This window comes from Devosia sp. P1_H9, assembly GCF_056405135.1.
This window is the reverse complement of record NZ_JBFUCQ010000006.1, coordinates 166,767-277,799: the sequence shown is the minus strand read 5'-3', so window position 1 is coordinate 277,799 and position 111,033 is coordinate 166,767. Positions and strand designations below refer to the sequence as shown.

Here is a 111,033-nt window from a genome sequence, read left to right as displayed (position 1 = left end):
CGCCCGGTGGCGGGTTCGTCGACCGTGCTGGCGATGATGATGATGCACGAGTTGCTGGCCGAGAGCGCGCAGAAGCTGGCGGATCGCGGCATCGAGCTGCCGGTGTTCGCATCGCCGACCATCCCTGGCGTGACGCTGCACGACACCGACATCATCTACGGCGTTTACCGCGAGCGGATGCTGGAAGCGCAGCAAAAGCACCTGCCGCAGTTCAAGAAGTCCATGGCCCAGGAAGGCTGATTGGACGTCCCGGGCGGTGGCTGACCCTGACGCCCGGGATACCTATTCGTGTGGAGGGGCCGCAACACCGGCGCCTCCCGCCGCCCCCTCCCCCGCCTTCGGCGGTCCCCCTCCCCCGTTCCACGGGGGAGGATCGCCTCGACATCTGGTCCCCATGACCCAAAAACTCACCGCCTATACCGGCGCCCGCATCTTCGATGGCGAGGCATGGCACGATGATGCTGCGCTCGTAGTCGAGGGCGGCGCAGTTCACTCCGTTGGACCTGCACCTGCTGGCGCCACGACGGTGCGGCTCGGTGGGGGTATCCTCACGCCGGGCCTGATCGACCTGCAGGTCAATGGCGGTGGTGGGCATCTGGTCGGGCCGGGGACGACCGCCGGTGATCTGGCGATGGTTTGCGCTACGCATACGGCGTTCGGCGTGACCGGGCTGCTGCCGACGCTGATCACCGATATGGCAGAGGTGACCGACGCGGTGCTGGCGGCGGGGACGGAGGCGGCGCGGCGGAAGGTGCCGGGGTTTCTCGGGCTGCATCTCGAGGGGCCGCATCTCTCGCTGGCGCGTAAGGGTGCGCATGATCCGGCGCTCATCCGGCCGATGGATGAGGCGGACCTGGTGCGGCTGGAACGGGCACGGGCCGCCCTGCCCCATCTGCTGGTGACGGTGGCGGCGGAGACGGTGACGCCGGAGCAGATTGCGCGGCTGGCGCGGGCCGGCATCGTGGTCAGCATTGGACATTCGGATGCGTCGTTCGACGTGGCCTCGGCGGCGATCAAGGCTGGCGCAAGCATGGCGACCCACTTGTTCAATGCGATGAGCCAGATCGGCAACCGCGACCCCGGCGTGGTCGGGGCGGCGCTGCATCACGGCAGCGTGTGGGCTGGGCTGATTGCCGACGGCATCCACGTGAACCCGGCGACGCTGGGGCTGGCGCTGCGGGCGAAGACCGGGCCCGGGCGGATTTTTCTCGTGTCGGATTCCATGTCGCAGGCGGGTACGGACATGGCGAGCTTCGAGCTCAATGGGCGGACGATCTATCGCAAGGACGGCGCGCTGCGGCTTGGCGACGGAACGCTTGCAGGGGCCGACCTGACGCTCGATGCGGCGGTGCGATACGCGCATTTCGAGCTGGGGCTGGAGCTGGGTGAGTGTCTGCGGATGGCGTCGCTGTACCCAGCGCAGGCGATTGGTGCGGAGGGGCTCGGGCGGTTGGTGCCGGGCGCGCCGTTTGTCTGGTTCGGTGACGACCTGAGGGTGCGGACGCTGCCCGCCTAGTCGCGAAAACTGTAGCGCGGGGCGTTTTCGGGCTGGAGCAGGATGGCGCGCAACTCGGTGTCTCCGGCTGTGTAGTCGACCTTGACGGGTGGCGGGCCGGAGAACGCCTGGATGCCGATCCAGCCTGCGACCAGCGCTCCGGCGAGGATGCCAGCGCCGGTGAAGCGGTACTTGCGGGCGCGTTTGGCGATCCGTCCCGGCAGCAGTAGCAGCCAGAGGATGGGGACCAGGAGGAGCAGAAGGAGCAGTTCCATCGGGGGAACCTCGCACTCATTCCCGCGCAAGGTACCGGATCGTGGTTAAGGATTGGTGTGGAGCACGCTTACCGCCCGTCGCGGGCCGTAGACGCCGGGCTTGGCCGCTGCTACGCATAGGCGTCTAGTAAAGCGGTTTACAAGAAGCAATGACAAGCAAATTCAAGACGGTGTTCGGCGACAAGAAGCCGGTGATCGCGATGGTGCACCTTGGCGCCCTGCCCGGCGCTCCGCTGCACGACTACGAGGGGGGCGTGGAGGCCATCGTCGAAGGAGCGCGCAAGGATTTGCGTGCGCTACAGGCGGCGGGCTTCGATGCGGTGATGTTCGGCAACGAGAACGACCGGCCGTATGAGTTCAAGGTCGATACCGCGTCGACGGCGACGATGGGCTACGTGATCGGGCGGCTGCGCTCCGAGATCACGGTGCCGTTCGGGGTGAACGTGCTGTGGGACCCGGAAAGCTCCATCGCGCTGGCGGCGGCGACCGGGGCTCGGTTCGTGCGCGAGATCTTCACGGGCACCTATGCCTCGGATATGGGGCCGTGGACGCCGGATGCCGGCAAGGCGGTGCGCTATCGCGACCGGTTGGGCCGACAGGACCTGGCGCTGCTGTACAATGTGTCGGCCGAGTTCGCCTATTCGCTGGACCAGCGGCCGCTGAGCGACAGGGCGCGGAGCGCCGTGTTTTCGTCGATCCCCGATGCGATCCTTGTTTCGGGTGCGATCACCGGCGAGGCGGCGAAGATGGTCGACCTCGAGGCGGTGAAGCGGGTGCTGCCGACGACGCCGGTGCTGGCGAACACGGGCGTGAAGCATGCGACGGTGGCCGATGTGCTGGCGGTTGCGGATGGCTGCATCGTCGGCTCGTCGCTGAAGGTCGATGGCGACACCTGGAAGGCCGTGGACGCCGACCGGGCGGCCGAGTTCATGCGGCTGGTCCGCGAGGCGCGGGGGTACTGATGAGCTTGAAGCAATGGGTGATCGACCTGATGCTCATTCCCGGGCTCTCCGGGTACGAGGGCCGGGTCCGCAAGTACCTGAAGGCGGCGATGGCCGGGTTGGGGATCACCTCGACGACCGACCGGATGGGCAACCTGATCGCGACGCTGGAGGGCGACAAGGGCGCGCCGAGCGTGATGCTGTTCGCGCATATGGACCAGCTCGGGCTGATCGTGCGGAAGATCGAAGCCAACGGCATGGTTCGGGTGGAGCGGCTGGGCGGCGTGCCGGAGCGGGCGCTGCCTTCGACGGAGGTGCTGTTCTGCGTCGGCGAGGGCAAGGATGTGCCCGGGCTGATCGCACACAAGAGCCACCACGCGACGTCGCAGGACGAGAAGTACAAGGTACTGCCCTACCCCGAGCTCTATATCGACGCCGGGTTCAAATCGGCGGCCGAGGTGCTGGCGGCAGGGATCGATGTGGGGACGCCCATCGTCTATGCGCCGAAGGTGACCGAGCTCGCCAATGGGCGGATTGCCGGGACTGCGGTCGATGACCGGGCGGCCTGTGCGGTGATGATCGAGGTGGCCAAGGCACTGGCTGATGTGAAGAAGCGGCCGACGGTGCACTTCGTGTTCTCGGTGCAGGAGGAGTTCAACCTGCGCGGGGCGGTGACGGCGGCGCAGGTGCTGATGCCCGATGTGGCGATCCAGCTCGACCTGATCCTCGCGACTGATACGCCCGACATGGCGGCACGCGGCGACGTAAAGCTCGGCGGCGGGCCGGCGATCTCGCTCTACTCGTTCCATGGGCGGGGGACGCTGAACGGCACGCTGCCGCATCCGGCGATGGTGAAGCTGTTCGAGGATAGCGCTGAAGCGAAGAAGCTGCCGCTGCAGCGGAGCGCGCATATCGGGGCGCTGACCGACCTCAGCTATGTGCAACTGGTGGGCCAGGGCGTGGCCTCGATCGAAGTGGGGTTCCCGATGCGCTATTCGCACTCGTCGCTGGAGGTTTGCGACATCTCTGACCTCGAGCAGCTGACGACGCTGCTGGTGGAGGCGCTGCCGCGGATCGACAGCAAGTTCAGCTTGGACCGGGATGACTACATCGGATGAGGCATTATCTCGGCATCGATATCGGGACGTTTGAATCGAAGGGCGTGCTGGTGGATGCGGAGGGGCGAATCGTCGCCAGCGCCGCCCGGCCGCACAAGATGCTGGTGCCGCAGCCCGGCTGGGCCGAGCACCGGCCGCGCGAGGACTGGTGGGGCGACTTCTGCTTTCTGAGCCAGGCGCTGATCGCCGATAGCGGCGTCGACCCCAAGGACATCGTGGCGGTGGCGGCAAGCGCCATCGGTCCGTGCATGCTGCCGGTGGATGCCGACGGCGAGCCGCTGATGAACGGCGTGCTCTATGGCGTCGATACGCGGGCGGCCAAGGAGATCGAGGAGCTGACGGCGCGGATCGGCGAGGATGTTCTGCTCAGCCGCTGCGGCAATGCGCTGACCAGCCAGTCGATCGGGCCGAAGATCCTGTGGCTGAAGCGGAACCGGCCGGAGATCTATGCCAAGACCGCGAAGATCCTGACCTCGACCACCTACATTGTGCAGAAGCTGACCGGGCGATACGTGATCGACCACTATTCGGCGGCGAATTTCTCGCCGCTGTATGATGTCGAGAAGCTGGCATGGACCGATGAGCTGGCGGACGACATCATCGGGTTGGACAAGCTGCCCGAGGCGATCTGGACCACCGATATTGCCGGGACAGTGACGGCGGAGGCTTCGGCGGCGACCGGGCTGGCGGTGGGGACGCCGGTGACCACCGGGACCATCGATGCGGGTGCCGAGGCGCTGAGCGTCGGGGTGCTCGATAGCGGCGACATGCTGCTGATGTATGGCTCGACCATCTTCATCATCGAGATCACGCCGGTGCGGGTGCCGGATGCGCGGCTGTGGTATGCGCCGTGGTTCTTCCCTGGCAAGCACGCGGCGATGTCGGGGCTCGCGACCTCAGGGACGCTGAGCCACTGGTTCCGCGAGCAGTTCGCCAAGGAGCTCGATCCGGCGACGGCGGTGATGGCGCTGGCGCTGGAAGCCGAGGGCTCGCCGCCGGGGGCGAACGGGCTGGTAATGCTGCCGTATTTCTCGGGAGAGCGGACGCCGATCCATGACACCGAGGCCAAGGGTGTGCTGTTCGGGATGGACCTGACGCATACGCGCGGGGACATCTACCGGGCGATCTTCGAGGGCATCGCCTTCGGCACGAACCACGTGTTCGAGACCTATGCCGATGTGGGGCAGCCGCCCAAGGCGATCCTCGCGGCGGGCGGCGGCACGAAGAACCGGGTGTGGGCGCAGGCGACATCGGACGTTTCGGGGCGAACGCAGATCGTGCGGCAGAAGACGGTGGGGGCATCGTATGGCGATGCGTTCATCGCGGCGCTGGCGATCGGGGATGTGCAGCCGGATGATATCCGGACGTGGAACCCGGTGGATCACGAGATCACGCCGGATGCGGGGTTAGCGGAGCTGTATCGGCGGCGGTATCGGGTGTTCCGGGAGCTGTACGAGCGGAACAAGGATTTGATGCGGGAGCTCTAACCCCGGCATCGAGTGCCTGGCGCACCCCCTCCGAGCTTCGCTAGGTCGCTTTGCTCCCAAGCTTCGCTTGCCTCCCCCGTCAAGGGGGAGGTTGGGTCTGGTGGTTGTGGCCGGATCGCGCCTAGCCCTTGATGCTGCCGGCCGTCAGGCCCTTGATGATGTAGCGTTCGAGCAGGATGCCGACGACGACCAGCGGGGCAATTGCCGCGGTGGAGAGGGCGGCCATGCTCCACCAGTTGATGCCTTGCGAGCCGGTTTGGCTGGCGACCATGACGGGGAGCGTCTTGGCGTTGGAGCCGGTGAGCAGCGCGGCGAAGAAGTACTCGTTCCAGCACAGGATCAGGCTGAGGATGAAGGCGGCGACCATGCCGGGGAGCGCCATCGGCAGGATGATGCGGAGGAAGGTGCCCCAGGGGCCGAGGCCATCCACTTGCGCAGCTTCGTCGAGCTCGATCGGGATGGTGTCGAACTGGTCCTTCATGATCCAGATGACGATGGGCAGCACGGTGAGCGTGTAGAGGAGGATCAGGCCGGTGAGGCTGTCGAGCAGCGCCAACTCGCGGTAGAGGACGAGGAATGGCAGCGCGAGAACGACCGGCGGCAGGATGAGCTGGCTGAGGAAGAAGAAGCTCAGGTCTTCGTTCTTCATCCAGAGGAATTTGTACTGGAAGCGGCTGAGGCCATAGGCAGCGAGCGCGCCGATCATCACGGCGAGCGTCGAGGCGCCGAAGGCGGTGTAGACCGAGTTGAGGAAGCGCCCGAGGAACTCGTCGCGAACGGTCGAGATCTGGCCGATGGTGTCGGGGGAGAGGCCCAGCGAGCGCCAGCCCAGCCAGTTGGGCTGGTAATCGACCCACGGGATGAGGTGGCCGAGTTGCACATCCTTGGCCACCTTCATCGAGGTGGTGATGGTCCAGTAGACCGGGAACAGCGAGACGAAGGCCCAGACGATCAGTGCCGCGTAGATGCCGATGCGGCCGAGCAGCCACTTGGTTCGGCGGACCGCAATACCGGTATCTGGGTGGGCCGCGGCGGAGATTGTTGCTTCGGCGGCCATCAGGTCATTCTCCGCATGCGCTTGCTCAGTACCCTCAGCAGTATGGTGATGAAGACCACGATCACCACCAGGTAGAACATCGCCAGCATGGTGCCGTAGCCGACGTTCGAGCGGTCGCGGTACTCGCGATAGATGAAGCTCGAGACGCTGTCGGTAGCGCCGCCGGGGCCGCCGGAGGTGACGGTGATGATGATGTCGGCGAGCTTCAATTTGAAGATGATGCGGAGGACGATCGCGGTGATCGAGACCGGCAGCATCAGCGGGAAGGTGATCTGCCAGAAGCGCTGCCAGGGCGAGGCGCCATCGACTCTCGCGGCCTCCATGACTTCCTTGGGCATGGCCTGGAGGCCGGCCAGCAGCAGGATCATCACGAAGGGGATCGACACCCAGGCATCCATCGCCTCGATCCAGAGCCGGGCGACCCAGGGGTCGGTGAAGAAGCTCGGGTTGTTGAAGCCCAGCCAGCGGGCGAAGCGCGCCACCGGGCCGAAGCGGTATTCGAGCATCGACTTGCCGACCATCCAGCTCACGGCGACCGGCGACAGCATCAGCGGAATGAGGAAGACGACGCGCCAGAATTTCCGCGCGCGAATCTCGGCGTTGAGGAGGAGCGCGAGGCCGAAGGCGATGGCGTACTCGACGAGAACGAAGAGCACATAGATCACCATGTTGCGCAGGGCGTTCCAGTAGAACGGGTCGCGGACCAGCTGCACCAGGTTGTCGAAGCCGTTGAACTTCTGGCCGGTCAGGGAGGCGAGGTTCCAGTCGGTGAAGGCGATCGACAAGCCGAACAGGGTCGGGAAGATCGCCATGGCGACGGTGAAGAGCGCGGCCGGGAGGATGAACAGGGCTTTGAGGCCCGCCTCGCCGCGCATCATTACCATGCCTGTGCCGAGGGCCGCGGCCCAGAGCACGTAGGCGTAAAGCGTCGGACGCCAATCCCTGAGGCCGAGCGGCAGGATGCCCGCCGAGTTGAGCGCCTGCAAGAGGCCGACGGCCAGGAACAGGACGGTGGCGGCGGCGATGAGCGCCCTGCCCCCTTCCTTGCGGCGGGGCGTAACGACGCCGTAGCTCGGTGATTCAGTCAACGCCATCCACGCCTCATCGAACAGTTCGGGCTCAGAACGAAATCGGCTGGTGACGGTCCGCCACCAGCCGTGGATTGTCAATCAGCGCAGGGCGTCAGAGCCCAAGCGAGGCCTTATAGAGCTTGATCTGATTGTCGCGACCGATCTGGTCGGTGATCTTCTCCCAGGCCGCGGCGATGGCGTCGGCGGTTTCCTGAGCGCCGGCGTACTGGCCGTTGATGCCCTTCACCAACTCGTCCTCGGCGATGGAATAGTACTGGAAGATGCCGGGGATACGCGGCTCGATCGCCGCGTTCGGGTGATTGTAGCTGTCGAGGTTGGAACCGAGATAATCCTCGACGAAGGCGCGATCGTAACCGGCCGCTTCCCACTCCTCGTACTGGAAGTGCGAGTTGCGGTAGGGCTGGAAGCCGGACGGATAGGCGGCGGTCCACAGCGACAGATCTTTGCCGCCCAGATGGGCAGCGGCGGACCAGGCGGCCTTGCGCTTCTTCTCGTCGGCGGAGACGCGGCTGGTGACGTAAACGCCCCAGCCGATATAGGCCATGTTGGGAGCGAAGTTCTCCTTCTCTTCCCAGGCGCTGGTCTTCGAATTGTAGACCTTCTTGGCACCAGGGTTGATCGAGAAGCCAACGACATCGCCGACGACGGAGGTGTCCGAAGTGCGGGCGTTGGAGCCGACGTCGCCCCACCAGGTGAGGGCCGCACCGGTGCCGCCGAGGAACTGCGAGAAGGCAGTGGCGTTCGGATCGGCGTTGAGCTGATCAGGCGGATAGGCGTTGGCCTTGACCAGATCGAGCACGTCCTGGATGCCCTGCACCCAGGCCGGGTTGTTGACGCGCGGCTTCATGGTGTCGGGGTCGAACAGCCAGGCCGGATCGTCCGGATGCTTGGCGTAAGCGGCAGCGCGGTCTTCAAGGAAGTAGAAGCCGAAGCCGCCCCACTGGTACTTCAGCGGGTCGATGAAGCCGTAGGCCGGGGTGCCGGTGATCGGATCGTTCTTGCCGGCAAGGGCAGTGGCGAGCGCCGGGAAATCTTCCCAGTGCGTCGGAACGTCGGCCATGCCGCTGATCGAGCCGTCGCCGAAATAGTCCTTGCGGTAGGCGAAGGTGTGGCAATCGCCGTCTATGTTGATGCGGTACGTCTTGCCATCCCAGGTGCCGACCGGCGCCTTCAGATAGTCCACGAGGTCGTCGGCCTCGATCTGGGTCTTCACCCAGTCGGGCATCTCGTCGAGCAGGCCCTTGCTGGCGGTATCGCCCTCGAAGGGTGCACCCATCTCGACGATGTCGAAATCGACGGTGCCGGTGGCGATCGACTGCTGCAGGCGCGGGTTGTAGTCGGCCTGGGCGAGGTCGATCCAGTTGATCTTGGCGCCGGTATAGGCTTCCCACGGCTTCAGGAAGCCGCGGAACAGGAAGTTGTGCAGGTTCTGGTTGTTGAGGCCCATGAAGGTGAGCTCAACGCCGGCAAATTCACCCTCGGCGACGTTTGCCTTGGTGGCGGCGAGGCAGAGTTCGCCGACCTTCTGCCAGTCGGCGTCGGTGGGCGAGCCCTTGCCGACGCCGGGGATCTGCAGGATCTGGGCGCGAACGCTGTCCTGGGCGAGGGCGCGGCCGGCGAAAGAGCTGCTCAGGGCAGTGCCGGCGGCAAGAGCGGCAGCGCCCTTCAGGAAGTTGCGGCGGTTTGCCTGCATGGCAGCAACCGCGTTGTAGAGTTCGAGTTTCACGTCAGTTCTCCCTCAAATCGCCGCTCGAGCGGCGTTGTCGCCTCCGCGCCGGCGCTCGATGGGAAACTGAACGGCAGGTCGGGCGGCGCCGAAGCGCAACCCAGTCCCTCAACCCCTGCCTAAGTCCCTCCCCAGGGAGCGCATCCTTATGTGCGGGATGCTGATGAATGGTACGGAGCTAACATGTTAGAAGTCAACAGGTTGGCGGCGCGAGCCGGCGCATCGGACTGCACAAAGAGCACTTGCATTCATGGGTGAGCGGCAGTTGCTTTCACTAATGAATGTGCACTTCCGCCTATGCTTCGGGCGGCAGGACGCCCTTCTTGAAGACAAAGCAGCCATAGAACCGGCGCTCGCCAGTCTGGATGACGACGTAGGATTGCTTGGCGGCCTCATAGAAGGCGAAGCGCTCGATCGAGCCCATGGGAGACGGCTTACCCTCGGCCTTGTCGATGGCGGCCTGGACCTCCTGCTGCACCGCGGGCACCTCGTCGGGCTTGCCGACGATTTCCATGCGCAACGCCGGGTGCGGCACGAAGCTGTCCAGCGGCATCAGCGACAGGATCGCCTCGGCGGCGCGGCCGGCGGTGACATTCTCCAGCTTCAGGAGCTTTCCGTAGACGGTCTGGCGCGCGATCGAATCCGAGGGAAAGTTCATGTCGGCGATGATCAGGTCGTCGCCGTGCCCCATGGATTTGAGCGCATGCAGCACGTCGGCATTCAGAATTGGGTCGATCCCCTTGAGCATGATTTTCTCCCCTGCCCTTGCCGGCTAATGTCCATGGAAAGCCGGAGACACGCAAGCGAGGGGAGACGATGCGTTACGAGATGATGCTGCCGCTGCAGATTCGGCGGGCGATCGAGGAGAACTGGCCGGTGGTGCTGCCGTTGGGGGTGCTCGAATACCATGGCGAGCACATGGCAGTGGGCATGGATACGCTGGTGGTGATCAAGGTGCTGGAGCGGCTGGAGGCCGAGATGAACCTGGTGATCCTGCCGCCGTTCTACTACGGCGCCGCCAGCTACGCCGTGGAGCCGCCGGAGGGGAACGGCTCGATCCAGGTTGGCCAGCAGGCGCTGGCGCCGTTTGCGGGCGACCTGTTCCGCAGCCTGTTGCGGGTGGGATTTCGCAACATCCACTTCTTCATCCACCACCAGAGCGAGAACTTCGCGGCCGGAATGCCGACCGACCTCAGCTTCAAGTTCGCGGCGCGGCAGGCGATCTTCGCCTGGCTGGAGGAGCATCGGGGCGAAGGCTGGTGGGGCCAGGCCGGGATGGACGACTACTACCAGCAGCACGCGACAGGCGACGACCCGTTCAACTGGATCAAAGGCCACCCGCTGATGACGGCGGAGATCATCAGCAAGTACCCGTTCGATCACGCGGGGATCGGCGAGACCTCGCTGATGCTGGCGCTCTGTCCGGAGGCGGTGGAGATGGCCCGGATCGACGACGCGAAGTGGTACACGCGCAGCGCCCGCGAAGGGACGGCGGAACTGGGGTGGAAGGGCGTCACGATGATCGAGGAACATCTGAGGGAGGTGCTGTCAGCACAGTAGCGCCCGGTTGGTCGATCGCTGAACGCTCGTAGGCATTGGTGGATCGATTAATGCGTCTATCGGCAAACGGCGCTGAGACAAATGTGCTCCATGCCACAGGCCTCCTCGGAAGGCTCTGACGCGATGGCAGGTATTGCGGCTAAGGTTCGCGCGCAGAGAAATGGGCGGGGGCGCCGCGAACCGGCAACAGTTCTGGATTCCTGGGGCGCAGTGGTTGGAGGCGAAGGACGCGGAGGCGGGAGGCTTGAGGGCGGCCCGGACGACGGACTACCGGAGACGCTGGGCGATCAGTGGTCCAAGGGAAATCCTCAGCCAAACGCCTTCACCTTGCCCTTTTCCATTTCGAGCCGCTTGTTACAGGTCTTCGCGAGCAGCTCTTCACTGTGGCTGGCGAGCACGATGATGCCCGCCTTCTCGGCCAGCAGGTTCATCCGGTCCGTCGCCTTCTTCTGGAAGCTCGCGTCCCCTGCGCCGATCCATTCGTCCATCAACAGAATCTCCGGCTCCATCGTTGTGGCGATGGCGAAGGCGAGGCGGGCGCCCATGCCTTGGCTGTAGCTCTTGAAGGGCAGGTCGATGAATTCGCCGAGTTCGGAGAACTCGATGATCTCGTCGGTGCGCTCGGCGATTTCGGCTTCGGTCCAGCCGTTGATCAGGCCGCGCAGCAGGATGTTGCGGCGGCCGGTGGCTTCGGGGCGGAACCCGAGGTTGATGTTGAACAGGGCATCGACCTTGCCGCGGATTTCGAGCGTGCCGGCGGTGGGCTCGTAGATGCCGTAGAGCACCTTGAGCAGCGTGGTCTTGCCGGCGCCGTTGGCGCCGACGAGGCCGAGGCGATCGCCGGCCTTGAGTTCGAAGCTGACGCCATCGAGGGCGGTGACGAAACGATGCGAGCCACTGCCCGAGATGGTGCCGCCGGTTTGCGGCAAGCGCTTGTCGCGGGGGCGGAGGGTCAGCTTTTCCCGCACCTGGTAGTTGAGATGCAGATCGTGGGCGCGAATGGAAACCATTAGACGATCAAAGCCACCTGGCGACGGAAGGTGCCGAGCAGCAGGACGGCGATGGCCCACATTGCCAGCGTAATGACGATGCAGACGCCGAAGGAGTTGAGCGGCGCGGTGCCGTCGACGATCGGCTCGCGGACGATGTCGAGGAAGTAGGTGAAGGGGTTCCAGTAGTAGAGCGCGGTGCGCAGCGGATCGCCGCCGGCGTTGCCCCAGAATACCGGAGTGGCGAACATGGCAACGCGCATCAGGTTGGCGACGACAAACTGGCTATCGGGGAAGAACACGCCGAGGAAGGCAAAGACCGTCACCACAGCCGGGGAGGCGACGAGGACAAGGGCGATACCCAGCGCCGACCACACCCAGGCACCGGTGATGGTTACCCCGGCAAGGAGCAAGATGATGACGCAGCCAGCCAGCGCGTAGCCAGACCGGATGAGGTTCTGCAGCGTCAGGCGCATGACGTAGACCGACAGCGGAAGGGTCGTGCCCTTGATGAACCCCTCTTCGCGTTCGAACAGCGATACCGCCTGGGTGATCGTGTCGGTGATGTAGAGCCAAACGAGGAGACCGACGCCGATGTAGATGGCGTGCAGCGGGTCCAATGGCGCCGGGGTGAAAATGAAGATGAAGGTGGCGGCGAAGGCGAAATAGTTGACCAGCAGCCAGAGGGGGCCGAGCGTCGTGCGACGGTGCTGATCGAAGATGTCCTCGGTGGCCAGCGCAATCCAGACGCGCCGCTGCTCGTAGCCGCCGACGATGTCGGTGAGCGCGTTGCTGAGAATCTTGAGCATGGGTGCCCCGGGCGGTTAGTCGCGTGCTCGCGTAGCACAGGGAGACGCCGGGGCCAATTGCAGCGATGCCACGTTGGGCGATTGCCACCGCTAACTGACGATGGCGCGGTCGGCGAGGCGGCGCCAATCGGTGCCGTCGGAGAAGGCGAGCGTGGCGCCGCCGGATTCATCCGCGAAGTAGATAAGTTGGCCAGCGCCGGCGCKGGCGGCGGGAGCGGTGGCGACGGTGTAGGATTTGGGGCGGATCGGGCCATCGACGTCAAGACAGACGGCTGGCACGGCGGTGCCGATGCCGATGTGGCCGGTGGCCGGATCGACCACCAGGGCCTCGTGCCAGGCGGTGCCGTCCGGGCTGGTCTTGAGGTGAAGCTTGTCATCGCCGGTGGTGCCGAGTTCGGCGCGGCCGGAGAAGCCGGTCTGGTAGAGGAGGCTGGCGGACTGCCCGGCACCCGCCTTGTTGAGCTTCAGTTGCACATTGCCGGAGCCGGGGGTGACGTCGTCGTGGCTAAGGAGGATGGCGTCGGATTTGACGGCGAGGCGGTTCGTGCCGTCGGCGGTAGTGTTGAGGCCGAGTTTGGCCGCGGTGGCATCGAGGCCCAGCGTCGGCTGCCAGGCGCTGCCGCTCCAGGCGAGGAGGCCGTTTTCGTCGAGCACGAAGGCGAGCCAGCCCGGTTCGGGGGCGTGGAACAGCCAGATGGCGCCGTCGTGGGTGGCGATCTGGTTGGTCTTGCCGGACCATGGGCCGGTGGGGCTTGGGCCGACGATGTAGCGAGCGCCGGTCGCGGGGCTGGACGGCGGGGTGGAGAGGTCGCGGTCGAGCACGGCGAGTTGCGCCAGGGTGTCGAGGGCGGCGATCGCCTCGTTGTGGGTGATGTGCTTGCCGGCCTGGGCCGGGAGGATGAAGGGGAGCTTCAGGTGGGTGCTGGTGGTCATGGTGTCCTCGGGTTGGTGAGCCGAGGATAGGCGGGCGGTTTCGCGCGGGGATAAGTCAGGCGGGCTGCAGCTCGGGCTTCACCTCTTCGAGCTCGATCAGGGTGCCGTCGAAATCCTTGGGGTGGAGGAAGAGGACCGGGAGGCCGTGGGCGCCGATGCGCGGCTTGCCGTCGCCGAGGACGCGGGCGCCGGCTTCGGTGAGGGTGCGGGCGGCGCTGGCGAGGTCGGGGACTTCGTAGCAGACGTGGTGGATGCCGCCGGAGGGGCTGGTTTCGAGGAACTTGCGGACGGGGGAGTCGGCGCCGAGCGGGGTCATCAGCTCGATCTTGGTGTTTTCGAGGTGGACGAATACCACGGTGACGCCGTGCTCGGGGAGATCGTGCGGGTGGTGCACGTCGGCGCCGAGGAGATCGCGGTATTTCGCGGCGGCCGCGGCGAGATCGGGGACGGCGATGGCGACGTGGTTGAGGCGGCCGATCATCGGTTGGTCAGCTTTCCCTCGATCTGGTTGAGGACGGAGAACGCGGCTTCGAGCACGTTGGTGCCGGGGCCAAAGATTTCGGCTACGCCGGCCTGGCGCAGGAAATCGTAGTCCTGCTCGGGGATGACGCCGCCGACGATGACCGTGACGTCGCCGAGGCCCCTGCCCTGCAACTCACTGATCAGTTCGGGGACGAGGGTCTTGTGGCCGGCGGCGAGGGAGGAGACGCCGACGGCGTCGACCTTCAGTTCCGCGACGTGGGTGGCGACTTCGGGGGCGGTTTCGAACAGGTCACCCATGTGGACGACAAAGCCGAGATCGGCGAAGGCCGTGGCGATGACCTTGGCGCCGCGATCGTGGCCGTCCTGGCCCATCTTGGCGATGAACAGCGCCGGTGCGCGGTTTGCCCTGGCGCTGAAGGTTGCGATCCGGTCGGTGAAGGCGGCGTATTGCGGGTCGGCGGCGTAGCTCTCGGCGTAGACGCCGGAGATGACGCGGGTGATGGCGGAATGGCGGTTGAAGACCTGCTCGAGGGTCGCCGAGATTTCGCCGAGGGTCGCGCGGGCGCGGGCCGCTTCGATGCTGGCGGCGAGGAGATTTCCGTTGGCGCGGGCGGCGGCCTGGAGGGCTGCGAGCGCTGCGGAGACCCGGTCAGGATCGCGAGTGCGGCGGACTTCGGCGAGGCGGGCGACCTGCTCCTCGCGGACCTTGTTGTTATCGATCTCGCGGATCTGGATCGGGTGCTCGTTCTCGAGGCGATAGCGGTTGACGCCGACGATGACGTCTTCGCCGCGGTCGACGCGGGCCTGGCGGAGGGCTGCGGCCTTCTCGATCTCGAGCTTTGGCGTGCCGGCTTGCACGGCGGCGGTCATGCCGCCTTCGGCCTCCACCTCAGCGATCAGGGCTTCGGCGCGGGCGACGAGGTCCGCGGTGAGGCTCTCGATGTAGTAGGAGCCGCCGAGGGGGTCGACGACGTCGGTGACGCGGCTTTCGTGCTGCAGGATCAGCTGGGTGTTGCGGGCGATACGGGCGGAGAATTCCGTCGGCAGTGCAATGGCTTCGTCGAAGGAGTTGGTGTGGAGGCTCTGGGTGCCGCCGAGCACCGCGGCGAGCGCTTCGATGGTGGTGCGGACGATGTTGTTGTGCGGGTCCTGCTCGGTCAAAGACACGCCGGATGTCTGGCAATGGGTGCGCAACATCAGCGATCGGGGGTCTTTGGCACCCAGTTGGACCATGATCTTCTGCCAGAGGGTGCGGGCGGCGCGGAGCTTGGCGACCTCGAGGAAGAAGTTCATGCCGATGCCGAAGAAGAAGCTCAGCCGGCCGGCGAAGGCATCGATATCGAGGCCGCGGGCCTGGGCGGCGCGGACGTACTCGCGGCCATCGGCAAGGGTGTAGGCGAGCTCCTGGACCGCCGTCGCGCCGGCCTCGTGCATGTGGTAGCCGGAGATCGAGATGGAGTTGAACTTCGGCATGTGCTGGGCGGTGTAGGCGATGATGTCGCCGACGATCCGCATGCTCGGCTCGGGCGGATAGATGTAGGTGTTGCGGACCATGAACTCCTTGAGGATGTCGTTCTGGATGGTCCCGTCGAGTTGGGCTGGCTTCACCCCCTGCTCTTCAGCGGCGACGATGAACATGGCGAGCACCGGGAGCACGGCGCCGTTCATGGTCATCGAGACCGACATCTGATCGAGCGGGATGCCGTCGAACAGGATCTTCATGTCCTCGACGCTGTCGATGGCGACGCCAGCCTTGCCGACATCGCCGGTGACGCGTGGGTGGTCGCTGTCATAGCCGCGATGCGTGGCGAGGTCGAAGGCGACGCTCAGGCCCTTTTGGCCGGCGGCGAGGTTCTGGCGGTAGAAGGCGTTGGACTCGCGGGCGGTCGAGAAGCCGGCGTATTGGCGGATGGTCCACGGGCGGTTGGCGTACATGGTGGCGCGAACGCCGCGGGTGTAGGGGGCCGCGCCGGGGAGGCCGGGGTCGGTCGGGGCGTCTTCGGGGAAGTAGGCGGGGCGGATCGGGAGATCGCCGTAGTCGCGGTTGAGCGACTCGACCGGGGTGTCGCGGAGGTCCTTCTGCGCGAGCTTTGCCCAGTCGGCGAAGGTGGGGCCACTCATATCGCCTCGAACTCCAAAATCACTTCGTCCACCGCAAGGACGCTGCCGGCCTGAACGCGGACCTTGCTGATCTTGGCGCGCTTTTCCGCCTTGAGCACGTTTTCCATCTTCATCGCTTCGACGATCGCGAGGGTCTGGCCGTCTTCGACGATATCGCCTTCGGCGACGTCGATGCGGACGATCTGGCCGGGCATCGGACAGAGGAGGAATTTGCTGAGATCGGGCGGCAGCTTGACCGGCATCAGCGGCATCAGGTCGGCGACCTGGGGCAGCAGCACCTTGGCGATGAGGTCGGCACCGCGGTGGCGGAGGCGGAAGCCGCTGGTGAGGCGTTGCACTTTGACGTGCAGCAGGTGGCCGTCGACGCGGCCGATGCAGATGGAGTTGCCGGGCTTCCAGCCGCTTTCGACCAGCAGCTTCTTGCCGTCGGGGGCGGTGAGCCAGTACTCGATGCCGTCGGCGCGGACCGAGAAATCCCAACGCTGGTTGCCGATGATGACGGCTCGGGGTTCCGGGGTGGTCGGGTAGAGTCGCTTGTCGAGGGCGAAAGCGGAGCAGCAGGCGAGCGCGGCGAGATGCGTAAGAGATTCCGCATCCAGCTCTACTCCGCTGAACCCGTTGGGGAATTCTTCGGCGATATAGCCGGTGGTGAGGCGGCCGGAGCGGAAGCGCTCCTGGCCCATGACGGCGGCGAGGAACGGGATGTTGTTGCCGACGCCTTCTAGTTCGAACTCGTCGAGCGCGTCCTCCATGGCGTCGATCGCCTCGATGCGGGTGGGCGCCCAAGTGCAGAGCTTGGCGATCATCGGGTCGTAGAAGGTGGAAATCTCGCCACCGTCGGTCACGCCGGTGTCGTTGCGCACCACGAGGTCGGGCGTCGCTTGCTCGGCGGGCGGGTGGTAGCGGGTGAGCCGGCCGGTGGAGGGCAGGAAGTTGCGGAACGGGTCCTCGGCGTAGATGCGGCTCTCGATGGCCCAGCCGTTGAGCGGGACTTGCTCCTGCGCGAGTGGCAGCTTTTCGCCGGCGGCGGCGAGGAACATCAGTTCGACGAGGTCGAGGCCGGTGATCAGCTCGGTGACCGGGTGCTCGACCTGCAGGCGGGTGTTCATCTCGAGGAAGTAGAAGTTGCGGTCCTTGTCGACGATGAACTCGACGGTGCCGGCCGAGGTGTAGCCGACGGCCTTGGCGAGGGCGACGGACTGCTCGCCCATCGCCTTGCGGGTGGCGGCGTCGAGGAACGGCGACGGCGCCTCCTCGATGACCTTCTGATTGCGGCGCTGGATCGAGCATTCGCGCTCGTTGAGCCAGAGCACGTTGCCATGCTGGTCGCCGATCAGCTGGATTTCGATGTGGCGCGGCTCGGTGACGAACTTTTCGATGAAGATGCGATCATCGCCGAAGCTGGAGGCGGCCTCGGACTTGGAGCGCTCGAAGCCTTCGCGGGCTTCGGCGTCGCTGTGGGCGATCCGCATGCCCTTGCCGCCGCCGCCGGCCGAGGCCTTGATCATCACCGGGTAGCCGATGGAGCGCGAGATGGTGACGGCTTCCTCGGCATCGGCGATGAGGCCCATGTGGCCGGGCACGGTGGAGACGCCAGCCGCGGCGGCGAGCTTCTTCGAAGTGATCTTGTCGCCCATCGCCTCGATGGCCTTGACCGGCGGGCCGACGAAGATGATGCCGGCCGCGTCGAGGGCGGCGGCGAAGCTCGGGTTTTCGCTGAGGAAGCCGTAGCCGGGATGCACGGCTTCGGCGCCGGTGGCGCGACAGGCGGCGACGATCTTTTCGATCGAGAGGTAGCTGTCGCGGGCGGCCGAGCCGCCGATGTGGACGGCCTCGTCGGCGAGCCTGACGTGGACGGCCTCACGGTCGGCGTCGGAATAGACGGCGATGGTCCGGATGCCGAGGCGCTTGGCGGTGCGGATGACGCGACAGGCGATCTCGCCGCGATTGGCGATGAGGAGTGAGGAGAACATCACTGGAGTTTACGCGATCCTGCTGGCGGGTTGCGCGGCATTATCATCAAATGCTGCGGGACGAAGGCTTACGTTCTTAACGCGCAGATAGGCCTCATCCGCACCCCGGCTGCGCATCGTCCCGGGGAGGAGGAAGCCCAAATGTCTCACCCAATCCGCAATATGATCGTGCTCTCTGCAACGGCGCTGGCGTTGATCGCCGCTCCGGTGCTGATGAACCACACCGCGCTCTCTGACCTGCAGGCGATAGCAAAGGACAAGAGCGATGGTGGCGGGGACGGCAATGGCGGTGGTGGTGGGAACGGTGGGGGTAACGGCAACGGCGGGGGCAACGGCGGCGGCAGCGAGCACAGCAACGCCGGCGGGAACGGCCACGGCGGTGGCGGTGGTGGCGCCGAAGGGCAGTCGCAGGGCAAGGCCAAGAAGGTCGCCGATACCGAGACGGTGACGACGACCACGACCAAGGCGGCCAAGACCAAGAACCTCAACGCCCAGCTGGCCGGGCTCAATTCGCTGAAGCGCAACATCAACGGCCTGATGAACGGCTCGGACAAGCGGATGGAGCAGGTTCGTGAATTTGTCGCGGCCAGCGCGGCGCTGGAAACGGCGACGGCAAACCTCGCTGCCGCCAACGAGACCCTGGCGGGCCTGCAGACCGAGCTGGACGCGATTATCGGTACGTCCGTATCCGGACTGGTCGCCTTCGATGGCTCGACGGTCTACGACACCCCGACGCTCGACGGGCTTAATGCCCGGCTGGGCGAGCTCGAAACGGCGATTGCCACCGACCCGACGAACCAAGCTGCGATCGATGAACAGACTGCGCTTGTCGCGGCGCTGGAAACCATCAATGCCAGCCCCGAACTGGCGGCGGTGAATGACCAGCAGCTGGTGATCGACGGATTGGAAACCGAGATCGCCGAGTTGGAGCCGCTGACCGGCGAAGACGCCCTGAAGGCCGCGCTGCTGGCGGCCGCCAACAAGAACCGCGTCGCCGAAGCGGGTGGCGAGGCTTATCTGACGCCGGAAATCATGGCTTGGGCGACAGCGCGGCTCGACGCACTGACGGATCAGTACCAGGCGCAGCAGTAGGGGTGCATGGGTGGGGGAGCCGGAAGCTCCAGCTTCTCCATTGAAAGTCGAGGGGGTGGTTCTCACTGGAGAACCGCCCCTTTTTCTCGTTTGCGGGCCGCTGAACATCACGGGCTGGTCTCACCAGCGTTCGAGCGTTTGGCGCCCCCCTCCCCAACCCTCCCCGCGAGGGGGAGGGTGCCGCTCCACTCGTGGAAGAGCATCGAGCCAATCACAGCGGGATGTTCCCGTGCTTTTTCAGGGGGATGACCGCTTTCTTGCCCTTCAGCATCTCGAATGCCCGGGCCACACGCCGTCGCGTTTCATTTGGCATGATCACGTCGTCGATGAAGCCGCGCTCGGCTGCGACGAAGGGGTTGGCGAAGCGGGCTTCGTAATCCGCCGTGCGTTTGGCGATCTTGTCTTTGTCGGTCAGTTCGGAGCGGTAGAGGATCTCCGTGGCGCCTTTGGCGCCCATGACGGCGATCTCCGCCGTGGGCCAGGCGTAGTTGACGTCGGCGCGGATGTGCTTGGAGGCCATCACGTCGTAGGCCCCGCCGTAGGCCTTGCGGGTGATCACGGTGACCTTGGGGACGGTGGCTTCGGCGTAGGCAAAGAGGAGCTTGGCGCCGTGCTTGATGATGCCGCCATACTCCTGGGCGACCCCGGGGAGGAAGCCGGGGACGTCGACGAGGGTGAGGACTGGAATTCCGAAGGCGTCGCAGAAGCGGATAAACCGCGCTGCCTTCTTGGATGAGTTGATATCGAGGCAGCCGGCGAGGACCAGGGGCTGGTTGGCGACGACGCCCACCGTCGACCCGTTGAGGCGGATGAAGCCGACGAGGATGTTGCCGGCATGGTCCTTCTGGATCTCGAGGAAATCGCCTTCGTCGGCGATTTTGAGGATCACCTCGCGCATGTCGTAGGGTTTTTGGGCGCTGTCGGGGATCAGGGTGTCGAGGCTCGGTTCGGCGCGGTCGATGCTGTCGTTGACGGCGACGACTGGAGGCTTGTCGGCAGCGCTGAGCGGCAGGAAATCGAACAAGCGGCGGACTTCCAGCAACGTCTCGATGTCGTTGTCGAAGGCGGCGTCGGCGACGGAACTGACCTTGGTGTGGGTCCCTGCCCCGCCGAGCTCTTCGTGGGTGACGATCTCGGAGGTGACGGTTTTCACTACGTCCGGGCCGGTCACGTACATGTAGGACGTGTCCTTCACCATGTAGATGAAGTCGGTCATGGCGGGGGAATAGACCGCGCCGCCGGCGGTGGGGCCCATGACGACCGAGATCTGCGGAATGGCGCCCGAGGCCTGGACGTTGCGCCAGAACACTTCGGCATAGCCGCCGAGCGCCGCGACGCCTTCCTGGATGCGGGCGCCGCCGGAATCGTTGAGCCCGATCACCGGGGCACCGTTCTGCACGGCGAGGTCCATGATCTTGCAGATCTTCTGGGCGTGGGTTTCGCTCAGCGAGCCGCCGAAGACGGTGAAATCCTGGCTGAAGACGTAGGTCAGCCGGCCGTTGATGGTGCCCCAGCCGGTGACGACGCCGTCGCCGGGGATGATGGTCTTTTCCATGCCGAAATCCACCGCGCGGTGGGTGACGAACATGTCGTATTCTTCGAAGCTGCCGGGATCGAGCAGGACATCAAGGCGCTCGCGGGCGGTGAGCTTGCCCTTGGCGTGCTGCGCGTCGATCCGCTTCTGGCCGCCGCCGAGTCGCGCGTCGGTGCGCCGCTGATCGAGCGCGGCGATGATTTTTTGCATGGAGTCCCCTGCCCTTAGTCGCCCGGGTTGACCGGTTAGTCGAAGCGGAGAATGGGACGGAGCGCGGGAAAAGGCAACGTGGACGAAAAGCCCCGGGCGGTGGCCCGGGGCTTCTTTCGTCGGCGGTGAGTGGGAGCTTACTGGTTGCCGACGTAGTCCTTGAGGATCTTTTCGTTCTTGGCCTGCTCGAGCTGGCGGACGACATCGCGGGCGTTGCGGTCGTCGGTGCGATATTTGACGAGGTTCACGAGGCTGCCCATTAGCAGCACGATGCCCATGCCCCAGTAGCCCTTCGTGGAGAGGTCGACCGGCGCGAGCCAGAGCGACAGGGAGAGAAGGAACAGCGCGGCAGCGACGCCGGCGGCGTTGAAGGCGATGTAGATCTGGTTGTTGTCGGAGTTCATTTGTCAGGTTCCCTTTGGGTTTGAAAGCGGTTGAGGTTGAGGCTCTAGAGGTTCGTGGACTTGAGGCGGGCGAGCACGTCGTCGGCGCGGACCTTGGTCTTGTCGCCGAAACCGGCCTCGCCGAGGCGATCGCGGATGCCGGTCTGGCTGAGGCCGGCGTCGATCTCATCAAGCACCTCGCTTTCGGCGAAGGGGTCGGGGCCATTGACGACGCGGGCGATCAGTTCTTCGGCTTCGCGGATCGAGGTGGTGGACCCGATCGAGCGGTTCAGCGACTTCTGCGCCTTGCGTTCGGCATCGGCGGCGCGGGCCGAGATCATCCCCTGCCGCAGGTCGATGATGCGGCGGTTGGCTTTTTCCACCGCGGCCTGGGTGCGGGCGACGCGATCGGCGAGCTGGGCGAGGGTCGACTGGCGCACGGCACGCTCGTTCTCGAGGTTGGCGATGGCATTGGCGGCTTCCGTGGCAAGGTCTTCGCGGCCGGCAGCCAGGGCCTGGCGGGCCCTCGTCTCGAGATCGGCGATCTGCGTCTCGAGGCGGGTGAGGGTCTGCTGCTCGTTGCGCTGGCGGATAATCAGGGCAGCGAGCGTGGTCTTGGCGAGCGACAGAGCCTGCTCGGACTCGCGGATCTTCTGCTCGATCAGGTCGATGGCGAAATGGTCGGTGAGCTGCTCTTCGGCACGGGCCGAGGCACCCAGGAACAAGGTCTTCAGAACGTTCAACATCGTAGTACGTCTCCCTTCGGTTGGTGTCGGCGTTTAATTGAACGCTGTTCACGAGGATCAACATACAGGATTTTAAACGGTGTTCAAGTGGAAATTGAACGGCGTTTAGATTGGAATTGAAGCGAAGTGAAATCAATGGGTTGAGTCGAAATGAGGTGAGGTTGGCTGTGGGGAGCAGATCATTTCCGGCCGCATCCCGGCGAAGGCCGGGACCCAGTGCTCGGAAGATTCGGCGGTAACAGGGGCTATCCGGTCTTTCACGGTGGGTCGGAGACGGCTTTCGTGTGGTGAGTGCCGTGCACTGGGTCCCGGCTTTCGCGCCGGGATGACGGCCGGTGGTGCGGGAGCGCCTGTGCTCAACCCCCGCGTCTACTTCGCCCGGTGCGTGTACGCCAGGATGTGCATGTCGACCAGTTCGTGAACGACCTTGCCGATGTCGCGGTCCATGACGAGGCTGAGGCGACCGGAGCTGTCGAGGGAGACGACGGAGTGGATGGAGGCGAAGACCAGTTGGCCCGACTGGCGGGCGGTCTTGTCGTCGAGATCGGGGCGGATGTCGGTGAAGCACTGGGCGATGATGCGGATCAGCGAGGCGATGGCCTCGATGTACCAGGGGGGTACGGGCTGATCGGCTTTGCGGCGGAACTCGAACAGGGCGTTCCAGAGGTTCCGCTTCAGGGTGATGTAGCCGAGGAAGGCATCGGCGTAGTTGTGGAGCATCTGGCGGGGATCGGACGATGGGGTGGCGTCGGCGAAGGCTTGGGCGAGGCCGACCAAGGTGCGGGTATTCACCTGGGTGACGATGTCGTCGAGGTCCTTGAAGTGGTGGTAGAGGGTGCCGGCGGTGTAGCCGATGGCGCGGCTCAGCGAGCGGGCGGAGAATGCGTCGATCCCCTCCTCCGCGATCAACTCCTCGGCGGTGTTGACGACGAGGCTCGCCAGTTCTTCTTTTGAGTGATCGGCGCGACGGGCCATCGGCAACTCCAACTGAACGTTGTTCAATTAGACTGAGGGATTGTGGCTTGTCTAGGGTGGGCATCGAGGTTGTGGCCGCCCCCTCCACCGGCTTCGCCGGTCCCTCTCCCCCGCCACGCGGGGGAGGATCACGGGGCATCGATGGGGGTGGCTCGCCCCACCCTTGATCCCTCCCCGCGATGGGAGAGGGAGACGACTGGGAGTTTTGGCGCACAAGGAAGAGCCCCGGGCCGTGGCCCGGGGCTCTGTGCTTGATGATCCAGCGATCAGCTCGCCTTAGGCGTCACCAGCGAGGTGATGCGGCGGACGGTGACGCGACGGTTGGCACGCTCTTCGCCGTCGGTCTCGACCTTCAGGTAGCGCTCGCCATAACCCTGCGTGGTAAGGTTCTCCGGCGGGATGTCGTAGAACTCGGTGAGCAGGTTGGCGATTGTCTCGGCACGCTGATCGGAGAGGACGAGGTTGGATTCGTCCGAACCGACGGCATCGGTGTGGCCTTCGATGAGGAAGGTCTCGCCCGGGTTACGGTCGAGGATATTCTGCATCGCGGCGGCGACCTTGCCGAGCGAGCCGACCTGGTCGCGGCCGAGTTCGGCCGAACCGGTTTCGAAGGTCAGATCCCCGATCTCGACGCGGCGGACCGTGTCGCGGATACGGGCAGAGCGCTTGACCTCGTCGACGGTGTAGACGCGGGCGGCCTGTTCCAGCGGCGGCTCGCTGAGGAACAGCTCGATATCGTTCTCATCGGCGCGTTCGCTGTAGAGCACGTATTCGTTGACCGGGATCGGCAGGAAGAAGGGCGGCAGGTCGTCGCCCGGATCGCGCCAATCGTCGTCGCGATCGTCGTCAGCGTAGAAGACGATGATGATGCGCGTGCCGTCCGGCAGCACCTTTACGCGGCGGATGATCTCGCCATCGCGGTTCCACACCGTTATGATGCGGGCGCCGTCAGGACGGATGACGGTCTGGCGGTAGCGGTCGTTGTCCAGCCGCTCGTACGTTACGTCGTTGTCGCGGCCGATACGGTCACGGTCCTTGTAGGGCGTGAAGATATCGAAGTTGATGCCGATCTTGATGATCAGCCGATCGTCGTCGGTCTTCTGAACGACGTCGGCATTCTTCGGCGGTTCGGCGACCGGCAACTGATCGACCTTTTCACCAGGCGTTACCACCGTGGCTTCGACCTGTTCGGCAGGCGGCGGTGCCGTGGCCTGTGCATCTGCATCAGATGCCGGAGCCGCGACGGGCTCGGTGGGCTGTGCGGCGGGCGCAGGCGCCTCGGTGCCGGCACCGGCGGCGTCCTTGGCGCTATCGAGCACCGGAGCGACGGGAGCATCGGGGGTCTGCTGGTCGGTGACCTGCTCGAGCGGCTGGCCGGACTGGTCAGTGGCAGGGGCCACCGGAGCTTCGCCCGGAGCGGCAGGCGTAGCCGGGGCTGCCGGGGCACCACCCATCAGGGCCAGGCACTCGTCGAGCGACTGGATGCCCAAGCGGTTGCACTCGGCGAGGAAGGCGGCTTCGGCCGTCGACTTGGCGCCGGCATCGGTGCCGGAACTGGCCGCGACATAGGCCTCGAAGGCGGCCTTGAGGGCCGGATCGTTGGCAGCAGCGGGCTGCTCGGCAGGCGCTGGCTCAGCCGCGGGCTGATCGGCAGGTGCGGGTTCGGCTGCGGGCTGCTCAGCAGGAGCGGCAGGTGCCTCAGCAGCAGGCGCTGCAGGCTCCTCAGCGGGAGCGGCCGGCTGTTCGGATGCTGGAGCCGGTTCTTCAGCGGCCGGCGGCGCAGGCTCTTCAGCCGGCGGAGCGGGTTCTTCAGCCGGAGCGGCTGGCTCTTCAGCCGGAGCAGCGGGCTGCTCGGCTGCCGCGGCACCGGTGGCGAGTGCGATACACGCCTCGAGTTCGGGCGTGCCGACGCGCTGGCATTCAGCGAGGAAGGCGGCTTCGGCGGCGGCCTTGGCGTCGGCGTCGGTGCCGGAACTGGCTGCGACATAGGCATTGTAGGCGGCGGTGAGACCCGCATCCTGCGCCATGGCCGGAAGCGGCATGAGTGAGAGCAGACATAGGCTCGTGGTGGTCAGCAACAATCGCTTGAGTTGCATGCTTCATTCTCCAGTTTTCTTGTTATGCAACAGCCAACCCGCCCGGAACTGCGCTGGTAGCCAAACGGGTTGCGGGGAATTTCGTTCCGGATGCGCAGCTAAGCGGCGGCTGAGGCGCCTCCGGCGGCATTGCTTGCCAGGGCGTCGTCGCGTAAACCCACCACGCCATCAGAGCCCAGCAAATGCGCGACACTGCCACCATCGCCGCCCCGCCCCCTGCCCTTGTCGAGGACGCAGTCCGACGGGCACTTGCCGAGGATCTCGGACTAGCCGGCGACCTGACCTCGCAGGCGACGATCCCGGCGGGGGCCGTCGCAACGGCGACGCTGTCGGCACGCGAGGCCGGGGTGATCGCCGGACTGCCGCTGGCGGTCGAAGTGTTCCGGCAGGTGGGCGGCGGGGTTTCGTTCGACCCGCAGGTGGCCGACGGCGCCACGGTGGCGAAGGGTGACATCGTCGCGGTGGTGGCCGGCGATGCGCGGCAACTACTGGCCGGGGAGCGGACGGCGCTCAACTTCCTGAATCATCTCAGTGGCATCGCGGCGCATACGCAGAAGTTTGTGCAAGCGGTCGCCGGAACGGGTGCGCGGATCTGCGATACGCGCAAGACCACACCCGGGCTGCGGGCGTTCGAGAAATACGCGGTGCGCTGCGGCGGTGGTTCGAACCACCGCTATGCGCTCAGTGACGCGATCCTGATCAAGGACAACCATGTCGCGGTGGCGGGCGGCGCCGGCAAGGCCTATCGCGCGGCGCGGGCAGCGGCTGGGCATCTGGTGGCGATCGAGATCGAGGTGACGAGCCTCAGCGAGCTCGAGGAGGTTCTGGATGCGGGCGCCATTATCGTAATGCTCGACAATATGGACAACGAACTGCTGAGGGCAGCGGTTCGGCTCAATGATGGGCGGGCGCGGCTCGAAGCTTCTGGCGGGGTGACGCTGGAGCGGGTGCGCGGCATCGCCGAAACCGGCGTCGACTATATCTCATCGAGCCAGATCACCATGGGCGCCAAGCCGCTCGACCTAGGACTGGACGTTGAAGTCCAAAGAGTCTCGGAAATCCAATGAGCAGCGACTTCACCGACCTGATGAACGAGGCTGCGATCGAGGCGGCCGAGGCGATCCGCGAGGTATATCAGCGGGGCGCCGTCGCCATGGAGAAGGCGGACGGCTCGCCGGTAACCGAGGCCGACCAGAAGGCCGAGGCGATCATCCTCGCCGTACTCGAGGCGACCGGCGTGCCGGTGCTGGCCGAGGAGAGCGTGGCGGCTGGGCGTATTCCCGAGCTGGGCGAGCGCTTCTTCGTCGTCGATCCGCTCGATGGCACCAAGGAGTTCCTGAAGCGCAACGGCGAGTTCACCGTCAACATCGCCTATTGCGAGGGCGGCCATCCGGTGAGCGGCGTCGTGCTGGCGCCGGCGACCGACGACATCTATTGGGGCGGGACCGCCGGGGCGTTCGCCGGCAAGGTCGCCGGCAGGCAGATCACCGATATTCGCGCGCTACGAGTGAGCGAAACCGAGCACCCGTTGCGGATCGTCGCCAGCCGGTCGCACGGGCATGCTGCACTGGCCGAGCTTTGCGACACGTTGCAGGTGGCAGAGGACGTGTCGGTGGGCTCGTCGCTGAAGTTCTGCCTTCTGGCCAAAGGCGCAGCGCAGCTTTACCCGCGGTTTACCCCAACTTCGGAATGGGACACCGCCGCGGGCCAGGCAGTGCTGCAGGCGGCGGGCGGTGTGGTACTGGGTCTCGACCGGTTGCCGCTGACCTGCGGACACCGGGACGCCAGCTTCCTCAATGCCTGGTTTGTGGCCGCTGCCAGCCAGGAACTCGCGTTGAAGGCACTGGTCGAAATGGTGCGTCTGGCCGACGCCTGACGGGAAACCGTTAGTATTCAAACGGTTGGCCATGAAGAAAATGCATGGCAGCCCGTACTTCACCCCTTGTTGCGCTTTCTCGCGGCTCCATATATAGGCCCGGCATATGCTGGTCCGTTATATGCCAGCCGGATAGGAAGCCATGAACGTCAGAACCATCTGCCTTGCCATCCTCTATGATGGCGAAGCTACTGGATATGAGATCAGGAAGCTCTCCGTTGAAGGGGAGTATTCGTATTTCATCGACGCCAGCTATGGCTCGATCTATCCGGCTTTGGCCAAGCTGGAACAGGAACAGCTAGTCACTTCGCGTGTCGAGCAACAGGACGGCAAGCCCGCCAAGAAGATCTACTCGATCACAACAGCGGGCCGTTCGGCCTTCATCCAGTCACTATTCGAAAAGCTTGGCGAGGACGAGTTCCGCAGCGAATTTCTGCTGTTCCTGCGCTTCGCCTCCGAGCTTCCCCAATCGCTGGTCGAGCAGCGTCTGAACGAGCGAATCGTCGAGGTCGACGCAACGCTCAAAGACTTCGACCGGCTCAAGCAACAACACAACCACCCCGGTGACGCCTGGGTCATCGATTATGGGCGCACTTGTATGCAAGCGGCCCGTGATTACATCGAGGCACATGGGGCCGAACTGATAGCGCTGGCGCGTCCGGATCGGGACGATGCCGCTGCGGCGGAATAGAGGGACTTTCAGATTATGCGAGCAATCATTTCTTACGGCGTTGCCGGGGCCATCGTCATAGCTGGAGCCCTGTGGCTCGGCAGCGGCGTATTTGTGGCCGGGGGCAACGGCCCGGGCAACGGCGAACGGCCGATCATTCCATTCCTGCACAGCAGCGCTACGGCTGCGGAGCATGAGTCCGAGGCGGGCGGGATCGACCCCCACCTGACCATCGCCGAGCGCGTCGCCGAGAACAATGGCGGCGAGGGCACAGTGCGCTCAGTGCGGACCGAGACCTACAAGGTTCAGCCGATGCCGCTGGACGTGCCGCTGCGCGGCCGGACCAAGGCCAAGTCGACCGCGACGATCACCCCAGAGACCAGCGGCATCGTCACTGCGGTGAACGTGACCAAGGGTCAGCTGGTGAAGCCGGGCGACCTGATGTGCACCCTCGACGAGGGCACCCGCGCCGCCGCCGTGGCGCAGGCCGAGGCCGCGCTGGCCCAGGCACAGAACGCCTTCGACTCGAACAAGGCGCTGCGCGACAAGGGTCTCGCCGCCACCAATACCGGCGTTGCCGCGGAGGCGACGCTGCGCCAGGCGCAGACCGCGTTCGACCAGGCCCGGCTCGAGTTCGACCGCGCCAAGGTGACCACCAAAGTGTCCGGCATCGTGCAGGACCCGATGGCTACCGTGGGCAGCGTGCTGAGCCCCGGCCAGGCATGCGCGACGGTGGTGGAGCTCGATCCGATGCTGTTCATCACCAACGTACCGGAATCGCGGATCGCCCGCGCCGAACTTGGCCTGCCGGCTGCGGTGACGACCGTCACCGGCCAGACGGTCGAGGGCAAGGTGAGCTTCATCGCGTCGCTTGCTGACGAGGCGACCCGGTCGTTCCCGATCGAGATCGAATTGCCGAACAAGGACGGCAAGGTGCTCTCGGGCATCACCGCCACGGCGACGGTCAATCTGGGCACCGTTCCGGCACATCTGCTGCCGCAGTCGGTGCTGACGCTCGATGACGACGGCGCACTTGGGGTGCGGGCCGTCAAGGACGGCGTCGTCGAGTTCTATCCCGTGACGATTATCTCGGACTCCCGCCAGGGCGTCTGGGTGACCGGGCTGCCGCCGACGGTGGACGTCATCACCGTGGGCCAGGAATTCGTCGTGCCGGGCCAAAAGGTCGACGCGACCAACGTTACGGGGACGCCGGCTTCGAGCGAGGCCGAAGCCGCTGCTGAAGGGGTGCAGTCATGATGAATTTCCTCGAACGCGTCCTGCGCATGCCGCGGGTCGTGTTGACGGTGATGGTGCTGTTGCTGTTTGCCGGCTTCAGCGCCTACGTGTCGCTGCCCAAGGAGAGCTTCCCGGCAATCGACATTCCGTATTTCTACGTGTCGACCAGCCAGACCGGCGTGTCGCCGCGCGATGCGGAGCGCCTGCTGGCCAAGCCCATCGAGGATCGCGTCAAGGACATTGACGGGCTCGAGAACTACACCTCGACCTCGACCACCGGCCACGCCTCGGTGTTCCTCGAGTTCAACGTGAATGCCAACAGCGACAAGGCGCTGGCCGACATCCGCGCCAAGCTCGACGGCGTCGCCGGCGACCTGCCGGATGATGCGACAGTGCCGTCGGTGACCGAGATCTCGTTCACCAACCAGCCCTCGATCTCGGTGGCGCTGTATGGCGACGTGCCTGAGCGCACGCTGGTGCAGCGGTCCAAGGACCTCAAGGAAGCGCTCGAAGAAATCCCGACCGTGCAGAGCGTGACCATTTCCGGCTCGCGCGATGAGATGCTGGCCGTGACCATCGACATGAACCGGCTCGAGGCGTTCAACCTCACAGCCGGCCAGTTGCTCGACGCGCTTGCCAAGAACAACATGGTGGTGCCGGGCGGTACGCTCGATACCGGCCGTGGCTCGTTCAACGTCGAGGTGCCGGGCCTCATCACCAACGCGCAGGACGTCTATTCGCTGCCGATCAAGACCGACGGCAATACCGTCGTCACCTTCGGCGACGTTGCGACGATCACCCGCACGTTCCAGGACGCCACGCAGTTCGCCCACGTGAACGGCCAGCCGGCCATCACCCTGGGCGTCATCAAGGAGCTCGGAACGAACGTCATCGACGTTTCCGACCAGGTCCGCAGCGTGACGACCGCGTTCACCAAGGATTGGCCGACCGGCATCCAGCACAGCTTCCTGATCGACCAGGCGGACCAGACCAAGAACCTGTTCCGCTCGCTCGAAGCGGCGGTGCTGACCGCTGTGGCCCTGGTGATGGTGACGTGCGTCGCGACGCTCGGCGTGCGCCCAGCGCTCATGATCGGTACTTCGATCCCGATCTCGTTCATGATCGCGTTTCTGATCGTGCAGATGCTCGGCATGACCATCAACATGATGATCATGTTCGGCCTGGTGCTCGCGGTGGGCGTGCTCGTCGACGATCCAATCGTGGTGGTGGAATACGCAGAACGAAAGCTGCAGGAGGGAGTCTCGAAGAAGGAGGCATTCATCCTCGCGGCGCGCAAGATGTTCGTGCCGGTGGTTTCGGCCACCTTCACGACGCTGGGCGCGTTCGTGCCGCTGCTGTTCTGGCCGGGCATCATCGGCAAGTTCATGAGCTACCTGCCGATCATCGTGATCGTGGTGATGTGCGCCTCGCTGCTTTCGGCGCTGGTGTTCATGCCGGTGATCGGCGCGATCATCGCCTCGACCCATGTGGACGCCAAGGCCAAGGAAGCCGCGGACGTCGTCATGTACCCGGACAAGTTCGACACCAAGAAGGTGAAGGGGCCGACGGGCGTCTATGTGCGCACGCTGCAGCACCTGATCCGGCACCCGATCCTGACGCTGCTCGGCGGCTTCACGATCGTTGGCCTGATGTTCTACACCTACATCGCCAACCCGACCGGCATGGAAGCCTTCCCGGCCTCCGAGGCCGAGTTCGGCACCGTCAACGTGATCGCCCGCGGCAACTACTCGCCCGTCCAGGTCCGCGACCTACTGGCCGAGGTCGAGACGCAGATCCTGCAGGTGCAGGGTGTGCAGGACTCGATCATGACCTTCTCGGGTGGTGGCGGCGACGGCTTCTCGAGCGGCGGTCCTCCGGACACCATCGGGCAGTTCAACCTGCAGCTGCAGCCGTGGAACGAGCGCGTCAAGGCCGAGGAGATCTTCCAGAACATCCGTGAGCGGGTGAAGGGCATCTCGGGCCTCGAAGTGCAGATCGCGGCGCAGGAGAACGGTCCGCCGGCCGGCAAGGCGATCAATCTGACGGTCCAGAGCACCAACTATGCCGACCTGGCACCCGTGGTGACGAAGCTGCGCAACTACGTCGAGAACGATCTCGGCGACACCATCGACGTGGAAGACGGCCGCCCCTCCCCCGGTATCGACTGGGAAGTGACGATCGATCGCGCCGCTGCGGCCAAGTACGGCATCGGCGTGCGTGAACTCAGCCCCTACGTGCAGCTGGTGACGTCGGGCGTGAAGCTCGGCTCGTACCGGCCTGACGATGCGGACGACGAACTCGACATCCGCGTGCGCCTGCCGCTCGACGAGCGCAGCTTCGACAGCCTCGACTCGCTGAGGATCGTGACCGAACAGGGCCTTGTGCCGGTCTCGAACTTCATCAAGCGCGAGGCGGTGCCGAAGGTCGCCAATATCAGCCGTAAGAATGGCCTCTACGTCATGGGCGTGGCTGCCAACCTGAACCCGGGCATCGCGGCGGACGCCAAGATCGCCCAGCTCAAGGAGTGGGTGAAGACGCAGGACATCCCGGCGACGACGACGGTGAAGTTCGGCGGTGCCGACGAGCAGATCGGCGACACCAACGCGTTCATCATGCAGGCCCTCGCCGCGGCGCTGTTCATCATCTTCCTGGTGCTGCTGCTCGAGTACAACAGCTTCTACCAGGTGCTGGTGACGCTCTCGACGGTCGTCATGTCGCTGGCGGGCGTGATGCTGGGTATGGTGGTCACCGGGATGAGCTTCTCGGCGATCATGACCGGCCTCGGTATCGTGGCGCTGGCAGGCATCGTGGTGAAGAACGGTATCGTGCTGATCGACACCTACAACCACTACAACCGTGGTGACGGGGTGGAGCCGACCAAGGCGATGCTGATCACCGCCGCGCAGCGCGTGCGGCCAGTGCTGCTCACCGCAACGGTGACGGCGCTGGGCGTGATCCCGATGGCGGTGAACGTCGAGTTCGACTTCATCCGGCGCGAGATCGTGTCGGGCGGCCTTGCCGGTTCGTGGTTCACGCACCTGTCGGCAGCGCTGGTTTCGGGCCTGTTCGTCTCGACCGCGCTGACGCTGGTGATGGTGCCGGTGATGATCACCGCGCCGAGCGTGATCAGGAACGGTTGGCTCGGCCAGCTGGTCGGCTCGATCTTCGGAGCGATCTGGAACGTCCTCGCGTGGCCGTTCCGGGCAATCTTCGGCGGCCGCAAGCACGTCGCGGTGACACCGGAAGGCGAGACGGTCGAGATCCCGGCCGACATCGACAGCTCGAAGCGCTTCATCAAGACCGAAGGTTCGGGCCTGGTGGAAACCGAGCAGGACGGCGTCACGGTGGTCAGCCGCCAGGCGGCCGAATAGCCGAAAGGCAGATACGAATTGGAAAGGCCCGGAGCGATCCGGGCCTTTCGTTTTTGGGGGTTACGCTCTAGGCCCTTGCCGGGCGGCTCCCGAGGGCCGAGCGGACGGCGCGAAAGGCGACGGTCAGCCCCAGGCTCACCCCGAAGCCCAGCGCGATCATCAGCCATGAATAGCGGCCGAGGCCGAGGTCGGAGGCTAGAACTTTCAGTACCAGCAGGTGGATGAGGTAGGCGCCGAAGGTGGCCTGGCCGAGGGTGGACCAGAGCGGGCTCTTCAGCTCGAGGCGCATGAACAGGATGGCGACGGAGAGGGCGTAGCCGAGGGTGGCGAGGGAGTAGTCGTGGCCCAGCGCGTAGCGGCCGACGATGAAGTAGCCCTCGGCGACATGAAGGGCGGCGAAGGCGAGCGCCGCCAACACGAGGGCGGCGATAGGCAGGCTCTGCAGGTCGTCGCGGCGGCGGAGGACGATGCCGGCGACGAGGAAAACCGGTGCGAAGAACAGGCCGTTGCGATCCATCCAGAACGGGAAGCCGTGGCCGAACAGCGGTTTGGAATAAGCGCCGATGACGGTCCCCGCTGCATAGAGCAGCAGCGTCGCGGCGATGGTCCAGCGCAGGCCGATGAACTTCAGCAGTGTCGCGACGACGGCCGTGCCGAGGACCAGCGCGGGCAGGAACCACAGGTGGAATGCCGGACCGCCGCTCCAGATGAGGAGCGTCACCCCCCATGGCGAGAGCTCGAAGCCGGGCCGGCCGGCATTGTCGAGGAGGCGAAGGGCGACGGTCAAAGCGAGAATCGCCGCAAAGGCCGGGAGGACGCGCCAGGCGACGCGGCCGACGAGCTTGAGAGGGCGCGCGAGGTCGGCGTCTTTCCAGAAATAGGCCGACATCAGGAAGAAGACCGGTACGGCGAAGCGGCTCAGTTCATCGAGCACGAAGCCGAGCGGTTTGTTGTCGGCAAAGCCGCCGCCCGCGACGTGGAGCGTCACGATGCCGAGGAGGCTGAGGACGCGGAGCGCGTCGAGCGAGGCGTTGCGGGATGGTGCTGAGGTCATTGGCCGACGCTGTGATGGTCGGGCGCAACGAATTGGTCAAGGGGTGGGTTGCATGCGGGCTCTGAAGCCGGAGCGACTGGCCATCTCCACCCGGCATGGGGTGGGGATGGCCACAGCCGCAATGCGACGGCCTACTCCGCTGCTGGAAGCCCGCGTTTGACGAAGCCCTCTGGGTCGTTGGCCGCGCGGCGGGCGAGTTCTTCGGCCTCGGAGGCCTCGCGCTGGCGGCTCCACATCTGGGCGTAGAGGCCCTGCCTGGCAAGGAGGCCCGAATGGGTGCCTCGCTCGGCGATCTGGCCGTCGCGGAGGACGATGATCTCGTCGGCATTGACGACGGTGGAGAGCCGGTGGGCAATGACCAGCGTGGTGCGGTTGGCCGAGACCACGTCGAGGGCGGACTTGATGTCTTCCTCGGTCTTCGAATCCAGCGCCGATGTGGCCTCGTCGAGGATGAGGATCGGTGGACCCTTGAGGATGGTGCGGGCGATGGCGACGCGCTGCTTCTCCCCACCGGACAGCTTGAGGCCACGCTCGCCGACCTGGGTCTGGTAACCCTTGGGCAGCGACTCGATGAAATGGCCGATCTGTGCCTGCTCCGCGGCCTTCCTCACCTCGGCATCGGTGGCGTCGGGGCGGCCGTAGCGGATGTTGTATTCGATGCTGTCGTTGAACAGCACGGTATCCTGTGGGACCATGCCGATGGCGGCGCGGAGGCTCTCCTGCGTTACGTCGCGGAGGTCCTGGCCGTCGATGGTGATCTTGCCCTCGATGACATCGTAGAACCGGTAGAGGAGCCGCGAGATGGTCGACTTGCCGGCGCCCGACGGGCCGACAACCGCGATGGTCTTGCCGGCCGGGACCTCGAAGCTGATGCCCTTCAGGATCGGGCGATCAGTGTCGTAGTGGAACTTCACATCGTCGAACTTCACCACCGGGCCGGTGACGGCCAGCGGCTTGGCGCCGGGCTTGTCCTGGATCTCGGGGGCGCGATCGAGCAGCTTGAACATCTCTTCGATGTCGGTGAGGCCCTGGCGGATCTCGCGGTAGACGAAGCCGATGAAGTTGAGCGGCCGGTAGATCTGCATCAGGAAGGTGTTGAGCAGGACGAAATCGCCCAATGTCAGGGTACGGTTCATGACGCCGAGCACTGCCATGACCAGGATGACCACGGTGCCGGCGTAGAAGATCAGCGCCTGGCCGAAGTTCAGGAACCCGAGCGAGGTCCAGATGCGGATGGCGGAGCGCTCGTACTTTTCCATCGAGGCGTCGAAGCGCCGGGCTTCCATCTTCTCGTTGGCGAAGTACTTCACCGTCTCGAAGTTGAGCAGGCTGTCGATGGCCTTGCCGTTGGCATCGGTGTCACTGTCGTTCATGTCGCGACGGATCGAGATGCGCCAGTTCGAGGCCTTGATGGTGAACCACAGGTAGAGCCAGACGGTGACGACAAGCACGCTGAGGTAGCTGACGCCGAACATGACGATGAAGATCACGCCGGTGATGATGAACTCGACCAGCGTGGGGGCGGTGTTGAGCATCGTGAAGCGCACGATGGTCTCGATGCCCTTGGTGCCGCGCTCAATCACCCGGCTCAGGCCGCCGGTGCGGCGGGCGAGGTGGAAGCGCAGCGACAGCTTGTGCAGGTGCTCGAAGGTCTGCAGAGCGAGCTTGCGCACCGCGTGCTGGCCGACCGAGGCGAACAGCACGTCGCGCAGTTGCTGGAAGCCGGCGTCGATGATGTTGCCGACCCCATAGGCGACGACGAGGACGATGGGCACCGCGAGCCCGAGGATCAGCCCGGCATCCGGCGTCGAACCATCGAGGCTGTCGATGATGCCCTTGTAGACAAAGGGGATCAGCGTGGTGGCGACCTTGGACACCAGCAGGGCGCCGATGGCGAGGATGACGCGGAACTTGAGGTCCGGCCGGCCCTCGGGCCACATGTAGCCCCAGAGATTGCGGACGGTGGCGAGCAGGCCGCCCTCCTCCGCGCTAACGGTGGGGCGCTTGGTTGCCTCTTCGGCAGTAGACATCAGGCGAGCTCTTTGACCGGGAGATCGGTGGTGGTGAGGCCCGAGAACAGGCCGTTGCAGGCGATGCCGAACTCGGCGAGGCGATCGGCCCGGAGCGAGTAGCAGTTGCGCGTGCCCTTGGGATGACGCTCGACCAGCCCGGCATCGAGCAGCACCTTGATGTGCTGGCTGACGGTGGACTGCGCCAGCGACAAATTCTGCGTGACATCGGTGCAGCAGCAATCGCCCGCACTCTGGGCGGCGAGGATGCGCAGGATGTTGAGCCGGACGGGGTGTCCGAGCGCCCGCATCACATTGGCGATGTCATCGTCGTGCATGGGGTTCATCGTCATTCAGCGATAAAAGATCGGCCGCGGCAAGGCAAGGCGAAACCACCTGCCCTACTGGGCAGTTGAACGGGATTTGCGGCGGGGCGCTGTCAGGGAATGGGGGTCGGGCGATGGCGTATGCGGCCCCCACTTCGCAGGGGAGGATAACCTCAGTCGTCCGTGACCAAGGGCAGGTCGAAGATCTGGCCGGGGAAGATGCGGGAGGGGCGGCGGATCAGGTCGCGGTTGGCGTGAAAGATCGTGCGGTAGTGGATGCCGTGGCCGTAATAGCGGTGCGCGAGGCTCCACAGCGTGTCACCACGGCGGATGATGGCCTTGCCGACATTGTACCGGCCGCTATCGGGATCACCGAACGGCAGGAGGCGCAGCACGGTGACCGGCTGGCCGGCGGGCTTTGGGGCCGGCACCACCAGGTCCGCAAGCAGCGCGGGGGCATCGGGCGGGTCGAGCGTGATGGTCGCCGGCTCGTGCGTGATGGTGTCGATCGGCGGCAGAGTGGTCGGCTGGAGCTCCGATGGGCGCAGGATGTCGACGGAGGCGGACTCGCGCTGAGGGTTTACAGCGGAGAGTTCGGGCAGCGGCTCGGGCTCTGACGGAGCCGGCAGGACGATGGCTTCCTCGATCGGCGGATCACGGGTGACGGGCGGCGGTTCGGGCTGGGCGGGGGGTGGCTCGGACAGTTGCGCCGGCTCTGGTACGGCAAGGGGTGCGGGCTCGGAGGTTGAGGCAACTTCTTCCGGTGCGACCGTGGTTGACGGAGTGGCCGGCTCGGCCGGAACCGTCGGCGCCGTGGCCACGGCTTCCGCGACCGGATCCGGTCCAGCGGCTGGAGCGACACCACTGCCGAGGTCGGGGGGGTCGGCGGGCTGCTCGTCGGGTGGCGTGCGATCGTGCGGCAACTCGATCTCCACCGTGATAGCCGCGGTGCCGAGCAGCTTGCCGGTCTCGGGTTCGATCGCTTCGATGCGCAGTTCGCGGCGCGGGCTATCGAGCAGGTTGCTGCCCTCGACCAGCCAGCGGCCCTGCTCGACGGGGCTCTCGCCGATCAGCTCGCCATCGGCGTAGAGCCGCATCAATGCGCCGGCGGGACCGGAGCCGGAGACAAAGCTCTGCTCGCCATCGAGTTCGATGGCGTCAATGGTCGGCGCCAGCACCAGCGGCGCGGCGATGACGGGCGTTGCGTCGGACTGGGTCTGGACCGGCGCGGTGTTGGCCAGATCGATGCCCAGTGGCGCGACTGCGAAGGGTGGGATCTGGGTAGGCACAACCGCCGGCGATGCAGGCGCGGGTTCGGGAGCCTCTGGGATCGAGCCCGGCGGTGGGGTGAGGTCGGCCTTCCACATCGGCGGATCGTAGGCAGTAGCGGCTGGCGCGTGGGCAGTTTCCGGGATGGCGGAGGTTTCCGCCGCTACAGCCATTTCAAACGCCGCAGGCTGATTGTCGGGTGGTACGCCACTCGGCGCGGCACTGTCGGCTTCCGCCGCGGCGGTGGTTTCGACGATGCTGGCCTCGCTCGACGCGGTCGGGGGCGGCTCTGAAGCGGCGGGCACCGGTTCGGGTACGGAGGGCCGCGGTTCGGTCGGGATGGCGGGCTGCGGGTCGACAGCGGCCACGGGCGCCGACACTGGGCTGAGCGCAGGTGGTGCCTCCGGAACCTGCTCGGCCGAGGACCCGGGCACCGTGCCCGGGAGATCGAACTTGCGGTCGGCCATGTCGCGCAGGCAGGTGACGACGCCGCGCGGATCGGCGGAACAGGCATCGACGGCGGGGATGCCGATGACGCCGAGCGCGACGGCCAAGGTCACCCCGGCGGCGCCGAGGGCGATGAGCAAGTTGCGGCGGTCGTCGGTCCGGCTCAGCGAGGCCTCCGGGAGTATAGGGGCAACCTGCCCCATACCGTTCCGGCGTCTCAGGCTGCCTCTGACTTCATCAATTTATACGTAATCGACTCGTAAAGCGCCTCAAATGAGGCGTCGATGATGTTGGTGTTGACGCCGATTGTATACCAGCGCTCGCCGGTGCCATCGCGGCTTTCGACCAGCACACGGGTGACCGCGCCCGTGCCGCCGTCGAGGATACGCACCTTGAAATCGACCAGTTCGAGATCGGCGATACGAGCCGAGAACACGCCCAGGTCCTTGCGCATGGCAAGGTCGAGCGCGTTCACCGGGCCGTTGCCTTCAGCCACCGACATCAGCAGTTCGTCGCCGATGCGGATCTTCACTACAGCCTCGGTGACCACGACCTGCTCGCCCCGGGCGTTGTGGCGACGCTCGACGCTGGCGCGGTAGCTCTCGACGTCGAAGAACTCGGGGAGCGTGCCGAGCACGCCGTGGGCGAGGATGAAGAAGGAGGCGTCGGCGCCGTCGTAGGAATAGCCGCGGGCTTCGCGCTCCTTGACGGTGCGGAGCAGCCGCTCGAGGCGCGCGTCGTCCTTGGCGAGCTCGATGCCGTGGCGCTTGAGCGCGGCGAGGAGGTTCGACTTGCCGGCCTGCTGGCTGACCATGATCGAGCGCTCGTTGCCGACGCTCTCGGGGGTCACGTGCTCGTAGCTCGAGACGTCCTTGGCGAGGGCGGAGGCATGGATGCCGGCCTTGGTGGCGAAAGCCGAGGTGCCGACATAGGGCGACTGCCGCGCCGGGGCGCGGTTCAGCAGGTCGTCGAAGGCGCGCGAGATCGAGGTCAGGTCGCTCAACTGCTCGGGCGTGACGCCGGTCTCGAAGCGATCGGCGAAGCCTGGCTTCAGCATCAGCGTAGGGATGAGGGTGACGAGATTGGCGTTGCCGCAGCGCTCGCCGATGCCGTTGAGGGTGCCCTGGATCTGGCGGACGCCGGCAGTGACGGCGGCGAGCGTATTGGCTACGGCCTGGCCGGTATCGTCATGGGCGTGGATGCCCAGGTGATCGCCGGGAGCAACCTTCAGCACTTCGGCTACGATGTCGGCGATCTCGGACGGCATGGTGCCGCCATTGGTGTCGCAGAGCACGATCCAGCGGGCGCCGGCGTCGAGGGCGGTTTTCACGAAGCTCAGCGCGTAGGGGCGGTTGGCCTTGGATCCATCGAAGAAGTGCTCGCAATCGACCAGCACTTCCTTGCCTGCGGCAACGCCGGCCTCGACGGTTTCGCGCAGGTTGCCGAGGTTCTGCTCGGGGGTGATTTCGAGCGCTACCTTCACCTGGTGGTCCCAGGCCTTGCCGACGAAGCAGGCGGCATCGGCGGCGGAATTGAGGATGGCCTGGACGCCCGGATCGTTGCCGACCGAACGGCCGAACCGCTTGGTCATGCCGAAGGCGGTGAAGGTGGCGTCGCGGGTGCGGCTTTCGGCGAAGAACTGATCGTCGACGACGTTGGCGCCCGGGTAGCCGCCCTCGATGTAATCGACGCCGAGGCGCTCGAGCAGCGCGGTGACCGAGATCTTGTCCTCGAGCGAGAACTCGATGCCGGCCGTCTGCGCGCCGTCACGCAGCGTGGTGTCGAAGAGGTAGAGGCGTTCCTTGTGGGCAGTCATCGTGGGGTACTCAGTTACGGGGCGGCCATTCGGCCGTGTCGTGGTCGGGGTGTTGCCGGTTGGAGGCACTAATTCGCCCGAGCCGGCCTTCGGGATCGACCGAATAGGTCGCAGTATCGCCCGGCAGCTCGGCAATGTGGGCGTACCAGCTGACGCGGCTCTCGTTGCCGTATTGCACGACGGGCGGCACGCGGTCGGGCTGGTCGAAGGCGCCGGAGAGGATGCCGATGTCCGGGGCCCAGGGGTAGTCGAAGATCAGCGGCGTGCCGCAGTTCTTGCAGAAGCCGCGGTTGGCGAGCTCGGAGCTCTTGAACCAGCTGATCTCGCCGCGGGTGACGTGGAAGTTCACCTTGTCGACGGGGCAGATGACCGCGAACGGGCCGCCGACGGCCTTCTGGCACATGCGGCAGTGGCAGACATGCACACCCTCAGGCTGCTGATCGACGCGGAAGCGGACCGCACCGCACTGGCAGCCGCCGCTCAAATGAACTTCAGACATGGCACTTTCAGACATGGCTTACTCGCGGGACCCAGTCGGTCGTGTCGTGGTCGGGGTGCTGATGGTTTGACGCGCGGATGACCGCGATGTCGTCGGGCGACTCGGCTTCTTCGGTGGTGCCGACTGCTTCAGCGCCGGGCAGCAGGGGGAAATCCGGATGCCGGCCTTCGAGGCCAAGCTGGTAGCGGATCGGGATCAGATGCGGCTCGTCGAACGAACCGATGGTCATCGACACATGCGGACCGCCGAGGCTGCGGTAGTAGAGCGGCGTACCACAATCCCGGCAGAAGCCGCGGGCCGCAACGTCGGAGCTGTTGAACTCGCTCGGCTTGCCGCGGGTCCAGGTCAGGTGCTCGTGGCGGATGCCAACGAGGTCGGCGAAGAAGTTGCCCGACGCCTTCTGGCACATGCGGCAGTAGCAGACATGCGGGTTGTCGCGCAGTTCGGTGGCGTGCCAGCGCACGGCGCCGCACTGGCAGCCGCCCGAGTACTCGCGGAAACGATAGCTGTCGTTGCTCGTCGTCACTTGGCTCGTCGTCACTTGGCTCACATTCCGCCTCCTGCGAACCGGTCCGTTGCTTCGATGAGGTGATGGAGGATGCCCGGCTGGCCAAGCGCGTGCCCCTGCCCTTCGACCATGATGAACTCCGCCTCCGGCCAGGCCTGGTGTAGCTCCCACGCAGTCTGCGGCGGGCAGCAGACATCGTAGCGGCCCTGGACGATGACGCCCGGGATCTCGCGGACCTTGCCGGCGTCGCGGATCAGCTGGCCCTCGTCCATCCAGCCGGCGTGGACGAAATAGTGGTTCTCGATCCGGGCAAAGGCGAGCGCGTATTCCTCGCCGTAGAAGGCTTCGCTGACCTGCGGATCGGGCAGCAGCGTGATGGTCTCGCCTTCCCAGCGGGCCCATTCGCGCGCCGCGCCGAGCCGGATGTCGCGATCGGGGCTGATGAGCCGGCGGCGATAGGCGGCCATCATGTCGTGCCGCTCCTCGGGCAGGATGGGCGCGACGAAGCGCTCCCACTTGTCCGGGAAGAGCAGTGAGGCGCCGTGCTGGTAGTACCAGAGCAGTTCCCAGCGGCGGAGCGTGAAGATGCCGCGCAGCACCAGCTCGGTGGCGCGCTCGGGGTGCTTTTGGGCGTAGGCCAGCGCCAGCGTCGAGCCCCACGAGCCGCCGAACACCAGCCATTGCTCGACGCCCACCATCTCGCGCAGTCGCTCGATATCGGCAACGAGGTCCCAGGTGGTGTTGTGCTCGAGTTCCGCAAAAGGCGTGGATTTGCCGCAGCCGCGCTGATCGAACAGCAGCACGTCGTAGCGGGATGGGTCGAACACCCGGCGCTGGTTGGGGCTGAGGCCGCCGCCCGGGCCGCCGTGGAGGAACACCGCCGGCTTGGCGCCCGGCGTGCCGACGCGCTCCCAATAGACACGGTGCCCGTTGCCGACGTCGAGGTGGCCGGAGGCATAGGGTTCGATCTCGGGATAGTAGGTACGCAGAGCGCTCACGCGGGGAAACCTTGTCTGGGCGGCCATTCGGCCGTGTCGTGGTCGGGGTGCTGGTGCGAGACGAGACTCGCCATGAACTCGTGCCAGCCGGGTGCATATTCGGTGCGGACCGGCAGCGCGGCCAGGCCGTCGAAGAAGCGCAGCTTGCCCTCGATGTTCACCTGGATCGCGGGGGCGGCGACCGTCGGGTCATCAAACGCGCCGATGGCGATCTCGACCTGCTGATCGGGCGGCCGGCCGATCTCCTCGTAGGTCAGCGGCGTGCCGCACTCGGCGCAGAAGCCGCGCTTGATCTTGTCAGAACTGTCGAAGTATTTCGGCGCGCCGCGGGTCCAGGTGACGTCGAACGAGGTCACCAGTGGACCGAAGAAGCTGCCGAAGGCCTTCTGGCACATGCGGCAATGGCAGATCGAGCCGCGGCCGAGCCGGCCGACGGAAAAGCGCACCGCGCCGCACTGGCAGCCACCGGTGAAGGGCGCACTATTCGGGGGCATGGCAGACCGCTTCGATGTTGTGCCCGTCCGGGTCGTAGACGAAGGCGGCGTAGTAGCTGGCGTGATAGTGCGCACGGATGCCCGGCGGGCCGTTGTCCTTGCCGCCGGCCGCGATGGCCGCGGCGTAGAAGGCATCGACTGCGGCGCGATTGGGGGCGCTGAAGGCCAAGTGCACACGACCGCCGGTCAGCTTGCCGCCATCGCCGATCCATAGGAATGGCTGCTCGGAACCAAGGCCGGCGACGTTGCCGTCGTCGCCCTCGAATTTCATGTGCGTCTTGATGCCGAGCGGCACCAGCGCCTTTTCGTAGAACGCCAGGGAGGTCGGGTAGTCGGCAGTCGAAATGGCTACGTGATCAAGTGCGCTCATTGGCGTCCTCCCTCTGGGCCGACATAGACGGCCTCGACATTGTTCCCATCCGGATCGAGCACGAATGCGGCGTAGTAATCCGGGGCGTAATGCGGGCGAAGCCCCGGCGGGCCGTTATCCCGGCCACCGGCGGCAAGCGCCACGGTGTAGAAGGCCTCGACAGCGGGCCGGCTGGGGGCGACGAAGGCGACATGGGAGTCACCGCTGCGGATCAGCTTGCCGGTGCCGATCCAGAAGGTGGGGCCGGCGTCGTCGCCATAGCCGGCGGACTTCACCCCCTCGTACTCGAACTCGGCGAGCAGCTTGATGCCGAGGGCGCCCAAGGCGGCGGTGTAGAAGTCGCGGGAGCGAGGGAAATCGGCGACCTTTAGGCCGACGTGGTCGATGATGGTCATCGCACTACCTCCCATTTCGTTTGCCGCTGGCCGGCTTCGTCCTTGTAGTCCATCAGTTGGACACCCTGCGTCAGCAATTTCGCACGGATGGTGTCGGCCTTTGCGAAGTCCTTGGCGTTGAGGGCGGCGAGGCGAGCCGCGACCGCGTCTTCGACACCAGCTGGGGCGTCGGCGGCGTCGGACTTGAGCAGGCCGTCGGTGGTGAAGCCGAGGAACTCGAGCGTCGCGGCGAGGCAGTTGGCGGCAGTCTCGGTGCCGCGGTTGGCTTTGCGGGCAACCACGTCGAGCGCCACGGCGGCGCGGTGGAAGTTGAGGTCGTCGGTAAGTTCGGCGACGACCGAGGGCTCGGGCGGGGTGCCGGGCTTGAGCTTGGCGGCGCGTTGCCAGTCGCGGAGCTTCTGTTCGGCTTCCTCGAGGCGCTTCACCGAGAAGTCGATCGGCTCGCGGTAGTGGGTCATCAACATGGCGAGGCGCAGCACTTCGCCGGGCCATTTGCGGCCGCCGAATTTGTCCGTCTCCAGCAGCTCGTGCATGGTGATGAAGTTGCCGAGCGACTTCGACATCTTCTGGCCTTCGACCTGCAGGAAGCCGTTGTGCAGCCAGTAGTTGGCCATGACAGGCGTGCCGTGGGCGCAGCGGGACTGGGCGATTTCGTTCTCGTGGTGCGGGAAGATCAGGTCGAGGCCGCCGGCGTGGATGTCGAAGACTTGGCCGAGATAGCGCTCGCTCATGGCCGAGCACTCGATGTGCCAGCCGGGGCGACCCCGGCCCCACGGGCTGTCCCAGCCGGGCTCCTCGGCGCTGGATTGTTTCCAGAGCACGAAGTCGGCCGGGTTCTTCTTGTGCGCATCGACAGCGATGCGGGCGCCGGCGAGGTTGTCCTCGAGGTTGCGGCCCGAGAGCTTGCCGTAGTCGGGCATCGAGCCGACGTCGAACAGCACTTCGCCGGCCGCCTCGTAGGCGTGATGGCTGCCGATCAGCGTGGTGATGAGCGACTGCATCTCGGGGATGAAGTCGGTGGCGCGCGGCTGGTGGTCGGGCTCGAGCGTGCCAAGCGCCGCGACATCCTTGAAGTACTGCGAGGCGGTCTTTTCGGTGACCTTGCGGATCGCCTCGTTGAGCGGCAGGCCGGGGTAATCGCGGACGGCGCGGGCGTTGATCTTGTCGTCGACGTCGGTGATGTTGCGGGCATAGGTGACATGGTCGGCGCCGTAGATGTGGCGCAGCAGCCGGTACAGCAGATCGAAGACGATCACCGGGCGGGCGTTGCCGATATGGGCATAGTCGTAGACCGTCGGCCCGCAGACATACATGCGGACGTTGTTGGGATCGATGGGGACAAAGTCCTCCTTCGCCCGGGTCAGCGTGTTGTGGAGCTTAAGTGTGGTCTCGCCCAAAGCCAGTGTTCCTCGCGCACGATGAGACGCTCGCGGCCGGATTCTTCGGAACTAGATTCAGGATGAAGAAAACCGAGCCGTAAGCAGATGCCTAGCGGATAATAATGCAGCCGAAAATGCAGTTTGCGGTGCCGGTTTTCATGGGGCGCAATCTGACTGCAGCCCCGGCAAAAAGCAAGGGGCGCCGAAGCGCCCCTGCCGAAGAGGTTTTTGCGAGGTTACTGCGCGGGTGCAGCGGGTGTCGCCGGCGCAGCGGCCGGATCGGCCGGTGCGGGGGCCGGCGGCGTCGCAGCCTGCATGGCGGCGGTGACCTCGGGGCTGGCGAAGCAGGTGGTCAGGCCTTCGCGGGCGGACTCGGAGACCTTCTCGTAGCTGCCATGGGCGGTGTGCGCTTCATCGGTGCCTTCGCCGCGCAGATCGGCGGCGAGGATGTCGACGTCCTTCTGCGGCAGATCCTTGAAGGCGCCGGTCAGGCAGCCACAGAGCGGGGTGAGGATCAGCGAGGAATCGACACCGGCCGGCACTTCGCCGAGCAGGAAGGCCTCGGCGGTGAGGCAGGACTCAGTGAACTTGGCGAAATCGGCCGGGGTCTGGGCGAACGCGGCGGGCGTCGCGGAAATGGTCATCAGGCCGACAAGCGCGGCAAAAACGGTACGAACTTGCACGGGGGTACTCCTACGAGCGCGTGGCGCGCGACGGCGCACCTATCACACAAACCCTGCCGCGACTATCGGGCGGAAATGCAGCGGGCGGCCCGTTGCCGGACCGCCCGCGTGCGTTTGGCGCGTAAAACGTCAGGATTTCTGGCGGAACTGCTGATGGCACTCGCCGCAGAACCCGCCGATGGTCTTGATGGTGGCGGAATAGGTGGCGGTGTCGCCGGCCTCGGCTGCGGATTTCAGCGTCGTCGCCGCAGCGACGGCCTTGGCGAGAATCGCCTGGAACCCGGCATTGTTCTCCCAGATGGCCGGCAGCGCCTCGCTGTCGCCGACCGCGGAGCCCTCAGGGAACAGCACGGTGAGGTTGGAGAAGTTGGTGATCAGGTGGCCAGCAGCGGTGGCGGCTTCGGCGCCGCTCAGTCCGCCGGCAGATTTGAGGATGCCGCCGTCCTCTTTCATGATGGCCTGGCGCTTGGCCACCATCTCCTCGGGGGAGAGCGAGGCAAGCGATGGATCGGCGGTGATGGTCACGTCCTGGGCGAAGGCGAAGGTCGCGGCGGCGGCCACGACAACGGCCAGCGCGAACGCTGCGATTCTATTCGACGGCATTGTGCAACTCCTGAAGGTCCTGGGGGATCGGGCCTGGTGACGCTGGATTTGCCAACGGATACCGCTGCTTGGCAAACATCCGGGCGTGAGCGTAGCCGTGATTTCTGCGGGCGGGCAGCCGGCTCGACCTCACAAACTCGGGGTGCCCAGTCACGGCTGCGTTATCGTCGCGAGCGTCGGTTGCGGGGTTGCTTATCGGGCGTTAATCCGCGCCCGTGCTGTGTTAGAGATGAACGAATCTCACGGCGCTGTCTCGCTTTAGGCGTATTGGCCGACTAACGGAGGGCCACACGATCCGGTTCGAACTGATGACTCGCGCCTGGCCCAGGGCCACCACATTCCTCCTCCGCTTTGCGGTGCTGCTGTTCACCGCCTGGGCGGGGCTGCTGATCGACGTCTCGACGGCCTATGCACAGGCCGACAGCTGCGCACGCTTGCAGTCGACGCTGCGTTCGCTCGACCGGAACTCCGATTTCCAGAACTCGCAGGGTGGCCAGCTGAAGCGGCTGCAGCGCGAGGTGCAGCGCTCCGAGAGCGCCTATGTGCGCCAAGGCTGCAACGACGACGCCAAGGCCGGCCGCAAGCTCAACGGCGAGTGCCGGGCGCTGGCGCGCGAAGTGCTGCGCGGCCGCGAGGACGTGAAGCAGCTGTCGCAGAGCGTCGACACCGGGGAAGCCGTGGCGCAGCAGCGCGAGGCGATCCTGCAGGAAATGGCGCGCTTCGATTGCGACGGCCGCTCGCGCGTCAACGTGCAGCGCGAAGGTCGCGGCAACCTGTTCGAGCAGCTGTTCGGGGGGTTCACCGAGGACTTCGACGGCGAGGGCGGGATCCGCGGTGACGAGTTCGACCCGTATGGCGACTACCACACCGTGCGTACGCTGTGCGTCCGCAAGACCGACGGGTTCTGGTGGCCGATCAGCTATTCGACGCTGGTGGATTATGTCTCCAACGACGCACAGCAATGCCGGGCGCAATGTCCGGGGCTGGATGTTGACCTCTACTACTATGACAACCCGGGGCAGGAACCGGAGCAGATGATCAACGAGTGGGGCGAGCCCTATTCATCACTGCCCAACGCGTTCAAGTTCCGAACCGAGTTCGACACCGCGAGCAAGTGCACCTCGACGCAGGACCAGGGGTCTATCACCCTGGCCGAGCTACCGACCGGTGGCACGCGGGCCATGGTGACGTTCCGCGGCGCGACCTTCCCGCTGCCGCTGCGCGACGGGCGGCGGATCGCGTCGACGGTCATCGACGCACCGGTGACGCAGGTGGCGGAGTTGACCACCTTTGCGGATGTGCCGCTGCCGCGCCGGCGCCCTGCCGCGCCTGGCGAGACGCCGAAGCCGGTGGTGGTGGCCGTGCCGGTGGTGGCCAATCAACCCGAGCGGATCGTGCAGTTCGGCGACAAGCGCGTCAGGGTAGTCGGGCCAAGCACGCCGTACGCCCCACAAGTGGCAGCAGGGACTTAAGCTCGGGCCCCTGCTCCCGCCCGGTGAGGGCGAGACGGAGCGGGTGAAACAGCGCCCTGCCCCTGCGGCCGGTGGCGGCCTTCAGGCTTTCGGTCCATTTCGACCAGGTGGTTTCGTCCCAAGGTTCGGGCGGCAGCAGGTCGCGCGCCTGGGAGATGAACTCGCGGTCTTCGTCGGCGATGACCGGGGTAACGGGGCCTGAGACCAGCGTGCCAAGGTCAGCGATATCGCCGAACACCGACAGATTGCCGCGCAAAGCGAGCCAGAGCGGTTCGGAGGCGAGGGCGAGTGGCTCGAGGCGCGGACGGGCCGCCTCGTAGGGCATCTGGTGGAGGATGCGGGCGTTGAGGCTCGCGAGTTCGGCGGGATCGAAGCGGGCGGAGCCGTGGGAGACGGCGTCGAGGGTGAAGACCTGGCCCAGCGCTGCAAGGTCGGCATAGGGCTCGAGGGGCAGGCTGGTGCCGGTTAGTACTGCCGCCATCGCCACGGCCATCGGCTCGAAGCCGGCCTCGCGCAACTCGGCCAGCGACAGCGAGCCGAGCCGCTTGGAGAGCCCTTCGCCTTCGGCGCCGGTCAGGAGGTTGTGGTGGGCGAAGGCGGGGACCTTGCCGCCCAGCGCCTCGATGATCTCGATCTGCGTGCCGGTGTTGCTGACATGGTCCTCGCCGCGGATCACGTGGGTGATCGCCAGATCGATGTCATCGACCACCGAGGGCAGCGTGTAGAGGTAGGAGCCATCGGCACGGATCAGCACCGGATCGGACATCGAGGCGGTGTTGACGGTCTGCGGACCCTTGATCAGGTCGGTGAACTCGACCGGGCGGCCATCGAGCTTGAAGCGCCAATGGGGCTTCTTGCCCCCGGCTTCGTATTTCGCCTTCTGCTCGGGGGTGAGGTTCAAAGCGGCGCGATCGTAGATGGGTGGGCGGCCGAGCAAGCGGGCGCGGGCGCGTTTGCTGTCGAGCTCTTCCTCGGTTTCGTAGGCGGGATAGAGCCGGCCGGCGGCGATCAGCTTGTCGCGGGCCGCGTCGTAGAGCGCGGTGCGGTCGGACTGGCGGACCCGCAGGTCGGGGGTAATGCCGAGCCAGGCGAGATCGGCGTCGATGCCGCGGGCGAACTCTTCGGTGGAACGGGCGGTATCGGTGTCGTCGAGGCGGAGGATGTATTGGCCGCCGTTGGCCTTGGCGAACAGCCAGTTGATCAGCGCCGGGCGGGCATTGCCCAGATGCAGGCGGCCCGTCGGCGACGGCGCGTAGCGGACGATGGTCATTCGAGGCCCTTGCTATCCAGCCGCGCCATCGGCTCGGCGATCAGGTTCTCGTCGCGGTAGCCGTTGGTGATTGGGTAGCGGCGGCCGAGGCCGAAGGCCTTGCGCGAGATCTTCACGCCGGGGGCAGACTGTCGGCGCTTGTATTCGGCGATGTTGACCAGCTTCTCGATGCGCTTGACCAACGCGCGGTCGAAGCGGCCATCGCCGCGCGCCACGATTTCGGCGACGCTGAGCTCGAGTTCGACCAGCCCGACGAGGATCTCGTCGAGGATCGGGTATGGCGGCAGCGAGTCCTGGTCGGTCTGGTTGGGGCGGAGTTCGGCCGAGGGCGCCTTGTCGATGATGTTCTGGGTGATCACCAGGCCATCGGGGCCGAGGCAATCGGCCGGGCGGTGCTTGTTGCGCCAGTCGGCCAGTTCGTAGACACGCATCTTCAGCATGTCCTTGATCGGGTTGAAGCCGCCGTTCATGTCGCCGTAGATGGTGGCATAGCCCACCGCCATCTCGGACTTGTTGCCGGTGGTGAGGAGGAGCGAGCCGAGCTTGTTGGAGACGGTCATCAGGTAGACGCCACGCATGCGCGACTGGATGTTCTCTTCGGTCAGGTCCTGTGGGCGGTTGCCGAACACCGGCTGCAGCTCGTTGAGCGCGGCTTCCACGGGATCGCCGATCGAGACGACGTCGTAGCGGACGCCCAGACGCTCGGCGCAATCCTTGGCGTCGGCGAGGCTTTCTTGCGAGGTGTACCGGTAGGGCAGCATCAGGCAGTGGACGTTGTCGGCGCCGATGGCATCCACCGCCATGGCCGCGACGATGGCGCTGTCGATGCCGCCCGAGAGACCGAGCACCACCGACTTGAAGCCGTTCTTTTTCACATAGTCGCGCAGGCCAAGGACGCAGGCGCGCCACGGCGCTTCGTCGACGCTCGAGAGCGGGGTCACATGCGGGTCGGTGCAGCGCCAGCCGTCTTCGGTGCGGGCCCAGTTCGACATCAGGATCTCGGGCTCGAAGCTCTTGGCCTGCACGACGAGGCGACCGCCGGGCTCGATGCCGAAGCTGGCGCCGTCGTAAACCAGCTCGTCCTGGCCGCCGACCTGGTTGAGATAGAGCAGCGGCACGTTGTCTTCAGCAACGCGATCGGTGACGAGGCGATAGCGCGTGGCCTGCTTGTTGCGCCAATAAGGCGAGCCGTTCGGGCAGAGCAGGATGCGGGCGCCCTGGTCGACGAGGTGGGCGCAGACATCCGGGTGCCAGATGTCCTCGCAGATCGGAATGCCAATCGACACGCCCTTGATGGTCACTGGCTCCTGCAGCTCGGCGCGCTCGAAATAGCGCTTCTCGTAGAAGATGTCGTCGTTGGGCAGTTCGCGCTTGTAGCGGCGGGTAATGATAGCGCCGCCTTCGCAGACGACCACCGTGTTGAACAGCTTGCCATTGTCGCGCCAGATGGTCGGCATGATGGCGGTGACATTGGTGCCGGCGGTGGCACGGGCGAAGTCTTCCGCAGCGGCCATCGCGTCGGCTATGAAGCGCGGCTTGAACAGCAGGTCGTCCGGGAAATAGCCAGTCAGGAACAGCTCGGAGAACAGGAGGATATCGGCGCCCTGCCCGGCCGCATCGGCCAGCGCCTCTTTGGCCAGCGCCAGGTTCTGCGCGATGGCGCCGACCGTCGGATTGAGCTGCGCGAGGGCGATGCGAAGACGATCGGTCACGTGAGAAATCCGAGCCGTTTGAAAACGCGGCAAGACTTATCCGCTCACCCCGGTCGGAGCAAGCGGACAGCCGGTCATCCTGGATCTGATCAGAGAAGTCTGATCAGGAGATCAGAACGAGTAGGTCAGCTCGGCGAGGAGGCCGTAGCGGAAGAGGGAGAACGGGTTCTCGGTGGAGATGACGTTCTGCACGCTCACGTTGGGTTGCGAGTAGAGTGGATCGGGCGGCGCCGGCGGAGCACCGACCGGCGGCTGCTCCACTGGGGGAATGACTGTGACCTGGCGCCAAGTGGCATCATAGGTGCCTCCGACGTACCAGGCGCGACCGCCGAGACGGATGGTCAGGTTGTCGACTGGCGTGATGCCAACCATCGCCTCGCCCATCGCACCATAGCCCCATCCGGAGACGTCGGTGGCGGAACCGGCGAAGACGTAGGGTGTGCACGGGTCGCCGAGGGCGCAGCCCGGGAATGGGCCAAGGTCGCCGCTGGCACTGCCGGCATGGCCGCCGAGCACGCCGTTAATGGTGGCGAACGGCACGGCGGCGAGTTCGGCACTGACGTCGAGAAACTCGTTGATCTCAGCTTTACCGCTGAGGCCGAGGCGCAGCATGTTCAGTTCCAGCCTGTCGTCAACGCTATCTCCGGGCAACGACCAGATGCCGGTGTCAGGGTCGAAGTTGACGTCGGCGGCACTCGTAGCGGTGGTGAAGTTGACGCGGCCGGTGCGCGGTGAATTGTTCCAGTAGTTGTAGCCGATCAGGCCGCCTATCCCGTTGCCCTTGCCGTCTCCGAAGGCGTTCCAGCCGAAATCGGCGCCGGCATAGCCGAGGATGCCATCGACGACGGGGGCGGAACCGTATGGATCGGAGTACTCGCCGTTGATAACGGAGGTGTAGCCGGCCCATGCCTTGGCATAGGTGCGCGTGGCGTCGTCCTCGATGCGAAGATGCGCCTCGACCGAGTGGGCGTTGTCGCTTTCCTCGAAGCTCAACGCCCCGAGATCGAAGTTCTGGCTGCCCCACGAGTACCAGTAGCGCAGGCCCGTTTCGATGTGGATGCCGTCGCTCTCGTCGCCCATTTCGTTCCAGTCCTTGGGCTCGACGGAGTAGGCGCCGCGGTAGATTTCCTCGGGCGACATGTCGTCGCCCCAGTCCGCGGCGAGGGCCGGGCTGCCGATGGCGGCGGCAAGAACGACGATGCTCGTGGCCAGACGGGACATGGAAAACTCCGCTACAGTACTGTCCTCGTTTATGCCCCGTTAGGGTTAATGTTCCGCTAAACGGCAGTGGCACAATGCAATCGAACGCCCGCAAGCCCTTCGAACTGCACGATTTGCTAACGCTGACGAGGTTTTCCACTGCTACAGGGCGGCTGTGCGCCATGGGACTGCAACCCTTGGGCGGGCAGATGAGTTGCACCATCAATGCAGCCGACCGAGTTAGGCAGACTTATGAGCAGCAAGATATTGGTCGTGGAGGACGAGATCTTCATCGCGATGGCGTTTGAAGACCTGTTGCACGACCTGGGCCACGAACCGATCGGCATCGCCCCGGACAGCCGGCGCGCCATGGCATTGGCGTCAGAGGCCGAACTGGCGTTTGTCGACCTCAATCTCGCGGACGGGCCAACCGGCGTCGAGGTTGGGCGTGCCCTCGCCGATCGCGGGGTTACGGTGATCTATATGACGGCCAATCCGGAGCAGCTCGGCGAAGGTGTCCCCGGCACCATCGGGGTCATTCCGAAGCCGGCCGACAACAACGAACTTCGCCAGGCTGTCGAGTACGCGATCGCCGTGCGACGCCGCCACCAGGCGGATGCCCGTCCGCCGCTTCGGTTGAAGCTGTTCGACGGGCTCGGCGCCAGCGCCGCCGTCGCCTGACTATTCCGCCGCGATGATCCGCTCGCGCACCGGACGCTGTAGCCGCAGTTCCTCGGCGACGAGGAAGGCAAGCTCCAGCGCCTGGCTGGCGTTGAGGCGCGGGTCGCAATAGGTGTGGTAGCGGTCCTGCAGGCCAGCCTCGGTGATGGCCGCGACGCCACCGCCGGTGCACTCGGTCACGTCGTCGCCGGTCATCTCGATATGGATGCCGCCGGCATAGGTGCCCAGGGTGCGGTGGATGTCGAAGAAGCTCTTCACTTCGCTCAGCACGCGCTCGAACGGCCGGGTCTTGTAGCCGTTCGAGGCCTTGATGGTGTTGCCGTGCATGGGGTCGGAGCACCAGACGACCACCTTGCCCTCTGCCTTGATCGCTTCGATCAGGCGCGGCAGGTGGTCGGCGATCTTATCCGAGCCGAAGCGGCCGATCAGCGTGATGCGGCCGGCTTCGTTGGCGGGGTTCAACTTGTCGAGGATCCGCAGCAGGTCGTCGGCGGCAAGGCTCGGACCGCACTTGATGCCGACGGGATTGCGGATGCCGGAGAAGTACTCGACATGCGCGGCGTCGGCCTGGCGGGTGCGGTCGCCGATCCACAGCATGTGGCCTGAGGTGGCATAGTAGTCGCCGGTGATCGAGTCCCGGCGGGTCAGCGCTTCCTCGAAGCCCAGCAGCAGCGCCTCGTGCGAGGTGTAGAACTTGGTCTCGCGCAGCGAGGGCGTGTTTTCGCCGTTGAGGCCGAGGGCGCGCATGAAGTCGATGGCGTCGTCGATCTTTTGCGCCAGCTCCTCAAAGCGCGGGTAGGCGGTCGAGTCCTTCATGAACCCCATGGTCCAGTCATGGACGCGGGTCAGGTCGGCATAGCCGCCCGAGGCGAAGGCGCGAAGCAGGTTGAGCGTTGCCGCCGACTGCCGGTAGGCGAGCAGCAGGCGCTCCGGATCGGGGACGCGGGCGGCTTCGGTGAAGGCGATGTCGTTGATGATGTCGCCGCGATAGCTCGGCAGCGTCACGCCATCGATGGTCTCGGTATCGGATGAGCGCGGCTTGGCGAACTGGCCGGCGATGCGGCCGACCTTTACCACGGGCTTGGACGCGCCGTGCGTCAGCACCACCGCCATCTGCAGGAAGACGCGGAAGAAATCGCGGATGTGGTCGGCGCCGTGCTCGGCGAAGCTTTCGGCGCAATCGCCGCCCTGCAGCAGGAACGCCCTGCCCTCCGCGACTTCGGCCAACTGGTGCTTCAGCTCACGGGCCTCGCCGGCAAACACCAGCGGCGGGAACTTCCTGAGCTGCGCCTCGGCCGCTTCCAGTTTCGCCGCGTCGGGATAAACCGGCACCTGCGAAATGGGTTTCTGTCTCCAGCTTTGCGGCGTCCAAGTCGTCGGCATAGGCGTCATCTCCCGGTCGGCGGGCGGAATAGCAGGGGATTGGGGCGATGCCAAGCCGCAGCGGTCTACTGCTTTTGGCCGCCGCGATAGACGTAGCTCGGCTTCTTGAAGGTCACCAGTTCCTCGGCGGCGGTCGGGTGCATCGCCATGGCACGGTCGAAATCGGCCTTGGTGGCGTTCATGCCCATTGGGATCGCCGCCATCTGGATCAGCTCGGCGGCGCCCGGGCCGAGGATGTGGACGCCCAGCACCTTGCCGCCATCGGCGAGGGTGATGAGCTTCATCATCATGCGGTCCGACTTCAGCGACAGCGTGTTGATCATCGGGCGGAAGCGGGTGATGTAAACGTCGATGTCGCCGTGTGTGGCGGCATCGTGCTCGGTGAGGCCGACGGTCCCGACTTCCGGCTCGCCGAACACCGCTTCGCCGATCAGCGAGTGATCGACGGCGATTGGATTGTTGTTGAACAGCGTCTCGGCAAAGGCCTGCCCTTCGCGAATGGCAACGGGGGTCAATTGCGCCCGATTGGTGACGTCGCCGACGGCGTAGATCGAGGGCACGCTGCTCTGTGAGTATTTGTCGACGGCGATGCCGCCATCCTCGCCAATCGCCACACCGAGCTCTTCGAGGCCGAAACCGGTGACGTTCGGCGTGCGGCCAGTCGCGAACATCACCGCGCCGAACGGCGCATCGACGCCATCGGAGAAGCTCACCGTGGTGTCGTTTCCAGTCTGGCGAAGACCGCGCACATTGGTCTGGTGGATGATCTTGATGCCGCGTGCCTCGAGACCGGCCTCGAGCCCGGTGCGCAGATCCTCGTCAAAGCCGCGCAGCAGCTTTTCGCCACGATAGACGATGGTGGTGTTGACCCCCAGGCCGGCAAAGATGGTGGCGAACTCGACCCCGATGAAGCCACCACCCTCGATCAGGATCGAGTGCGGGAGTTTTTCGAGGTGGAAGGCCTCGTTCGAGGTGACGCCGAGTTCCTTGCCCGGAATATCGGGGATGTAAGGGTGCGCGCCGGTGGCGACGAGAATGGTCTTGGCGGTGAGCTCGCGGCCAGACTTGACGAGCTTGACGCTGTTTGGCCCGGTGAGCACGGCGCGGTCGCGGATGATCTCGGCGCCGGGCTTTTCCAGCCCCGCGACATAGGCCGCCTCGAGCCGGGCGATCTCCTTGTCCTTGTTCGCTACCAGCGTCGGCCAGTCGAAGCTGGCATCGACGGTCCAGCCGAAACTCGGGGCGATCTCGAACAGGTCCTTGAAGCGCGAGCCGTAGACGAACAGCTTCTTGGGCACGCAGCCGCGGATCACGCAGGTGCCGCCGATGCGATACTCCTCGATGATCGCGACCTTGGCGCCGTATGTCGCGGCCACGCGCGCCGCACGCACGCCACCCGAACCGGCGCCGATCACCACGAGATCGAAACTGTCACTCATCGCATACCCCGAACGTAAAAAGGCCCCGCGCGATGGCGGGGCCTGCAATCAGATAGGGTGCCGAAGCTCAGGTGTCGATACCCTTGGCCTTCAGCTCGGCGCGAACCCGGGCGAAGAACTCGGTGTTGAGGTTCGACGAGAACACATCCATCACGCGGCTGATCGTGCCGCTCAGCGTGGCGTTGGACTTGGCCAGCTTGATGCCGGTCGGCGAGGAGTAGAAATCGACGATCTGCTGCAGTTCTTCCTGGGTGAAGGAGAGCGCGTAGATGCGCGCGAACTGGTCGAACAGCTCGCCTTTCTTGCCCTTATAGGAGGAGATGACGGCCTCGATCGCGGCGTTCAGCGGCTCGGCGATCTCCGGATTCTGCGGCAGCAGCTGCTTGTAGGTGTTGATGCCCGCCTGCACGACGCTGGCTTCGTAGAGGCCACCGGTGTCGGTCAGGTCGACATACTTGCGGGCCAGCGCCAGGTGCTCGGGCGCAATCTCGGTCGGCGACTGGCTCATGGCCGGCAGCGCGACGAAGCTCGAAAGGATCAGCGACAGCACGGCGGCGACAAGCATCGGCGCGCGCTTGAAGGTGGACGTCATCAGCTTGGTGCCCATTGGTTGTGTTTCCCCTATAGCCTCTATCCGAGCGGCTCTCAGCCGTCCAGAACGTCGACACCGGCGGGACCGGCCACGTAGGCCCGCTTGCACAGCCCGATGAACAGGCCGTGCTCCACTACGCCCGGGATGTCGACCAAGGCCTTCGCCAGCGCTTCTGGCTGAGGAATACGGCCAAAAAAAGCGTCAAGGATGGCGTGCCCGCCGTCGGTCACGTAGGGCGTTCCATCGGCTTTGAGGCGACGGCGCAGATCGCCCTCGGCATTGAAATCGGCCATCACGACGCGGATCGCAGCGGTCGTGGCGCCGAGACCGAAATGATTGACCTCGATCGGCAAGGGGAAGCGACCGAGCATCTCGACGCGCTTGCTGGCGTCGGCGATGACGATCATCCGCTTGGAAGCGGTGGCGACGATCTTCTCGCGCAGGAGAGCGCCACCCGCGCCCTTGATCAGCGCCAGGCCGGGACCGATCTCGTCGGCGCCGTCGACGGTGAGATCGAGTTCGGGCGTGGTTTCGAGATCGGTGAGCGGAATACCGAGGCTTCGTGCCTGCGCGTCGGTGACCTCGGATGTCGGGATGCAGACGACTTTCAACCCGTCCCGCACGGCATGGCCGACGAGGTCGACGAAGTGCTTCGCCGTCGAGCCTGTGCCCAGGCCCAGGCGCATGCCGCTCTCTACTTCTGCCATCGCCGCAGCGGCGGCGCGGAACTTCGGATCATCTGACACAGCAAGGCCCTCCCCTGCGCCGGACCTAGGAGAGGCGCGAGGGCCTGTCAACCGGCCGCTTCACGCAGAGGTGAATGGAAATGTCGCTTCGCCGCAACACAATGTGGCTTGGGTGTTCGGAGTTTGTCCGAATCGTGGCATCGCCATTCACGGCCTGTTAGGAACAGTCTATCAACCATAACTGACTGGCTCGTAGCAGGGTCAATTTCGTCAAGAGGCGCAGTTTGAAGAACATGTCCAAGAGCAGAATAGCGATTGCCGCCTTGTTGTCGGCGATCGTCAGCCTGTCGGTAGTTGCTCCGGCCGCGGCGGCACGGATCTACAATCCCGATTCCAACATCTGGGAAGACTCGACCACCGTCAAAGCCCGGACCAAGCGCGGCAGCCCGATCGCACGCTCGATCGTCAACTACGAAACCAAGTTCAAGCCGGGCACCATCGTCATCGAGACCTCGGAGCGCCGGCTTTACCTGGTGCTCGCCGACGGCAAGGCGATGAAGTACGGCGTCGGCGTCGGCCGTGACGGCTTCCGCTGGTCGGGCCAGCACCGCATCACCCGCACGGCCGAGTGGCCGGGTTGGACGCCGCCGGCGCAGATGCGCAAGCGCGTTCCGGACCTGCCGGCCTATATGCCCGGTGGCCCGGACAATCCGCTGGGCGCCCGCGCGCTCTATATCGGCTCGACGCTGTACCGCATCCATGGCACGTCCGAGCCGTGGACGATCGGCCAGGCCGTGTCGTCGGGCTGCATCCGTCTCACCAACGAAGATGTTACCGACCTCTACGAGCGCGTGAAGGTCGGCGCGCTGGTGGTCGTTCACCAGTAACGACGGATCAAGTTTTCGATTTGGCCGGCCCTGGTGGCCGGCCTTTTCATTTTCAGTGCTAGGCGGCGACCGGCTGGTTGCGGTAAAAGGCCTGATGTCCCTGACGCTTCTCGAACAGCCGAACCTCGCGCCCACCGGTGCAGAGCGCCCGCTCATCGATCGATATGGCCGGCGGATCACCTATCTGCGCGTGTCGGTGACCGACCGCTGCGATTTCCGCTGCGTCTATTGCATGTCCGAGCACATGACGTTCCTGCCCAAGCACGAAGTGCTGAGCTTTGAGGAGATCGACAGTATCGTCACCGCCTTCGTCGCCCGCGGGGTGAAGAAAGTGCGGCTGACCGGCGGCGAGCCGCTGGTGCGGCGCGACATCATGGAACTGGTCGAAAAGATCGGCGGCCATCTCGGGCAAGGGCTCGAGGAGGTGACGCTCACCACCAATGGCAGCCAGTTGCGACGGCATGCGGAAGGCCTGGCCCGAGCTGGGGTGAAGCGGCTCAACGTGTCGCTGGATACGCTCGACGACAAGCGCTTCACCCAAATCACCCGCCGCGGACGGATCGCCGACGTGCTCGATGGGATCGACGCCGCCGACGAGGCCGGACTGAAGATCAAGATCAACATGGTGGCGATGCGCGGCGTCAACGAAGACGAGATCGAGCCGATGCTGCATTGGGCGCATGGCCGCGGCTTCGGGCTGACGCTGATCGAGGGCATGCCGCTGGGTGAGGTCGGGATCGACCGCGTCGACACCTACCTGCCGCTGAAGGAGCTGCGTGAGCGGCTGCAGTCGAAATACACGCTGGAGCCGACCGGGCACCGCACCGGCGGGCCGGCCCGCTATGACTATGTGGCGGAGACCAACGGCCTCGTCGGGTTCATCACCCCGATGAGCCACAATTTCTGCGAGAGCTGCAACCGCGTGCGGCTGACTGCGACGGGACAGCTCTACATGTGCCTGGGGCAAGACGACATGGTGGACCTACGCGGTGCCATCCGCGAGGGCGGCCCGGAGGCGCTGGACGCGGCGCTCGACCGGGCAATGCTGCTGAAGCCCAAGGGGCACGATTTCGTGCTGGACCGGGATCACACGGCGCCGGCGCTGAGCCGGCATATGAGTGTGACCGGCGGTTGACGGCGCCCCAGTCGTCCTGACACGTCGGTGGTTTGCCGCCCCCCACCCCTGGCTCGCGCCGGTGTTGGTGTGATCACCGCACCGTATATCCCCCATCCACCACCAGCACTTCGCCGGTTACATACCCCGACGCAGGTGAGCACAGGTATAGCGCCGCTGCGCCGATATCCGTGGCCGAACCCGGCCGCTTCATTGGGGTCATGTCGCGCCAGACCGGGCCCCAGACCGGATCCGCCAACCCGCCATTGGTCATGTCGGTGGTGATGTAGCCGGGAGCGATGGCGTTCACCCGGATGCCGTCTTCGGCGTAGTCCGAGGCAAGGCTCTTGGTCAGCATGTGCACGGCGGCCTTGGACGCATTGTAAGCTGCCTGCGGCTGCGGGATGTTCGAGATCAGCCCGGAGATCGAGCCGATATTGAGGATCACGCCGCTCTTCTGGGCGCGCATCGGGATGAGCGCCGCCTGGCAGGCGCGGAAGACGCTGTCGACGTTGATATCCATCAGCCGGCGATACTGCTCTTCGGGGAAGCTGTGGGTCTCGCCGTGCTGGGCGACGCCGGCATTGTTGACGAGGATGTCGAGCTTGCCGCCGCCGAGCCTTAATGCCTCGGCGACGAGTTGCGCGGGCACCGCGGGGTCCTGCACGTCGCCCTGGATATAGTCGACCTTGTGGCCGGCGTCCTTGAAGCGCGCGACGACATCCGGCTTGGGGACCTTGGACGAGAGGATCACGTGGGCGCCCGCGTCGGTCAGCGCTTCGACGATGCCGAGGCCGATGCCGCGGGTGGCGCCGGTGACCAGCGCGACTTTGCCGTCCAGACGAAACAGATCGAAGATCATTGCTCTCTCCTAATGCAGCACAGCTGTTGGCGGCCGGTCGAGGCCGAGAATGAAATCGGCGCAGCGGTCGCCCAGCATCATGGCGGGCGCCGTGGTGTTGCCGGCGTTGATGTTGGGTACCGCCGACATGTCGGAGACGCGGAGGTTATCCACGCCGCGGACGCGGAGGCGCGCATCGAGAACGGCCATCGGGTCGCCGTCGGCGCCCATTTTCGCCGTGCTGGCCGGATGGTAGTTGGTCTTGACGAAGCGCCGGCAGTGCTCGGCCATGACCTCGTCGCTGAGGTCCGGGCCGGGTGGCGCGATGACCTTTTCGATGCGCTTGCCGAGGGCGCCGGTGAGCAGCACGTCGCGGAAGAAGCGCTGGCCCTCGACCATCATCTTCATGTCGTCCGGGTGCTGCAGCAGATGCGGCGAGACCAGCGGCATGTCGGCGGGGTTGGCTGAGCGCAGCTCGACGTAACCGCGCGATTTGGGCTTCACCAGCACGGTGGTGATGGTGACCCCGTAGGTGTCGTCGAATACCTTCAGCAGGTCGCGGTCGAGGTAGACGATCGGCACGCAGAACGCCTGGATGGAGGGCGGTGCGTCGCGGTCGACGGGGTTGATGAAGGCACCGGCCTCGAAGCCGGCGGAGAGGATCGGACCGTTGCCGAACAGCTTGAAGTTGAGACCGTTCTTCAGCATGCGCCAGCCGACGCCCTGCTTGAAATAGCCGTAAGGCCCGTTGGCGACCGAGATCACCGGGACTTCGGGATGGTCGATGAGGTTCTGGCCGACGCCGGGCAGATCGACGAGGGTATCGATGCCGTGGCTACGCAACTGCTCGGCGGGGCCGAGGCCTGAGAGCATCAGCAGTTTCGGTGTCACCAGCGCGCCCGAGCTGAGGACAATGTCGCCAGATGAGTACGCGGTGTGCTCGGTGCCAGCCGCGTCTCGGTAGGTGACGCTGACCGCCCTGCCCTTCTCGATGTTGATCTTCTGCACCGCGGCGCGGAGGCGCACCGTCAGCCGCGGGTCGTCCTTCAGCGGCTCGACATAGGCGTAGGCGGCGCTCGAGCGTTTCCCCTTGCGGTTCATGAACTGGTAGAAGCCGACGCCGCGCTGCGTCACGCCGTTGAAATCGTTGGTGAACGGCTCGCCCTTCTGCTGCACGCTCTGTACGAACCAGCGCGACACGTCGTCGATGTGGCCCGGGTCGGAGACCAGCAGCGGGCCGTCATTGCCGTGGTAGTCGTTGCTCAGCCGGTTGTTGCCCTCGATGCGGCGGAAGTGCTGCAGCACGGTCGACCAGTCCCAAGCGGCGCCGTCATTGCTGCCGCGCAGGATCTGGTCCCACTCGTCGTAGTCCGAGGGCCGGCCGCGCATGTAGACCTGCGCGTTCACCGAGGTGCCGCCGCCGAGCACATTGCCCTGCGGAATGTCGTGCACGCGACCATTGAGGTGCTGCTGCGGCACGGTGTGGTGATAGGTCATGTACTTGGAGCCGTTGATCAGCTTGAAGATCCCCGGCGGCATGTCGAGCAGCGGATGATGGTGCGAATAGCCCGCCTCGAGCAGCAGCACGCGCCGCCCGCCATCGGTCACCAGCCGGGCGGCCGCGACACAGCCCGACGCTCCCCCTCCGATCACGATGTGATCGAATTCCTCCCGCATATTCGCCCCCTCCAGGACCGCGCCCTAACCGGCGCGCAGGTCAGGCGCTTTGCGCCATCTTGTTCGCCTACCATAGACGGGCCGTAGAAAAAGTCGAACGGTCGGAGGAGGCCGGACCGCTCAAAAGTCAGGGGACGCGCAGATAACGGCGGTCCGTTATGTTCGCGTTACTTACGGATACGCGAATCGGCAAACTTCGCGCTCGTTTCATCATGTAAGACGTAATCCCACCCTGCCGGAGCAGCATTGTCTGCAAGTATCTGAGAGCACTTTCTGTCCTCATCCATCCGCTTTGACCGCCTAAACTTAACCATTCGCCTCTTCTCGAAAAATGTGATTGGTATCGCCGCCTGTTTGACTAAATTTCGCCGCATATTCTGCGAATTGGAGACGCCAGCGCAGTCCCGGATGAGCCCAAATGGGTCGTCCGGCGAGGCGATGTAGGGCTGGGACAAGTGAATACCGAGATACGTATTGATGCGCGTCGCATCGCGCCGCCGGATAATGTTGCGCAGCGGCGCCGGGATTGGCTGGTTTGCGGAGCGCCCGGAGCGTGACCGACAGTCCGTCGCATGCACAAATTCGCGCGGCGCGCGCCTATCTCGGCTGGACCGCCCTGGACCTTGCCGCCGAGGCAGGCGTTTCGTTCTCGACCGTGCGGCGCGTCGAAATGCCCGGCCCGCGGGCGGTACGCAACGAGAACTTCGCCGCCATATGCGACGCCTTTGCCCGCCATGGCATGCGGTTCGTCACGCATGACGATGGGACGCTTGGGGTTGCAGGCCCGCGCTAGAGGCTCTTGGCGAAGAACGCCAGCGCAGCTTCCCGCATGCGCGGCGTTTCCTGGTGCTTGACGCCAGGTTCCGACACCAGTTGCAGCCGGTCGGGGTGGCCGGCGTAAGCCGCGCTCGTCTCGTCCCAGGCCAGCGCGACGGCTTCAGCGGGCGTGAGCGAGTCCGCCTCGCCGATGCAGATAAGTTGCGGGCGCGGCGCGACCAGCGCTCCGATGGCGCCGGCATCGGCCTCGTTCAGCAGGCCCGGCACTACGAGATAGACACCGTGCCCGTCGTGGGCGCCCAGCTCGATCATGGTGCGGAGGTCGGCGAAGCAGCAGAGATGCGCCACGGCCTTGATGCGCTCGTCCATGGCGGCGAGCCAATAGCTCAGGGTGCAGCCCATCGAGATGCCGAACGCACCGATACGGAGCGGATCGACCTCAGGGCGCGACGCCAGGTAGGTCAGCGCGGCCAAGTGATCACAGAGCATCTGGCCGAACAGGCCCTTGCCGTACCAGAGCAGCGCCTTGGCGGCGGCACCTTCCGACACGGTGGCGCGCTTGCCGAACACCGGCATGTCGATGCAGAGCGTCACATAGCCGGCGCGGGCGAAGACCGGCCCGAGCGGATCGAGCAGATACTCGCGGCCGTCGAGCAGTTCGTCGGCGCCGATGTCATAGCGCCCGCCATGCGAGTGGCCGTAGAGGATGGCCGGCAGGCGGCCCTCGACCTTGAGGGGACGGGTGAGGATGCCGCGCACCTCGGTGTCGTCGAGCAGCAGGGTCAGGTGTTCGACCTCGTAGCCGTCGCGCTGCTCGATATGGGCGGCGCTGAGCGAGATAGCCGGTTCCACCAGCCCGACGAGCTGGCGCAGTCTTTCGCGGGTAACGGGCATGCTACTTGTCGTCGTCCGAAACGATGGCGAACTCGAGCGGCAAAGCCGTGGTGTACTTGATCTGCCCCATGGCGAAGGACGAGCTGACGTCGGTCAGATTGATCTTCGAAATCAGCTTTTTATAGAACGAGTCGTAGGCCGCGATGTCGGGCACGACGACGCGCAGCAGGTAATCGACCTCGCCGCTCATACGGTAGAACTCGACCACCTCGGTGAAATCGTCGACCACCGCAGCGAACTTCCGCATCCACGCGTCGTTGTGCTCGTTGGTGCGGATCGAGACGAACACGGTGACGCCGGCGTTGATCTTGGTGGGATCGAGAACCGCGACGCGGCCCTTGATGATCCCGTCCTCTTCCATCTTCTGGATCCGGCGCCAGCACGGCGTCGTCGACAGCCCCACCTTGCGGCCGATTTCGGCAACCGGAGTGGTCGCGTCCTTCTGCAGGAGCGCAAGAATCTTGCGATCGATCTTGTCCAAAGCTATGGCAGCCCCCTTGAAATCAGATTGCGTGATGGTGGAAAAATCACCGATGCAGCGCAAAAATACACAGTGCAGGCGGCCATACAACGCAAATATCTTGCGCCTGTCAACTAGACAGAAGGTTCCAAAGCCACGCCAGAAACCGATCAAATCGACTGGGATTTCCGGTCTCGGCGGCGGTAGCAGCCGCCTCGCGCCGGCGCCATGCGGCAGGCGCGTCGAAACTGCCTTGCCAGATGCCGAGCCGCGCCTTGCGGGCTGATGCCTCTACGCCGGCGTAACGGCTTGTGGCAACTGCAAATCCGTCGGCTACCATGGCCTCGGCGATGTCGGTTTTGCCATCGCGGCACAGGGCGAGCAGCCGGCCGTAGCGGTCGTGGCCCTCTGGCCGGCAGGTGAGCGCCTTGCCGCGCGTCAGGTCGCGCATCCGGCGCGACGAGCCGACGCCGCACTCCCAGGTGTTGCCGTCAGCAGTGCGGCAGGTCTGGTTCCACTCGGGCGCATCGAGGCCGGTAAGCCGGATGCGCTGGCCGGCGATGTCGATGGTATCGCCGTCGACCACGCGCTCCACGCTTCCGGTCAGCGGCGGGCCGTCGAGTGAGAACGGTGCGTCGGGCATGATGAGGTAGACTGCGAGCAACCCTGCCCCGATCACCACCATGATCCAGCTTCGCCAACGCATGCGGAAACGGCGCGGCAGCGGCGTGCGGCGCCCGCTTGCCCAAGCCGGCATGGCGCCCTGCACTACTGGCGAAGACTGCCGATTGTCTTGGGCTTTACCCATTTGGCCACCCGGCAGTTCACCATAACTTAACCATGCGGCGCATAGGGTTTTTGCACAAGCGTAACGAACGCGTTTCCTGTTCGCGATAGTGTTGTGTTGAGTATTTGAGTAATGGCGTTGAAGCCCGCGATGCACGATGCAGACGTGCGCGCCCAGATGGGTCGCGAGCTTCGCCGTAACTCGCAGCGGACGGTGTTCGACGCGCGCCAGCGCCTCACCTCGAGCTCCGGCACCCGCGCTTCCTTCGATTTCGAACTGCTGGACGAATATGCCAGCTCCCGGCTTGGCGGGCTGCTGGCCGTGCCGGCCCTTGTGCTGATCCTGGCGCTGTTCGCCAGCCTGTGGGTGTCGCCGCTGGCCGCCGCGGGCTGGGCGGCCCTGGTGATCGTCGCCAATCTGGCCGTGGCCTGGCTCTGCCGCCGCTTCAAGGACGAGCCGCAGGAGAAGTTCAACGCCGGGCGCTGGACCGCCAGCTTCGTCGTCGCCGAGATGGTGAACGGCATCGCCTGGGCGTTGCTGTCGCTGTTCACGCTGATGACCACCGATGCCGGACCGCTGCTGGTGGCAATGTTCGCCATGGCGCTGATCGGGATCGCCGCCAATGCCGTATCGACGCGCACGCTGCCTGGCGCCACGCTGTCCAGCACGCTGCCCTCCGCGGTGACGGTGACGATGAGCCTCGTCACGGCCGGCGGCACGCTGAACTGGGCGCTGGCCGCGGTCGTTGTTGGCGGCGAGATGTTCTTCGTGTACCTGGCCAAGCAGCTCTACAAGTCGGAACTCGAGACCATCGAGCACCAGGCGGAAAAGGACTCGCTGATCAACGAGCTCGAGGAAGCGCGCGAGATGAGCGACGAGGCTCGGCGCCACGCCGAGCAGGCCAATATCGCCAAGTCGCAGTTCCTCGCCACGATGAGCCACGAGTTGCGGACGCCGCTCAACGCCATCATCGGCTTTTCGGAGGTGCTGCAGTCCGAGCTGCTCGGGGCGCACAACGTGCCGCAGTACAAGGAATATGCCGGCGACATCCATTCGTCCGGCCAGCATTTGCTCAACCTTATCAACGAACTGCTCGATCTGAGCCGCATCGAGGCGGGCAAGTACGACCTCAACGAAGAGGCGGTGTCGCTGATCGATATCGCCGAGGATTGCCGGCGCATGGTGGAGATCCGTGCCAAGGCCAAGAGCATCGAGCTGAGCGTCAGCTATGCGCACAACCTGCCCAAGCTCTGGGGCGACGAGCGGGCGATCCGCCAGGTGGTGCTGAACCTGCTGTCCAACGCCATCAAGTTCACCCCGCAATCGGGCAAGGTGCACCTGATGGTGACGCGCTCGGGCGATGGCGGGCAGCTGCTGAGCGTGCGCGACAACGGTCCGGGCATTCCCGAGAACGAGATCGAGACGGTGTTGTCGTCGTTCGGCCAGGGTTCGCTGGCGCAGAAGACCGCCGAGCAGGGTGCGGGGCTGGGGCTGCCGATCGTGCAGAAGATCATGGAACTGCACCAGGGGCGCTTCGACCTCTTCTCGAAGCTGCGGTTCGGAACCGAGGTGATCGCGACCTTCCCGCGGGCGCGGGTGATGGATGCCCTGGCGCCGGTGGTGGAGAAGAAGCCACGGTTGCAGATTTACTCGGAAGCGAGCTGAGTACCGCCTTCCGATGCCGAGATTGGGAGCGTCTTGGTCGCCTTGGCGATCGCGTTTCGATGATCGATCCTGGCGATGAACCGTGCGGCGCGCGCAACGGCGTCGAACAGGTACTGATCCGGTCCAAGCATTTTGCGCGCGTTTAGCGCTTCGGTGCTCAACAAGTCGAAGTCCACGCGCTCGATAAGGCAATCCCACCCCGCGTGCCTCGTGGACCATTTCTTTCGATGGTGTGCCAGCAGCCGGCCTCGCGCCGAATAGCCGTGGTAGTCGAACGCGATTTCACCATCGGTCAGGTAGATGTGATTGCCGGCAAAGTCGTTGGCGGGGATTACTCGCTCCGCGCGAAATCCAGCTAGCGGCGGAGCGGCCAGATATGTGCCGGCGAGGATGTGGCAGGCGCCGTGACCGAAGAAGATGCGGTCCGGAAGCGCCCAGCGTCGCTGGGGATCGCGCTTGATGCCGGGACGAAGGAAGTACATCGCGTCGCCTAGTGGTTGCTCGCTCTCGCATGGCGGTCGTCAACGATCTCCCCGATCGCCATATCGACGAATGCCAGTGCATCGTGCCGCCGGGCGAACGGGTTGCCATATGGCGACGGCCCGCCTCTCCTATAGGCTAGCGCTTCCTCCACAATCGGCCGCCAGCGCGGATCGAACGCCGTCAGTGCCCACTCGCCAGCCGCGGACTTGGAAGCAATCTTGCCCGTGGCTTTGGTGTAGTGGAGGCGGCTGATGCCGAGGACGCCCCACATCGGCATGGCGCGGCCGAGCATCTGGACTCCTGTCGACGAAACGCCCGACGCCCGGGCCAACCAACGCCGCCAGTAGCTCTCGGCGTTCCCGCGCACCCAGGCGACGAGCCGTTCCCGGTCGTGCCACAGCGCGTCGCGGTCTAGCTCCCCGATGACTGTCACGGCGTCGGCGAGCGCGAACCACGTCACCGGGTTGCGGTTGCCGCGCGCCACCACGACGAAATCGCCCTGTTGGGACGTCGGCCCATCCGCGACAGCGTCGGGGCCGGCGTGCAGCTCGTCCTCCGTCAGCCAGACGCCATCGAGGCTCGGCAGGGTCGGGTCGGTGCGATAGCTGCGGTGGACGACGACCAGCGCCTCGGCGTCGTCATCAGTCAGTTGCCGCGATAGAACAGCGACGAAATCGAGGTCGCTCCTGCCCGGACGGAAATCGCCATCGGCAACGGAGCCGACAAGATGCAGGCTGCGGACCAGGTCGCCGGTATTGCGCTGCAACAGAGCGACGAGATGGCCAGTGGCGAGGCCGATGGTCGACTGCGCACCGGCCGCGATCATCGCCTACGCCTCCTTGTCGCTGACCCCGGCGCTTCCGAAGGTCGCCATGTTTTTGTGCAGGTGAAGCGCGGTCTTGGCAAGCACCGCCGCGAGGGCCGCGCCGCTCCCCTCCCCCAGCCGCATGCCGAGGCTCAGCAGCGAGCGCTTGCCCATCGCTTCGAGCGCGCGGGCATGGGCATGCTCGGCGGACACGTGACCGAAGATGCAGTGGTCGATCGAATCCGGGTTCACGGCATGGGCGATGGCGGCGGCGGATGTGGCGACGAAACCGTCGACGATCACCGGGATCTTCTGCTGGCGCGCTGCGATGATGGCGCCGAGCATGGCGGCGATTTCGCGACCGCCGAGGCGGGCGAGGATGGCGAGCGGATCGGTGAGCGCGCCGGCATGGAAGGCGATGGCGCGATCAACCGCATCGGCCTTGCGCTTGAGGCCGGCATCATCGACGCCCGTGCCGCGACCGACCCAGTCAGCACCGGTGCCACCATAGAGGGCAGTGTAGAGCGCGGCGGCGATGGTGGTGTTGCCGATGCCCATCTCCCCGATGGCGAGCAGGTCCGGCTTTCCGGCGATCGCCTCCATGCCGTAGGCAATGGTGGCGGCGCACATCTTGTCGTCCATCGCCGCTTCACGCGTGATGTCGCCGGTGGGCAGTTCGAGCGCGAGTTCGAAGACGCGTAGGTTCAGCTCGTGCAGCGCGCAGATCTGGCTGATCGCAGCGCCGCCGGCGGTGAAGTTGGCGACCATCTGCGCCGTCACCTCGCGCGGAAAGGCCGAGACGCCCTGGTCGGTGACGCCGTGGTTGGCGGCAAAGATCGCGACCATGGGGTTATCGAGCGTCGGTTTCGCCTTCCCCTGCCAGCGGCCGAGAAACTCGACCAGCCCCTCTAGCTCGCCGAGCGAACCGGGCGGCTTGGTGAGCTGGCGATCGCGCTGGCGGATGGCAGCGACCGCGGCTTCGTCGCCCGAGGGGGCGATATGCAGGAGGTCGATGATGTCGGCGAAGGGGGACGGCAATTTCAGCTCCGGATCGGGGGACGCCACTCATGGGCGAGTCCGGCCCCAAGAGTCCAGCACGATCGGGATCAGCAGTGCTGACCCGGGCTCAGCCGATGCCCAGCCGGGCCTTGAGGTCGGACTCGCCCCAGCCCATCAGCACATTGTGGTTCCAGGCGAAGGCGGGACGCAGGATTGGCGCGAAGGCGCGCATCCAGGGTTTGCCGAGGTCGATGCGCCAGTCGTAGCGCACTGCCGTGCCGTCGCCGTCGGTGGTGAGCGTCCAAAGTCCGACACCGTTCAGCTCGCCGCTGGCGCGGCCTTCAATCAGGCGCATCGGCTCTATGCCGGTGGACTCGACGTCGAACGTGATGGTGTAGGGCAGCGCCGTGGCCCAGGTCAGGCGGCGGATTGCTCCGACCCCGCTCGCGTCGCCGTCGCGCAGCCGCTCCACCTTGCGAACGGCGCGCCACCACGAGGGCCAGGTGTCGACATCGGCGATCTCGGGCCAGACGCGATCCAACGGCGCAGCGATCCGCCAATGCGACACCAGTTCGAACTGGGTGACACTCATCTTGCATTGCCCCCAAGGCTGAAGGACAAGCGAGCATCGCCCCATGGCAAGGGAACCGCAAGTGAGTGACGACGCCCCCGGATCGCCCCCACGGCAAGACAATCATCGCCCGGTCACGCCACCCGAGGCGCCTCCTGCCTATGGCTGGCGGCTGACCGACGACCTGATCATGGGCTTGCGGTTCTTCTCGCGGCTGCCAACCGGTGACAGCCCGTTCGAAAAGCCCGTTCTCAACCGCATCGCGGTGGGATTGGGCTTCACCAGCGTCGCCATCGGGTTCCTGCCGGCGCTGCTGATGATGCTGACGGCCTGGGCCGGGATCCCGAGCTATTTCGCCGCCACGCTGGGCGTCGCCGCCATGCTGGTGGCCACCGGGGCGATGGCCGACGACGCGATTGCCGACAGCGCCGATGGGCTGTTCGGCGGAGCAAGCATCGAGCGCCGGCTCGAGATCATGAAGGACAGCCGGCACGGCACCTATGGGGTGGCGGCGCTTGGACTCTATCTGCTGTTCCGCATCACGGCGATCGGCGGGGTCGCTGCCCACAACCCGCTTGCGGCCGGCGCCATCTGGCTCGCCTCGACGGTGATCGGACGGTCCGCCTCGCTGTGGCTCAGCGTCGCGCTGCCCAATGCGCGCGAGGGCGGTGCTTCGGCGGCGGTTGGCCGGGTGTCGCGACGGGCGTTCTTCGGTGGCATGGGCTTTGCCGTACTGCTGGCCTTCGTGCTCGCGGCGCCGTTCACCAGCGTCGTCGCGGTGATCGTGTCGCTGGGCGTCGCAGCGGGTGTCGCAGCGGCGTGGGTGTGGGCCTGCCGCAAGCTGATCGGCGGGCAGACCGGCGACCTGATCGGGGCGCTGCAAGCGCTGATCGAGATCGCCGTGCTGACCGTGTTGCTGGTGTTCGTCTAGGCGGCCTTGGCCTCAGGGCTGGCCGAGTGCAGCCGGATCGCCTCTCGGACGTGCGGCCGGGCCTTCATCCGCTCGAACCAGGCGCGGATGTTGGGGAAGTCGCTGAGCGGCGTTTTCGCCGCGGCGGCCCAGTTGACCATCACGAACAGGTAGGCGTCGGCGACGGTGAACTGCTCGCCCAGCAGCCAGGTCTTGCCGGCGAGTTGCTGCTCGACGATGGCGTAGCGGGCGGCGACACGCTTGCGGGCATAGTCCTGCGCCTGTTCCCCGACTTCGGGGTGGAACAGCCAGGGCGAGTAGGTCTTGTGCAGTTCGGTGCCGAGGAAGGTCAGCCACTGGTTGAGCAGCCGCCGCTCGATCGTGCCAAGGGCGGGTGCGAGACCGGCCGACGGGTTCAGGTCGGCGAGGTACTGCAGGATAATGCCGGCTTCGCTGATTTCACTGCCGTCCTCAAGCGCCAACAGCGGCACATAGTTGCGGGCGTTGATGTCGGTGTAGAGCGTGCTGTCGGCCAGCGTGTGCGGCTCGCCCATGATGTCGACATAGGTGAAATCGAGCGGGACGCCAGCCTCGGCGGCGGCAATGGCTGGGGCAAGCGAGCATCCGTAGGGATGATAGTAGAGCTGCATTTGGTCTCTCCGGGTTGGTGATGCCAGAGAGCTAGTCGCGGCGACTTCGAAAGGCGAATGGTGATTTCGCCATCGGCATTTGCATGTTTGCAAGCGGCGCCCATGCTATATCGAGAGCCATGGAAAACTGGAACGACCTGAAGCTGGTGCTCGCCATCGCCCGCGCCGGCACCCTCGGCGGCGGCGCCAATGCGCTGGGCGTCAACCACTCCACCGCCTTCCGGCGGCTGAATACGCTGGAGGAAAAGCTCGGCGTGCGGCTGTTCGAGCGGTTGCCTGGTGGTGTCTACCAGACGACCACCGAAGGCGAACGCGTTGCGACCACCGCCGAGCGGGTCGAAACGGAGGCGGATGCGCTGAGCCGCGAGGTCGGCGGGCGCGACCAGCGGCTCACCGGCGCGTTGCGCGTCACCTCGTCGGAGACGCTGGCCTACAGCGTCCTGACACAGCAGCTGGCTCGGTTCCGCGGGGCGCATCCAGGGATCGTGGTGGAGCTGGTGGTCGACAACCGGGTGCTGAGCCTCAGCCGGCGCGAGGCCGATATCGCGCTGCGCGTCACCCGGCCGAAGGAGCCAGACCTGTTCGGACGGAAGCTCGCCGACATCGCCTGGACCATCTACGGAGCGCCCTCGCTCGGGCCGGTCGACGACCTGGCCGGGCGCGACTTCATTGGCTGGGGCGCGGAGGTGACCGGTATCGCTGCGGCGGACTGGCTCGGCGAGAAGATCGAGCCGCGTCATATCGTCTATCGCGCCAGCAGCCTCATCAACCAGTTCACTGCCGCAAAGGCCGGCATCGGCTATGCGGTGCTGCCCTGCTACCTCGGCGACATCGAGCCGGGGCTGGTGCGGGCCAGTGCCGGTCCGGTCATCGAGTTGACACGCGAGCTATGGATCGTCACCCATGCTGACCTCAGGAAGACGGCGCGAGTCCGGGCCTTCTTCGATATCGTCGGCGATGGGCTGATCGCGCAGAGTTCACTGTTTGCCGGTCAGCGCACTGCTTGAATTGCGCCGGCGCCACCCCATTATCGTGGAAGCGCCAGCGAAGGGATCTGCATGCTGTTCATCGGTTTCGCCATCGTCATCGCCATCGGGTTGGCACTCCTGGTCAGCGCCGACGCCGGAACGATGGTCGGCCTCACGCAGGAACAACTGGGCCAACTGCTGCCGCTGCTGGTCATCCTGATCTTCATCGCGGGCGGGCTGTTCTCTCGGCGATACAGGTTCTCCGAGCTGTTCGGCAACCTGATCCTGTGGGCCGGCATCTTCGGCGTCGTGCTGGTCGGCTACACCTATCGCGACGACCTCTCGGGGGTCGCGTCGCGGGTATTCGGCGAGCTGATGCCCGGCATCGCGGTGGTCGACGGAGAGCGCGGCACGGCCACGTTCCGCGGCGGGCGCGACGGGCACTTCCAGATCAACGCGACCATCAACGGCTCGGACATCCGGACCATCTTCGATACCGGCGCCAGCGCCGTGGTGCTGACGCATGGCGACGCCGAGAAAGCCGGCATCGCTACGGACGTGCTGAACTACAACGTCTCGGTCTCCACCGCCAACGGCACCGGCAAGGCGGCGAGCGTTACGCTCGACCAGATCGAGGTCGGCGGCATCGTGCGCAATAATGTGCGCGCCTTCATTGCGGAACGCGGCGCGCTGGAAACGAGCCTCCTCGGCATGAGCTTTCTCGGCACGCTGAGCCGCTATGCGGTGACTGGCAACGCGCTCGAACTGGTCGACTGAGCCCGGCTCGGGCATAGTCTGTGGGCAATCAACGGAGACCCCGATGCCCGCACGCCCCTATGACGAAGCCCTGCTGCGCCAATCCTTCGCCGTGGCCAAGCGCTCGCGCGATGGCGGCGATCATCCGTTCGGCTCGGTGCTGGCGGACAAGCACGGCAAGGTGCTGCGCGAACAGGGCAACGGCTACAGCTCGGAAGGCGGCGACCGCACGGCGCATGCCGAGAAGCTGCTGGCTTCCTGGGCGGCCAAGAACCTCAGCCTCGAAGAGCTGAAGGACTGTACGCTCTACACCTCGGCCGAGCCCTGCGCGATGTGCTCGGGCGCCATCTACTGGGCCGGCATCGGCCGCGTGGTGTTCGGCCAGACTGAACGCGACCTCAAGGCGCAGACTGGCGCGCACGAGGAGAACCCGACGCTCGACTTGCCCTGCCACATTGTGTTCGAGGCGGGGCAACGGCCGACGGAGATCGTAGGGCCGATGCTAGCGGAGGAAGCGGCGCAGCTACAGGCGGATTTCTGGAAGGACAAGCACTAGAGGCCGGTGGCTCCCTGCCCTCATCCGCCCTTCGGGCACCTTCTCCCACAAGGGGAGAAGGCGATGGGACCGTGGGTTCTCAGTCGGGCGCCTTCTCCCCCTGTGGGAGAAGGTGGATCGGCCGCAGGCCGAGACGGATGAGGGTCGTCCCACGGGGACGGCCTCAACTAAACCGCCAGCGCCAGTTCCGGCTCCAGCGCGTCGAAGGCGCGCATGATGACTTCTGGACCGGCGCCGCGCTTGCAGGCGTCGACGCTCAGGATCTGGCGGAAGGTGCGGGCGCCGGCGCGGGCGTTGGCGAGGCCCAGCATATGGCGGGTGATGTTGTTGAGCCGCGCACCCTTGCCGATCTCGCGCTCGGCATAGTCGGCCATGGCAAGCATCACGTCGCGCAGTTCAACGGTCCGCTCCCGCGCGCCGAAGAAGCGCTCGTCGACCAGCGTCAGCAGCATCGGCTCGTGATAGGCGACCCGCCCGAGCATCACGCCCGACATGTGCGCCATGTGCAGTTCGGCGTCCTTGATCGACTTGATGCCGCCGTTCAGCATCACCGGCAGTGGCGCCAGCCGCTCGGCCAGGCGATGAACGCGAGGGTAGTCGAGCGGCGGGATTTCGCGGTTTTCCTTGGGGCTCAGGCCCTTGAGCCAGGCCTTGCGCGCATGAACGTAGAGCGCATCGACGCCGGCCGCGACCATGGTGTCGGCGAAGCGGTCGAGGCTCTCTTCGGTATCCTGATCGTCGATGCCGATGCGGCACTTCACCGTCACTGGCCTGTCGGTGGCGTCGCGCATGGCGCGGACGCACTCCGCAACCAGGTCCGGCTCCGCCATCAGGCAGGCGCCGAAACGGCCCGACTGCACGCGATCGGACGGGCAGCCGACATTGAGGTTGATCTCGGCATAGCCGAACTCAGTGGCGATGCGGGTCGCCTCGGCCAGTTCCTTCGGGTCCGACCCTCCGAGCTGCACCGCTACGGGCTGCTCCACCGCATCGAACCCCAGCAGCCGCTCGCGCGGCCCATGCACGACGGCTGCGCTGGTCACCATCTCGGTGAACAGCAGTGCGCGAGACGTCAGCAGCCGATGCAGGTACCGACAATGCCTGTCGGTCCAATCCATCATCGGGGCCACCGAAAGGCGGCGGGCGGTTGCGAGGTCGTGTGCCATGCCCGGGAAATAGGGCATGCTGATCGAAAATGCCAGACGCCACGACCACCGGGTCGGGGTCACCCCATCGAGGGCGTCTTCAGCAGACGCGCAGGTTCTTGAACTGCCAGGGGTCGTCCCGGTCCAGGTCTTCGGCGAAGAGCTGCCCCCGGCCATCGAGCGGCGACCAATCGCCGTAGACACCGACCACGTCGCCGAGATAGGGCCGCGCCACGCGCATGATGTCCTCGTGGCCGAGGTCGTCGGGTTCGACGATGCCGGCATCGGGGTGCTGGATGGCCCAGACGGTGCCGGCGAGGATGCCCGCCGCGACCTGCAGGCTGGTGGCGTTATTGTGCGGCACCAGCGCCCGGGCCTGTTCGATGCCGAGGCGCGAGCCGAACCAGTAGACGCCCCGTTCGTTGCCCATCAGCAGCACGCCCAGTTCGTCCATGCCGGAGACGACATCGTCCCGGATGATCCGCGCGCGGTGCTGCGGCACCCAGCCCCTGCCCGCCATCTCGTGCAATGACAGCACGGCGTCGTCGCAGGGGTGGTAGGCGTAGTGGACGGTCGGCCGGTACACCACGCGCCCGGCCTCTCGGACGGTCAGGTGGTCGCTGATCGACATCGACTCGCAATGGGTGATGAGGAACCCCTGGTAGGCGCCCTCGACCGGCGTCCAGCTGCGCACGCGGGTCGAGGCGCCGGGGCGGTTGAGATAGATCGCCGTGCCGCAGCCGAAGCAGTGCCGCTCGGCATCTTCGGGCCAGTGACGCTCATGCGTGCCCCAGCCGAGCTCGGCCGGCTGCAGCCCCTCGGTCACGAGGCCCGGCACCGACCAGGTGTTGACGAACTCGTCCCGTTGCTTGCGCTGCGCACTCAGCTGGGTGTCGCGCTCGGCGACATGGATCGCCTTGATCCCGAGCGTGCGGGCGAGCTTGGCCCAGGCGACCCGCTCTGCCTCGTGGGGCGGGTCGATGCCGGCGTCGTCCGCCATGCGCAACAGCGCCTCCTTGACGAAGATCGAGGCAAGGCCGGGGTTGGCCCCCATTGTCATGACCGCGGTGGGACCGGCGGGGCGCTCACCGCGGAGGGCCAGCACCTCCTCGCGCAGGGCGTAGTTGGACCGCTCTGATTGCGTACGCAAGCCGAAGGGGTCGTCGCCCGGCCAGCGCTGAATGCAGGTATCGAGATAGAGGGCGCCGCGGGCACGGCAGAACTCAATCAAGGCGGTGCTGGAAAGACCGACCGACAGGTTGAGCACAAAGCTCTCCGGCACGATCAGCGGCTCGAGCACTTCGCGATAGTTGTGCTCCGTCAGCGGTAGGATCCGGTGCCCCACGCCATAGGCGCGAGCAATCTCAACGCCGTTGTCATCGGCCGTGATGATCTCGATCCGCTCTGGTGGCAGGTCGAGGTGACGCAGCAGCAGCGGCAGGCTTGCCTGCGCGATACTGCCGAACCCCAACATGACAAGTCGACCCGACAGTGGCGCGTGCTTGATGTGGCTGTCCATTTTCGCTCGCCTTCGCGCGCGTGTTTTGGGCCTCTGCGAAGATAACTGTCTGACCCTGCTTTAAGTTTCATCGCGCAACGCTTTCTCGATGCAACGGCGATCGAGTCGTCCCGCGCGCCATGCATGGCAGCAAAGCGTCTTTAGATAGCATGCTAACGGTCCGGTTCATTGACTTCGTATGTGCACTTATTATATGTGCACTTATGAAATCGAATTTCGGATACAAGCACCAAGCCCCGCTGGGCTACCTGATCAACGAAGTGGGCCGACTGATGAAGCGCCGCTTCGAGGAAGAGGCCCGCATCCACGGCATCACGCTGCCACAGTGGAAGGTGTTGGCGCATGTCGGCATGAACGAAGGCATCACGCAGGTGGCGCTGGCCGCGGCGACCGACACCGACCCGATGACTGTATCGGGCGTGCTCGACCGGCTGGAGAAGCGGGGCCTGATCGACCGCTATGCCGACCCCACCGACAGCCGCGCCAAGCTCGCCCGGCTGACGACCGAGGGCGAAGAAGTTTATGCAACGGCCCGGAAGGTCGGGCTCGCCATGTATGAGGCCGCCCTCGAGGGAGTCTCCCCCGAGGATCGGCAAACAGTAATTTCTGCGCTCATGAGGATGCGCGACAATCTTTCCGGCCAGGCGGCCGAACTCGAGGAAGTCTGAAATGAACGCCCGCGTTACACCCCCTGCTCCCGGCGAAGCCAAGCCGGTTCTGGTCCCGGCCGCCGAGGCAGCGAAGCCGGAGGCGGTCGCCACCCCCGAGGCGCCGGCCAAGAAGAAGCGTTCTGGCAAGCGGCTGGCATTGATGCTGGCGGTGCCGGTGGTGCTGGCGGCAGGTGGCGGCTATTTCTGGCTGACCGGCGGGCGCTATGTCGAAACCGACAATGCCTATGTGCAGCAGCCCAAGGTGTCGGTGTCGTCCGACGTCGCAGGCCGCATCGTTTCGGTGGCGGTAAAGGACAACCAGTTGGTCAAAGCCGGCGATGCGTTGTTCGCCATCGACGCCGAGCCCTATCGTATCGCCCTCAGCCAGGCCGACGCCGCGCTCGCCACCGCCCGGGTGAATGTCGAGCAGCTGCGCGTCGGCTATTCGACGGCCACCGCCAAGCTCGAGGCCGCCAAATCCACCCTCGCCATCCGGCAGAAGGAATGGGACCGCGCGTCGAACCTCCAGAAGCAGGGCATCTCGGCCGAGTCTGCACTCGATGACTCACGTCTTGCCTTGCAGCAGGCGCAGTCGAACGTGTCGCTCGAGGAGCAGGACGTGGCCAACGCCACGGCGGCACTCGGTGGCGATCCCAACATCAAGACCGACGACCATCCCGCGGTGCGCGCGGCCCTCGCGGCGCGCGACAACGCCCAGCGCAACCTCGACAAGAGCACGATCGTCGCTCCCGCGGACGGCATCGTCAGCCAGGTCGCGAGCCTCAATGTCGGCCAGTTCATCAACACCGGCTCGACCATCGCTACGCTGGTGGAAACCGGCGACACCTGGGTCGAGGCCAACTTCAAGGAAACGCAGCTCACCACTCTATCGGTCGGCATGCCGGCCGAGGTGAAGGTCGACGCCTATCCCGGGCTGGCGATCGAGTGCCAGGTCGCGTCGATCGGCGCGGCAACGGGCGCGGAGTTCGCGCTGATCCCGGCGCAGAACGCCACCGGCAACTGGGTGAAGGTTACGCAGCGCGTGCCGGTCAACATCTCGTGCGACACGGGAACGGACCTGCTCCGCGCCGGCATGAGCGCCTCCGTCAACGTCGACACCAAGCCCGAAGGGGCCCAGGCTGCCGAAGGCCCGAAGGCGCTCTAAAATGGCTGCCGCCGCTCCCGCTATCTCGGCCCCGACCGTTGTGGTGAAGAACAAGGGCCTGCTGACGGCCGCCATCATGGTGGCGGTGATCATGCAGGTGCTCGACACCACTATCGCGAACGTTGCCCTGCCCCACATGCGGGCCAGCCTTGGTGCGTCGCAGGACGAGATCAACTGGGTGCTGACCTCCTACATCGTCGCCGCGGCCATCGCGACGCCGCTCACCGGCTGGTTCTCCGACCGCTTCGGCCGGCGTAACCTGCTGCTCGCTGCCGTCGTGGGTTTCACCGCGGCGTCGCTGCTGTGCGGTATCGCCACCAATCTGACCCAGATGGTGCTGTTCCGCGTCATCCAGGGCGTCTGTGGCGCCATGCTGGTGCCGCTGGCGCAGGCGACGATGATGGACATCAACCCGCGCGAGCAACTCGGGCAGGCGATGGCGATCTTTGGCGCCGGCATCATGTTCGGGCCGATCATCGGGCCGACGCTGGGTGGCTGGCTGACCGAGACGTTCAACTGGCGCGCGGTGTTCCTCGTCAACCTGCCGGTCGGCATTCTTGCCTTCTTCATGCTGTTCGCGCTGATGCCGAACACAGCCATCAAGGTCCGCAAGTTCGATTTCTTCGGTTTCGGCATGCTGGCGCTTGCCGTCGCGTCGCTGCAGATGCTGCTCGATCGCGGCCAGGGCGTCGGCTGGTTCGACTCGGCCGAAATCTGGATCTACCTGCTGCTGGCCATCTCGGGCGTGTGGGTGTTCGTGGTTCACTGCCTGACCGCCGAAAACCCGTTCATCGACATGGCGATGTTCAGGGATCGCAACTTCGTCACCGGCCTGACGCTGATCTTCATCACCGGCATCACCCTGTTCTCCGGCCTGGCACTGCTGCCGCCGATGCTGCAGGGGCTGATGGGCTTTCCGGTGATCGAAACCGGACTGCTGATGGGTCCACGCGGCATCGGAACGATGGTGTCGATGATCGTCGTCGGCCGCCTGGTGTCAAAGTACGACCCGCGCCTGCTGATCGTCGCCGGTACCCTGCTGATGGGCTACTCGCTGTTCATGATGACCGAGTTCGACATCGTGATGAGCTCCGGGCCGATCCTCGTATCGGGCTTTATCCAGGGCGTCGGCATGGGCTTCATCTTCGTGCCGCTCAACTCGCTGGCATTCGCGACCATCAACGCGAAGTACCGTGTCGATGCGACCTCGATGTTCAGCCTCATCCGTAACGTGGGCCAGGGTGTCGGCATCTCGTTCGTCACGATGATCCTCGCGCAGATGCAGGTGGTGAACTATGGCGAGCTGGCCGAGCGCATCACCCTCGACTCGGGCCCGCTGCGCGACTTCGCGACGGCCGCGGGCGGCTTCGCCAATGTCGTCGGCTCGCTGCACGGCATGATCACGCAGCAGGCCGCGATGCTCGCCTTCCTCGATGACTTCAAGCTGATGATGATCATCACTTTCGCCTCGCTGCCCATCGTCTTCCTGCTGCGCCGCCCCAAGGCGGCAAAGCCGATGACCGCCGAGGAACGCGCGCACGCCATGGGGGAATAGCGCGAGACACCGACCAATCCCGGTCGTCAGCCGGCGACCGGGGCAACTACGACTATGGGTGCTCTATGACTTCAGCTCTTCCCGGCAGACCTGCCGAACGCCGCGTGCCGAACTTCCGCCGGCAGGCGGGGCGACGCGACCAGATCATCGACGCGGCGCTCGAGGTGTTCTTCGACAAGGGCTACGAGCGCGGCCGCATCGAGGACGTGGCCAAGCTCTCCGGCGTCGGCAAATCGGCGGTGCTCTACCACTTCGGCTCGAAGCTGGCGCTGGTGGCCAGTGTCGTCGCCACCCACTGCCTGCCGGCGACGCCCGTGGGCACGGCCGAACAAGCCATCGAGGCCGGCCTCGCGCAGCCTACCGCTGCCAAAGTGCTCCGCTTCGTCATGACCGAGCAGCGCCGGCTACCGTCGCTGGGCCGGCTCTATGTCACCGCTATCGTCGGACGCGTCAGCAGCTGGCAGAGTTTTGACAACATCGACGCCGTACGGGCCGGGGTCGCTGGGGCCTTCGGGCGCATGGCCGCCCGCGTGCTGTTCGAAGGATATCCCGAGATTGAAGGAGAGCATGATGGCCGCAGCCAGCCAGTTTGAGATTGTGCACGAGATCCTCGATCTGGCCGGCGCCCGCTGGACCATCGACGTGTTGACTGCGCTGCGCGGCGAGCGCCTGCGCTTCAACGAGATTGCGCGCACCGTCGACGGCATTTCGCAGAAGCAGCTCACCCAGACGCTGCGCAGCCTGCAGCGTCACGGCTTCGCCCTGCGCGTCGCCTTCGCCACCATCCCGCCGCGGGTGGAATACGAGCTCACGGAGCTTGGCCAGGACTTCGTCGCCAGCGTTCGCCCGCTGGGGGCGTTCGCCGTGCGCAACCAGCAGAGCATCGAGGCAGCGCGCCGAGACTTCGACGCGCCCTCGCTCTAGGGGCCGGCGAGGCCCCTGCGACCCTCGCATGCGTGACCTGCGCTGTCGCCTTGGCTCGGCCGTTGTTGCTGATCCCGCCGAGGCTTACATGCAGGACGGGCGCAAAGTTTGGGGTTTGAGATGACCAACTCGGCTCAAAGACATCGCGTCGTCGTCATCGGCGGCGGGTTCGGCGGACTGGCGGCAATCCAGAAGCTCCGGGGCGCCGATGTCGACATCACCGTCATCGACCGGCGCAACCACCACCTGTTCCAGCCGCTGCTCTACCAGGTGGCGACCACCGCCCTCAGCCCGTCGGAAATCGCCTGGCCGATCCGCATGCTGGTCAAGCACCGGCCGGAGGTCACGACGCTGCTCGGCAACGTCACCGGCATCGACAAGGCGGCGCAGCTGGTCGAGCTGGAGGATGGCGGGCGCGTTCCCTATGACAGCCTGATCATCGCCACCGGCGCCCGGCACGCCTATTTCGGCCATGACGACTGGGAGCCATTCGCGCCGGGCCTCAAGACGCTGGAGGACGCGACCGCAATGCGCCGCCGGCTGCTGCTGGCATTCGAGGCGGCGGAGCGGGAGACCGATCCGGAGAAGCGCAAGGCCTTGCTGACCTTCGCCATCATCGGTGCAGGCCCCACCGGCGTAGAGCTGGCCGGCGCGGTGATCGAGCTGGCGCGCACCTCGCTGAGGCACGAGTTCCGCTCGATCAAACCGGAAGAGGCGCGCGTCATCCTCATCGAAGCGGGGCCGCGCGTGCTGGCGAACTTCCGAGAGAACCTCTCGGGCTACGCCAAGTCGGCGCTGGAAAAGCTCGGCGTCGAGGTGCTGCTGGGCCAGCCGGTCACCGAGGTGACGGCGGATACTGTCCGCTTCGATGGCCATGTGCTGCATGCCAACACCATCATCTGGGCGGCGGGCGTATTGGCGTCGCCGGCAGCCAAGTGGCTCGGCGTCGAGGCTGATCGTGCCGGGCGGATCAAGGTCGAGCCTGACCTTACGGTGCCGGGCAGCCCAAACATCTTCGCCATCGGCGACACGGTGACGGTGCTGGCGCCTAATGGCAAACCCGTGCCGGGAATCGGCGATGCGGCAAAGCAGGGCGGCAAGTATGCCGCCTCGGTGATCATGGCGCGGCTCAAGGGGCAGACCGTGGGACCGTTCCGCTATCGCCACCTGGGCGACATCGCGACCGTGGGCAAGAGCGCCGCGCTGATCGACTTCGGCTGGATCCAGCTCACCGGCTGGATCGGCTGGTGGACCTGGGGGCTCGCCCACATCTATTTCCTGATCGGTCTCAAGAACCGCGTCTCGGTGGCGATCAGCTGGCTGTGGATCTACCTTACCGGCCACCGCAGTGCGCGGCTGATCACCTGGGGCGAGGCAGGCAGCGGGAAGAAGTAGCGGCGCGGCTCCGCGCGACGGCAACAAAAAGGCCGGGAACCTCGCGGTACCCGGCCTCTTCAATGCAAAATCCTACGCCAGATCAGGCGGCGGAGATCTCGGTGACGGCGATCTTGCCGGTGCGGCGATCTTCGCCGGTCTCGAACGAGACCTTCTGGCCCTCGCTGAGGCCGGTCAGGCCAGCGCGCTGCAGAGCGGTGGCGTGCACGAACACGTCCTTCGCGCCGCTATCGGGCTGAATGAAGCCGTAGCCCTTCTGATCGTTGTAGAATTTGACGGTGCCCTTTTCCATCGGGTAGTCCCTCTTCGCAGTGATGTTGGTGGACAGAACGACGTGCTATCACCCTGCCCGGTCAGTCGAATTTTGGAAGTCCTATCGTGCGCCTGACCGATCGCGGTGGCTTACGGCCGGAAGTCAGCCAAATGTCGATGCAAACGAGATAAATGGCGTTTAGCAAATTGGCAAGCATGGCTCGATGTGCGCATCACGCTTTGGAAACGATCCGGTCCGGCGACAGCCAGTAAGGTGGCATGGCGCCGGCCAAATTCGATAGCGGCATAACTTCCGGCTTCAGCCGAATTCCGAGCACATCCCCCATGAAGGCGCGCCGCGCCTCGACGCGATTCCACACGTCGGGGAAGTCGGATTTCAGCTCGTCCCTGCCCTTGTCGTCGAGCAGCGCGATGCCATCCTCGATGTTGGCGCCCTGGTATGGCGGCCCGGCCGCCGGAATGATGTCGCATTGCACCGCCTGGCCCGACAGGAACGGCTCCTTCGAACCCGGATAGACCGGCGTGTTCATCCACTCGTCGATGTGGATCAGGTGCCCGGGATTGAGCACCAGCTTGAAGAACGGCGTGTCGAGGTGCCGGCGCGCCAGCGCGTCGAGTTCGCCCCCCGTGACGCCGATGCCGATGGTCTCGTACCACTCGGCGGCGCAGGCGAAATAGGGTCCGGCGAGGCGGTCGACATAGTCGCGGACATTCTCCGGCAGTTCCGACTCATCGGCCACCAGCCAGCCCATACGGCTCGACAGGCCTCCCCAGTAGCCGACCGCCGAGGTCATCGGGTCGCCCTTCTCGAGCTTCTTGCCGGACGGGCTGTTGAGCCCGACCAACCGATCGCCGGACGAGAACATGGTGTGGCACGAGTGGGGCAGCACGCCGAGGCGCATCTGCTGCACCGCCTCGAACTCGCTCATCCCCGGCCGTACATTGGCGATCACCGCCTTCACGGCTTCCGAGCAGGCCACCGCGCCGAACTCGAACTGCGCGATCTGCACGATCTCGTTGACGGCGCGCAGCCCGGTCACCGAGTGCATCAGCAGCGCGTTGGCGTTCACGACCCGGCCATCCGGCCCGACGATCTGGCGCAATGTGTCGACGATATACGATGGCGTCTCGAGCCAGGCCTCGGGCTTGGCCGCCTCATCGGGGCCAAAGTACTTCCAGCCAAGTACGCCGATCCGCTGGTGGTGGGCGATGCCGGCGTTGCGCAGCACCTCGGCCAGCGCCGGGGTCTTGGTGCGATCCTGCCCCAACAGGCCGAATGGCGGGTAGAGCCGGGCCTCCAGATCGATGGCGGCATTGGCGGCGCGGCCGAGGTTCTCGGGGCCGGCCAGCAGCGTCGGCGTGGTGTCCGGGGTGATCAGCAGCAGCGCTTCCTCGAAGCGCGGATCGAACCCGGTGATGTAGGCGAGGTTCGCCGAATGCTCGCGGTCAGCATAGACCACCAGCGCATCGAGCCCCGCCGCACGGCGTGCCCTGCCGAGCGCGGCGAAGCGGGCGAGATAGACGGAACGGTCGAGTTCAGGACGCGTTGAGGGAATGCCGAACTCAGGCAGCTTGGCGTCGATCATGCGGAAGGCAGGCATTGAGCGGGGTCCCCATCCCGGAGGCACTTTTCTTTGGTTGTCACGGAAAGCGCCGACGAAAGCAACTCAAGCCGGAAAGAGTTGACAACGGGGCGAAACTAGATGCTATTGCAAACCATTCGCAACAAGAGATTGCCCGAACAATGATCACCCGCCGCCGCCTCGCTGTCCTGGCCCTCGCTGCGCTGGCCGGGATGACGACCTTGCCTGCCCTTGCACAGGGGAAGTTCAAGGTGGTGACGACCTTCACCATCATTGCCGACATCGCCCGCAACGTTGCCGGCGACGCGGCTGTGGTTGAATCGATCACCAAGCCGGGCGCCGAAATCCACGGCTACCAGCCGGGGCCGCGCGACATCGTCAGGGCGCAGGGCGCCAACCTGGTGCTGTGGAACGGCATGAACCTCGAACGCTGGTTCGAGAAGTTCTTCGACAATGTGAAGGACGTGCCCCAGGTCGTGGTCAGCGACGGCGTCGAGCCAATGAGCATCGGCGAGGGCCCCTACTCCGGCAAGCCGAACCCGCATGCCTGGATGTCGCCGAACAACGCGCTGATCTATGTCGAGAACATCCGCAAGGCGCTGGTGCAGTATGACCCCGCCAATGCCGCGGCCTACGACGCGAACGCCGCTGCGTATTCGGCGCAGATCAAGGCGATGGATGCGCCGCTGCGCGCCCGGCTGGAGCAGATCCCGGTCGAGCAGCGCTGGCTCGTTACCAGCGAAGGCGCCTTCAGCTACCTGACCCGCGACTACCAGATGAAGGAACTCTATCTCTGGCCGATCAATGCCGACCAGCAGGGCACGCCGCAGCAGGTCCGCAAGGTCATCGACGCGGTGCGTGCCAACAAGATCCCGGTGGTATTTTCGGAAAGCACGGTGTCGGACAAGCCGGCCAAGCAAGTCGCCAAGGAAACCGGCGCCGCCTATGGTGGCGTCCTCTATGTCGACTCGCTCAGCGAAGCCGACGGCCCGACGCCGACTTATCTCAAGTTGCTCGAAGTTACCGTCGACACCATCGCCAAGGGGTTCGGGAAGTGACGCTTACCGCAAACGTGCCGCACGAGGCATGGAACCCTGCCCCACAGCCGAGCCTCGAGGTCGAGGGCGTCACCGTCGCCTACCCCAACGGCAATGTGGCGTTGCGCGACGCAACGTTCGGGCTCGGCGCCGGCACCATTGCCGGCCTCGTCGGGGTCAATGGCAGCGGCAAATCCACGCTGTTCAAGGCCATCATGGGCTTCGTACAGCCAATTGCCGGCGAGGTCCGGATCGCCGGGCTGCCGGTCCGCGAGGCGCTGAAGCGCAACATCGTCGCCTATGTGCCGCAGGCCGAGGAAGTCGACTGGAACTTCCCCGTGCTGGTCGAGGACGTGGTGATGATGGGGCGGCAGGGCCACATGGGCTTTTTCCGCATGCCATCGGCGCGCGACCGCGAGCTGGTCGAGCAGTCGCTGGCCCGCGTCGGCATGAGCGACTATCGCAAGCGCCAGATCGGCGAGCTGTCGGGTGGGCAGAAGAAGCGGGTGTTCCTGGCTCGCGCCCTAGCGCAGGAAGGCCGCATCATCCTCCTCGATGAACCGTTCACCGGCGTCGACGTGCAGACCGAGGCAGCGATCATCACCCTGATGCGCGAACTGCGCGGCCAGGGCCAGCTGATGCTGGTCTCGACCCACAACCTCGGCAGCGTTCCCGATTTCTGCGACCAGGTGGTGCTGGTCAACCGCACCGTCCTCGCCTCCGGCCCAACAGCCGAAGTGTTCACGCAGGCCAACCTCGAGAAGGCGTTCGGCGGCGTGCTGCGGCACTTCCACCTCGCCGGCGAGGACCTCCACGACGACAAGGACCAGCGCCGCGTCACCGTGCTCACCGACGACGAGCGGCCGGTGGTGTTCTACGGCGAGAACGGCGGCAGCAAGCCGGCCTCGCCGAGCAAGTCGCAGGACGAGAAATGATCGAAGACCTGCTTGTCCCCTTCACCTACGACTACATGGTCAAGGCGATGTGGGTGTCGGCACTGGTGGGCGCCGTCTGCGCCTTCCTCTCCGCCTACTTGATGCTCAAGGGCTGGTCGCTGATCGGCGACGCGCTCGGCCACGCGGTGGTTCCCGGCGTCGCGACAGCTTACCTGTTCGGCCTCCCCTACGCCGCCGGCGCGTTCGTCGCGGGCGGCCTCGCCGCAGCTTCGATGGTGCTGGTGCGGGCGCGGACGAAGCTCAGGGAGGACGCCGTCATCGGCATCATCTTCACCTCGTTCTTCGCGCTCGGGCTGTTGATCGTCTCGCTCAACCCGACGGCAGTCGACGTGCAGGCCATCGTCATGGGCAACATCCTCGGCATCTCCGACGGCGACGTCATCCAGGTGGTGATCATCTCGTTGGTGTCGCTGGCGATCCTGATCCTCAAGTGGAAGGACCTGATGCTGGTGTTCTTCGACGAGAACCACGCCCGCACGGTCGGCCTCAACCCGCGCCTGCTGCAGGTGCTGTTCTTCGCTCTGCTCGCTGCCTGCACCGTCGCGGCGCTGCAGACGGTCGGCGCCATCCTCGTCATCGCCATGGTGGTGACGCCGGGCGCCACCGCCTACCTCCTCACCGACCGGTTCCGGAACCTCATCATCATCGCCGTGGTGCTCGGCTCGGCCAGCGCAGCGATCGGCGCCTATGTCAGCTTCTTCCTCGATGGCGCGACCGGCGGGGTGATCGTCTCGCTGCAGACGCTGCTGTTTCTCCTCGCGTTCTTCTTTGCCCCCAAGCACGGGCGCATCGCCGCCCGCCGGCGGGCGCTGCGCGAAGCGGGAGCAAACTGATGGACGCGCTCTACGCCTTCTTCGTTGAACCGCTGACCTACGACTTCATGCAGCGCGCCTTGCTGGTCGCGATCCTTGTCGGCGCCGTCTCCGCCGTGCTGTCGTGCTTCCTGGTGCTGAAGGGCTGGTCGCTGATGGGCGATGCGATCTCGCACGCGGTGCTGCCCGGCATCGTCATCGCCTACGTGATCGGCCTGCCGATCGCCATCGGCGCCTTCGTCGCCGGCCTCTTCGCGGCGGTGAGCACGGGCTACCTGAAAGACAACAGCCGGATCAAAGAAGATACCGCAATGGGCATCGTCTTTACCGGCATGTTCGCAGTCGGTCTGGTGCTGTTTTCGCGCATCGAAACCGACCAGCACCTGAGCCATATCCTGTTCGGCGACATGCTCGGCGTCACCTGGCAGGACCTGATCGAGACCGCCATCATCGCGCTCGGCACGCTGCTCATCGTCCTCGCCAAGCGCCGCGACTTCCTGCTCTATGCCTTTGATCCGCAACACGCCCGCGCCATCGGCCTGCCGGTCAAACTCCTCCACTACGGCCTGCTCGCGCTGCTCTCGATCACCATCGTTGCCTCGCTGAAAGCTGTCGGTATCATCCTCGTCGTCGCCATGCTGATCGCCCCCGGCGCCATCGGCTTCCTCCTCGCCAAGCGCTTCGAAACGATGCTGGCCATCGCCATGACCGTCGCCATCGCCTCGGGCGTGCTGGGGACGTTGATCAGCTTCAGCATCAATGGCGCCACCGGACCCTGCATCGTGCTGATCCAGGCGGGAGTGTTCCTGCTCGCCCTGCTGTTCGCCCCGGGAAGCGGGATGCTCAGGAAGCGGACGGCGACACCGGCAGCCTAGTCCTCGATCGTGACTTCCGTGACCACCGACTTCGACAGCTGGCGCTCGCGCAGCCAGATGTAGAGGCCGGAGGCCATGACGATCGGGGCGCCGATGTAGATCCAGACGTCGGGCGGCTGGTTGAAGACGAGCCAGCTGGCTCCGGTCATGAAGAATATCTGCAGGTAACCGAACGGGGCCAGCACCGAGGCGGGGGCGTAGCGGTGCGCGGTGGTGATGAACAGGTGGCCGATCAGCGCCGCGACGCCGATGCCGGCAAAGCAACCCCAGATCAGCGGATCGGTCGGCCAGGTCCAGCCGCCCAACGAGAAGGGCAGCACGCAAACCGTCGCGACACCGGCGGCATAGAACTGCTGCGCCGAGGTACTGTCGACGCCGGCAAGGCGGCGGGTCGAGAGGTTGTAGAGCGCGCTGCAGACGGCTGTGCCCAGCGACAGCAGCACGGCCGGATGGAAGGCATCGGTGCCCGGCCGCACGATGATCATCACGCCCAGGAAGCCGACGCCGATCGCCAGCCAGCGCCGCCAGCCGACCGTCTCACCTAGCAGCGGGATCGACAGTGCGCAGAGGATCAACGGCATGGTGAAGGAGATGGCCGAGGTGATGGTCAGTGGCAGGTAGACCACAGCGATGAAGTTGAAGATGGTCGAGCCGAGCAGGAACAGCCCACGCGCCACCTCGAGCTTCAGGTTCCGCGTCGCGACGAGCGCCTTGCGGTCGCGCGGCACGAAGAACGCAAGCACGAGGATGAACTGGCCGGCATAGCGGACGAACACCACCTCCATCGGAGGTAGCCCGGCCTGCACCATCAGTTTGGCGCAGCTGTCGATCACCGTGTAGCAGAACAGGGCAGCGATCATCAGGCCCATGGCGAATGGCCGGCGGTCCTCGACGGGTTTCACCACGCTGGCCACGGCTCAGTCCTCCACCGGCTCGACCGTGATCTGGCGATGCAGCTGGCGCTCGCGGAACCAGATGTAGACGCCTGACCCGATGATGATCGGAGCGCCGACATAGAACCAGACGTCCGGTGGTTCGGCGAAGATCAGCCAGCTCGCCAGCGCCAGCAGCAGCAGTTCGGTGTAACTGAACGGCGCCAGCGCCGATGGCGGGGCGAAGCGGTGCGCGATGGTGTTGAGCTGGTGCGCGATCATGCCGGTGACGCCGATGGCGATGAACGCGAACCAGCCTGACCCGGTGCTCGGCCACACCCAGCCGTTAAAGGCGAACGGGGTGATGCAGGTCAGCGCGATCAGTCCGGAATAGACCTGCTGCGTCGCGGCGGAATCGACGCCGGCGAGCTTGCGAGTGATGATCGAGTAGAACGCCGCCGAGAGCGCACCGGCGAGGCAGATCAGCGAGGCCGGATGGAACGCCTCGGTGCCGGGTCGCACGATGATCAGGATGCCGACAAAGCCAGCCCCCACCGCGGCCCAACGGCGCCAGCCGATGGTCTCGCCGAGCAATGGGCCGGAGAGCGCCGTCACCATCAGGGGCATGGTGAACATCAGCGCGCCGGTCACCGTCAACGGCAGGAAGCGCATGGCGAGGAAGTTGGCGCCGGTTACGCCAAGCAGGCACAGCCCCCGCAGCAGCTGCAGCTTCCAGTTCCGCGTGACGAACAGCCCGCGCTGCATCGGCGCGAACAGCGCGATCGCCAGCGCCACGTGGATCGCATAGCGGACAAAGACGATCTCGGTCAGGGGAATGCCGATGACGGAGAGGTACTTGGCTGAGGTATCGAGCGTGGCAAAGAACAGCTGCGAGAACAGCAGGATGCCGATGCCGAGATTGCGGCGCTCCTCGACGGGGGCGATGGTGGAAGTCATGGGCTGGTCCGGAGGCCGCGAAGGTCTGCGGCGGCAGGATCACCAAAGGGCGCGCCGCCCCGGCCTGTCAATGGCGCGGCGGCGGCAAACGGTTCAGTTGAACTAAAGTCTGGCGCTTGCTGCGCCGGCGCCGCGGTCGACATAGCGGCGTGCGAGTACGAACAGGGCAAACAGGAGCGCGGTCGAACCGATGTCGCCCACGAGGCTGTAACCCCAGAACGGAATGGCTGCCACGTAGCACGCCACCAGCCCATCGATCCCGAAGCCGTAGTAGCCGCCCAGATAGACGCCGAAATTCGAGATGACGAAGAACGCGAGGCTCGCGAGGAACGCGGCTCCGCCCAGTCGGACAACCGAAAGCTGCCGAAGCAGGCCGCGGCCGATAAAGGTGCCGGCCAGCATGCCGGCATAGGTGAACAGCGCCGAGCTGTGCCAGCCGAGGACGAGGTCGGATAGCGCCATCACCGCAAGAGGGATCAGCGCCGCGAGCCACGGACTGCGGATGGCGTAGGCGCCGAGCAGCGTCACGCCGACGACGGCCGTGACGTTGGGCGGGTGCGGGATCACCCGGCTCAGCACGCCGACAACGATCAATCCTAGGGCCAGTCGTTCGCTATTGGTCACGGGCTTCTCCTCCACCGATTGTCGGGCGAACGCCGTGAAGGGTCAACTGCCCAGTGCGTCTCAGGCCGCGGTAGCGGCGCGGTTCTCGGCGGCGAAGGCATCGCAATAGACCATGCGCTCGTGGTCTCCGGTGGCCTTGGCCTGATGGATGCCCCATTGCTGCAGGCTATCCATCAGCGGCGCCAGCGAAAGGCCCAGCTGCGTGGCGCTGTACTCGACATGCGGCGGCGCGGCGGCAAACACCGTGCGGGTGATCAGCCCGTGCTCCTCCATCTCGCGCAGTTGCTGCACCAGCACCTTTTGCGAAATGCCTGGAATGCCGCGCTGCAGCTCGGACAGCCGCTGTGGGCCGGCGAGGACGTGGAACAGGATATAGAGTTTCCAGCGCCCGCCGATGATCTGCAGGGTGCGTTCGAGGGGCCAGGTCGAGAGCCGGTTCATCGCATTCTCCAAGCGCACCAGCCGGTGCGTATGACACCAGAAAGTCTGTAGCGGGCTCGGCTCGATATCGGAACAAGGGACGCCTTCGACAAGGAGAGTTCCATGCAGGTGGTTTCGATTTCGCAGTTCGGTGGTCCCGGTGAGTTGCAGGTCCGCGAGGTGCCGATGCCGGTCGCCGGCCCCGACCAGGTGCTGATCAGGGTGGCGTCAATCGGGCTGAACCTCGGCGACGCCATCATCCGCTCCGGTCGTTCGGGACTGCAGCTGCCGATGCCCTTTATCCCGGGCGGCGAGATTGCAGGTACCGTCATCGCCCTCGGAGATGGCGTCAGCGGGCTGGCGATTGGCGACCGGGTGCTCGGAGCGATCTTCGCCGAGCCACGGCTCGATGGCGGCTATGCCGAGCATGTAGCGCTCGCGGCGGACGTGGCGTTTAGACTGCCGGCCGCCGTATCGTTCGATGCGGCGGTGTCGCTGGCCGTGCAGGGGCTGACGGCGGAGCAACTGCTGGCGCGCCATCCGGCCGCCAGCAAACGCGTGCTGGTCCACTCTGCGGCCGGCGGGGTTGGCCAACTACTGGTGCGGCTGGCTCGGCTCGCCGGTGCCGTGCGGGTCGTCGGAACGGTAGGCAATGCGGCCAAGGTCGATGCGGCGTTGGCGGCAGGCGCGGACCAGGTCGTGGTGTCCGCCTCGGGCTGGGCCGAACAGGCACCCGGCCCATACGACGTGATCTTCGATGCGATGGGCGGCGAGGTCAGCACCGCGAGCCTGCCGCTGCTGGCACCCGAGGGACGCTACGCCGTCTATGGCGGCGCCAGCGGCGCCTATCCCGGCTTCACCCCGGCGCAGATGGCCGGCGTCACCGCCGCGGCGCAGACCATTTCCGGCTTCTCACTGTGGTCCCTGCTCGGCGATCCCGAACGTCGCGGCCCTACCCTGCAGGCCTCGTACGATCGGCTGTTCGCGGCCGTCGCCGACGGCACGCTCGGCGTCGACATCGGCCACCGTTTTCCGCTGGCCGATGCCGCCGATGCGCATCGCCTGATCGAGAGCCGGGCCTCGATCGGCAAGATCGTGCTGGTGCCCTGAGGCCCGGGTTGGCGACGCTCAGTGCGTCGCCAGTTCCTTGCGCTGCTGCTCGGACACCGTTGCGAGGTCCAGCACCTTCTGCAGTTCCGCCGCGTGGCGGAAGCTCGGCTCCTGCATCTTGCCGGTCCGCACCGCTTCGGCGAAGCGCTGGTAGTTGGTCGGCACGGGCGGCACTTCCATCTCTTCCCAGGAGCCGCTCTCGACGTTCTCGCCGAGGCAGACGCGCAGGCGCGAGCCGTCGTGGCGGTGCTGCACTTCGACCCCGCCCTTCTCGCCATAGACGCGCAGGCGCAGCTCGTTCATGTGGCCGGTGGCCCAGCGGCTGGCATGGATCACGCCCAGGGCGCCATTGTCGAAGTCCACCGCCATGGTGAAGCTGTCATTGGCGTCGAGCTCGTACTCGCCGATCTTGTTGCCATCAGCCTTGTCGAAGGTCTTCAGCCGCGCGAACACGTGCTCGATCTCGAGCCCCGAGCCATACGACGCGAAATCGAGGATGTGCACGCCGATGTCGCCGAGCACGCCGTTCGAGCCGTGCTTCTTCGACAGCCGCCACAGCCACTGGCTTTCCGTGCGCCAGTCGCCCCAGGCCTTCGACACGAGCCAGCTCTGCAAGTAGCTCGACTCGACGTGCTTCACTGCGCCGATCGCGCCCGACAGCACGATCTCTCGGGCCTTCTGCAACTGGGCGACGTTCCGGTAGGTCAGGTTGACCATGTTGATCAGCCCGGCCTTCTCGGCAACGTCGACCATCTCGAAGGCCTTGGTCGCGTCGGTCGCCAGCGGCTTCTCGCAGAACACGTGCTTGCCGGCCTTCAGCGCCGCGATCGAAGTCGCGTGGTGGATCGAGTCCGGCGTGACGTTGGCCACCGCATCGAACTCACCCCAGGCGATCGCCGCGTCGAGCGAAGCGAAGCCGTTCGGGATGTTGTGCGTGGTGTTGAACTTCTCGAGCCGGTTCGGATCGACGTCGACGCCGCCGACCAGGGTCACCCCGTCGATGGCGGCGAAGTGCTTGGCGTGCTGGGCGGCCATGCCGCCGGTGCCGAGGATGAGCATGCGCATGTTGGTGTTCCCTAGAGAGTCGGACGCGCGAAGCGTCGCGGAAAGTTCGTTCATATCCGGTGTTCCTTGCGGTCGAGATCGGCGACGAGCGCCAGATCGAGGATCTTCTGCAGCCCCGCGGCGTGGCGGAAGCCCGGCTCCGTCTGGACGCCGGTTCGCACGGCCTCGACGAAGCGCTGGTAGTTGGTCTGCACTGGCTCGGCCTTCACTTCGCGCCAGGTCGAGGTGGCCACGTCCTCGCCCGCACATACGCGCAGCAGAGAACCCCAGTGCCCGTGGCTGAGTTCCAGCCCGCCCTTGTTGCCATAAACACGCAGCCGCTGGTCGTTCGAGTGGCCCGAGGCCCAGCGCGACGAGTGGATGGTGCCGATGGCGCCGTTGGCGAACTCGGCGCTGATGATGAAGCTGTCGTTGGCGTCGAGCACGTACTCGCCGATGCGGTCGCCCGGCACCTTCTCGAAGGTCTGCAGCCGGCTGTTCATCGCAACGATCGGCTGGTCGATGGCGAAAGTGGTGAAATCGATGATGTGAATGCCGATATCGCCGACCGTGCCGTTCGAGCCGTGACCCTTGCTCAGGCGCCACAGCCACGGACCGGGATCGTTGAAATCGCGCAGCGCCACCCAGTGCTGCAGGTAGCTCGCCTCGACATGCTTGACCTCGCCGATCGTCCCCGCCGCGATGATTTCGCGGGCTTTGTGCAGTTCGGCGACGTTACGGTAGGTAAGATTGACCATGTTGATGAGGCCGGACTGCTCCGCTGCCTCGACCATCTCCATGGCCAGCCCATAGCTCGGTGCCAGCGGCTTTTCGCAGAACACGTGCTTGCCGGCGGCCAGCACTTTCAGCGTCGTCGGGTGGTGGATCGAGTCCGGTGTGATGTTGTCCACCGCATCGAAATCGCCCCAGGCTAGCGCATCGTCCAGCGAGGCGAACCGGTTGGCGATCCCGAATGTGTCGGCAAAGCTCTTGAGGTTCTCGGCGACGGGATCGACGGCGCCTACCATTTCCACGCCATCGATGGCCTGGAAGGCTTTCGCGTGATTGATGGCCATTCGGCCAGTGCCGAGCATCAGCAGGCGCATGGTCTAGGTCGTCCGTAACAGAATGGCGTGGGGCCGCCCGAAGGCGGCCCTGGTGTCAGATCATTTCGGGTGGTGCGTCAGCTTGGCGCCGCGCTCGACAATGTGCTCGATCGCCTTGTCCACCGGAGTGTTCGGCGCCTTCAAGAGGTGCGCGTGGTTGTCCGGGTTGTAGGCCCAGTTCACCGCGTTGCGGATCACCTTGCCGACAGTGGCGTCGTGGTAGGTCGGATAGGTTTCGTGGCCGGGGCGGAAGTAGAAGATGTTCCCGGCGCCGCGGCGGTAGGTGAGGCCCGAGCGGAACACTTCGCCCCCCTGGAACCACGAGACGAACACCGTCTCCAGCGGCTCGGGAACCGAGAACGGCTCGCCGTACATCTCTTCGTTCTCGAGCTCGAAATAGGCCGGCAGGCCCTTGGCGATGGGGTGGCCCGGGTTCACCACCCAGATGCGCTCACGTTCGCCGGCTTCGCGCCAGTGGAGGTTGGCCGGCGTGCCCATCAAGCGCTTGAACACCTTCGAGTGGTGGCCGGAGTGGAGCACGATCAGCCCCATGCCTTCCCAGACGCGCTGCACCACACGCTCGACGATCTCGTCCTTCACCTCGCCATGCGCCGCGTGGCCCCACCAAACCAGCACGTCGGTGTTGGCGAGCTTGTCGACGGTCAGGCCGTGCTCGGCGTCCTGCAGCGTCACGGTCGAGGTGACGATATTCTTGTCTTCGCCGATCAGCTTGGCGATCTGGCCGTGCATGCCGATGGGGTAATTCTCAGCCACGGCCTTGTTCTTCTGCTCGTGGACATTCTCGCCCCAAATGGTGGCTCTGATCGGCATGGGTCAACTCCTTGAATTCGTGGAAAGGGCCGGACGACGGCTCCGGCCCCAGGCTTCGAACATATCTTCCAAAGCGGTTTGAACTTTGAAGCGATTCACTGCATCGGCTTGCCGTGAATGGCAAGCAAGTGCGTCAAAAATCGGTTGCCCTGCGGCAATTTTGCCGCCGGGCGGAACGTCAGCTGAATATCGTCAGTTCTTGACCGGCTTACCGGCCTTGTCGAAGCGGTAGACCTTGCCCGGAATTGGAGCGATCGAGATTGCCGCATCGGGCTGGTGCATGTGGGTGCCTTCCTGGCGCACGATGATCGGATCGCCGCCGGCGCCGATATCGACATAGACATAGCTGTCCGAGCCGAGGCTTTCGGAGTGCACGACCTTGCCCTTCCAGGCGCCGTCGCGATCGGCGATCTCGATATGCTCGGAACGGACGCCGATGGTATTAGCGCCGAACTTCGAGGCAATCTCGCCGTTGAGGAAGTTCATCTTGGGCGAGCCGATGAAGCCCGCGACAAACAGCGACTGCGGGTTCTCATAGAGCTCGAGCGGCGTGCCGACCTGCTCGACGAGGCCGTCGCGCAACACGCAAATGCGGTCCGCCAGCGTCATCGCCTCGACCTGGTCGTGCGTCACGTAGACCATCGTGGCGCTGTTCATAGCGTGATGTAGCTTGGCGATCTCGAGCCGGGTGGCGACGCGTAGCGCCGCGTCGAGGTTGGAGAGCGGCTCGTCGAACAGGAACACCTTGGGGTCGCGCACGATGGCCCGGCCAATGGCGACGCGCTGGCGCTGCCCGCCGGAGAGCTGCTTGGGCAGGCGGCTCAGGTACGGGGTGATCTGCAACAGCTCAGCCGCCTTCTCCACCCGCTCCTTGATCGTTTCCTTGCTCGACTTGGCGAGTTCCAGGCCGAACGCCATATTCTCGTACACCGTCATGTGCGGGTAGAGCGCGTAGGACTGGAACACCATCGCGATGCCACGCTTGGAGGGCGCCAGCGCGTTCACCAGTGTGCCGTCGAAGGTCATCTCGCCCGAGGTGATGTCCTCGAGCCCGGCCATCAGGCGCAGCAGCGTTGACTTGCCGCAGCCGGAAGGGCCGACGAAGACCATGAACTCGCCCGAGAAGATTTCGAGATCTACGCCCTTGATGACGTCGACGAGGCCGAAGGACTTCTTGATGTTCTTGAGTTCGATATGCGCCATGGAATTTAGCCCTTTACGCCGCCGGCGGTCAGGCCGGAAATGATCTTGCGCTGGAAGATGAGGACGAGGACGACCAGCGGTACGGTGACGATCACCGATGCCGCCATGATGTTGCCCCACGGGATTTCGTACTGGCTGCCGCCCGACAGCAGCGCGATGGCTACCGGCACGGTGCGGGTGTTGTTCGACGAGGTGAAGGTCAGGGCGAACAGGAACTCGTTCCAGGCCGCGATGAATGCCAGGAGGCCCGTCGTCACGAGCGCCGGCCACAGCAGCGGCAGGAACACGCGCCAGATGATGATCCACGGGGTCGCCCCGTCGACGATCGCTGCCTCTTCGATCTCGATCGGCAGGTCACGCATGAAGGTGGTGAGCACCCACACGGTGAACGGCAGCGTGAAGATCGTGTAGCTGAAGATCAGCGCCCACGGCGTGTTGTAGATGCCGAGGAAGCGGATCACCTCGAACAGGCCGGCGAGCACCGCGATCTGCGGGAACATCGAGACCGCTAGGATGGTCATCAGCAACAGCCCCCTGCCCCGGAACCGCACGCGGCTCAGCGCGAACGACGCGGTGATGGCGAGGAACAGCGCCGCCAGCACCGTCACCGAGGCGACGAAGATCGAGTTCAGGAGGTTCCGCGGGAAGCTGCCGGTGGTCAGCACCGAGAGATAGTTCTCGATCGAGAACGAGGTCGGCCAATAGCTGACCCGGAACAGGTCGGTGCCGGATTTGAAGCTGGTGAGGATCGCGTAGTAGAACGGGAAGATCGACACCACGACGATGAAGATGACGAGCGCGTAGAACGCCGTCCGCTTGGCAATTGCCCAAAGGTCAAGAGTCATCAGCGATCTCCCCCGTCGAACCGTACCTTGCCCAGCCAGATATAGAGCGCGGTCATCACCGCAATCAGCAGGAACAGGAAGGTGGATTGCGCCGAGCCGTACGCGAACTTGTCGAAGTCGAAGAGGTTCTCGCGCGAGATCACCGACATGGTCTTGGTGGCCGCGCTGTTGGGCGTCAGCACGTAGATCAGGTCGAAGATGCGCATTGCGTCGAGCAGGCGGAAGATCACCGCCACCATCAGCGCCGGCCGTACCAGCGGCAGCGTCACCTTGAAGAACACCTTCACCGGGTGCACGCCATCGATCTCGGCCGCCTCGTAGATATCCTTGGGGATCATCTGCAGGCCGGCGAGGATCAGCAGCGCCATGAACGGCGTGGTCTTCCAGATATCGACGATCAGCACCGCGGTCATCGCCGTATCCGCGGAGGCGGTCCAGGCGATCTTGTGGCTGATCAGCCCCAGCTTCATGAACAGGTCGTTGATGATGCCGAACTGGTCGTTGAGCATCCACGACCACATCTTGGCCGAAACGATCGTCGGGATCGCCCACGGGATCAGGATGGCGGCGCGAACGATGCCGCGGCCCTTGAATTCCGCGTTGAGCACCAGCGCCACGACCATGCCGAGCACCGTCTCGAGTGTGACCGACACCACCGCGAAGCGCAGCGTATTGCCCACTGCATTCCACCATGCGGGATCGACCAGGAGGCCGGAGAACACCGTGCGGCCGCTCTTCAGGGTGGTCCAGCTCAGGTAATTCTTGAAGCCTACGAACTGCGCCTCATAAAGGTTGGTCAGCGAGGCATTGGTCAGCGAGAAATAGATCGTCCGGAGCAGCGGCCACCCGGCCACTACGGCGAGCGCCGCGAGCATCGGGAGCAGGAACCACATCGCCGCGCCGACGCGGGACTTGAGCAGTTCGGACTGAATCTTGGGCTGGGTCCGGACAACCGGTCCGGCTGTGGCTTCGACGGTCATGGGGGCGGTCTTCCTGCTGCAGAAGAGGAGGAGACGGCGCGGGCAACCCGAAACGGATCGTCCGCGCCAATCGTCAGGACGAAAGCCTTACCAGGCGTCGCCCTTGAGCTCGGTCAGCTTGGCTTCCAGCAGCTCGAGGTTCTCGGCACCGGTGCCATTGCCCGACAGCGTATCATGCACGGCCGACCAGAACAGCGAGGAGACCTCGTTGTACTTCACCTTGGTCGGAGCCGACGGACGCGGCACGGCATTCTGGAACACTTCCTTCCAGTTCGGGATGATCGGCTGGGCAGCCGCAACATCGGCGTCGTCATAGAGCGAGACGATCGTGGGCAGGTTGGACTGCTTGATCGCGCGTTCCTTCTGCACTTCGGTCGACGACAGGAACAGGGCGAGCTTGATCGCCTCTTCCGGGGCCTTGGAGTACTTCGACACAGCGACGTTCCAACCACCGAGCGTTGCGGCCGAGCGAGCACCCTCGCCCTCGCCCATCGGCAGCGGCACCACGTCGAACTTGCCCTTCACGGCGGAGTCGTCGCCATTGCCGAGCTGGTAGGCATACGGCCAGTTGCGCATGAAAACGGCATTGCCGAGCTGCCACACGCCGCGGCTTTCTTCTTCCTGGTAGGCGAGGACGCCGGCCGGCGAGATCGTGCCGACCCAGCCCTTGACCATGTCGATGGCCGCAGCGGCTTTCTCGTTGTTGATCGAGATGGTGCCATCGGGCTCGACGATCTGGCCGCCGCCGTTCGACATCACCCACTCGAGGGCGTTACAGGTCAGGCCTTCGTAGGCGTTGCCCTGAAACACGAAGCCCTGCATGTCGGGATTGCCGGCAGCACGCTCCTTGTCCTGGATTTCCTGTGCGGTGGCAGTCAGCTCGGCCCAGGTCTTGGGCGGCGTCTTGCCGTACTTCTCGAGCAGGTCCTTGCGGTAGTAGAGCGCCGGGGCGTCGGTGAAAGCCGGCAGAGCGACGAGCTTGCCGTTCACGGTCTGCGACTCGATGATCGAGGGGAAGTGGTTCGCCACCACGTCCTTGGCGGCGTCGGTCAGGTCGAGGAACTGGTCCGCCAGCTGCGGAGCCCAGATCACGTCGGTCTGGTAGACGTCGATGTCGGAGTTACCGGCCGCGAGCCACAGCTTGTACTGGCCGAACTGGTCGGTGGTCGAGGACGGCATCGGGACCACGGTCACCTTGTTGCCGGTCTCTTTCTCGAAGCGGTCGAGCTGCGAGCGCAGGAACTCGAGGCCATTGCCGGTATCGCCCGAAACGATCGAGAGATCGGCGGCCTGGGCAGCCACGACGCCGAGCGTGGCGCTGGCAAGCAGGGCCGCGATCAGGGACTTCATTCTCATTATTCTTCCTCCCAAAGGACAAACATGACCAGGAGGCAGCCAAAGGCGATCGACGCCGAGGTGGCGTTGATCGGCACTAGTTCCTCCCACAAAAACACTCCGGAAAGCGAGCAGTTCGCCCCGCTAAAGTCTTCCAAAGCGCTTTGAATGAAACCTACCCAAATGGACGAAATCCTGTCAAGCGGGATTCAGCCGCCATTCCTTAACATCGGCGTTGGCTGCCAAAATTATCCTTTGATAACAGCATGTTGTGTTGGCGCATCTGTTAACGCTCGGAAACCAGCGCCGTCCGGCCTGAGGTACGAACCTCAGAAATGTTAGTATGAACGCGCCACTTGCGTTTGCGATTCAAATCGCTTTGAATGGCGCACTTGAGGAGGAGGACGTCCGGCATTGGGCTCCGGTCCGGGGCTTGGTTCGCGAGCGGAAACCGCCGCGTGCCGCAGTTGGGCGAATACGCATTTGGTGATGAAACTCAAAGACTTGGCCGCGGAGCTGGGGCTGTCGCAGACGACGGTCAGCCGTGCTTTGAACGGCTTTCCGGAGGTCAATGAGGCCACCCGCCAGCGCGTCAGCGAAGCCGCCCGCCGCTTGGGCTATCGCCCCAATGTCAGTGCCCGCCGTCTCGCCACCGGGCGGGCCGGCGCCATCGGCGTGACCCTGCCGTTGCAGCGCTCGCTGCATTTCGGACCGCATACCTCCGAATTCCTATCTGGCATCAGTGAGCGGCTGGCCCAGCACGAGATCGACATCGTCGTCACTCCGATCGATGCCGACGACGAAGTTCCGGTGTTCCGCCGCCTCGCCGCATCAAAGCGCGTCGACGCGCTGGTGCTCTCGGCCCCCACGCCGAACGATCCGCGCATCGCCGCCCTCACTGAACTCGGCATGCCCTTCCTGCTGCATGGCCGCTGCGAAGTGAACGTCCCGCACGCCTGGCTCGACATCGACAACGAAGGCGCTTTCCGCCGCGCCACCAGCCATCTGCTCGATCTCGGCCACCGCCATATCGCCATGATCAACGGCCCCGAGGACCAGACCTTCGCCATCCACCGCGACCGCGGCTTCCGCAGCGCGCTCCAGGCGCGCGGGCTGACCGCGGATCCGCAACTGATCGGCGGCGGCCGTTTCACCGACGAAAACGGCTTCCGCCTCGCCCAGGCCTTCCTCGAGCGCCGCCCGCGTCCCACCGCCTTCCTCGCCGGCTCGATGATGACCGCGCTCGGCGTGTTCCGCGCCATCCGCCTCGCCGGCCTCGAGCTCGGCAAGGACGTGTCAATGATCGCCCACGACGACGTCTTCCCCTATCTCAACGCCGACAACATGGTCCCCTCGATGTCGACCACCCGTTCCTCGATCCGCGCCGCCGGCGCGCGCATCGCCGAACTGCTGCTGCAGATGCAGGACGGCAAGCCGGTGGCGTCGATCCATGAGCTGTGGCCGGTGGAACTGGTGCTGCGCGAGTCGACGGGGCCGGCGCCGAAGTAGCGCTAGCCGCTCGGCATTAAGCCGGCGCGCGGATTGTTGACCTGCCAGGCGATCACCGTGGCGCTGTCAGTTCCACCGAGGGCGTGAACGTCGTCCAGCATCCGTGACACCGAACCGCCCAGCCCTGCATCGGACAACAGCGCCTGGCTAAAGGCCGCCGCATCCTCATAAGGCCGGTGCGCGACCTCGAGCAGCCCGTCGGTGATCATCGCGATGGTACTCAACCCCTGCCTCAGTTCGCGAACGCCGCTCGAAAAGCACGGCACTTCGAGCGCCAGGCTGCTGCGCTCGCCGACCCACTCGAAGTAGTTGCGGACGGTCAGCGTATGCTGGCCCAGCCGCTGCAGATCGGGTTGCAGCAGGTAGAGCGCGTTGTCGCCGATCGACAGCCAGTACAGATAGCTGCCGTGCTGGTAGCAGACGAGGCACGCCGTCTCGCCGCGCACCTTCGCCATGCGTTCTCGCGCGGACAGCAGCAGGCGCGACACGGCTGCCTGCACCTCGATGATGTGGGAGGGTTCCGGCCGCCCCATCAGGGCAGCGAGCTCCGCCCTGCTTTCCGCAAACAGCCCGAGCACAGCGTCGGCGCTGGCGGAGCTCGCATGCGCGTCGCAGAGGACGGCGAAGACCCAGTCCTCCCCGGCCCAGACCAGCGCCGCGTCTTCGTTCTTCTTCGCCCCGAAGGCCGCGTTGCCGCCGTAGAGCCCGACGGTGACCCGGCCGGCGGCTTGGATACGCGGCCCATCGAGGCACGGATCGACGCTGCCGCTCCAGACAAAGTCCTGCATCATCGCTCCCCTCCGCTCGGGCACGACGATGAGGTCGACCCGCCGGGGTGTCAACGACCGGCCGCTAGCCTCGCCCACACGTCGCATCGAGCTTCGGCACCAGCCATTCCAGCGCTGGGACGATCTGCTGCTGCCAGGTGTCCCAATAATGCCGCCCCGGCCCCACCCGCAGCGTCGTGTCGATGCTCAGCTGCCTGAGGCCGCTGTGATACTCCACGGCTGCCGCGATAAGGTCGGGGAAGTCGTCGTCGCCGATGGTGAAATAGAACGCTGGCTTGTGCTCCGCCCGCCGCAGTTTCGGTATCAGCGTGAAGGCGTTGGCGGCATTGAACCGGTCGCGATCGAACGGCGCGCCGAAGACGTTGCGATAGAGGTCCGGGATCCAACGGCTGCGCGGATCACTCTTCTCCAGCGGCTTGTGCAGCGCACCTGCAAAGCTCATCGCCGCCGCGTAGGTGTCGGGATGGTTGATCACCTGCAGCACTGCCCCAACCCCGCCCATCGACACGCCGCCGATCGCCCTCCCCTCACGGCACTTCGCCGTCGGGAACTTCTTGTCGATGGCTGCCACGAGGTCAGTCGCGAACGCCGTGTCGATCAGCCCGAACCCACCCGGATCGGGGTTGTCCACGTACCAGCTATCCCCCGCCCCCGGCGCCACCACCACCAGCGGCGGGAGCCGCCCATCGGCAATCGCCCGGTCGAGGATCGGTGCCAGGTTCCCCCAGGTGAACCAGTCGCCATCCGCTCCCGTCAGCCCATGCAGCAGGTACACCACCGGCCAGCGCTCACGATCGGCCGGCGCCGGAAACGGCGTGTAGACTGCATAGGGGATCGGCCGCCCCAAAGTCAGGCTCTCCGCCTTTAGCCCAAACTCCACGATCCCAGCGCCGAACGCTGCAGAGCCGGCAAACACCATCGCGGCCGCGCCAAGCGCAGCCAGAAATTTCAGTTTCAAGTTGATCCCCTCAGATCGCCGGTATGCGGCGGATTCCATGTTTGAAAGCAGACAGGAAAACGTTTTCCTAATTGCATCCTACCGGTGCCGATAGCTCCGGGCAACTGGCCGAAAGGTGGGGGATGAGCGTGCCACACGCGCGATGCCCATCTCCCCCCTGGCGGGGGAGAGATGGCCGAGAGGCCGGGTGTCGAACCGCCCGCAGCAGCCTCAGATGATTGTCGAAGTTCAGCTCGAACGTCGTCAGCGGCGCAGGTGAACCGGCGAAGCCGCCCAACGCGCCTTCCCCGCTTGAGGCCAGCAATCCGACCGTGTCCGGGGCGATGCCGCAGCCGTTCTCGAGGCCGAGGCTGGCGATGACGGTGGCGGTGTCCGGGTCGATAGCCAGGATAGTGCTCCCCTCCGGCGACGAGACGCCGATCAGCCCGCCATCGGCGGAGGCGGCGACCGAGCCGATGTAGTTGCGCAGCTCCCCCAGCGTCGCATCAGGCAGCTCGATCAGCCGGATCTCGCCGTCGCGTGTCGCATAACCCACCAGTTGCGGCCGTCCATCCGACGGCCCGCGGAACTGGCAGCCGAACCAGGCCCGTCCCTTGTGGTCGAACGCCATGTGGCGGATCGACAGCTGGTGCAGCCCGCCATCCAGGCGCAGCTGCCCGATCAAATCGCCCGAACGCCGATCGACGAAGGCAATGGACGGGTCCATCGTCTCGATATTGAGCTCGGTCCGTCCGTAATCCGGATGCGTTTCGATCCCTCCATTGGCGACAACGAACGTCTCGCCGTCCGGCATCAGCAGCATCTCGTGCGGGCCGGTGCCATAGGTGTCGAACTCGCCGATCCGCTTGTAGCCGCCCGCAACATCGTAGATGCCGATGACGCCGCGCGCGTTGTCGAAGTCGTTCTCGGTCGCATAGAGGAGCTTGCCGTCCGGCGAGAACGCCCCGTGCCCGAAGAAATGCCGCCCCTCGATGCTGGTCAGCGTCACCGGCGGCATGCCGCCTTTGGGGTCGAAGATCACCGCAAAGGTGCCCGGCTGGCGGGCGAACACCACCCCCTGCCCCGTGGTCGGTGAGAAGGTGATGTCGTGGCCGCGATCGGGCAGCTCGATCGTCGAGATCACCGAGCCGGCCTCGTTCACCAGCGCCGCGGCAAAACCACCCTCTCGCTTCTGGATCGAGGAGGCGAAGACCAGCTCGGCCCGCTCCAGCGCCTCGGCCCGTCGCGGCAGCAGCGACGCCGCGAACCCCGCCCCCGCTGCCTTGAGGAATGCCCGACGCTGCCACATCGTCAGTCGCCGTCGAGCGACGAGAACCCAACCGACAGGCCAAGCGCCGCCGCGAGGTTCTCGCCCAGAATGGTGTCGAGCGATTGCGTCACGATCACCAAGTAATCCAGCGCCTTCTTCTGCTTGGGGTCGGCCAGCGCCTGCTCGACCGGCTGGGTGACTACCTTGCCCGCCCGTTCGGCATTGCCGAACTCGAAGCTGGCGCTGTTGCCGACCCAGAGCTGGTCTGGCGTCGTCGCCTCGGCGATACGGGACTTTTCGAGCAAGGCTCTGAGGCCTTCGAAATTGGCGTTGATCGACGGCACCGTCATGCCGGAGCGCCAGAACAGCGCCGATTTTGGCTTCGGCGCCGCGCCATCGCGACCAAGGAACGGCAGCAGCCGCTGATCGCGGATCGCCTCGGTGCCGTGGGCGAGGAGCCCGGTCAACGCCTCGGCCACCTCGCGAAAACTGCGATAGTCCGGATCGCTTTCGGACGGCGCCAGCAGCCGCTTCGAAATGCCCTCGGGGTCGTTCCACTCGGCCGAGAGCTGCGCCGCCATGTCAGCCTGCAGCGTTGCGGCGGCGAGCGCGTAGCGGCAGCGGAAGGCCCATTGCGGCGTTTCCAGCTGCTCTGCCCCGGTGCCGAACAGCACGAACTCCAGCGCCCCCAGCCCTTGCACCGCCACGCTCTTGATCGCGAGCTTGGCTGGATCGGCTGCGTCCCAATCGGGCTCGGCGAGGATCCCCTGCACCTGCTTCAGCGCGATGCCCTTGCGGTCGGGCCAGAACAGGATCTTGTCGTAGCGGTTCTCGCTCATCAGCGGCCCGAGCCGGTAGAGCTCGACCCGCGACCACGCCACCACCGTCGATTTGAACTGCGCCCGTGCTGCCTCAAGCCCGGTGTCCGAAGGCGCCAGGCAGAGCCCGCCGACACTGATCGTCAGCGCCGCCGTCTCCTCGGCATACTGCGCAAAACCCGGCCGGATCGCCTCGGTGATCGCCAGCGACACCACTTGCTCCGCCGTGAGCTTCTGCTCCTCAGCCATCGCCGGCATCGCAATCAGCGCCAGAACGAGGGCAAGCAGTACGCGCATCACAGTGACCCCAAGAAGGCCAGCAGATCATCGCGCTGCGATTTCGGCATGTTTGCGAACGCGTCGCGCGATTTCTGCGCCTCACCGCCATGCCAGAGAATGGCCTCGGTCAGGTTGCGCGCCCGCCCGTCATGCAGGAACTCGGTGTGCCCGGACACCGTCTCGGTCAGCCCGATCCCCCACAACGGCGGCGTCTTCCACTCGTAGCCATCCGCATCGCCTTCCGGCCGGTTGTCCGCCAGCCCCTCGCCTAGATCGTGCAACAGCAGATCGGTGTAGGGCCATATCAGCTGGAACTTGTGCGCCTTGGTTGGCGCGTCCCGCGAGGTCACGTATTTCGGCGTGTGGCAAGCGGTGCAATTGGCCTCGTAGAACGCCTGCTTACCGCGCAGCACCTGCGGTTCGCCGACATCGCGCCGCTGCGGCACGCCTAGGTTCTGCGAGTAGAACGTCACGAGATCAAGCACCGGATCGGGCGCCTCGGACGGGCCCAGCCGGGCCTGCTCGCCGGTCGGCGCCGCGAGGCACTCGGCCTCGGCCGCGGTGCAATCACCATGCGGCTTCATCACCAGCGGAGTCGCGATACCGATATCGCCGGCAAATGCATCGGCCGACTGGGCCCGAATGCTCGCCGCCCCGGCCTTCCAGCCGAACCGACCCAGCTTGCGCTGCCCGCTCACCGAGTCGAGCACGATATTCGCCCGACCCGAAATGCCATCCCCGTCACGGTCGTCCGGGTCTGCTTTGGCCAGGATATCCTCCGCAGGAACCTGCTCAAGCAGGCCCAACCCGATCATCTGCGGCGAGACGCGCGGGCTGAGCATCACATCGTCGGCCATCGGCCCGTACGCGAGATCGGTCACCGAGTATGTCGGCCGCCTGAGGGTCACCACCGTGCCGTCGCCGAGCGTCACCGGCTCGTCGGCATAGCTGATCACCATCTTGCCCTCGGGTCTCACGCCCTGAACGGCGAAATCCTGCAGCTGGCCGCCATAGGTCGGCTCGGCGATCACCTTGGCGCCATCGGCCAGCGCCTGCTTGTCCGCATCGCTATGCGGCGGGACCGACAGGCGGAGGAACATCGAGACGGCATCGTCGCCATTGCCCGACGGCGTATGTCCGCGCCCGTCCTTCAGGTGGCAGTTCTGGCAGCCGCGCGCATTGAAGATCGGCCCCAGCCCGTCCGAGGCCTCGGTCGAGGATGGTGACGAGACCCAGAGCTTGCGGAACAACGCGTTGCCGAGCTTGAACTCACTCTCCTGCTCGAAGGTGAGGTTGGCCGACGAGAACGAGAAGATGTCCTGGTTGACGCGCTTCTTGATCGTGCCTGCCCCACCGGGCAACTGCTCGAAGTTCTCAGGCTTGGTAAAATCGCTGGTCAGCGCCGTGACGCTCTGGACCCGCTTCAGGTCCTTGGGCGTCAAATCGGTACGGGTCCCGCCATCGCTGGCGACGGCGAGACCCGCGATAAGGGTTATGACCAGGAACGCGGTCAAGCGCTTGTGCATGTCTCGCACCCTAGGCTTCCCGGCCACAGACCGGATGAAATGCGGCGCCACGGATTCTTTCAACCCGCGACGCCGAGAAAACTATGGAAAACGCTCGTTTACTGGAACACAGCGTCCGGATTGGTGAGGCTGTCCGACTGCTCGATGGTCACGGTGTCGCCCAGTTCCAGCAGCGCCACGGCGCGTTCGACACCGCGTGTCTGGGCGATCAGCCCGTCGATCGCGGCCTGCACCACGGCGTTGCCCTCAGTGTTCCCCTCGGCGATCATCTGGTCGTACTTCTCGACGGTGTCGCCGCGGGTCTTCATCGTTTCCATCTTGGCGACCGTGTCAGCCAGCAGCGCCTTGATCTCGTTATCGAGCGCCGCATCCTTGGCGGCGATCAGCTCCGAGATCGACGGGCCTTCGACCACCGAACCATCAACCCGGGTGTACTTGCCGAGGTAGACGTTCTGGATGCCGATCGCGTCGTTGAGATGCGAGATATAAGTGTTGTCGGAGAAGCAGTCATGCTCCTCCTCGGGATCGTGCAGCAGCAGGCCGAGCTTCATGCGCTCGCCGGCCAGTTCGCCGAACGACAGCGAGCCCATGCCGGTGAGAATGGTCGCCACGCCGGTCTCGGCGAGAGCGGTGCGAGCCGGCCCACCCTCCTGCCAGTTGGCCACCATTTCCTCGAGATCGGCGACCAGCAGGTCGGTCGCTGAATCGAGATACTGGCCGCGCCGCTTGGCGTTGGCCTCGGTCGAATAGTCAGTGAACGGACGCTCGCCGGCGCCGGCCTCGGCGCCGTGCAGGTCCTGGCCCCACAGCAGGAACTCGATGGCGTGATAGCCGGTCGCGACATTGCTCTCGATGCCGCCGGCTTCCTGCAGCGTATCCTGCAAGAATGCCGGAGTGATCTCGGCCGCATCGACTTCGGTGCCGTCGATAGTGATCTTGGAGTTCGCGATGATGTTGGCGGTGTAGAGACCGTTCTCGTCGCTCTCGGTGCCGTACGACGCATCGACATAGTCGATCAGGCCCTCATCGAGCGGCCAGGCATTCACCTTGCCCTCCCACTCGTCGACGATGGCGTTGCCGAAGCGGAACGCCTCGGTCTGCTGATACGATGGGCGCGATGCCTTCCAGGCTTCGCGCGCTGCGGTCAACGTTTCGTCGCTCGGGTTGGCGATCAGCGCGTCGGTCGCCGCATCCAGGGCCTTGGCGGTGGCGAGCGCGTCCTCGTAGGTGGCGAGCCCGATATCCGCATAGGTCTTGAGGATGGCATCGGCGGTGGGCTCGGCCGCCGACACGAGGCCGCTGCCCATGGCCGCGATGCCGATCGAAATGGCGAGCGTGCTGATCGTCTTCATTGGGGTTCTCCGGCGGGACGCCTAGCGTCCATTGGAGCGCGACCTATCAAAGTGGATTGCGTGCTTCAAGAAATATCGACCAAGGCTGGAACGGCTCTAAACTAGCCCTCCATCGCCCTCAGCGGTCCATCTCGACTCGTCCAAGTAAAACGGGCACTGTCACAATTGTCACAAATGACCTCGGGGGAAATCCGACGGGTGAATCGCCTGCGCTGCGGGACTTTCTTGCAGCCCTGGCAATACGGCGCCCTGTGCACGCCGCTCGTCGGTGTCACGCGCCTGTCACACGGCCAAAATAGGTGAAACGCGGCTTTTGGGGCTCCTCCCGAGTCAGGACAAGAAGCCAAATATTCCAGGGAGACGCAGAATGATCTTCAAGAACGCGCTCGTCGCATCGGTCTCGGTCGCGGCACTCGCCGCTTCGACCTTTTCCGTCTCGGCGCAGACCGACCTCACCGCCCTCTACGACGCCGCCAAGACCGAGGGCCAGCTCACCGTTATCGCGCTGCCCCACGACTGGTGCGGCTACGGTGCCGTCATCGAGGCCTTCAAGGCCAAGTACCCCGGCATCACCGTCAACGAACTGAATCCCGATGCGGGCTCGGCTGACGAAATCGAGGCCATCAAGGCCAACAAGGGCAACACCGGCCCGCAGGCTCCCGACGTGATCGACGTCGGCCTGAGCTTCGGCCCGTCCTCGAAGGCCGACGGCCTGGTGCAGGCCTACAAGGTCTCGACCTGGGACTCGATCCCGGACTCGGCCAAGGATGCCGACGGTTTCTGGACCGGCGACTACTACGGCGTGCTGTCGTTCCTTGTGAACACCGACCTCGTCGCCACTCCGCCGACCAGCTGGGCCGACCTCAAGAAGCCGGAATATGCCAACGCCTTCGCGCTCGCCGGTGATCCGCGCGCTGCCAACCAGGCGATCTCGGGCGTGCACGCCGCCGGCCTCGCAACTGGCGCCGCCGCCGGTGCCGATGCCGGCAAGGCCGGCCTCGCGTTCTTTGCCGAACTGAACAAAGCCGGCAACTTCGTGCCGGTGATCGGTAAGGCCGCCTCGGTGGCGCAGGGTACCACCCCGATCGTCGCCGCCTGGGACTACAACGCGCTTGCCTGGAAGGATGGCTTTGCCGGCAACCCCGCCGCGCAAGTGATCGTGCCCAGCGACGCAGTGGTCGCCGGTGTCTACATCCAGGCCATCTCGGCCTACGCTCCGCATCCCAATGCGGCCAAGCTCTGGATGGAGTACCTCTATTCGGACGAAGGCCAGCTCGGCTGGCTTGCGGGCTATTGCCACCCGATCCGCTTCAACGACATGGCGGCCCGCGGCGTGATCCCGGCCGACCTGCTCGCCAAGCTTCCGCCGGCGGATGCCTATGCCAAGGCCGTGTTCCCCACGCTCGACGAGCAGGGTGCCGCCAAGACGGAAATCACCGCTAACTGGGACAGCGTCGTCGGCGCGAACGTCGCAGAGTAATATGGCCAACGTCAGCTCTGCAGCTGACACCGCGACTGGCCCGGTTTCGACCGGGCCGGTTGTGCGCGTCGGCGGAAACCCGTTCCGGTTCATCACCAGTCTCCGCCCGGGCGACATCCTCGCCATCGCGCCGTTCATTCTGTTCGCCCTGCTGTTCCTGTTGATCCCGACGCTCGGCCTCGTGGTCGGCGCCTTCCAGGATCCGGCGGGCAATTTCACCCTGCAGAACGTCATCGATCTCGGCACGCCGCAAATCGTCGCCTCGTTCTGGATCTCGATCCGGGTCTCGGCTGCCTCGGCGCTGCTTGGCGCCGGCATCGGGCTGGTCATCGCGCTCGCCATCATCCGCGGCCGCCTGCCGCCGGCGATCCGGGCCACGGTGATGACCTTCTCCGGCGTCGCCTCCAACTTCGCCGGCATCCCGCTGGCCTTTGCCTTCCTCGCCACTCTCGGCCGGCTCGGGCTGGTCACGGTGCTGCTGAAGTTCGTCGGCTTCGATCTCTACAAGTCGGGCTTCAACGTGCTGAGTTTCTGGGGCCTCACGATCACCTACCTCTATTTCCAGATCCCGCTGATGATCCTGATCATCGCGCCGGCGATCGACGGGCTGAAGAAGGAATGGGGCGAGGCCGCCGCGACGCTCGGCGCCACCAACGGCCAGTTCTGGCGCTATATCGGGCTGCCGGTGCTGTGGCCGAACCTGCTCGGCACGCTGTCGCTGCTGTTCGCCAACGCCTTTGGCGCCATCGCCACCGCCTACGCGCTGACCGGCTCGTCGCTCAACATCGTGCCGATCCTGCTCTATGCGCAAATCCGCGGCGACGTACTGCACAATCCCGGCCTCGGCGCCGCGCTAGCGCTCGGCATGATCGTCATCACCGCCTTCGCCAACGTCATCTATCTTGTCATTCGCACTCGCGCGGAGAGGTGGCTCAAATGAAGTCGAGCAAGCTCTGGAGCTGGGTGATCTTCGGGCTCGGCGCGGCCTATTTCCTCGTGCCGCTGCTCGCCACCTTCGAGTTCTCGCTGCGCATCCGCCGCACTGGCTACACCTTCGATGCCTATACCTCGGTGTTCTCCGATGGCCGCTTCCAGGCCGCCTTCAGCTACTCGCTGATTGTCGGCGTCTGCGCCATCATCGTCGGCCTCCTGATCGTCGTGCCAGCCGCCTACTACGTGCGGCTGCGCGCCCCGCATTTGCGGCCGATCATCGAGTTCGTCACACTGCTGCCGCTGATCATCCCGGCCATCATTTTGGTGTTCGGCTACATCAGGATGTACAACACGTCGTCGGTCCTGCCGCTGCTCGGCACGAACCTCGGCACCGACATCCTGCTGACCCTCGCCTATGTCGCGCTGGCGCTGCCCTACATGTATCGTGCGGTCGACACGGGCCTGCGCACCATCGACGTGCAAACGCTCACGGAAGCGGCCAACATCCTGGGCGCCAACCAGGTGACCATCATCGCCCGGGTGATCTTTCCCAACATCATCGTCGCCGTACTGTCGGGCGCCTTCCTGACGCTCGCCATCGTCATCGGCGAGTTCACGATCGCGAGCCTGCTCAACCGGCAAGTGTTCGGCGTCTACATGCAGAACGTCGGCGCCAACCGGGCCTTCGAGCCCGCTGCGCTGGCAATCATCTCCTTCGTCATCACCTGGGGCGCCATGGGCATGATCCAGTTGCTCGCCCGCTTCGCCCCCAAAACCGCTCGTAGGGACTAGACCATGGCCGAGGAATTCCTTCGCATCGAAAAGCTGGTCAAGACCTTCTCCGGCAACGCCGTGGTCAAGAGCGTCGACCTCTCATTCGACAAGGGCGAGTTCGTCACCCTGCTCGGCCCCTCCGGCTGCGGCAAAACCACTATCCTCAGGATGATCGCCGGCTTCGAGCGGCCGGATTCGGGCCGCATCCTCGTCGAGGGCAAGGACATCTCCGGCCTGGCCCCGAACCAGCGCAAGATCGGCATGGTGTTCCAGGCCTACGCGCTGTTCCCCAACATGAACGTCGCCGACAATATCGGCTTCGGCCTGAAGATCGCCGCGATGCCCAAGCCGCAGCGCGAGGCGCGCGTCGAGGAGATGCTGAAGCTCATCGGCCTCGCCGGCTACGGCAAGCGCTATCCGTTCGAGCTCTCGGGCGGCCAGCAGCAACGCGTTGCGCTCGCCCGCGCCCTGGCGCCCAGCCCGCGTATGCTGCTGCTCGATGAGCCGCTCTCGGCGCTCGACGCCAAGATCCGTGTATCGCTGCGCGAGCAGATCCGCCAGATCCAGCGCGAACTCGGCATTACCACAGTGTTCGTGACGCATGATCAGGAAGAAGCACTGTCGATCTCCGACCGGATCGTCGTCCTCAACGCCGGCAATGTCGAGCAGTTCGGCAAGCCGTTCGACATCTACAACCGGCCACAGACCCGCTTCGTCGCGACCTTCGTCGGCACCCTCAATACCCTCAATGCCACCGTCGCCGACGCCGGCGCAAAGACTGTGACGCTCGGCGGCAACACCGTCACCATCCCCGCCCTGCCGGCCACTGCGCGTAATGGCGAGGCCATCGCGCTGACCATGCGCCCCGAAGCGGTGTCGCTGGCGAATGGCGTGGCACGCGACATCGTGCTCGACGGCAAGGTCTCGGAGGTCAGCTTCCTCGGCTCGGTGATCCGGCTGAAGGTCGATCTCGGCGACAATTCGGTGAGCCTCGACACCTTCAACGACCAACGCACGCCCCCGCCGGCGCATGGCGCCCCGGTCCGCGTCGGCATCGCCTCCAGCGATGTGCTGGTGCTGGAGCGCTAGCCGAAACCGGACGAAGCTCTTAGGGTGCGCCGCCGAATAGCGGAGCACCCATGACCAACCCTCTCGTCACCACCGACTGGCTCGCCGAACACCTCGACGCCCCCAACGTCGTCCTCGTCGATGCCAGTTGGTACATGCCCGCGACAGGCCGCAAGGGCCATGCCGAATACCTCGAGAGCCATCTCCCCGGCGCGGTGTTCTTCGGCATCGACGACATCGCCGACAAGACCACCACGTTGCCCCACATGCTGCCGACACCTGAGGCCTTCGCCGAAGCCATCGGCAAGCTGGGCATCGCCGATACCGATACGATCGTGGTCTATGACGAAGCCGGCATCTTCGCCTCCCCGCGCGTCTGGTGGAGCCTCCGCACCATGGGCGCCAAGGACGTGCGCGTGCTCGACGGCGGCGGCCCGAAATGGCGCGCCGAAGGCCGCCCCACCGCATCGGGCGAAGTGACGCGGGCGGCGCGTACGTTCGTCCCCAACTTCCAGCCCAACCAAGTGGAAGACTTCGACAGCGTCCTCAGCCTCACCTCGTCGAAGGCCAAGACGATCGTCGACGCCCGCCCTGCCGAGCGCTTCCGTGGCGAAGTGCCCGAGCCTCGACCGGGGCTGGCTTCGGGGCATATTCCGGGCAGCCTCAGCGTGCCGTCCTCGGCCGTCACCGCCGACGGCAAGATGAAGTCGGCGGCCGAACTGAGCGCGCTGTTCGCCGCCGCCGGTGTCGACATGACCAAACCCATCGTCACCAGCTGCGGCTCGGGGGTTACGGCGTCGACGGTAGCGCTGGCGCTAGCCATTGTCGGGGCGAAGGACGTCGCGGTGTATGATGGCTCGTGGACCGAGTGGGGCGGACGGGCGGATGCTCCGGTGGACAAGGGCTGAGGGTGACCGCTGCTCTGGCGCGAGTTGCCCCCACCGGCGCCAGTGGGAGCAACGCGCTCCGGCCTACTCCCGAGAAATCCGCCAACTCCGAACCTCGAACGGCCGCAGCTCCGCCCCCGGTCCCCGGTCCATCGGCTCCTCAAGAATGCTGAGGCTCTCACCCAAAGCCCACCCATCCGGCACGCTCAGTGCAAAATCGCCGCGGCGGCCCGACGGCTCATAGACGCGCAGCACCAGCCCGTTCCCGTCCTCGGCCGGCTTCAGCCCCGACAGCGCCGCCGGAATACCCTCCGCGCCAATCGGCTCGTAGTGCACCGACGCCACCCCACTCGCCGCCGCCGCCAGCAGCGGCTGGTTCAGGTCCTCGGCCTCCTCGCGCACCCGGCCCTCGTGCCAATCCCCGACATGCGGATAGAGCGAATAGGTGAACCGCTGCCCGCCATCGTCGGCGAGCGGATCGGGATAGACCGGCGAGCGCACGAGGCTCAGCCCCAGCACGTTGCCCTTGGCGCTGTGCCCGTACTTGGCGTCGTTGAGCAGCGCCACGCCGAACCCCGGCTCGCTCATGTCGAGGAAGCGATGCCCCGGCACTTCGAACTGCGCCTGATCCCACGACGTGTTGGTGTGCGTCGTGCGCTGCACCACGCCATTGGCGTGCTCGAACGTCGCGTGCGTCGTCCGCACCGCCACCGGCGTCTGCGTCCGCAGCAGGCAATGCCGGTCGTGCCAGTCGATCTCGGTCAGGATGTCCAGCCGCACCCCATTGGCTTCGAGGATGTAGGTCTGCGTCACCGTCGAGGCGCGGAAGCGCCGCACGATCCGCACCCCGGCGCGCGCCGGTGT

The 111,033-nt window shown here is 65.5% G+C and carries 108 protein-coding genes (2 of these 108 running past the window's edge); 39 read left to right on the top strand and 69 right to left on the bottom strand.

All coding sequences use genetic code 11. From position 1 onward, the window contains the following. Together AC1DYL_RS13820 and nagA are read left to right on the top strand one after the other, a co-directional pair. On the top strand, positions 1-240 hold the final stretch of the coding sequence (locus AC1DYL_RS13820; protein ID WP_477173584.1) for a sugar isomerase domain-containing protein. It extends 555 nt beyond the left edge of the window; only the last 240 of its 795 coding nucleotides appear in the window; its start codon lies beyond the left edge, outside the window; it ends in the stop codon at positions 238-240. A 154-nt stretch (positions 241-394) separates the two neighbouring features. After that, on the top strand, positions 395-1,516 hold the full coding sequence (gene nagA, locus AC1DYL_RS13815) for an N-acetylglucosamine-6-phosphate deacetylase (RefSeq protein ID WP_477173583.1): 1,122 nt from the start codon (positions 395-397) through the stop codon (positions 1,514-1,516). Here the strand turns inward: nagA and AC1DYL_RS13810 are convergent. Beyond that, positions 1,513-1,770, bottom strand: a complete 258-nt coding sequence (locus AC1DYL_RS13810; protein ID WP_477173582.1) for a hypothetical protein — start codon at positions 1,768-1,770, stop codon at positions 1,513-1,515. The genes nagA and AC1DYL_RS13810 overlap by 4 nt on opposite strands. A 149-nt stretch (positions 1,771-1,919) precedes the next feature. Between AC1DYL_RS13810 and AC1DYL_RS13805 the strand changes: the two genes are divergently transcribed. From AC1DYL_RS13805 to AC1DYL_RS13795, 3 genes are read left to right on the top strand one after another with little or no spacing between them, the layout of a single operon-like run. After that, on the top strand, positions 1,920-2,732 hold the full coding sequence (locus AC1DYL_RS13805; protein WP_477173581.1) for a BtpA/SgcQ family protein: 813 nt from the start codon (positions 1,920-1,922) through the stop codon (positions 2,730-2,732). Then, a complete protein-coding gene (locus AC1DYL_RS13800) occupies positions 2,732-3,829 on the top strand; it encodes a M42 family metallopeptidase (RefSeq protein WP_477173580.1) in 1,098 nt (365 codons plus the stop codon). Before AC1DYL_RS13805 ends, AC1DYL_RS13800 begins: the two co-directional genes overlap by 1 nt. After that, on the top strand, positions 3,826-5,316 hold the full coding sequence (locus AC1DYL_RS13795) for an FGGY-family carbohydrate kinase (protein WP_477150338.1): 1,491 nt from the start codon (positions 3,826-3,828) through the stop codon (positions 5,314-5,316). Before AC1DYL_RS13800 ends, AC1DYL_RS13795 begins: the two co-directional genes overlap by 4 nt. 121 nt (positions 5,317-5,437) lie before the next feature. On the opposite strand, the gene AC1DYL_RS13790 is transcribed toward AC1DYL_RS13795, so the two are convergent. The 4 genes from AC1DYL_RS13790 to AC1DYL_RS13775 form a co-directional block, all read right to left on the bottom strand. After that, on the bottom strand, positions 5,438-6,373 hold the full coding sequence (locus AC1DYL_RS13790; protein ID WP_477173579.1) for a carbohydrate ABC transporter permease: 936 nt from the start codon (positions 6,371-6,373) through the stop codon (positions 5,438-5,440). After that, complete coding sequence (locus tag AC1DYL_RS13785; protein WP_477173578.1) at positions 6,373-7,467, bottom strand: carbohydrate ABC transporter permease; 1,095 nt, start codon at positions 7,465-7,467, stop codon at positions 6,373-6,375. The genes AC1DYL_RS13790 and AC1DYL_RS13785 overlap by 1 nt, the downstream gene beginning before the upstream one ends. A gap of 88 nt (positions 7,468-7,555) precedes the next feature. Then, positions 7,556-9,190 (bottom strand): extracellular solute-binding protein, encoded by a 1,635-nt coding sequence (locus AC1DYL_RS13780; RefSeq protein WP_477173577.1) that lies wholly within the window; start codon positions 9,188-9,190, stop codon positions 7,556-7,558. A 295-nt stretch (positions 9,191-9,485) separates the two neighbouring features. After that, on the bottom strand, positions 9,486-9,938 hold the full coding sequence (locus AC1DYL_RS13775) for an RbsD/FucU family protein (protein WP_477157362.1): 453 nt from the start codon (positions 9,936-9,938) through the stop codon (positions 9,486-9,488). Positions 9,939-10,006: 68 nt separating this feature from the next. Here AC1DYL_RS13775 and AC1DYL_RS13770 point away from each other — a divergent pair, with 68 nt between their 5' ends. Further along, positions 10,007-10,750, top strand: coding sequence for a creatininase family protein (locus AC1DYL_RS13770; RefSeq protein ID WP_477173576.1), 744 nt, complete (start codon positions 10,007-10,009; stop codon positions 10,748-10,750). Positions 10,751-11,058: 308 nt separating this feature from the next. On the opposite strand, the gene AC1DYL_RS13765 is transcribed toward AC1DYL_RS13770, so the two are convergent. The 6 genes from AC1DYL_RS13765 to AC1DYL_RS13740 form a co-directional block, all read right to left on the bottom strand. Continuing rightward, positions 11,059-11,760, bottom strand: coding sequence for an ABC transporter ATP-binding protein (locus AC1DYL_RS13765; RefSeq protein WP_477173575.1), 702 nt, complete (start codon positions 11,758-11,760; stop codon positions 11,059-11,061). Next, positions 11,760-12,548: an ABC transporter permease gene (locus AC1DYL_RS13760; RefSeq protein WP_477173574.1), complete on the bottom strand. Its 789-nt coding sequence runs from the start codon at positions 12,546-12,548 to the stop codon at positions 11,760-11,762. The genes AC1DYL_RS13765 and AC1DYL_RS13760 overlap by 1 nt, the downstream gene beginning before the upstream one ends. Positions 12,549-12,638: 90 nt before the next feature. Continuing rightward, entirely contained in the window at positions 12,639-13,481 is an 843-nt protein-coding gene (locus AC1DYL_RS13755; protein ID WP_477173573.1) for a DUF2793 domain-containing protein, read from the bottom strand. Between the two features lie 55 nt (positions 13,482-13,536). Further along, positions 13,537-13,962, bottom strand: a complete 426-nt coding sequence (gene mce, locus AC1DYL_RS13750; protein ID WP_477173572.1) for a methylmalonyl-CoA epimerase — start codon at positions 13,960-13,962, stop codon at positions 13,537-13,539. Continuing rightward, entirely contained in the window at positions 13,959-16,085 is a 2,127-nt protein-coding gene (scpA, locus tag AC1DYL_RS13745; RefSeq protein WP_477173571.1) for a methylmalonyl-CoA mutase, read from the bottom strand. The genes mce and scpA overlap by 4 nt, the downstream gene beginning before the upstream one ends. Then, positions 16,082-18,058 carry an acetyl-CoA carboxylase biotin carboxylase subunit gene (locus tag AC1DYL_RS13740; protein ID WP_477173570.1) on the bottom strand — a complete coding sequence of 659 codons (1,977 nt, stop codon included), beginning with the start codon at positions 18,056-18,058 and terminating at the stop codon, positions 16,082-16,084. The genes scpA and AC1DYL_RS13740 overlap by 4 nt, the downstream gene beginning before the upstream one ends. A 141-nt stretch (positions 18,059-18,199) precedes the next feature. Here AC1DYL_RS13740 and AC1DYL_RS13735 point away from each other — a divergent pair, with 141 nt between their 5' ends. After that, entirely contained in the window at positions 18,200-19,150 is a 951-nt protein-coding gene (locus AC1DYL_RS13735) for a hypothetical protein (RefSeq protein WP_477173569.1), read from the top strand. 211 nt (positions 19,151-19,361) lie between these two features. Here the strand turns inward: AC1DYL_RS13735 and AC1DYL_RS13730 are convergent, their stop codons facing one another. The 5 genes from AC1DYL_RS13730 to AC1DYL_RS13710 all read right to left on the bottom strand — a co-directional run bounded on the left by AC1DYL_RS13730 (position 19,362) and on the right by AC1DYL_RS13710 (position 25,094). After that, on the bottom strand, positions 19,362-20,894 hold the full coding sequence (locus AC1DYL_RS13730; protein WP_477173568.1) for an acyl-CoA carboxylase subunit beta: 1,533 nt from the start codon (positions 20,892-20,894) through the stop codon (positions 19,362-19,364). 137 nt (positions 20,895-21,031) lie between these two features. Beyond that, positions 21,032-21,298: a YiaA/YiaB family inner membrane protein gene (locus AC1DYL_RS13725; protein WP_477157352.1), complete on the bottom strand. Its 267-nt coding sequence runs from the start codon at positions 21,296-21,298 to the stop codon at positions 21,032-21,034. Between the two features lie 44 nt (positions 21,299-21,342). Further along, positions 21,343-22,023, bottom strand: a complete 681-nt coding sequence (locus AC1DYL_RS13720; protein WP_477173567.1) for a PspA/IM30 family protein — start codon at positions 22,021-22,023, stop codon at positions 21,343-21,345. Positions 22,024-22,392: 369 nt separating this feature from the next. Then, entirely contained in the window at positions 22,393-22,998 is a 606-nt protein-coding gene (locus AC1DYL_RS13715) for a TetR/AcrR family transcriptional regulator (protein WP_477173566.1), read from the bottom strand. Positions 22,999-23,264: 266 nt separating this feature from the next. Then, a complete protein-coding gene (locus AC1DYL_RS13710) occupies positions 23,265-25,094 on the bottom strand; it encodes an OmpA family protein (protein ID WP_477173565.1) in 1,830 nt (609 codons plus the stop codon). Positions 25,095-25,276: 182 nt separating this feature from the next. Between AC1DYL_RS13710 and nadC the strand changes: the two genes are divergently transcribed. The 5 genes from nadC (at position 25,277) to AC1DYL_RS13685 (ending at position 32,247) form a co-directional block, all read left to right on the top strand. Then, positions 25,277-26,161, top strand: coding sequence for a carboxylating nicotinate-nucleotide diphosphorylase (gene nadC / locus AC1DYL_RS13705; protein ID WP_477173564.1), 885 nt, complete (start codon positions 25,277-25,279; stop codon positions 26,159-26,161). Then, positions 26,158-26,970, top strand: coding sequence for a 3'(2'),5'-bisphosphate nucleotidase CysQ (gene cysQ / locus AC1DYL_RS13700; protein WP_477173563.1), 813 nt, complete (start codon positions 26,158-26,160; stop codon positions 26,968-26,970). Before nadC ends, cysQ begins: the two co-directional genes overlap by 4 nt. Positions 26,971-27,112: 142 nt before the next feature. Beyond that, positions 27,113-27,661: a PadR family transcriptional regulator gene (locus AC1DYL_RS13695; RefSeq protein WP_477150318.1), complete on the top strand. Its 549-nt coding sequence runs from the start codon at positions 27,113-27,115 to the stop codon at positions 27,659-27,661. Between the two features lie 15 nt (positions 27,662-27,676). Beyond that, positions 27,677-28,897, top strand: a complete 1,221-nt coding sequence (locus tag AC1DYL_RS13690) for an efflux RND transporter periplasmic adaptor subunit (RefSeq protein ID WP_477173562.1) — start codon at positions 27,677-27,679, stop codon at positions 28,895-28,897. Continuing rightward, positions 28,894-32,247: an efflux RND transporter permease subunit gene (locus AC1DYL_RS13685; protein ID WP_477173561.1), complete on the top strand. Its 3,354-nt coding sequence runs from the start codon at positions 28,894-28,896 to the stop codon at positions 32,245-32,247. Before AC1DYL_RS13690 ends, AC1DYL_RS13685 begins: the two co-directional genes overlap by 4 nt. Before the next feature lie 67 nt (positions 32,248-32,314). On the opposite strand, the gene AC1DYL_RS13680 is transcribed toward AC1DYL_RS13685, so the two are convergent. The 14 genes from AC1DYL_RS13680 to AC1DYL_RS13615 all read right to left on the bottom strand — a co-directional run bounded on the left by AC1DYL_RS13680 (position 32,315) and on the right by AC1DYL_RS13615 (position 45,097). Then, positions 32,315-33,301, bottom strand: a complete 987-nt coding sequence (locus tag AC1DYL_RS13680) for an acyltransferase family protein (protein WP_477173560.1) — start codon at positions 33,299-33,301, stop codon at positions 32,315-32,317. A gap of 131 nt (positions 33,302-33,432) precedes the next feature. Continuing rightward, a complete protein-coding gene (locus AC1DYL_RS13675; protein WP_477157346.1) occupies positions 33,433-35,331 on the bottom strand; it encodes an ABCB family ABC transporter ATP-binding protein/permease in 1,899 nt (632 codons plus the stop codon). Further along, complete coding sequence (locus AC1DYL_RS13670) at positions 35,331-35,648, bottom strand: ArsR/SmtB family transcription factor (RefSeq protein WP_477150313.1); 318 nt, start codon at positions 35,646-35,648, stop codon at positions 35,331-35,333. Before AC1DYL_RS13670 ends, AC1DYL_RS13675 begins: the two co-directional genes overlap by 1 nt. A gap of 161 nt (positions 35,649-35,809) precedes the next feature. Continuing rightward, positions 35,810-37,555 carry a LysM peptidoglycan-binding domain-containing protein gene (locus tag AC1DYL_RS13665; RefSeq protein WP_477150312.1) on the bottom strand — a complete coding sequence of 582 codons (1,746 nt, stop codon included), beginning with the start codon at positions 37,553-37,555 and terminating at the stop codon, positions 35,810-35,812. 14 nt (positions 37,556-37,569) lie between these two features. Then, positions 37,570-39,168 (bottom strand): citramalate synthase, encoded by a 1,599-nt coding sequence (gene cimA, locus AC1DYL_RS13660; protein WP_477173559.1) that lies wholly within the window; start codon positions 39,166-39,168, stop codon positions 37,570-37,572. A gap of 10 nt (positions 39,169-39,178) precedes the next feature. Beyond that, positions 39,179-39,667, bottom strand: a complete 489-nt coding sequence (locus tag AC1DYL_RS13655) for a GFA family protein (protein ID WP_477150310.1) — start codon at positions 39,665-39,667, stop codon at positions 39,179-39,181. A 7-nt stretch (positions 39,668-39,674) separates the two neighbouring features. Beyond that, positions 39,675-40,217, bottom strand: coding sequence for a GFA family protein (locus AC1DYL_RS13650; protein WP_477173558.1), 543 nt, complete (start codon positions 40,215-40,217; stop codon positions 39,675-39,677). Further along, positions 40,214-41,200, bottom strand: coding sequence for a prolyl aminopeptidase (gene pip / locus AC1DYL_RS13645; protein ID WP_477173557.1), 987 nt, complete (start codon positions 41,198-41,200; stop codon positions 40,214-40,216). Before pip ends, AC1DYL_RS13650 begins: the two co-directional genes overlap by 4 nt. Next, positions 41,170-41,667, bottom strand: coding sequence for a GFA family protein (locus AC1DYL_RS13640; protein WP_477173556.1), 498 nt, complete (start codon positions 41,665-41,667; stop codon positions 41,170-41,172). Before AC1DYL_RS13640 ends, pip begins: the two co-directional genes overlap by 31 nt. Beyond that, positions 41,654-42,037, bottom strand: coding sequence for a VOC family protein (locus tag AC1DYL_RS13635; protein WP_477173555.1), 384 nt, complete (start codon positions 42,035-42,037; stop codon positions 41,654-41,656). The genes AC1DYL_RS13640 and AC1DYL_RS13635 overlap by 14 nt, the downstream gene beginning before the upstream one ends. Then, positions 42,034-42,426 (bottom strand): VOC family protein, encoded by a 393-nt coding sequence (locus AC1DYL_RS13630; protein WP_477157380.1) that lies wholly within the window; start codon positions 42,424-42,426, stop codon positions 42,034-42,036. The genes AC1DYL_RS13635 and AC1DYL_RS13630 overlap by 4 nt, the downstream gene beginning before the upstream one ends. Positions 42,427-42,428: 2 nt before the next feature. Beyond that, the gene (cysS, locus tag AC1DYL_RS13625; RefSeq protein ID WP_477173554.1) at positions 42,429-43,829 is read right to left on the bottom strand and encodes a cysteine--tRNA ligase; all 1,401 of its coding nucleotides are present in this window, start codon (positions 43,827-43,829) and stop codon (positions 42,429-42,431) included. A 218-nt stretch (positions 43,830-44,047) separates the two neighbouring features. After that, complete coding sequence (locus AC1DYL_RS13620; protein ID WP_477150304.1) at positions 44,048-44,494, bottom strand: hypothetical protein; 447 nt, start codon at positions 44,492-44,494, stop codon at positions 44,048-44,050. 129 nt (positions 44,495-44,623) lie between these two features. After that, a complete protein-coding gene (locus tag AC1DYL_RS13615) occupies positions 44,624-45,097 on the bottom strand; it encodes a c-type cytochrome (protein ID WP_477157341.1) in 474 nt (157 codons plus the stop codon). 308 nt (positions 45,098-45,405) lie between these two features. Between AC1DYL_RS13615 and AC1DYL_RS13610 the strand changes: the two genes are divergently transcribed. Continuing rightward, a complete protein-coding gene (locus AC1DYL_RS13610) occupies positions 45,406-46,569 on the top strand; it encodes a DUF2865 domain-containing protein (RefSeq protein ID WP_477173553.1) in 1,164 nt (387 codons plus the stop codon). On the opposite strand, the gene AC1DYL_RS13605 is transcribed toward AC1DYL_RS13610, so the two are convergent. The 3 genes from AC1DYL_RS13605 to AC1DYL_RS13595 form a co-directional block, all read right to left on the bottom strand. After that, positions 46,514-47,839 carry a glutamate--tRNA ligase gene (locus AC1DYL_RS13605; RefSeq protein ID WP_477173552.1) on the bottom strand — a complete coding sequence of 442 codons (1,326 nt, stop codon included), beginning with the start codon at positions 47,837-47,839 and terminating at the stop codon, positions 46,514-46,516. The genes AC1DYL_RS13610 and AC1DYL_RS13605 overlap by 56 nt on opposite strands. Next, positions 47,836-49,560, bottom strand: coding sequence for an NAD+ synthase (locus tag AC1DYL_RS13600; protein WP_477173745.1), 1,725 nt, complete (start codon positions 49,558-49,560; stop codon positions 47,836-47,838). The genes AC1DYL_RS13605 and AC1DYL_RS13600 overlap by 4 nt, the downstream gene beginning before the upstream one ends. A gap of 102 nt (positions 49,561-49,662) precedes the next feature. Next, a complete protein-coding gene (locus tag AC1DYL_RS13595; RefSeq protein ID WP_477173551.1) occupies positions 49,663-50,772 on the bottom strand; it encodes a hypothetical protein in 1,110 nt (369 codons plus the stop codon). A gap of 231 nt (positions 50,773-51,003) precedes the next feature. Here AC1DYL_RS13595 and AC1DYL_RS13590 point away from each other — a divergent pair, with 231 nt between their 5' ends. Next, on the top strand, positions 51,004-51,432 hold the full coding sequence (locus tag AC1DYL_RS13590) for a response regulator (RefSeq protein WP_477173550.1): 429 nt from the start codon (positions 51,004-51,006) through the stop codon (positions 51,430-51,432). On the opposite strand, the gene AC1DYL_RS13585 is transcribed toward AC1DYL_RS13590, so the two are convergent. From AC1DYL_RS13585 to rpiA, 4 genes are all read right to left on the bottom strand, one after another. Then, entirely contained in the window at positions 51,433-52,815 is a 1,383-nt protein-coding gene (locus AC1DYL_RS13585) for a class II 3-deoxy-7-phosphoheptulonate synthase (RefSeq protein WP_477173549.1), read from the bottom strand. A gap of 65 nt (positions 52,816-52,880) precedes the next feature. Further along, positions 52,881-54,254 (bottom strand): glutathione-disulfide reductase, encoded by a 1,374-nt coding sequence (gene gorA / locus AC1DYL_RS13580; protein ID WP_477173548.1) that lies wholly within the window; start codon positions 54,252-54,254, stop codon positions 52,881-52,883. A 67-nt stretch (positions 54,255-54,321) separates the two neighbouring features. Continuing rightward, complete coding sequence (locus AC1DYL_RS13575; protein ID WP_477173547.1) at positions 54,322-54,861, bottom strand: DUF2059 domain-containing protein; 540 nt, start codon at positions 54,859-54,861, stop codon at positions 54,322-54,324. A gap of 38 nt (positions 54,862-54,899) precedes the next feature. After that, a complete protein-coding gene (rpiA, locus tag AC1DYL_RS13570) occupies positions 54,900-55,592 on the bottom strand; it encodes a ribose-5-phosphate isomerase RpiA (protein ID WP_477173546.1) in 693 nt (230 codons plus the stop codon). A gap of 233 nt (positions 55,593-55,825) precedes the next feature. Here rpiA and AC1DYL_RS13565 point away from each other — a divergent pair, with 233 nt between their 5' ends. Both AC1DYL_RS13565 and moaA read left to right on the top strand, forming a co-directional pair. Further along, on the top strand, positions 55,826-56,419 hold the full coding sequence (locus tag AC1DYL_RS13565; RefSeq protein ID WP_477150355.1) for a L,D-transpeptidase: 594 nt from the start codon (positions 55,826-55,828) through the stop codon (positions 56,417-56,419). Between the two features lie 94 nt (positions 56,420-56,513). Next, positions 56,514-57,554, top strand: coding sequence for a GTP 3',8-cyclase MoaA (gene moaA, locus AC1DYL_RS13560; RefSeq protein ID WP_477173545.1), 1,041 nt, complete (start codon positions 56,514-56,516; stop codon positions 57,552-57,554). A gap of 73 nt (positions 57,555-57,627) precedes the next feature. On the opposite strand, the gene AC1DYL_RS13555 is transcribed toward moaA, so the two are convergent. Together AC1DYL_RS13555 and AC1DYL_RS13550 are read right to left on the bottom strand one after the other, a co-directional pair. Continuing rightward, the gene (locus AC1DYL_RS13555) at positions 57,628-58,395 is read right to left on the bottom strand and encodes an SDR family NAD(P)-dependent oxidoreductase (RefSeq protein ID WP_477173544.1); all 768 of its coding nucleotides are present in this window, start codon (positions 58,393-58,395) and stop codon (positions 57,628-57,630) included. A 9-nt stretch (positions 58,396-58,404) separates the two neighbouring features. Then, a complete protein-coding gene (locus AC1DYL_RS13550) occupies positions 58,405-60,051 on the bottom strand; it encodes a GMC family oxidoreductase (RefSeq protein WP_477173543.1) in 1,647 nt (548 codons plus the stop codon). Between the two features lie 553 nt (positions 60,052-60,604). Between AC1DYL_RS13550 and AC1DYL_RS13545 the strand changes: the two genes are divergently transcribed. Then, positions 60,605-60,844, top strand: coding sequence for a helix-turn-helix domain-containing protein (locus tag AC1DYL_RS13545; RefSeq protein ID WP_477173542.1), 240 nt, complete (start codon positions 60,605-60,607; stop codon positions 60,842-60,844). Here the strand turns inward: AC1DYL_RS13545 and AC1DYL_RS13540 are convergent. The 3 genes from AC1DYL_RS13540 to AC1DYL_RS13530 form a co-directional block, all read right to left on the bottom strand. Then, positions 60,841-61,722, bottom strand: a complete 882-nt coding sequence (locus AC1DYL_RS13540; RefSeq protein ID WP_477173541.1) for an alpha/beta hydrolase family protein — start codon at positions 61,720-61,722, stop codon at positions 60,841-60,843. The genes AC1DYL_RS13545 and AC1DYL_RS13540 overlap by 4 nt on opposite strands. Position 61,723: 1 nt before the next feature. Beyond that, a complete protein-coding gene (locus AC1DYL_RS13535) occupies positions 61,724-62,203 on the bottom strand; it encodes an Lrp/AsnC family transcriptional regulator (protein WP_477150289.1) in 480 nt (159 codons plus the stop codon). A 109-nt stretch (positions 62,204-62,312) separates the two neighbouring features. Beyond that, on the bottom strand, positions 62,313-62,990 hold the full coding sequence (locus AC1DYL_RS13530) for a thermonuclease family protein (protein ID WP_477173540.1): 678 nt from the start codon (positions 62,988-62,990) through the stop codon (positions 62,313-62,315). 129 nt (positions 62,991-63,119) lie between these two features. On the opposite strand from AC1DYL_RS13530, the gene AC1DYL_RS13525 reads away from it, so the two are divergent. After that, on the top strand, positions 63,120-64,634 hold the full coding sequence (locus tag AC1DYL_RS13525; RefSeq protein ID WP_477173539.1) for a sensor histidine kinase: 1,515 nt from the start codon (positions 63,120-63,122) through the stop codon (positions 64,632-64,634). Here the strand turns inward: AC1DYL_RS13525 and AC1DYL_RS13520 are convergent. The 4 genes from AC1DYL_RS13520 to AC1DYL_RS13505 form a co-directional block, all read right to left on the bottom strand. Beyond that, complete coding sequence (locus tag AC1DYL_RS13520; RefSeq protein WP_477173538.1) at positions 64,616-65,116, bottom strand: hypothetical protein; 501 nt, start codon at positions 65,114-65,116, stop codon at positions 64,616-64,618. The genes AC1DYL_RS13525 and AC1DYL_RS13520 overlap by 19 nt on opposite strands. An 8-nt stretch (positions 65,117-65,124) precedes the next feature. Further along, positions 65,125-65,943, bottom strand: a complete 819-nt coding sequence (locus AC1DYL_RS13515) for an aminoglycoside adenylyltransferase domain-containing protein (protein WP_477173537.1) — start codon at positions 65,941-65,943, stop codon at positions 65,125-65,127. 3 nt (positions 65,944-65,946) lie between these two features. Continuing rightward, positions 65,947-66,960, bottom strand: a complete 1,014-nt coding sequence (gene cobT / locus AC1DYL_RS13510; protein WP_477173536.1) for a nicotinate-nucleotide--dimethylbenzimidazole phosphoribosyltransferase — start codon at positions 66,958-66,960, stop codon at positions 65,947-65,949. Positions 66,961-67,048: 88 nt separating this feature from the next. Beyond that, complete coding sequence (locus AC1DYL_RS13505; protein WP_477173535.1) at positions 67,049-67,513, bottom strand: SRPBCC family protein; 465 nt, start codon at positions 67,511-67,513, stop codon at positions 67,049-67,051. 61 nt (positions 67,514-67,574) lie between these two features. Here AC1DYL_RS13505 and AC1DYL_RS13500 point away from each other — a divergent pair, with 61 nt between their 5' ends. After that, on the top strand, positions 67,575-68,423 hold the full coding sequence (locus AC1DYL_RS13500) for an adenosylcobinamide-GDP ribazoletransferase (RefSeq protein ID WP_477173534.1): 849 nt from the start codon (positions 67,575-67,577) through the stop codon (positions 68,421-68,423). Here the strand turns inward: AC1DYL_RS13500 and AC1DYL_RS13495 are convergent. Then, the gene (locus tag AC1DYL_RS13495; protein ID WP_477173533.1) at positions 68,420-69,052 is read right to left on the bottom strand and encodes a glutathione binding-like protein; all 633 of its coding nucleotides are present in this window, start codon (positions 69,050-69,052) and stop codon (positions 68,420-68,422) included. The two genes, AC1DYL_RS13500 and AC1DYL_RS13495, sit on opposite strands and share 4 nt — an antisense overlap. Positions 69,053-69,171: 119 nt before the next feature. Between AC1DYL_RS13495 and AC1DYL_RS13490 the strand changes: the two genes are divergently transcribed. From AC1DYL_RS13490 to AC1DYL_RS13480, 3 genes are read left to right on the top strand one after another with little or no spacing between them, the layout of a single operon-like run. Further along, complete coding sequence (locus AC1DYL_RS13490; RefSeq protein ID WP_477150281.1) at positions 69,172-70,059, top strand: LysR family transcriptional regulator; 888 nt, start codon at positions 69,172-69,174, stop codon at positions 70,057-70,059. 51 nt (positions 70,060-70,110) lie between these two features. After that, on the top strand, positions 70,111-70,797 hold the full coding sequence (locus AC1DYL_RS13485; protein ID WP_477150280.1) for a retropepsin-like aspartic protease family protein: 687 nt from the start codon (positions 70,111-70,113) through the stop codon (positions 70,795-70,797). 43 nt (positions 70,798-70,840) lie between these two features. Then, positions 70,841-71,332 carry a nucleoside deaminase gene (locus AC1DYL_RS13480; protein WP_477150279.1) on the top strand — a complete coding sequence of 164 codons (492 nt, stop codon included), beginning with the start codon at positions 70,841-70,843 and terminating at the stop codon, positions 71,330-71,332. Positions 71,333-71,499: 167 nt separating this feature from the next. Here the strand turns inward: AC1DYL_RS13480 and dusA are convergent, their stop codons facing one another. Together dusA and AC1DYL_RS13470 are read right to left on the bottom strand one after the other, a co-directional pair. After that, positions 71,500-72,516, bottom strand: coding sequence for a tRNA dihydrouridine(20/20a) synthase DusA (dusA, locus tag AC1DYL_RS13475; protein ID WP_477150278.1), 1,017 nt, complete (start codon positions 72,514-72,516; stop codon positions 71,500-71,502). Positions 72,517-72,577: 61 nt separating this feature from the next. After that, a complete protein-coding gene (locus AC1DYL_RS13470; RefSeq protein ID WP_477173532.1) occupies positions 72,578-73,996 on the bottom strand; it encodes a homospermidine synthase in 1,419 nt (472 codons plus the stop codon). A 203-nt stretch (positions 73,997-74,199) separates the two neighbouring features. On the opposite strand from AC1DYL_RS13470, the gene AC1DYL_RS13465 reads away from it, so the two are divergent. The 6 genes from AC1DYL_RS13465 (at position 74,200) to AC1DYL_RS13440 (ending at position 79,685) form a co-directional block, all read left to right on the top strand. Next, positions 74,200-74,664 carry a MarR family winged helix-turn-helix transcriptional regulator gene (locus AC1DYL_RS13465; protein WP_477150276.1) on the top strand — a complete coding sequence of 155 codons (465 nt, stop codon included), beginning with the start codon at positions 74,200-74,202 and terminating at the stop codon, positions 74,662-74,664. A 1-nt stretch (position 74,665) separates the two neighbouring features. Further along, positions 74,666-75,811: an HlyD family secretion protein gene (locus tag AC1DYL_RS13460; RefSeq protein ID WP_477150275.1), complete on the top strand. Its 1,146-nt coding sequence runs from the start codon at positions 74,666-74,668 to the stop codon at positions 75,809-75,811. Position 75,812: 1 nt separating this feature from the next. Then, complete coding sequence (locus tag AC1DYL_RS13455; RefSeq protein WP_477150274.1) at positions 75,813-77,366, top strand: DHA2 family efflux MFS transporter permease subunit; 1,554 nt, start codon at positions 75,813-75,815, stop codon at positions 77,364-77,366. Positions 77,367-77,431: 65 nt separating this feature from the next. Continuing rightward, entirely contained in the window at positions 77,432-77,959 is a 528-nt protein-coding gene (locus AC1DYL_RS13450; protein WP_477150273.1) for a TetR/AcrR family transcriptional regulator, read from the top strand. Beyond that, positions 77,937-78,290 (top strand): winged helix-turn-helix transcriptional regulator, encoded by a 354-nt coding sequence (locus tag AC1DYL_RS13445; protein ID WP_477150272.1) that lies wholly within the window; start codon positions 77,937-77,939, stop codon positions 78,288-78,290. The genes AC1DYL_RS13450 and AC1DYL_RS13445 overlap by 23 nt, the downstream gene beginning before the upstream one ends. Before the next feature lie 120 nt (positions 78,291-78,410). Beyond that, complete coding sequence (locus AC1DYL_RS13440) at positions 78,411-79,685, top strand: NAD(P)/FAD-dependent oxidoreductase (protein ID WP_477173531.1); 1,275 nt, start codon at positions 78,411-78,413, stop codon at positions 79,683-79,685. Positions 79,686-79,767: 82 nt separating this feature from the next. Here the strand turns inward: AC1DYL_RS13440 and AC1DYL_RS13435 are convergent, their stop codons facing one another. Beyond that, positions 79,768-79,977: a cold-shock protein gene (locus tag AC1DYL_RS13435; RefSeq protein ID WP_055879654.1), complete on the bottom strand. Its 210-nt coding sequence runs from the start codon at positions 79,975-79,977 to the stop codon at positions 79,768-79,770. Between the two features lie 193 nt (positions 79,978-80,170). Next, entirely contained in the window at positions 80,171-81,559 is a 1,389-nt protein-coding gene (locus tag AC1DYL_RS13430) for a M24 family metallopeptidase (RefSeq protein WP_477173530.1), read from the bottom strand. Positions 81,560-81,702: 143 nt separating this feature from the next. On the opposite strand from AC1DYL_RS13430, the gene AC1DYL_RS13425 reads away from it, so the two are divergent. The 4 genes from AC1DYL_RS13425 to AC1DYL_RS13410 are packed head-to-tail and all read left to right on the top strand — an operon-like array spanning position 81,703 to position 85,221. Next, on the top strand, positions 81,703-82,599 hold the full coding sequence (locus tag AC1DYL_RS13425; protein WP_477173529.1) for a metal ABC transporter substrate-binding protein: 897 nt from the start codon (positions 81,703-81,705) through the stop codon (positions 82,597-82,599). Further along, complete coding sequence (locus AC1DYL_RS13420) at positions 82,596-83,513, top strand: manganese/iron ABC transporter ATP-binding protein (RefSeq protein WP_477173528.1); 918 nt, start codon at positions 82,596-82,598, stop codon at positions 83,511-83,513. Before AC1DYL_RS13425 ends, AC1DYL_RS13420 begins: the two co-directional genes overlap by 4 nt. Further along, positions 83,510-84,367, top strand: coding sequence for a metal ABC transporter permease (locus AC1DYL_RS13415; protein ID WP_477150267.1), 858 nt, complete (start codon positions 83,510-83,512; stop codon positions 84,365-84,367). Before AC1DYL_RS13420 ends, AC1DYL_RS13415 begins: the two co-directional genes overlap by 4 nt. Beyond that, a complete protein-coding gene (locus AC1DYL_RS13410) occupies positions 84,367-85,221 on the top strand; it encodes a metal ABC transporter permease (RefSeq protein WP_477173527.1) in 855 nt (284 codons plus the stop codon). The genes AC1DYL_RS13415 and AC1DYL_RS13410 overlap by 1 nt, the downstream gene beginning before the upstream one ends. Here AC1DYL_RS13410 and AC1DYL_RS13405 read toward each other — a convergent pair. The 4 genes from AC1DYL_RS13405 to AC1DYL_RS13390 all read right to left on the bottom strand — a co-directional run bounded on the left by AC1DYL_RS13405 (position 85,218) and on the right by AC1DYL_RS13390 (position 88,115). Continuing rightward, positions 85,218-86,135: a DMT family transporter gene (locus AC1DYL_RS13405; RefSeq protein WP_477173526.1), complete on the bottom strand. Its 918-nt coding sequence runs from the start codon at positions 86,133-86,135 to the stop codon at positions 85,218-85,220. The genes AC1DYL_RS13410 and AC1DYL_RS13405 overlap by 4 nt on opposite strands. Before the next feature lie 3 nt (positions 86,136-86,138). After that, positions 86,139-87,050, bottom strand: a complete 912-nt coding sequence (locus AC1DYL_RS13400; RefSeq protein ID WP_477173525.1) for a DMT family transporter — start codon at positions 87,048-87,050, stop codon at positions 86,139-86,141. 102 nt (positions 87,051-87,152) lie between these two features. Beyond that, positions 87,153-87,674: a DUF6580 family putative transport protein gene (locus tag AC1DYL_RS13395; RefSeq protein WP_477173524.1), complete on the bottom strand. Its 522-nt coding sequence runs from the start codon at positions 87,672-87,674 to the stop codon at positions 87,153-87,155. A gap of 60 nt (positions 87,675-87,734) precedes the next feature. Next, positions 87,735-88,115 carry a winged helix-turn-helix transcriptional regulator gene (locus AC1DYL_RS13390; RefSeq protein WP_477150262.1) on the bottom strand — a complete coding sequence of 127 codons (381 nt, stop codon included), beginning with the start codon at positions 88,113-88,115 and terminating at the stop codon, positions 87,735-87,737. A 102-nt stretch (positions 88,116-88,217) separates the two neighbouring features. On the opposite strand from AC1DYL_RS13390, the gene AC1DYL_RS13385 reads away from it, so the two are divergent. Next, positions 88,218-89,204, top strand: coding sequence for a quinone oxidoreductase family protein (locus tag AC1DYL_RS13385; RefSeq protein ID WP_477173523.1), 987 nt, complete (start codon positions 88,218-88,220; stop codon positions 89,202-89,204). A gap of 18 nt (positions 89,205-89,222) precedes the next feature. On the opposite strand, the gene AC1DYL_RS13380 is transcribed toward AC1DYL_RS13385, so the two are convergent. The 7 genes from AC1DYL_RS13380 to AC1DYL_RS13350 all read right to left on the bottom strand — a co-directional run bounded on the left by AC1DYL_RS13380 (position 89,223) and on the right by AC1DYL_RS13350 (position 96,563). Further along, complete coding sequence (locus AC1DYL_RS13380) at positions 89,223-90,269, bottom strand: Gfo/Idh/MocA family protein (RefSeq protein WP_477173522.1); 1,047 nt, start codon at positions 90,267-90,269, stop codon at positions 89,223-89,225. 50 nt (positions 90,270-90,319) lie between these two features. Next, a complete protein-coding gene (locus AC1DYL_RS13375) occupies positions 90,320-91,354 on the bottom strand; it encodes a Gfo/Idh/MocA family protein (RefSeq protein WP_477173521.1) in 1,035 nt (344 codons plus the stop codon). A gap of 60 nt (positions 91,355-91,414) precedes the next feature. Further along, a complete protein-coding gene (locus tag AC1DYL_RS13370; protein ID WP_477150258.1) occupies positions 91,415-92,185 on the bottom strand; it encodes a ThuA domain-containing protein in 771 nt (256 codons plus the stop codon). Positions 92,186-92,377: 192 nt separating this feature from the next. Continuing rightward, on the bottom strand, positions 92,378-93,388 hold the full coding sequence (locus AC1DYL_RS13365; protein WP_477150257.1) for an ABC transporter ATP-binding protein: 1,011 nt from the start codon (positions 93,386-93,388) through the stop codon (positions 92,378-92,380). A gap of 5 nt (positions 93,389-93,393) precedes the next feature. Beyond that, on the bottom strand, positions 93,394-94,233 hold the full coding sequence (locus AC1DYL_RS13360; RefSeq protein ID WP_477150256.1) for a carbohydrate ABC transporter permease: 840 nt from the start codon (positions 94,231-94,233) through the stop codon (positions 93,394-93,396). Then, positions 94,233-95,126: a carbohydrate ABC transporter permease gene (locus tag AC1DYL_RS13355; RefSeq protein WP_477150354.1), complete on the bottom strand. Its 894-nt coding sequence runs from the start codon at positions 95,124-95,126 to the stop codon at positions 94,233-94,235. The genes AC1DYL_RS13360 and AC1DYL_RS13355 overlap by 1 nt, the downstream gene beginning before the upstream one ends. A 174-nt stretch (positions 95,127-95,300) precedes the next feature. Next, a complete protein-coding gene (locus AC1DYL_RS13350; RefSeq protein ID WP_477173520.1) occupies positions 95,301-96,563 on the bottom strand; it encodes an ABC transporter substrate-binding protein in 1,263 nt (420 codons plus the stop codon). Positions 96,564-97,037: 474 nt separating this feature from the next. On the opposite strand from AC1DYL_RS13350, the gene AC1DYL_RS13345 reads away from it, so the two are divergent. Then, positions 97,038-98,057 carry a substrate-binding domain-containing protein gene (locus tag AC1DYL_RS13345; protein ID WP_477173519.1) on the top strand — a complete coding sequence of 340 codons (1,020 nt, stop codon included), beginning with the start codon at positions 97,038-97,040 and terminating at the stop codon, positions 98,055-98,057. 2 nt (positions 98,058-98,059) lie between these two features. Here the strand turns inward: AC1DYL_RS13345 and AC1DYL_RS13340 are convergent, their stop codons facing one another. From AC1DYL_RS13340 to AC1DYL_RS13315, 6 genes are all read right to left on the bottom strand, one after another. Further along, complete coding sequence (locus tag AC1DYL_RS13340) at positions 98,060-98,848, bottom strand: PP2C family serine/threonine-protein phosphatase (RefSeq protein WP_477173518.1); 789 nt, start codon at positions 98,846-98,848, stop codon at positions 98,060-98,062. Positions 98,849-98,909: 61 nt separating this feature from the next. Next, complete coding sequence (locus tag AC1DYL_RS13335) at positions 98,910-99,803, bottom strand: alpha/beta hydrolase (protein WP_477173517.1); 894 nt, start codon at positions 99,801-99,803, stop codon at positions 98,910-98,912. Positions 99,804-99,870: 67 nt separating this feature from the next. Beyond that, the gene (locus tag AC1DYL_RS13330; RefSeq protein WP_477173516.1) at positions 99,871-101,091 is read right to left on the bottom strand and encodes a DUF1513 domain-containing protein; all 1,221 of its coding nucleotides are present in this window, start codon (positions 101,089-101,091) and stop codon (positions 99,871-99,873) included. Positions 101,092-101,093: 2 nt separating this feature from the next. Further along, positions 101,094-102,167, bottom strand: coding sequence for an imelysin family protein (locus AC1DYL_RS13325; RefSeq protein ID WP_477173515.1), 1,074 nt, complete (start codon positions 102,165-102,167; stop codon positions 101,094-101,096). After that, positions 102,167-103,675, bottom strand: a complete 1,509-nt coding sequence (locus AC1DYL_RS13320) for a di-heme oxidoreductase family protein (protein WP_477173514.1) — start codon at positions 103,673-103,675, stop codon at positions 102,167-102,169. Before AC1DYL_RS13320 ends, AC1DYL_RS13325 begins: the two co-directional genes overlap by 1 nt. Before the next feature lie 98 nt (positions 103,676-103,773). Next, a complete protein-coding gene (locus AC1DYL_RS13315; RefSeq protein WP_477173513.1) occupies positions 103,774-105,027 on the bottom strand; it encodes an imelysin family protein in 1,254 nt (417 codons plus the stop codon). 367 nt (positions 105,028-105,394) lie between these two features. Between AC1DYL_RS13315 and AC1DYL_RS13310 the strand changes: the two genes are divergently transcribed. Genes AC1DYL_RS13310 through sseA form a run of 5 tightly spaced genes read left to right on the top strand, consistent with a single transcriptional unit; the run spans position 105,395 to position 110,190 of the window. Further along, the gene (locus AC1DYL_RS13310) at positions 105,395-106,507 is read left to right on the top strand and encodes an ABC transporter substrate-binding protein (protein WP_477173512.1); all 1,113 of its coding nucleotides are present in this window, start codon (positions 105,395-105,397) and stop codon (positions 106,505-106,507) included. 1 nt (position 106,508) lies between these two features. After that, positions 106,509-107,447, top strand: coding sequence for an ABC transporter permease (locus AC1DYL_RS13305; protein ID WP_477150246.1), 939 nt, complete (start codon positions 106,509-106,511; stop codon positions 107,445-107,447). Beyond that, positions 107,444-108,232 (top strand): ABC transporter permease, encoded by a 789-nt coding sequence (locus AC1DYL_RS13300; RefSeq protein ID WP_477150245.1) that lies wholly within the window; start codon positions 107,444-107,446, stop codon positions 108,230-108,232. Before AC1DYL_RS13305 ends, AC1DYL_RS13300 begins: the two co-directional genes overlap by 4 nt. A gap of 3 nt (positions 108,233-108,235) precedes the next feature. After that, on the top strand, positions 108,236-109,303 hold the full coding sequence (locus tag AC1DYL_RS13295; RefSeq protein WP_477150244.1) for an ABC transporter ATP-binding protein: 1,068 nt from the start codon (positions 108,236-108,238) through the stop codon (positions 109,301-109,303). Positions 109,304-109,353: 50 nt separating this feature from the next. Beyond that, a complete protein-coding gene (gene sseA / locus AC1DYL_RS13290; protein WP_477173511.1) occupies positions 109,354-110,190 on the top strand; it encodes a 3-mercaptopyruvate sulfurtransferase in 837 nt (278 codons plus the stop codon). 63 nt (positions 110,191-110,253) lie between these two features. Here sseA and AC1DYL_RS13285 read toward each other — a convergent pair whose 3' ends face one another. After that, positions 110,254-111,033, bottom strand: partial view of an alpha-mannosidase gene (locus tag AC1DYL_RS13285; RefSeq protein WP_477173510.1) — the final stretch only. 2,262 nt of this gene lie beyond the right edge of the window; the window shows 780 of its 3,042 coding nt (coding positions 2,263-3,042); the start codon falls outside the window, past its right edge; it ends in the stop codon at positions 110,254-110,256.

Coding starts and splice junctions, on each gene's coding strand:
- AC1DYL_RS13555 (WP_477173544.1), bottom strand. CDS start 58,395: ATGATCTTCGATCTGTTTCGTCTGGACGGCAAAGTCGCGCTGGTCACC.
- AC1DYL_RS13360 (WP_477150256.1), bottom strand. CDS start 94,233: ATGACTCTTGACCTTTGGGCAATTGCCAAGCGGACGGCGTTCTACGCG.
- AC1DYL_RS13325 (WP_477173515.1), bottom strand. CDS start 102,167: ATGCGCGTACTGCTTGCCCTCGTTCTGGCGCTGATTGCGATGCCGGCG.
- AC1DYL_RS13785 (WP_477173578.1), bottom strand. CDS start 7,467: ATGGCGTTGACTGAATCACCGAGCTACGGCGTCGTTACGCCCCGCCGC.
- cimA (WP_477173559.1), bottom strand. CDS start 39,168: ATGACTGCCCACAAGGAACGCCTCTACCTCTTCGACACCACGCTGCGT.
- AC1DYL_RS13740 (WP_477173570.1), bottom strand. CDS start 18,058: ATGTTCTCCTCACTCCTCATCGCCAATCGCGGCGAGATCGCCTGTCGC.
- AC1DYL_RS13685 (WP_477173561.1), top strand. CDS start 28,894: ATGATGAATTTCCTCGAACGCGTCCTGCGCATGCCGCGGGTCGTGTTG.
- AC1DYL_RS13675 (WP_477157346.1), bottom strand. CDS start 35,331: ATGTCTACTGCCGAAGAGGCAACCAAGCGCCCCACCGTTAGCGCGGAG.
- nadC (WP_477173564.1), top strand. CDS start 25,277: ATGCGCGACACTGCCACCATCGCCGCCCCGCCCCCTGCCCTTGTCGAG.
- AC1DYL_RS13455 (WP_477150274.1), top strand. CDS start 75,813: ATGGCTGCCGCCGCTCCCGCTATCTCGGCCCCGACCGTTGTGGTGAAG.
- AC1DYL_RS13530 (WP_477173540.1), bottom strand. CDS start 62,990: ATGGGTAAAGCCCAAGACAATCGGCAGTCTTCGCCAGTAGTGCAGGGC.
- AC1DYL_RS13595 (WP_477173551.1), bottom strand. CDS start 50,772: ATGTCCCGTCTGGCCACGAGCATCGTCGTTCTTGCCGCCGCCATCGGC.
- AC1DYL_RS13540 (WP_477173541.1), bottom strand. CDS start 61,722: ATGCCCGTTACCCGCGAAAGACTGCGCCAGCTCGTCGGGCTGGTGGAA.
- AC1DYL_RS13355 (WP_477150354.1), bottom strand. CDS start 95,126: ATGTGGTTCCTGCTCCCGATGCTCGCGGCGCTCGCCGTAGTGGCCGGG.
- AC1DYL_RS13470 (WP_477173532.1), bottom strand. CDS start 73,996: ATGGACAGCCACATCAAGCACGCGCCACTGTCGGGTCGACTTGTCATG.
- AC1DYL_RS13305 (WP_477150246.1), top strand. CDS start 106,509: ATGGCCAACGTCAGCTCTGCAGCTGACACCGCGACTGGCCCGGTTTCG.
- AC1DYL_RS13635 (WP_477173555.1), bottom strand. CDS start 42,037: ATGAGCGCACTTGATCACGTAGCCATTTCGACTGCCGACTACCCGACC.
- AC1DYL_RS13345 (WP_477173519.1), top strand. CDS start 97,038: ATGAAACTCAAAGACTTGGCCGCGGAGCTGGGGCTGTCGCAGACGACG.
- AC1DYL_RS13425 (WP_477173529.1), top strand. CDS start 81,703: ATGATCACCCGCCGCCGCCTCGCTGTCCTGGCCCTCGCTGCGCTGGCC.
- AC1DYL_RS13770 (WP_477173576.1), top strand. CDS start 10,007: ATGCGTTACGAGATGATGCTGCCGCTGCAGATTCGGCGGGCGATCGAG.
- AC1DYL_RS13655 (WP_477150310.1), bottom strand. CDS start 39,667: ATGTCTGAAGTTCATTTGAGCGGCGGCTGCCAGTGCGGTGCGGTCCGC.
- AC1DYL_RS13415 (WP_477150267.1), top strand. CDS start 83,510: ATGATCGAAGACCTGCTTGTCCCCTTCACCTACGACTACATGGTCAAG.
- mce (WP_477173572.1), bottom strand. CDS start 13,962: ATGATCGGCCGCCTCAACCACGTCGCCATCGCCGTCCCCGATCTCGCC.
- AC1DYL_RS13490 (WP_477150281.1), top strand. CDS start 69,172: ATGGAAAACTGGAACGACCTGAAGCTGGTGCTCGCCATCGCCCGCGCC.
- AC1DYL_RS13390 (WP_477150262.1), bottom strand. CDS start 88,115: ATGAACCGGCTCTCGACCTGGCCCCTCGAACGCACCCTGCAGATCATC.
- AC1DYL_RS13460 (WP_477150275.1), top strand. CDS start 74,666: ATGAACGCCCGCGTTACACCCCCTGCTCCCGGCGAAGCCAAGCCGGTT.
- AC1DYL_RS13720 (WP_477173567.1), bottom strand. CDS start 22,023: ATGTTGAACGTTCTGAAGACCTTGTTCCTGGGTGCCTCGGCCCGTGCC.
- AC1DYL_RS13505 (WP_477173535.1), bottom strand. CDS start 67,513: ATGAGTGTCACCCAGTTCGAACTGGTGTCGCATTGGCGGATCGCTGCG.
- AC1DYL_RS13430 (WP_477173530.1), bottom strand. CDS start 81,559: ATGCCTGCCTTCCGCATGATCGACGCCAAGCTGCCTGAGTTCGGCATT.
- AC1DYL_RS13575 (WP_477173547.1), bottom strand. CDS start 54,861: ATGGGCACCAAGCTGATGACGTCCACCTTCAAGCGCGCGCCGATGCTT.
- AC1DYL_RS13550 (WP_477173543.1), bottom strand. CDS start 60,051: ATGCGGGAGGAATTCGATCACATCGTGATCGGAGGGGGAGCGTCGGGC.
- AC1DYL_RS13665 (WP_477150312.1), bottom strand. CDS start 37,555: ATGGGGCAGGTTGCCCCTATACTCCCGGAGGCCTCGCTGAGCCGGACC.
- AC1DYL_RS13715 (WP_477173566.1), bottom strand. CDS start 22,998: ATGGCCCGTCGCGCCGATCACTCAAAAGAAGAACTGGCGAGCCTCGTC.
- AC1DYL_RS13605 (WP_477173552.1), bottom strand. CDS start 47,839: ATGACCATCGTCCGCTACGCGCCGTCGCCGACGGGCCGCCTGCATCTG.
- AC1DYL_RS13795 (WP_477150338.1), top strand. CDS start 3,826: ATGAGGCATTATCTCGGCATCGATATCGGGACGTTTGAATCGAAGGGC.
- nagA (WP_477173583.1), top strand. CDS start 395: ATGACCCAAAAACTCACCGCCTATACCGGCGCCCGCATCTTCGATGGC.
- AC1DYL_RS13640 (WP_477173556.1), bottom strand. CDS start 41,667: ATGCCCCCGAATAGTGCGCCCTTCACCGGTGGCTGCCAGTGCGGCGCG.
- AC1DYL_RS13670 (WP_477150313.1), bottom strand. CDS start 35,648: ATGCACGACGATGACATCGCCAATGTGATGCGGGCGCTCGGACACCCC.
- AC1DYL_RS13810 (WP_477173582.1), bottom strand. CDS start 1,770: ATGGAACTGCTCCTTCTGCTCCTCCTGGTCCCCATCCTCTGGCTGCTA.
- gorA (WP_477173548.1), bottom strand. CDS start 54,254: ATGAGTGACAGTTTCGATCTCGTGGTGATCGGCGCCGGTTCGGGTGGC.
- AC1DYL_RS13565 (WP_477150355.1), top strand. CDS start 55,826: ATGTCCAAGAGCAGAATAGCGATTGCCGCCTTGTTGTCGGCGATCGTC.
- AC1DYL_RS13520 (WP_477173538.1), bottom strand. CDS start 65,116: ATGTACTTCCTTCGTCCCGGCATCAAGCGCGATCCCCAGCGACGCTGG.
- cysQ (WP_477173563.1), top strand. CDS start 26,158: ATGAGCAGCGACTTCACCGACCTGATGAACGAGGCTGCGATCGAGGCG.
- sseA (WP_477173511.1), top strand. CDS start 109,354: ATGACCAACCCTCTCGTCACCACCGACTGGCTCGCCGAACACCTCGAC.
- AC1DYL_RS13295 (WP_477150244.1), top strand. CDS start 108,236: ATGGCCGAGGAATTCCTTCGCATCGAAAAGCTGGTCAAGACCTTCTCC.
- AC1DYL_RS13730 (WP_477173568.1), bottom strand. CDS start 20,894: ATGCAAAAAATCATCGCCGCGCTCGATCAGCGGCGCACCGACGCGCGA.
- AC1DYL_RS13775 (WP_477157362.1), bottom strand. CDS start 9,938: ATGCTCAAGGGGATCGACCCAATTCTGAATGCCGACGTGCTGCATGCG.
- AC1DYL_RS13480 (WP_477150279.1), top strand. CDS start 70,841: ATGCCCGCACGCCCCTATGACGAAGCCCTGCTGCGCCAATCCTTCGCC.
- AC1DYL_RS13805 (WP_477173581.1), top strand. CDS start 1,920: ATGACAAGCAAATTCAAGACGGTGTTCGGCGACAAGAAGCCGGTGATC.
- AC1DYL_RS13375 (WP_477173521.1), bottom strand. CDS start 91,354: ATGCGCCTGCTGATGCTCGGCACTGGCCGAATGGCCATCAATCACGCG.
- AC1DYL_RS13370 (WP_477150258.1), bottom strand. CDS start 92,185: ATGCCGATCAGAGCCACCATTTGGGGCGAGAATGTCCACGAGCAGAAG.
- AC1DYL_RS13340 (WP_477173518.1), bottom strand. CDS start 98,848: ATGATGCAGGACTTTGTCTGGAGCGGCAGCGTCGATCCGTGCCTCGAT.
- AC1DYL_RS13790 (WP_477173579.1), bottom strand. CDS start 6,373: ATGGCCGCCGAAGCAACAATCTCCGCCGCGGCCCACCCAGATACCGGT.
- AC1DYL_RS13440 (WP_477173531.1), top strand. CDS start 78,411: ATGACCAACTCGGCTCAAAGACATCGCGTCGTCGTCATCGGCGGCGGG.
- AC1DYL_RS13515 (WP_477173537.1), bottom strand. CDS start 65,943: ATGATCGCGGCCGGTGCGCAGTCGACCATCGGCCTCGCCACTGGCCAT.
- AC1DYL_RS13385 (WP_477173523.1), top strand. CDS start 88,218: ATGCAGGTGGTTTCGATTTCGCAGTTCGGTGGTCCCGGTGAGTTGCAG.
- AC1DYL_RS13760 (WP_477173574.1), bottom strand. CDS start 12,548: ATGCTCAAGATTCTCAGCAACGCGCTCACCGACATCGTCGGCGGCTAC.
- dusA (WP_477150278.1), bottom strand. CDS start 72,516: ATGCCCTATTTCCCGGGCATGGCACACGACCTCGCAACCGCCCGCCGC.
- AC1DYL_RS13495 (WP_477173533.1), bottom strand. CDS start 69,052: ATGCAGCTCTACTATCATCCCTACGGATGCTCGCTTGCCCCAGCCATT.
- AC1DYL_RS13350 (WP_477173520.1), bottom strand. CDS start 96,563: ATGAAGTCCCTGATCGCGGCCCTGCTTGCCAGCGCCACGCTCGGCGTC.
- AC1DYL_RS13435 (WP_055879654.1), bottom strand. CDS start 79,977: ATGGAAAAGGGCACCGTCAAATTCTACAACGATCAGAAGGGCTACGGC.
- AC1DYL_RS13765 (WP_477173575.1), bottom strand. CDS start 11,760: ATGGTTTCCATTCGCGCCCACGATCTGCATCTCAACTACCAGGTGCGG.
- AC1DYL_RS13610 (WP_477173553.1), top strand. CDS start 45,406: ATGACTCGCGCCTGGCCCAGGGCCACCACATTCCTCCTCCGCTTTGCG.
- AC1DYL_RS13590 (WP_477173550.1), top strand. CDS start 51,004: ATGAGCAGCAAGATATTGGTCGTGGAGGACGAGATCTTCATCGCGATG.
- AC1DYL_RS13445 (WP_477150272.1), top strand. CDS start 77,937: ATGGCCGCAGCCAGCCAGTTTGAGATTGTGCACGAGATCCTCGATCTG.
- pip (WP_477173557.1), bottom strand. CDS start 41,200: ATGGCCGCCCAGACAAGGTTTCCCCGCGTGAGCGCTCTGCGTACCTAC.
- AC1DYL_RS13615 (WP_477157341.1), bottom strand. CDS start 45,097: ATGCCGTCGAATAGAATCGCAGCGTTCGCGCTGGCCGTTGTCGTGGCC.
- AC1DYL_RS13695 (WP_477150318.1), top strand. CDS start 27,113: ATGAACGTCAGAACCATCTGCCTTGCCATCCTCTATGATGGCGAAGCT.
- AC1DYL_RS13735 (WP_477173569.1), top strand. CDS start 18,200: ATGTCTCACCCAATCCGCAATATGATCGTGCTCTCTGCAACGGCGCTG.
- AC1DYL_RS13410 (WP_477173527.1), top strand. CDS start 84,367: ATGGACGCGCTCTACGCCTTCTTCGTTGAACCGCTGACCTACGACTTC.
- AC1DYL_RS13485 (WP_477150280.1), top strand. CDS start 70,111: ATGCTGTTCATCGGTTTCGCCATCGTCATCGCCATCGGGTTGGCACTC.
- AC1DYL_RS13525 (WP_477173539.1), top strand. CDS start 63,120: ATGCACGATGCAGACGTGCGCGCCCAGATGGGTCGCGAGCTTCGCCGT.
- AC1DYL_RS13465 (WP_477150276.1), top strand. CDS start 74,200: ATGAAATCGAATTTCGGATACAAGCACCAAGCCCCGCTGGGCTACCTG.
- AC1DYL_RS13315 (WP_477173513.1), bottom strand. CDS start 105,027: ATGAAGACGATCAGCACGCTCGCCATTTCGATCGGCATCGCGGCCATG.
- AC1DYL_RS13320 (WP_477173514.1), bottom strand. CDS start 103,675: ATGCACAAGCGCTTGACCGCGTTCCTGGTCATAACCCTTATCGCGGGT.
- AC1DYL_RS13710 (WP_477173565.1), bottom strand. CDS start 25,094: ATGCAACTCAAGCGATTGTTGCTGACCACCACGAGCCTATGTCTGCTC.
- AC1DYL_RS13585 (WP_477173549.1), bottom strand. CDS start 52,815: ATGCCGACGACTTGGACGCCGCAAAGCTGGAGACAGAAACCCATTTCG.
- moaA (WP_477173545.1), top strand. CDS start 56,514: ATGTCCCTGACGCTTCTCGAACAGCCGAACCTCGCGCCCACCGGTGCA.
- AC1DYL_RS13680 (WP_477173560.1), bottom strand. CDS start 33,301: ATGACCTCAGCACCATCCCGCAACGCCTCGCTCGACGCGCTCCGCGTC.
- AC1DYL_RS13725 (WP_477157352.1), bottom strand. CDS start 21,298: ATGAACTCCGACAACAACCAGATCTACATCGCCTTCAACGCCGCCGGC.
- AC1DYL_RS13800 (WP_477173580.1), top strand. CDS start 2,732: ATGAGCTTGAAGCAATGGGTGATCGACCTGATGCTCATTCCCGGGCTC.
- AC1DYL_RS13690 (WP_477173562.1), top strand. CDS start 27,677: ATGCGAGCAATCATTTCTTACGGCGTTGCCGGGGCCATCGTCATAGCT.
- AC1DYL_RS13400 (WP_477173525.1), bottom strand. CDS start 87,050: ATGACTTCCACCATCGCCCCCGTCGAGGAGCGCCGCAATCTCGGCATC.
- scpA (WP_477173571.1), bottom strand. CDS start 16,085: ATGAGTGGCCCCACCTTCGCCGACTGGGCAAAGCTCGCGCAGAAGGAC.
- AC1DYL_RS13380 (WP_477173522.1), bottom strand. CDS start 90,269: ATGCGCATGCTCATCCTCGGCACCGGCGGCATGGCCGCCCAGCACGCC.
- AC1DYL_RS13365 (WP_477150257.1), bottom strand. CDS start 93,388: ATGGCGCATATCGAACTCAAGAACATCAAGAAGTCCTTCGGCCTCGTC.
- AC1DYL_RS13310 (WP_477173512.1), top strand. CDS start 105,395: ATGATCTTCAAGAACGCGCTCGTCGCATCGGTCTCGGTCGCGGCACTC.
- AC1DYL_RS13450 (WP_477150273.1), top strand. CDS start 77,432: ATGACTTCAGCTCTTCCCGGCAGACCTGCCGAACGCCGCGTGCCGAAC.
- AC1DYL_RS13330 (WP_477173516.1), bottom strand. CDS start 101,091: ATGTGGCAGCGTCGGGCATTCCTCAAGGCAGCGGGGGCGGGGTTCGCG.
- AC1DYL_RS13300 (WP_477150245.1), top strand. CDS start 107,444: ATGAAGTCGAGCAAGCTCTGGAGCTGGGTGATCTTCGGGCTCGGCGCG.